Here is a 113,339-nt window from a genome sequence, read left to right as displayed (position 1 = left end):
CGTTGTCGCCGAGGATCATGTCCTCGTCCATCACGTTGCAGTGCCCGGTGAAGCCCCGGCCCGAGCCTTTGGATCGGGCGATGAACCGCAGCCACTGCCCCGTGTGCAGCTCGATGCCTTCCTCGCCCACCGTCTGCCGGTACGTCCTCACCCGTTTGTGCAGGTCAGGGGTCTGACGGATCAGACGCTCGATCCGCTTGAACGCGTTCTTCGCCGTCTTGAACTCATGCGCCGAGTGCAGGATCAGTTCCTCGCCGCCGATGAACAGCCCCCACAGCTCACGGGCCTCGATGATCCCGCCCTTGCCGTTCTGCCGCGGCACGTTCACCGCGACCTCGAAGGCGGCCCAACTCCCATCCGGCTTCTCACCCATCCCGACCCGCAGGATGTGCTGCTGCCACGGGTCCAGGACCAGCCCCGCCCGCGCGGCCAGGTCGATCGCCTCCTGGCCCGCGCTCGACACGGCCGGGGGCGCGGTCTGGATCGGCGGGATCTGCCAGCCGCAGACGGGACCGTCAGCCGCCGGCGGCCCGCTCGGCGGCAGCGGCCCGGCGCTTCGCTCGCTGCTCAGCAATGTCATCGACCGCGTCCCCCTTCGTCTCGACCGGGGCGAGTCTGCGCAGATCGGCCATCACGGCACGGAGTTCACGGGCGGCAGCCGCACGGGCCGTCGCAGCGTCGGTCTCATCGATGGCGCGGGCCAGGGACACGGCGAGTTCGGCCAGACCCGGCGAGACCGGCTCGACACCGAGCTGTCCGATCTCGGCGTTGACCGCGTCGGTGACCGCCCCCATCACGCCCCCTCAACCGATCAGAGCAAGCTGCTGCGAACCCCGCGGACCCTTCACGCTGTTACAGCGGAAGCACGCCAACTGGACATTCGCCCGGGTGTCATCCCCGCCCTCACAGACCGGGATGACGTGGTCGATCGTCGGCGCCTTCGGGTGCGGGACCACCTGTTTCATCGCCACCCGTCTACGGCACAACCGGCATACGAACCGGTCACGGGCCGCTATCGCCGCCAGCGTGTACTGCTCCGACACCCCGCCACGCTTAGCCGCCCGACGACGACGGTTCTTCGCCTGCCAGTACAAACGCTGCCGCTCACGCGCTTCTGGGGACAGCCCGCCCCGGGGCCCGGAGCCGGGCTTGTTGGGGCCCGCACACGACTGCGAGCACCACCGCTGCGTCCGGCGTAGCTGTCGGTACGAACTGCCGCATGCCTCGCAGACGGCGAGGGGGCGCCGAACTTTGCGCTCGGCGTAGGTGCGGGTATCTGGCTTCCTGGCCATGAGGTCTCCCGGAAATGCGGAAGGCCCGAGCCGGGAGACTCGGGCCTTCCTGCCCGTCGTGATCAAGCGACGGGTGTCCTAGTGGCTGTGATCTTGCTTCAGCGGATTAGCGGTGTTCACACAACGTGACATCACTCAGAGTGACGGTCGCTAAAAGGGCCGAACTGAGTTCGCGCGAAATGATCTTCCAAAACGGCCGCGCAAAAAACCGAGCGCGAAGGGCGTTTGGGTCGCCCGCTCCCCCCACCAAAAAGGCGTCGGCCCTGTTCACCACTCCAGGGTCTGACCTGCTGCTCCTGTGCGGTGGGTGACGGTGCGCGACCGGTACCAGCGGGTGGCGACCCTGCGCATGTCGGGGTCGCGCATGGCTTCGATGCGCTGCATGACGATGCTGCGGCCGGGGTCGACGGTGACGATCCGTGCGTCGAGCCGCTTGTACCTGGCCAGGGCCTTGGCGCTCGGCATGGTGTGGATGAGCCACAGCGGCGCGGTCTCGTGGTGCCGGACTGCCTCGTCGATGGCGGCGAACCGGGCGCGGTGGGCGACCTTGAGGAGTGCCTCGTGGTGGTGCCACTGCGGTGCGCCGGGCCCGGCGAGGGCGACGGCGATTCTGTCGAGGTCGATCACGATGTCGGTGGCCTTGGCGTGCGCGGTGATGTAGCTGCTCTTGCCGGAGGCTGGCGGACCCGTCACGACTGTGATCACGGCGGGCCCTCCTGTTCGGGGCGGGTATGCGCACGGCCCGCCGTCACGGGATGTGAGGACGGGCCGTCTGGTCGCCGGTGCCGGATGGGGTCTCAGTTGCCGAAGGGCGGCCGGCCGCTGCCCTTGATGTCCATGTCGGTTGCGGCGCTCTTCGCGGTGAAGGCTGCCTCACGGTCTCCGATGCAGAGCTTGCGGTCGCGGGCGTTGAAGATGTCCCAGGCCGCTCCGCTGTCCGGTACTTCCAGGGATCCGTACCACTCGTTGGACGTGCTGGTAAGGCGGGCTGTCGCCTCGTACTCGGTGCCGTCTGCGATGACCGTGGCCGGTCCGTTGTATGTCGTCATGAGGCCATGGTTGCTGACGGGACTGACAGCGGACTCTCCGTCACCACCTCAGCGACGGTCCTGCGGGGCGGTGGGGCGTGGTGCGGTCCCGCTTGCGGGAGTTGCACGCTCTGTGGCAGGCACGGAGGTTCGCGGGGTCGAGGAGGGCGCCGCCTCGTGCGAGGGGGGTGACGTGGTCGACGGTGAACGACATGGGGTGTCGGGGGTCGAGGCTGAGGTTGATGTGGTGGCCGCAGATCCAGCAGGGTTCGCCGCGTCTGCGGATCTCGGCGGTGAGACGCCGCCAGGGGCGCCCGTTGCGGGGGTTTCCGGCCACGGGCGCCACCTCCGGAGTCAGTGGGCGGGGATGGTGGCGCCTTCCTCGATGAGTTCGTTGGTGATGTCCTCTAGGGCCTGGTCCATCTCTTCGTCGGTGAGGTCGCCGCAGGCGACGGCTCCGGCGGTGCCGTCGACTTCTTCGGTGGTGTCGAGCATCTCGCTCTCGATCCAGGCCCGGCATTCGTCGGGGATGCCCGTGTCGGCGGGGATGGGTTCGGCAGGGGCGGGCGGTTCGGAGGTGGCGTCGAGCGCATCGTCCGCTGCATCTTCAACGGTCTTCTCGGCTTCGCTGCTGTCCAGCCATTCCTTGCTGGCTTCCCCTGCGAGGCTCTCCAGGGTCTTGTCGTCGAGGCCGTCGCACGCGGCGGGCCGGCTGCCTTCCTTGCCGGTCTCCGTGGCCTCTTTGAGCTGGTCGACCATGGCGGCCTTGCAGGCTTCTGGGCTGGCCTCGGTGTCACTGCTGCATGCGGCGGTGAGGAGGGCGAGTGCGAGGAGTGGGGCGTACAGGGTGGTGCGGGTCTTCATGGTCCCCCCGGGACTGTTGATGCCGGAGAGGGCATCATGCGGCCTGTGGGGGTGCCGTGTTGACGGCGTGTCCGTGTTGTGACGTCGCTGTCCCGGGCATGAAGAAGGCCCCGCTGGTGGGCAGGGCCTGGATGTCTGGGGTGCCGGTTGAGGGCACAGTTGTACACGGAGATCGTCACACAGGGTCTGACCTGCGGTCAAGCGGTGGCGCGTTGGCGGCGTTCGGCGAGCAGGGCGGCGACGTCCTGGGCGGTGAACCAGGGGTGGCGTTGGGTGCCCCCGGCGCGGGTCAGCTTGCCTCGGTAGACGAGGTTGCGGACGGCGCCGGGGGTGGTACCGAGGGCGCGGGCGACGTCACTGGTGCGGTAGTAGCCGGGCGGGGCGTGGTGTGGCTCCATGCCGCCAGTGTGCCGGGCCGGTTACCAGTTGCGTGGCTCCATCAGGACGTCGTCGGCACCGGGCGGCCGGTATCCGGGCGGGAACGGCGGCTCCGTCGAGTAGCCCTCGGGCGCCGCATCGTGCGGGCCGCAGCCGCAGATGCTGCTGTGGTGCGTGAAGCAGTCCGGCTCCTCAGCCGGGGCGTCGTACACCTCTTCGGCCATGGGTTCTCCTGTGAGGTGAGGGGGTCAGCTGGCCAGGGTCTTGGCCAGCTCCATGTACGCGCGGGCGATGTCGGTCCAGGCGGCGGCGGCCTGGGCGAATGCGGGCACGGAGTCCTGGCCGCCGTTGAGGAGAGCCGAGATCTGGGCGGATTCGCCCATCTCTGATGCCTTTTTGAGGGCGTCCTGGGCGTTGCTGAGCGCCTGAGCGCGGTCCATACGGGGTTCCTTTGCAGTGGTCTAGTTGATCGTGTCGAACTCGATGGTTTCCAGCCGGTCGGGGGCTTCGGCTTCGGCTTCGTCGTTCCCCTGCTGGTCGATCAGGGAGCAGGCGCACTCGCCGCGCTCCGGCCAGAGGATCATGGGGCAGCCGCTGAGGTGTCCGCCTGCGTGGTTGATGGGGTCGGTGGTCACGGATGGTGCCTCTCAGCGTTGGTTGGCGGTCTGGTGGGCGGGGCGGAGAGCTGCGACTCCTTGGGCCCATGCTGCGGCAGTGCCCGGCCGGACAAGCCGGTCCGGCCGGGCACTGGCGTCGGCTACCTTCGGCTGGCGCTGTGGGCGCCGGCCCGGCGAGCGTTGAGGACGGCGCTGTGGCGACGCCGGTTGGCTTCCGCCGGGATCTCGGCGACCGCCTCCAGCGTCTGGCGGATCAGGTCGGCGTTCGCGGCCGGGGCGCCGGTGGATGCCTCGTGCTCGGCGAGCAGCTCGGTGACCAGGGCGGTGAGCCGTGTGATGCGCGGGTCCCGCAGCGGCTCGGGCGGCACGTCGACGTACGTCTCACGGAACACAGTGGCGTCTATCTCCTCCGGTTCCGTGTGCGTCTTGTCGGTGCTCCACTGCGCGGTGTCCTGGTCCTGCTTCATGCGCTGCAACTGGAGGACGGGCCGGTGCTCGGTGCCCCATCCGATCCTGTAGTAGGCGCCTTGGGGAGACTTCCAGATGTAGGACATCACGCCTCCACGGTGCAGGTGCTCGGAGCACTGTCGTGGTCGGCGGACTCGATCCGGGAGCAGTCGCCGGGGCGTGGCGCGGTGCCGTGGACGTGGGCGGAGCCTGCGTTGCGCAGGTCGTCGTGGGCGTCGCGGCTGGCGCTGCGTGCGGCCTCCAGGGCGGCCTCGACCTCGGGGGTGAACCGGCCGCCGCCGTCGACGGGGCCGAGTTCTATGGCGGACAGGTCGATCGCGGACCAGGACGCCTTCCGGGCGGCGTTGATCAGGCGGGGGTCGTTGGTGATGAGTTCGAGGTGGTCACGCGCGAGGGTGACCTCGCTGCGGGCACGGAAACGCGCGGCCCGGGCCTCCGGCGTCTCGGTCTCGCCTTCACGGATGCCTGCGATCTGCAACCAGAACAGTTCCCGGTAGGTGAGCACTGCGGCGAGCAGCGCGCGGACGGCTTCGGCGACCTGCTGGCGGTGCTGCTCCTCGTGTGCGCGACGGGCTGCCCAGTGCTGGAGGAATCCGGCGAGGGCACCGCCGGCGAGGGTGCCGAGTACGGCAACGATCGTGGGCCACATGGGAGTTCATCCTTCCGTAGTGGTGTCGGCCGGCGGGCCGGATCGGGACGGCCGCCGGGTGCGGGTGGTGTGCCAGTGGTGCACGCGGTGCGCTTCCTGGTGGATGGCGTACCGGGCGGCGTCCTCGGGTTGCGCGCCGAGTGCGGTGGTGAGGACGGTGAGGTTGCGGCGGGTCTGCGGGTCGTCGGGGAGCAGCAGACCGGCCGCAGCGGGGGCCGCAGGTTCGGGGTCGGGTGCGGGTGTGGGCGGGGTGTGGTCGCGGAGGTCCCTGCGCACGGTGTCGGGGGAAACTTCCAGCTCAGCGCCGATTTCGGTGGGGTTCATGCCGTGGTCGGTGAGGTGGGCGACGATGATGCGGCGGGTCGCACGGGACATCGCAGCCATCACGCACCACCCCGTTCGGCGGTGATGGCGACCGCGATGGAGCGCAGACGCATGTGCAGCGCGGTGGCGGCGCGGATCATGGCCTGCGGGTCGTGGATGTTGGCGCCCTCGGTCTCATCGAGGAGCCGGCGGGCGAGCCGCAGTTCGCCGTCCAGGGACAGCGGCGGCAGGTCGCCCATGTCCATGTCCGGGTCGAACAGCGGGTGGTGGATGGCCGGTGCGGGCGTGTCGGTGAAGGCGGTGTACGCGGGCAGGGGCTGGGCAGTGGCTCGCTGGGCCTGGCCGAGGGCGTAGTCCTCGCGGCACTGGGCGTGCAGGGCGGCGAGGGCGGGGGAAGTTGCGGGCGCGTCGGGGCGCGGGGAATGATCGGCCATAGCCGTGCTCCTGTCGTGATCAGGGTGTTCGGTCAGGCCCTCGTCCGGTGTTGGTAGCACCGGCGGGGGCCGCTTCAGTTGTGGTGACAGAGCCGCCGTAGCGGGTGTCATGACACCCACCGTAGGGCCTGGTGTCATGACACCGCAAGGGCTAGCCTCTGGGTGTCATGACGAGAGTGGAGAGCTGATGCCGAACGTCGAGAAGACGCCCCGCCAGACCGTGCGGGTCGATGCCGACCTGTGGGCCAGGGCGGGCGCCGCTGTCGGCGATCGGAACAGGGGCGCGGCGATCCGTGAGTTCCTGCGCTGGCTCACGCACGAGACGGATGAGCTTCCCCCACGCCCGCCGAAGCCGGAGTAGCTGTCGCGGCCGGCTGGTAGTACGAGAGCAGTAGCCAGTCCTGCTCGGTCGCGTACTGGCATCCGCACCACGAGCAGGTCAGGGCTGTCTCTCCGGTCTTGTGCCGGATCGGCGCCCCGCACGCCGCACCCTCCGCGTCCACGGATACGCACCGCCCGATCAGCTTCCCCCGGTCCGGGAGCGCGCCGATGACGGACAGGGCCGCGCCCTCCATCTCCCGTACCTCCCGCGCCAGATCCCCGGCGGCCGGGTAGGCGGCGGCGATCCAGTCCAGGGTCATACCGAGCCACCGCGCGGCGGCCATCACGCGGTGCTCGATGGTTCCGGAGACGGCCGGCTCACCCCAGCCGCGCGCCCGCTGTACGTCGGCCCGCCACCCTTCGAGGACCAGGACGATCCCGGTGTGACGGAGGTCGAGGACCGCCTCGTTCACGGGCAGGGACGCTGCTGCCTCACCGCTGGACACGCGCTCGGGGCTGCCGTGGACCGCCGGGGCCAGGAAGCCTTCCAGGGCTGTGTAGAGCTTCGGCAGGCGGTCCAGGGTCAGGGCGAGGGCTGCCGTATGCCGGTCGCACAGGTACCGGTCCTCGGTCGGGTCGCCGCACAGGTCACAGGCGGTCAGCACGCCGTCTCCTTCGCGGGCGCGGCCGGGACGGCAGACGCGGTGAGCGCGCGGACGGCCGCCCGGTAGCGGCGGGCCTTCGCCACCGCCTCGTCGCTCCAGCCGTGCGCCTGCTGCATCTCCTCCATCGTGCCGTGCACGCACGTCTCGTCGTGCTCCGCCTGCTCGCAGTCCCAGCCGAGAATGACGGCGTACAGCCAGGCGTCGACGCGGTAGGTGCCCCAGTCGCGGGAGCTGGTGGCGATGAGGCGGCCGAGGCCCTCGAACAGCGAGGCGAGCGTCTCGGTGTCGGGCTGCTGCGCCCCGGCTCCGTCGGTCGCCAGCAGCGGCCACGGGCCGGGTCCTTCGAGGCGCTGCTCGGGGTGGACGTGGGTGAAGTGGGCGCGTGCGTCGGTGGCGTACCGGAGGGTGACCGGGTATGGGCAGAGGGGGCAGTGGACCGGGCCGTCGGTGAGATCGACGACGGTGGTCAGCTCCGGCTGCTGTGGCTCGGCGGCCAGACGGTGCAGCGAGTCCAGCGCGGCCTGGTCCTCGGCGGTGAACCCGTCCTCCGCCCAGATCGCTTCCTGGGCCTGGTCGAGCGCGTAGGCCAGCATCGTGCGCTCGGCGTCGGTCAGGACGGCGGCCCGAGTGGCGGCCGGCGTCAGCACCCTGAGCACCGCGTCGGCGCGGCTGTAGGCGTTCGCCACGACGGTCTCCGAACGCCGGACCGCCGCGTACTGCACGCTGTTGTTGCGCTCGGCCCACGCCATGAGCGCCTCGGCGATGCGGTCGCGGAGGGCGGTGTCAGTGCCCGCGTCTACGCTGGGCGGTACATCATCAGCGTCTGCTGGCTGCGACGCTGCGAGCCTCCCGCCCGGCCCGGCCGTGTGGGGGGCTCGCGTCGTGTCCGGGACGTCCATCGAGGGCTCCTTCACGGTGTGCTGGGCGGGAATCGGTCGGGCCAGAGCTGGGCGAGGTAGGCGGCGACTTCCGGTGTCGGGCCGGGCGGGCGGGTCCCGTCCGGCCACGCGCCGGGCCGGGACCGGGCCAGCCGGACCGGCCGCTGCGGGACGGGCCGCTGTCGGGGCGTCTTGACGGGCAGGCCGCTCGACATGAGGACCAGCGCGGCCAGATCGCCCTGCGCGCGGGCGGCGGCGATGTCCTCCGCCGTCAGCCCGCTCACGACAGGGCCATGTCGACGAACCGCGAATAGTGCAGCTGTGCGGCCACGGTGATCGTGGCTGTCGGTCCCGCCCTGTGCTTGCCGACGATCAGGTCGGCCTCACCGGCGCGGGGGGACTCCTTGTCGTAGGCGTCCTCGCGGTGCAGCAGGATCACCATGTCCGCGTCCTGCTCCAAAGATCCGGACTCGCGGAGATCGGCGACCTGGGGCTTCTTGTCGGTGCGCTGCTCGGGCCCGCGGTTGAGCTGGGCGAGGACCACGACCGGGACCTCCAGTTCCTTCGCCATGAGTTTGATCGAGCGGCTCATGTCCGAGACTTCCTGCTGCCGGTTCTCCTGCCGCCTCGACGTCCCGGAGGTGAGGAGCTGGAGGTAGTCGATGACGACCAGGTCCAGGCCGCCGCGCTGCTTCAGGCGGCGGCAGCGGGCCTTGATCTGCATGACCGTCTGGTTCGGGGTCGCGTCGATCGTCAGGGGGGCCTTGCCGATCCGCGCCGAGTTGTCGGCGAACCGCACCCAGTCGCTGTCGGTCATCGTGCCGCCGCGGATGTGGTGCAGCCCGATCCTGGCCTCGGCGGACAGGACACGGTGCTGCACCTCCCGGCGGGACATCTCCAGGCTGAAGAACACCGACGGGCGGCCGTGCCGGACGGAGCAGGAGCGGACCATGTCGACACCGAGGGTGGACTTTCCGAGTGCGGGCCGCCCGGCGACGATGACGACCTGCCCGGGGTGCAGGCCGTGGGTGAGGGCGTCGAGGTCGGCGAAGCCGGTGGGGACGCCCATCGCGCGGCCGTCGCGCTGGAGGGCCTCCAGTTCGGCGGCCATCTTCGCGAGGTCGTCGCCGATCAGCGCGGCGTCCGGGTCCTCGCGGATCTGGGCGGCGTCGTTCAGCTCGGCCTGGGCGGCGTCCATGCTCTCGGTCGCGTCGGCTCCGTCGTAGCCGAGCTGGACGATCCGCGTGCCCGCCTTGATCATGCGGCGGCGCCTCGCGCAGTCCCGGACGATCGTCGCGTAGTGCTCGGCGTGCGCGGCGGTGGGCACGGCCTGCACCAGGGCGTGGACGAAGGGGGCGCCGCCCGCCTTGGTGAGGGTGCCCTGTTCGCGCAGGTGGTTCGTGAGGGTGATCGGGTCGACGGGGTCGCCGGCCGCGTGCAGGGCGGTGATCGCGGCGTAGGCCAGTTCGTGCTCGGGCTGGTGGAAGTCGCCGGGGCCGTCGAGGACTTCGACGGCGTCGGCGATGGCCTCGGGCGACAGGAGCATGCCGCCGAGGACGGACCGCTCGGCGTCGAGGTCGTGGGGCGGGACGCGGGTGAAGTCGTCGCTCACGGCCGGGTCTCCTTGCGGCGGTCGTCGCCCTTGAGGGTGATCCGGTCGCACATCTCGGTGAGGCGGGACGCGACCCGGCTGCCGACGGCGTTCGCGAGCTGCTTGGGCGGCACGTTGCTGGTGTAGATGCCGGGCAGGCACTGCTCGTACCGGTGGTTGATCACGCGGTAGGTGGTTTCCTCGGTCCACTCGGACAGCTTGGCCGCGCCGAGGTCGTCGATGAACAGCAGGTCGGCGCGGGCGACTTCCCGCAGGGCCTGTTCGTCGTCGCGTCCCTGGGTGGGCCGCAGGTGGGCGAAGAGGTCCGGTTCGGTGTAGGCCCGCCACCGCATCCGCAGGCCGGTCCCTGCGACGGCGTGGAGCGCTCCGTAGGCGAAGTGGGTCTTGCCGGTGCCGGTGGGGCCGAGGACCAGCAGCGAGGGCGCCTGGTGGGGGTTCTGGGTCACGGACGCCGCCCAGGCGCTGCCCGCGGTGTCGGGGCGGGCTGAGGCGTAGCGGCGCGGGACGTGCTGGTTCCAGTAGGCCATGCTCCGCTCGCGGTGGGTGTCGAGCTGCCGCAGGAAGTAGTCCCTCAGGAACCCGGTCTCCGCGGCGGTCAGCGCGGCCAGGGGCAGGCGTCCGGCGAAGTGCTCGTCGAAGCGGTGGGGGGTGTCCTCGCCGAGGTGGAGGGTTTCGCTGGGGGTGGGCAGCGCGTAGGAGGCGGCCGGGATGTTCAGGCCGGTGAAGTCGATGGTCCGGCGGGGCCGGGGGGCGGGCTGGTCGTTCATCAGATGAGTCCCTCGTCGTACTCGTCGTGGTTCTCGGGGTTCTGGAAGGGGCCGGAGCGCTGCTGCCCGCGGATCTTGCCGAGGGCGATGTCGATGGTCGCGCCGGAGATCGACCGGCCCTCGCGGGCTACGTGGTCGAGGGCGCGGGCGCAGTCGTCGCGTTCGACGCCGTTGCCGATCGCGGTCCGGATGACACCGCGGACGGCGATGAAGGACTGGGCGCGGCCCTTGCCGTGGCGCTCCCAGAACGCGGCGGTCAGGTCGTCGGCGACCTGATGCGGGTTGGGCTTCTTCTCGCTGCTGCTGCGCTTCTTCTTGCTGCGCGCGGCAGCGCTTGCCGGTGTGGGTGATGTGGGAGTGGTGGTATGTGAAGAGGGGGTAGCCCCGGCTCCTTCTGAAGGAGCGGTGGCTCCTTGTGAAGGAGCGGTGGCTCCTTCTGAACGAGCCCCGGCTACCCCTTCCGTGCCGGGATCCTCAGTGGAAGGGGTAGCCACGGCTCCTTGTGAAGGAGCCACCGCTCCCCCTTGGAAGTCGGGCACCCTGAACGTCATCCGCTTGCCGGGGACCGCGTAGAGAGTGCGGCCGTCCTTGCCCGTGCCGATCGGGACACGGAACTCCCAACCGGCGTCAGCGAGCCGCTTGAGGGCGTTCCGTACGACGTTCACGTCCTTGGCGCCGGTCCACTCGACAAGGTCGTCCAGGGACGCGTGGCTCGTCCGTCCTTCGCCGCGAGCGTCGTCGGCGATCTCCAGGGCGACCGCCCGCTGTAGACCGGTGATCTTCGGCCCGAGGGCGGTACGGAGTTCGCGGCGCAGCTCATACCCCATCGCCGGACCACCCTCCCGACGTGGTGACCCGCACGCCGGAGAACGGCGCGACTGTCGGGCCCATGTGGATCAACTGAAGCTCTTTTCGTCGTGCACCGGCAGAGAAGGCGGGAGGGCTGCGGCCCGGCCGTGAACCGGGCCGCAGCGCCCCCGGTCAGCCGGGCGTTCGCAGCCGGTTGACCGTCCTCTCGTGGTCCGCGCTGATCCACTTCAGGTGGTTCCGCACCCGCTGTACGAAGTACGAGTGACGGGTCCCGGCAGGCACGTGGATCTCGATGCGCCGCGCGGACAGGAAGAACGCGCCCGCGATGGCGCGGGGGAGTTCCACATGCAGGCGCATCGCGTCCTCGCCCACCCGGACGACGACGGTGTGGCAGTCGCTGGCCCGGATGGTCTGCTCGTACAGCGCGCGGGACACGTCGTCCTGGGTGGCGTAGTGGCCGGTGAGGTCGACGGTGACGACCAGGCGGACGTCCGGCACGGACACCTCGACGGTGGCCGGGCAATCTGCGTCCGTCGCTTTGACGGACGCAGACTCGGGGTGGTGCTCGGTCACAGGAGGATCCCCCCGTCCGTGAACATGTCGACGGCGGTGTGCAGGGCGAGGCGGAAACCCTCGCTGTCGTTGGCGGCCCGGGCCGCTTCCGCTACGGCTTCGATCGCGTCGAGGGCGAGGTTGAACGCCTCGTCCACGGGCGTGCGGGCGGGCATGTCCGCCCACTTCCCGGCGACACCCGGCACTCTGACGAGCGCTTGAGGGGCGCCGGTGAGCTGTTCCGGATGGGTGCTCACGCGGCTGCCCTCCGGTGCTGGGGCTGGTGGAATGCGGTGCGGATGACGGCGCGCTGCTCGTCCGTGAGCGGCGGGGCGGCGTCAACGATGCGGTCGATACGCGCCCAATAGGCGGCGTTCCGCACGGGGTCCGGGTCACGGACGGGACGGTCGGGGCGGGCCCGGCGGCCGGTACCCACAGGGGCGGACACCGGCGCCTCGGTCGTGGCCGGGGCGCTCACGCCGGAACCTTCGCCCGCTCGTCGACCAGGGCGAGAGCACGGGCCAGGGAGTCCCACACACCGGTCGGGTTCCCCGACTCCAGGATCATCCCGGCCGTCGTGTCGAGGGCCACGCCGAGGAAATCACCGTGCTCCCGCTTGAACCCCTCGATCCTCCGCAGAGCACGGACGACATCGGGCCGGGCCTCGGCGTGCGCGCCGGCCAGCCGCTCGGTCGCGTCCGTGAGGCTCCAGCCGGCCGGGACCAGGTACGAGGCGGGCTCGCCGTCGTCTCGGGTGATGACCCGTGGTGCGGCGACGGTGCTGCCCAGCTCGATGTTCAGGCGCAGCCGGGACGCCTCGCGGAACAGGGCGGTGATGTCCGGGCCCATCGCGTCGAGGGCGACCTCGCGGACTGCGCAGCCGTGCCGGCGCAGGATGAGGCGGGCGAGCCAGACGGCGGTGCCGGGGTTGGCGAGATGCCGGTCGTAGACGACGACGGCCGTTCCGTCGGTCGGGCGGACGTCGCGGAGGTAGGCGGCATAGCCGTCGTTGATGGGGCCTCGCCGGACCGTGAGGGTGAGGTCGCGGGGGATGGTGGTCATGCTGCACCTCCCAGCTGGAAGGCGGTCAGGTGGCCGTGCAACTGTCGGAGCGTGCCCACCAGCTCTTCGAGACGGCCGATAGCCGCTTCGAGGGCGGGCCCGTCGAGGTTCGAGCAGTTCCCCCTGCTCTCCCACACGTGCACCGTCGGGAAGTCCGTCGCCTCGGGGTCGAAGCCGATCTGCGCGACCAGGCCCACGGGGTCGCTCAGACCATCGGTCAGAACCGCGTGATGCAGAGCACCGAGGTGCTCCACCCACATCTGGCCCTCGTCCTCGTGGGCGATGCACGCACCCGACTCGCACCACGGGTAGTGCACAGCGGCCAGGGCGTGCAGCCGGGGCACCATGTCGGTGGCGATCCGCGCGGCCTTCTCGGGCGTGTACTGCTCCGGGACCGCCTCCTTCAACGCGACGTCGACCACCTCAGGAAGGGCGGCGATCAGCCGGTCCAGGCTGAAGCCGGCGCCCTGGGGGGTGATGGTCTGCTGCGTCATCGGGGCACCTCCGAGAACGCCCGCTCCAGCACCGGGACCGGGTAGATGTTGATCTGGCCGAACGTGGCGTCCTGCCTGCGGTGCGGCTCGGTGCCCTGCTCGCGCATGAGCGCGGTGGCGCGCTTGCCGATCTGGGCCAGGTACGGGCGGCTGGTGGGGTGGTCGTGGAGCTTGGCGTAGGCGAGGGCGGTGAATTCCTCGTACTGCCCCTCGATCGCCGCCACCTTCGCGGCGGTCACGGCCTGCGCCTGCTCGATCGAGGCGAGACGGTGTTCCTGGGCGACGAGTTCCTGCGCCATCTGGAGCACGAGTTCCGCACCCGTCGCCGGGCGGGCGGACTCCTGTACGGCCAACTCGGCCTCGCGGGTCTTCCCAGCGAAGTACATCTGGGCGGCGGCGACCTCGGCCTTGTTCGGGTCGCCGTTCATCGCCAGCAGGTACGCGGCCGTGCGGCTCAGCTCGTAGTCCTCCTGCGACGGGCCCCGGCTGCCGGAAACTTTCCCCGATCGGGCAAAGTTCTCGGCAACGTCCAGGCCCTGGTTGTTGGCCGTAGTCATGGCGCGGGCGAGCGGGGTCTTCAGCTTGCTCCACTGGCTGTAGCCCATGAGGGGCTGCATCTCGCGGGCACCCCAGTACTCCGAGCCGTCCGGGCGGACCCGGCGGATCGCGTCGAACGGGGAGGTCACGGCGGGCGCGGTGGGGACGCGCTGTGCGGTCTGGATCGACGGCAAGGCCGCCGACGTGGGATTGTGGGACATGAGCTTCCGATCCCTTACTTAGCGGTAGGTGCGGATTTGCTCGACAGAGGCGACCCGGCTGGACCCCGGGTCGCTTCGTCGTTTCCGGCAGACGGTTCCGGCTGGACCCCGGAAGCGGTGCCGTTGGTCTCGGCTGCGACCTCGTGGATCTGGCAGCCGAGCGCGTCGGTGATCTTCTTGAGTGTCTCGGGACGCGGCTGCCGTTGGCCGTTCTCGATGCGGCTGAGCGCTGCCCCGCTGATCCCCGCCAACGCGGCGAACCGGTTCATGCCATGACCCAGCTCGATGCGCCGACGACGGATGAGTAGTCCGTCCGTCTCCATGGCGAAGACGTTAGTCAACGAGTGTCAACAAAGCAAGAGGAGAGTTAACGAGTGCGAGTGTTGGTGTTCCTTGATTGAGATTGGTGTCACTCGATGGTGAGGTGGCGTTGCCTGACGCGTCGCCTCGCCCTACTGTTGATGACAGATGTTGCCGATCGTTGACAGGAGTGCGAGATGTCTCTCCCCCAGCACTCAATGGCGTGGGAGCGCCTGGGTGCCCGCATCCGGGCTGATCGTGAGCGCCAAGGCTTGAGCAGGAAAGCGCTGGCCGAACGCGCTGGCGTGTCTGTCGGGAGTGTCCAGTCGGCGGAGAAGGGCATCGTCCCAAAGGGGCGCTGGCCTCAGTCACTCAGCGCCATCGAAAAGGCTTTGACGTGGGGGCCAGACAGTATGCGCCGCATTCTTCAAGGCGGTGACCCGTATTACCAAACCTCGAACGAGGATAATTTCCTCACGTCGGCGGGAGAAGTTGACTACGATCCGGGGATTCCTGCTTCCGAGCAGAACTTGGAAGCAACTCAAGCCCGCTCGGTCCAGGCTGGTAAGTACGTCCCGCTGGGGACGGCCAAAGTGGTCGAGACGTCTGCCGCTCTCAAGGCGTCAGCACGTCTGGCGGTGGGAGAATTCGAGATTACCCCCTGGCGCCTACCGCAGGATGTTTTCGCCCGGCAGATGAGGCGATACCGAAGGCTTCAGGGAATTTCCACCGATGAGCTTGCGAAGCGTGTCGCTGAAATGGATGGCAGCCTGGACAGGCTGGCGATCGAGAAGGTGGAGGCCAACACGCGAGCCGTGCGTCCTGCCGAAGCTGACGTGCTCGCGGAAGCGCTTGGGGTTTCAGTTGACTGGCTACTCGGGTCCGGGTACCGATCCGACTCGCCAGAAGAACTTACTGCGCCCCCAGATGAAGAAGAACTCACGATTGAGTCTGACGCAATTTTCCATCGTCTGCGCGAGGCCGCTGCCCGGGTGAACCTTGCGATTCAGAGGCAGGCAGACGCTGCGGAACGGTCTGCCAGAGCAGAAGATGAGGCCAGATATGCCCGGATGGCGGCGGAAACAGCAATTGCCGAGAGGGCCAAACTTGAGAGTCGGTTGAACTACCTACTCGGGCGGCTCGACACAATCCGCGTAGCCAGGGGTGAGGAGGTCCACCCGCCTTATCTTCCAGATGGCGATTGACTGGATTCACCGCTTCCAGTCGAACATCACGGCTTCGTAGTCGAAGTACCCGCCGTCCGGCATCCGCCCCGGCCGCGGCGTCCGCAACGTCACCCCCACCAACGACCGCAGCACATTCCGCTGCCGCTCCAGCTCCAGCGCCCGCCACGCCTTCCGCACATCCGGCGCCCCCACCAGATCCACCAGCGGGTCCCGCATGGCCGCCCGCGCCAGCTGCTGCGTGATCCCGTCCAGCTGGCCGCGCGCCGTGTCCGTACCGGTGACGAACTGCATCTCGTCGATCTCCCCGGCCCCGTACATACCCGCGAGATTCCGCATCCGGCCCCGCGCCTCCTCGGCCTCGACCTGGAGCGCGGCCACGTCGACCCCCTCGGGCGCGGGCTCCAGCATCTCGTGCGCGTCATCCCGTGACAGCCGCTCCACGAGCGTGTCCTCGACGTACTGGTCCAGGATCTCGGCCCGCCGGCCGCCGCCGTGCCCGGTCTGGCACCGGTACGACGGGAAGCGCCGGCCACCCGACTGGGTGACGTACACGAACTCAGAACACTCCCCGCGCCCGCACCGGTACAGCAGCGACCCGAGCCACTTCGGCTCGGGCCCTGGCGTGGTCACCCGCGCGGGATCCTTCAGGATCACCACGACCGCCCGGAACTTCGGCTCAGGGACGAGCTGATCCCACTTGCCCCTGCCCACCTCCTCGCCGCGGTAGACGGCGATACCCGCGTTCCTGGGGCGCAGCAGGATCTCCCGCGCCTCCTGCTTCGAGAACTCGTTGCCCAGGGACGTGACGAAGCCCTCGGCCTTCAGCCACGCCCACCACGCGCTCACGGACCCACCGGCCAGGATGTGATCGGTGCCGTACTCGACAGCCGCAGCTTCGTCCGGGCGGGCCTTGTTCATGTCCAGCTCGGGCACCTCGACCTCTTCGCCGGTCTTCCGGTCGATCTTCTTGCGCATCTTCCCGGTGGGCACTCCCCAGCCGAACGGCCGGATGCCGCCCGCCCACTCGCCCGCCACGGCCTTCTGCCGCCTCTTGCGGGCGATCCTGTCTCCCTTGTGCTCGGACTCGTACCGGGCGACGTTGCCGAGCATCCGCGCGACCATCCGCCCGGTCGGCGTCGCGAGGTCGAGTTCACCGGCCTGCACCGTGTGGGTGGTGACCCCGAACCGCTCGCACATGTCGATGTACTTCTCCAGCTCGGTGACCGAGCGGTGGAGGCGGTCGGTGTGCCAGACGATGACGACGGTCGCTTTGCCCTCGGCGAGGTCTGCGAGCATCCGCGTGTAGTCCTGGCGCTTCTTGCCGGAGAACGCCGAGACGTCGTTGTCGACGTACACCTCGATGACATCCCAGCCGTTGCGTTCCGCGAGGGCCTTGCAGTCCTCACGCTGCCGCTCGACGCCGAGACCGGCGCCGGTGCGGTCCTGGCTGATACGGCAGTAGATGACCGCGCGGGTCTTGCGGCCTGCGGAGACGTCGATTGCGGAGCGTAGTTGAGGGCTCATGCCCCCAAGTCTGCCCGACCAGTGGTGTCTTGGAGATGGATTCGGGAAGACCACCTTGCTCAGCGCCCTGCTCGGCCTCGTCGGACCCGGCGAGCGGATCGTGCTGGCCGAGGACTCGGCGGAACTGCGCCCCGACCACCCCCATGTCGTACGGCTGGAGGGCAGACCCGCCAACCAGGAGGGCGCCGGACTGGTCACGCTGGAGGACCTGGTCCGCCAGACCCTGCGGATGCGGCCCGACCGGCTCGTCGTCGGCGAGGTGCGCGGCCCCGAAGTGGTGCACCTGCTGGCCGCGCTCAACACCGGCCACGAAGGCTGCGGAACCGTCCACGCCAACGCCGCCGCCGATGTCCCCGCCCGGCTGGAGGCCCTCGGCACGGCGGCGGGGCTCGACCGCGCGGCCCTGCACAGCCAACTGGCGGCGGCGCTCTCCGTCGTACTGCACCTGGTCCGCGACCACGACGGACGGCGGCGCATCGCCGAGGTAGGGGTGCTGGAGCGGGATCCGGCGGACCCGACGGGCCTGGTCCGGACGGTGCCCGCGCTGCGATGGGGCCCGGGGGCGTTCGTGCGCGAGCGGGGGTGGGGGCGGCTGGAGGGGTTGTTGCGGGGGGAGCCGGAGGGGCGGGAGTGACGTTCCTTGACCTTGTGACGGCTGTTGGGCCTGCCTGCGGCTGGGCCTGCGATGTCTGTGATGCCTGCGAAATCCGTGGTGTTCGCGATGTTCGTGATTTTCGTGACGAGAAGTCACGTGAGTGAGGGGAGCGATGGAAGTGGGAGTGAGTGGGATGCATCAGGTTGAGGTCTGGGTAGGGGCCGCTCTGGGGTGTGTCGGGGTCGCGGTCTGGTTGACGATTGGTGGGCATTCGGGGGCGCGACGGGCGCAGTTGCTGCTCGCCGGTGGGGGTGGCGTGGGGCATGGGCCACCGTTGTGGCCACGGGTGAGGCAGTGGCTGGAGCGATGGCGCGGGCGAGTCGGGGTCGAGTGGTGGTCGCCGACCGTCGGGTTGGTGCTGGGGGTGCTCGGGAGTTCGGTACTGCCGGTCGTCGCGGGGGCGGCTGGGGTGCCCTTGGTACGGCGGGCGCGGCTCGCGCGGGAGGCGCGGCGGGATCGGGAGTGCCGGGGAGACGCGGTGATCGCCTTGTGCGGGGAGCTGGCCGGGGAGGTGCGGGCGGGGCGGCAGCCCGGTGAGGCGTTGCTGCGGACCGCGCGGGACTCCGACGGGCTCGGTGAGGCACAGGCGGCGGTACTGGCGGCGGCCCGGTTCGGCGGGGACGTACCGGGCGCCCTGGCCGGTGCGGCGCGCGAGCCCGGCGCCGAGGGGCTGCTGGGGCTGGCCGCCTGCTGGCAGGTGGCGGTGGACCAGGGAGCGGGGCTCGCGGCCGGGCTCGACCGGCTGGACGCCGCGCTGCGCGCCCAACGGGACCGGCGGGCCGACCTGCGCGCCCAGTTGGCCGGGGCCCGCGCCACGGCGCTGATGCTCGCCGGGCTACCGGTGGCGGGCCTGCTGCTCGGCACCGCTCTCGGCGCGGACCCGCTGCACGTCCTGCTGCACACGGGCCCCGGCCTCGCCTGTCTGGCCGCCGGAGTGCTGCTGGAGGGCGTGGGGCTGTGGTGGGCCCTGCGGATCGTACGGCGGGCGGAGGCGGCGTGAGCGGGGAGGTTGTCCACAGGCTGGGTGTGGCCGTAGGGGCGGCGCTGGCGCTCGCCTGGGTGGTGCGGCGTCTGGAGACCGCGCGACGGGAGCGGAGAGTACGGCGCCGGGTGGCCGAACTGCTGACGCTGGAAGCGGCGTTGCCGGGCCCACGGGTCGCGGTGCGGGCCGTCGGGGCGGTGGTGCGGCGCTGGGCGCCCTGGGGCGGGGTGGTGGGCGCCGGGTGGGTGTTGATCGGCGGCGTCGCGGGGCTGGCGGCCGGGGGCGCCGGGGCCGTCGGCCTGTGGTGGTGGCGTCGGCGGCAACTGGCCGAGCGGGCCGGCCGGGCTGCGGCGGAGACCGACAGGGCCGAGGCCGGGCGGCAACTGCCGCTCGCCGCCGATCTGCTGGCCGCCTGCATCGCGGCCGGCGCCGGGCCGGTGCTCGCGGCCCAGGCGGTGGGCGAGGCGCTCGGTGGGCCGGTGGGCGGTGCGCTGGCCCGGGGCGCGGCGGAGGTCCGGCTCGGTGGTGAACCGGCGGGGGCGTGGCGGGCGTTGGCCGCGCTGCCGGGCGCGGAGGGGCTCGCGCGGCTGCTGGAGCGGGCCGATGTGTCCGGGCTCCCCGCCGCCGCGCCGGTCGCGCGGCTCGCGGCGGACGCCCGCGCGGAGTGGACCCGGGAGGCGACGGCTCGGGTCAGAAGGGCGACCGTGCTGGTCAGCGCGCCGGTGGGGCTGTGTTTTCTGCCCGCGTTCATCGCGGTGGGGGTGCTGCCGGTGGTGATCGGGCTGGCGGGCGAGGTGCTGGGAGGGGGTGGTGGGTGACGCGGGGAGTGGGAGTGGGGCGGCTGAAAAGTGAGGCATGGCCGAGGGCCAACGGCCGATGACAGGCGAACGGACGGCTGACGGTCGATGCCCAAGGGGCCGGCAGCCGACAGCCGGCGGCCAGCGACCCATGGCGGAACGACCAATGGCGAAACGCCCAGTGATCAACGGCCTGCGGCTAGGGGCGCTCCTTGAGTGCCGAGCGGCGACCGGCGTGTGACTGACGTGTGACTGACAAGTCGGCAAGGACCTACGGGGGTTGAGATGTACGGACTGGTGCGGGCGCGGCTGCGCGTCCTGGTGTGTCGGGTGCGGAGGATGCGACGGGCGCGGGGTGACGCCGGAATGGTCACCTCGGAGTACGCGCTCGGCCTTGTGGCGGCGGCCGGGTTCGCCGTCGTGCTCTACCGGGTGCTGACCAGCGGGACAGTCGCCGCGGAGTTGCAGGCCATCGTGGAGAGGGCCCTCGATGCGAGTGGGTGAGCGGCTGCGCGCGGGTGGGGCATGGAGGTCCGACCGGGGCTCTGTGACGGTGGAGGCGTCCGTGGTGCTGCCGGTGCTGGTGGTGTTCTCGATGGCGCTGGTGTGGGCGCTCTTCGTCGTCGCCGCGCAGATCCAGTGTGTGGACGCGGCCAGGACGGGCGCCCGCGCGGCGGCCCGGCAGGATCCGGACGGGGCGGTCGTCGAGCTGACCCGCGCCGCCGCTCCGCGTGGCGCGGAGGTCACCCTCAGCCGGGAGGGGGACCGGGTGCGGGTGGTGGTCGTGGCGCGGCCCTGGGTACTGGGGCGGTTCGCCTTCGACGTACGGGAGGAGGCCGTGGCGTCGGTGGAGGGGGCCGTGGCGTCCACGGAAGGGACTGTGGCGTCCGTGGAGGGCGCGGCCGGGCCCAAGGGCGCCGCCTCGGGGACCGTGGAGGCCGGGCCGTGAGGGGCCGCCGGTTCCGGGCGTGGTGGGCGGCCAGGGAGGGCCGGGGAGGGGACCGTGGCTCCGCCACCGTCGTGAGCTTCGCCGTGATCGCGGTGCTGTGTGCCGTCTTCGGCACGGTGCTCCTCCTCGGCCAGGCCGTCATGGTCCGGCATCGCGCGGCGGGCGGTGCGGATCTCGCGGCACTGGCGGCGGCCGATCACTGGGCGGAAGGAGCCACGGCGGCCTGCGCGCGGGCGGAGGAGGTCGCGCGGGCGCACGGGGTCCGGCTGGTGCGGTGTGCCGTCGTGGGGGAGATCTCGGATGTGACGGCCGCCTCGGGGCGGGAGCCGTTCGAGGCGGAGGTGAGGGCGCGGGCGGGGCCGCCGGGTCCGGATCCGTGACCGTGGCCCTGAGCGGGGCCAGGGGGTGGCCTCGGAGCCCGCCTGGGCCGTCCTGGCCTCATCCGTCGGCGCCTCCGGTGCCGCGGGTGCCTTCCGCGGCGGTTCCGTGAGAAGGCTCCGTCGGTGCCTGCGGTGCCTGCGGTGCCTGCGGTGCCTGCGGTGCCTGCGGTGCCTGCGGTGGCGCCTCGCGCAGCAGCTCGGTGAGGAGCCGTACCGCACCCCTCTTGTGCAGCGGGTCGTTGCCGTTGCCGCACTTGGGGGACTGGATGCAGGACGGGCAGCCGGCGTCGCACTCGCAGGAGGCGATGGCCTCGCGGGTGGCCGTGAGCCAGGCGTGGGCCGTGTGGAAGGCGCGCTCGGCGAATCCGGCGCCGCCCGGGTGGCCGTCGTAGACGAAGACCGTCGGCAGGAGCGTGTCGGGGTGCAGGGGGACCGACACGCCGCCGATGTCCCAGCGGTCGCAGGTGGCGAAGAGCGGCAGCATGCCGATGGAGGCGTGTTCGGCGGCGTGCAGGGCGCCGCCCAGGATCTCCGGGTTGATGCGGGCGGCGTCGAGCTGGTCCTCGGTGACGGTCCACCACACCGCGCGCGTGCGCAGGGTGCGCGGCGGGAGGTCGAGCTTGGTCTCGCCGAGCACCTCGCCGGTGATCAGACGGCGGCGCAGGAAGGAGACGACCTGGTTGGTGACCTCGACCGAGCCGAAGCAGAGCCGGCCCGCGCCCCAGGGGATCTCGGTGTCGGTGTCCAGGACGGAGATGGAGGTGGTGTCGCGGGCGACCGTGGAGTACGGGGGGCTCGCCCGTTCGACCAGGGCGACGCTGTCGTCCAGGTCGAGGGAGCGCACCAGGTAGGTGCGGCCCTGATGGAGATGGACCGCGCCCTCGTGGACGGTGGTGTGGGCGGCGCCCGCGTCGACCGTGCCGAGCAGCCGCCCCGTACCGGACTCGACGATCTGCACGGGGGTGCCGCCCCCGCCGCGGATGTCGGTGAGGTCGGCGGCCCGCTCCCGGCGTGTCCAGTGCCAGGCGGTGGCCCGGCGGCGCAGCAGCTTCGCGGCCTCCAGCTGCGGCAGCAGCTCCGCGCAGCCGGGGCCGAAGAGAGCGAGGTCGTCGTCGGTCAGGGGCAGCTCCGCCGCCGCCGCGCACAGGTGCGGGGCGAGGACGTAGGGGTTGTCGGGATCGAGGACGGTGGACTCGACGGGCTGGTCGAACAGGGCTTCGGGGTGGTGGACCAGGAAGGTGTCGAGCGGGTCGTCGCGGGCGATCAGCACGGCGAGGGCGCCCTGCCCGGCGCGGCCCGCGCGGCCGGCCTGCTGCCACAGGGAGGCGCGGGTGCCGGGGTAGCCGGCGATGAGAACGGCGTCCAGGCCGGAGACGTCGATGCCCAGTTCGAGGGCGGTGGTGGCGGCGAGGCCGAGGAGTTCGCCGGAGTGCAGAGCCTGTTCCAGGGCGCGGCGCTCCTCGGGGAGATAGCCGCCCCGGTAGGCCGCGACCCGCCGGGACAGGGAGCGGTCGATCTCCGCGAGGCGTTCCTGGGCGATGACCGAGATCAGCTCGGCGCCACGCCGGGAGCGGACGAAGGCGACCGAGCGCACGCCCTGGAGCGTGAGGTCGGTGAGCAGGTCGGCGGTCTCGGCGGTGGCCGTACGGCGGACCGGGGCGCCCCGCTCGCCCTCCAGGTCGGTCAGCGGCGGCTCCCACAGGGCGAAGACCAGTTCGCCGCGCGGGGAGGCGTCGTCGGCGACCTCGACCACGGGCAGTCCGGTCAGGCGCCGGGCGGCGACGGCGGGCTCGGCGGCCGTGGCGGAGGCCAGCAGGAAGACCGGGGAGGAACCGTAGCGGGCGCACAGGCGGCGCAGCCGGCGCAGCACCTGGGCGACGTGCGAGCCGAAGACACCGCGGTAGGTGTGGCACTCGTCGATGACGACGTACTTGAGCGACTTCAGGAAGGAGGACCAGCGGGGGTGGGAGGGCAGGATGCCGCGGTGCAGCATGTCCGGGTTGGTCAGGACGTACGTGCCGTACTGGCGGATCCATTCGCGTTCCTCGAACGGCGTGTCGCCGTCGTAGACGGCGGGTCGAACAGCAGTGCCCAGGGGGCGTGAGAGATCTTTCACGGAACGGCACTGGTCGGCTGCCAGGGCCTTGGTGGGGGCGAGGTAGAGGGCGGTGGCGCCGCGGCCGTTCGGGGCCTCGGAACCGTCCAGGAGGGTGGAGAGCACGGGGACGAGATAGGCCAGGGACTTGCCGGAGGCGGTGCCGGTGGCGACGACCACCGAGTCGCCGTCCAGGGCGTGCTCGGCGGCCCGTGCCTGGTGGGCCCAGGGGTGCTCGATGCCCGCTGCCCGCACGGCGGCGATCACCTCGGGACGGATCCGGTCCGGCCAGACGGCATGGCGGCCCGCGCGCGGGGGCAAGTGCTCCGTATGAGTGATGCGCGAAGCCCGGTTCGGGCCCGAGGCGAGCCGGTCCAGCACCGCGCCCGGGGCGGGGCGTGGCGCGGAGTCCGTCGGGAGTCGATCGAAACGGTGATTCTTGGCCATCGGCACCGAGTGTGTCATTGGAGTGACGGACAATGGAGCCAAGGCGTCGTGCACGCCTGCCGGTAAGTGATTGAATGCCATCGCGGCTGGCGAACCGACCCGGGGGCTCCGCCGAGGTGCCCAAGGGCGACCGCTCGATAGCAAGGTGCTGGAGGATCCGTGGACCTGTCCCTGTCGACCGAAACCATCGGCGATCGCACGATCGTCAGGGTCGGTGGCGAAATCGACGTATATACCGCGCCCAAGCTGCGTGAGCAGTTGGTCGAGCTGGTGAACGACGGGAATTTCCACCTCGTCGTCGACATGGAGGGCGTGGACTTCCTCGACTCCACCGGTCTCGGCGTGCTGGTCGGCGGCCTGAAGCGGGTGCGTGCCCATGAGGGCTCCCTGCGTCTGGTGTGCAACCAGGAGCGCATTCTGAAGATCTTCCGCATCACCGGCCTCACCAAGGTGTTCCCCATCCACACCACGGTCGACGAAGCGGTCGCGGCCACCGACTGACCATCCGGTCCGGGCCGCTCGCGCGGCCCGGACACGGACGAGTACTTCACTGGGGACCGGGCGTTCGGCGGCCCGGCCCCGATCGCACGCCCGTAGCTCCGAGGGGGATGCATGGCCACCGTCGAACTCCGCTTCAGCGCGCTGCCCGAGCACGTTCGCACCGCCCGGCTGGTGGCGGCTGCGGTGGCGCGCAGGGCCGGGGTGGACGAGGCGGTTCTGGACGAGGTGCGGCTCGCCGTGGGCGAGGCCTGCACCCGGGCCGTGGGACTGCACCAGAGCGGCGGGATCACCGCGCCGGTGAGGGTGGCGCTGATCGAGGAGGAGAAACAGTTCTCCATCGAGGTCGGCGACGAGGCCCCGCGGTCGGTGCCCGGCGCGTCGGCACCCGGCGAGGCGGACACGGACTCCGAGGACGACGAGATGGGCCTCGCGGTGATCAGCGGGCTCGTGGACGACGTCGAGGTCACCGCCGACGAACACGGCGGGCTGATCCGGATGACCTGGCCCACGACCCCGGCGGAGACGGCACCGCAGGGGGCGTCGGCGCTGCCGTAGGGCTGGCGGACGGCTCCATGGGGGCATAGGGCCGATGCGCGCCCCATAGGGCCGGATGTACGGCTTCGTGGCGCCGAGGCGTAGCCGCAGCGCCGCCTGCGGCCCAATGGCACCGACCTACGGCTCGTAGCCGACGTATGGCTCGCGCGGCTCACGGCACACCCGAGGCCCGGCTTGTACGGCCCACCCACCCGAAGTGCGGCTCGTATGGCCCACGGCACCCGAGGCACGGCTCGTACGTCAGTGTCAGGCTCGTACGCACGCGTTCGGCTGAATTATGGCCCACACATCCAAGGACCCCGCCGCGGCGGGGTCCTTGATTCTTTTCCGGGCCCGATCGTGCTGTCGAAATCGTGAAGGAATTCACGATCAAGCCATTAATTCTTTCGGCGCATTACCACTATCGGGATCATGGTTTTCGCGCGATCATTCGCTGAAGAGTATGTGAAGGCTAATTCCGCTTACCGCGCACTGTTTTGATCAGGATCAGATCCCTACACTCCGTCCACATCTTGAGCTCAGCCCAAGCGTCAAGGAGGACGAATGGCGGGGCTTTCTACCCCTCATCAGCTGGACCATCCCCCAACCTTCATGGCCGCGGTGCTCACCGACGACAACCGGGTCATCGTGATGGTCATCGCGGCCGTCGCGCTGGCCGCGCTCGTCGTCGCCGGTGTGCTGCTGCGTCAGGTGCTCGCCGCGGGCGAGGGCACCGACAGCATGAAGAAGATCGCGGCGGCCGTGCAGGAAGGCGCGAACGCCTATCTGGCCCGGCAGTTGCGCACCCTCAGCGTATTCGCCGTCGTGGTGTTCTTCCTGCTCCTGCTGCTGCCCGCCGACGACTGGAATCAGCGGGCCGGGCGATCGGTGTTCTTCTTGATCGGCGCCGCGTTCTCCGCCGCCACCGGGTATATCGGCATGTGGCTCGCCGTGCGCAGCAATGTGCGGGTCGCCGCGGCGGCCCGGGAGGCGACCCCGGCGGAGGGCGAGGCGGAAAAGGATCTCACCGAGGTCTCGCACAAGGCGATGAAGATCGCTTTTCGCACCGGCGGTGTCGTCGGCATGTTCACGGTGGGGCTCGGACTGTTCGGCGCCTCCTGTGTGGTGCTGGTCTACGCGGCCGACGCGCCGAAGGTACTGGAGGGTTTCGGCCTCGGTGCCGCCCTGATCGCCATGTTCATGAGGGTCGGTGGCGGCATCTTCACCAAGGCCGCCGACGTCGGCGCCGACCTGGTCGGCAAGGTCGAGAAGGGCATCCCGGAGGACGATCCGCGCAATGCCGCGACCATCGCGGACAACGTGGGTGACAACGTCGGCGACTGCGCGGGCATGGCGGCCGACCTCTTCGAGTCGTACGCCGTGACCCTGGTGGCCGCGCTGATCCTCGGCATGGTCGCCTTCGGGGACGCGGGCCTCGCCTTCCCGCTGCTGGTGCCCGCGATCGGCGTCGTCACGGCGATGATCGGGATCTTCGCGGTCGCTCCCCGCCGCAGCGACCGCAGTGGCATGACGGCGATCAACCGGGGCTTCTTCGTCTCCGCGGTGATCTCGCTGGTCCTGGTCGCCGTCGCCGTGTTCGTCTATCTGCCGTCGTCGTACGCCGACCTCGACGGCGTCACCGACGCGGCCGTCGCGGCCAAGAGCGGCGATCCGCGGATCCTCGCGCTGGTGGCGGTCGCGATCGGCATTCTGCTCGCCGCCGTCATCCAGCAGTTGACCGGCTACTTCACCGAGACCAACCGGCGCCCGGTCAAGGACATCGGCAAGAGCTCGCTGACCGGCCCGGCGACCGTCGTCCTGGCCGGTATCTCGGTGGGCCTGGAATCGGCCGTCTACACCGCGTTGCTGATCGGGCTCGGCGTGTACGGGGCCTTCCTGCTCGGCGGTACGTCGATCATGCTGGCGCTGTTCGCCGTCGCCCTGGCGGGCACCGGGCTGCTCACCACGGTCGGTGTGATCGTCGCCATGGACACCTTCGGGCCGGTCTCCGACAACGCCCAGGGCATCGCCGAGATGTCCGGCGACGTCGAGGGCGCGGGCGCGCAGGTGCTCACCAACCTCGACGCCGTCGGCAACACCACCAAAGCGATCACCAAGGGCATCGCCATCGCCACCGCCGTCCTGGCGGCGGCGGCGCTCTTCGGGTCGTACCGGGACGCGATCACGACAGGGGCGCGGGACGTCGGGGAGAAACTCACCGGCGACGGCGCCCCGATGACCTTGATGATGGACATCTCGCAGCCCAACAACCTCGTCGGGCTGATCGCCGGCGCCGCGGTCGTCTTCCTCTTCTCGGGGCTGGCGATCAACGCGGTGTCGCGGTCCGCGGGCGCGGTGGTTTACGAGGTCCGGCGGCAGTTCCGCGAGCATCCCGGGATCATGAACTACACCGAGCAGCCCGAGTACGGAAAAGTCGTGGACATCTGTACGAGGGACGCGCTGCGGGAGCTGGCCACGCCGGGTCTGCTCGCGGTCATGGCGCCGATCTTCATCGGGTTCACGCTCGGCGTGGGTCCGCTCGGCGCGTTTCTGGCGGGCGCGATCGGGGCGGGCACGCTCATGGCGGTGTTCCTCGCCAACTCCGGCGGAGCCTGGGACAACGCCAAGAAGCTGGTCGAGGACGGCCACTACGGCGGCAAGGGCAGCGAGGCCCATGCCGCGACCGTGATCGGCGACACGGTCGGCGACCCCTTCAAGGACACCGCGGGCCCCGCGATCAACCCGCTGCTCAAGGTGATGAACCTGGTGGCGCTGCTGATCGCTCCGGCGGTGATCAACTTCTCGTACGGGCCCGACGAGAACCTCACGGTCCGGATCCTGATCGCCGTGCTCGCGTTCCTGGTGATCGCGGTGGCGGTGTACGTCTCCAAGCGGCGCGGGATCGCCATGGGGGACGACGACGGGGACCCGGACAGCGCGGGGACCTCGGAACCGGCGAATCCGGCGGTGGTGCCTTAGCGGTGCCCTTGGGGCGGGCGGAGGGCGTGCGTTGTCGCGTCCTGCGCCCGCCTCATGCCGTTCACGCCCCTCTCGTGAGCCTTCTCTCGCCCGTGCGAACAGTGGCAAAAGTGTGCTTATCCGACGTACGCCACGGTGGTGTCGCGCGTGTCCCGTGTATGTTCCGGGGCCGAGAGCCATGGAAGGGACCAAACCGGTGAACAAGAAGCTCGGGGCCGCGCTGTCCGGCGGTGCGGTACTGGTACTGGCGCTGACCGGGTGCAGCGGTGACGACGACAGCAACGAGAAGCTGGACGCCTGGGCCAAGCAGGTGTGCGACGCGGTGCAGCCGCAGGCGAAGAAGATCGAGGCCGCCAATGCCGCGATCCAGGAGGAGACCTCCGACAACAGCACGCCGGACGAGGTCCAGAAGACCGACGCGCAGGCGTTCAAGGACATGTCCGACGCCTATAAGGCGATCGGCACCGCCGTCAGCAAGGCCGGGGCCCCGGACATCGAGAACGGCGAGAAGAAGCAGCAGGACGCCGTCGAGGAGCTGAACGGCATCGCCACGTCCTATGCGTCCCTCAAGACGCAGGTCGACGAACTCGACACCAAGGACCAGGCCAAGTTCGCCGACGGCCTCAAGGACATCGCCACCGAGCTGGACAAGCTCGGCCAGAGCGGCAACGACGCCCTCAAGACGCTGGAGGAGGGCGAGGTCGGGCAGGCCATGGCGAGGCAGCAGAGCTGCAAGAGTGCGTCTGCGGAGTCCACGGCTGCGGCTGAGTGAGGGTTTGAAGGCCGCGGTGGGCTGGGGCGGGCCTGTGGACGTATGGGCCTGCGGGGCGGTGGGCCTGTGAGGCGTGGGCTTTTGGGGCGTGGGCCGGTGGGCTCAGGGGATTGAGGGCTGGTACGGGCGGGTGTGGCGAGCGGAGTGGCTTCCGGCGCGGCGTGAGTGGGGGCGTACGCCTGGCGGGCGTTGAGGCTGGTGCTCTCGGGCGGGGTACGGCCGTCCGCGCGGGGCTGCGCGGCGCCGCGCGGGGCCGTGTGAGCGCCGCGGTGGGGCTGCGGCGGGCGTTGCGGACACAATGGAAGCGTGATTGACGCGAGCCTGCCGCCCCTGCCTTCCGCCGATCGTCCCGATGTCGCCGCCCGGCTGCGGGAGGCCCTCCTAGGGGCCGCCTTCACCGCCGACGGGCTGCTCGAACTGCTCGGCGCCCCCGCGTACGCGGCGCTGGCGCGCAGCGAGACCGTGCCCGCGCTCCGGGCGACACGCGGCGACACGCCGCTGGAAACCCTCGTACGGCTGCTCCTGTTGCAGCAACCGGTGCCGCACGCGCGCGTGCGGGACGTTCTGCCGGTGGCCGACTGTCTGGAGAGCGGCTGGCTGACGGCCGTCGGGGCGGACGAGGTCGCCGCGACCGTCGACGTACGGCCCTATGGCGGGCCGGACGGTGAGGACTGGTTCATCGTGTCCGACCTGGGCTGCGCGGTCGGCGGCGCGGGTGGGATCGGGCGCCGCGCGCAGGGCGTCGTGCTGGGCGTCGGCGGCGCGTCGACGACGCTGGCCGGGATCACCGTCCGTACGCCCGTCGCGGCGGCGCTCGACCTCGGCACCGGCTCCGGCATCCAGGCACTGCACGCCGCGCAGCACGCCACGCGCGTGACGGCGACCGATGTGAACCCGCGCGCGCTGCACATCGCCGCCCTCACCCTCGCCCTGTCCGGCGCGCCCGCCGCGGAACTGCGCGAGGGCTCGCTGTTCGAGCCGCTCAGGAACGGGGAGACGTACGACCTCATCGTGTCCAACCCGCCGTTCGTGATCTCGCCCGGCGCGCGGCTGACGTACCGGGACGGCGGGATGGGCGGGGACGATCTGTGCCGCTCGCTCGTTCAGGGAGCGGGGGAACGGCTGAACATGGGCGGGTTCGCGCAGTTCCTCGCCAACTGGCAGCACGTGGAAGGGGAGGACTGGCAGGAGCGGCTGCGCTCGTGGGTGCCGCGCGGGTGCGACGCCTGGATCGTGCAGCGCGACGCACAGGACATCACGCAGTACGCCGAACTGTGGCTGCGCGACGCCGGGGACCACCGGGGTGACGTGGCCGAGTACGAGGCGCGGTACGACGCCTGGCTGGACGAGTTCGAGGCGCGCAAGGTGAAGTCGATCGGCTTCGGCTGGATCACCCTGCGCCGGACGGACGCGGCCGTGCCGTCGGTGACCGTCGAGGAGTGGCCGCACCCGGTGGAGCAGCCGCTCGGCGACACCGTCGTCGCGCACTTCGACCGGCTCGACTACCTCCGCTCGCGCGACGATGCCGCGCTGCTGGAGGAGCGGTTCCGGCTGGGCGTCGAGGTGGTCCAGGAGCAGGTCGGACTGCCCGGCGCCGAGGACCCGGAACATGTCGTGCTGCGGCAGAACCGGGGCATGCGCCGGGCCACCCGCGTGGACACCGTCGGCGCGGGCTTCGCGGGCGTGTGCGACGGCTCCCTGACCGCCGGACGGATCCTCGACGCCATCGCGCAACTGGTCGGCGAGGACCCGGTGTTGCTGCGGGACCGCACGCCCACGCAGATCCGGCTGCTGGTGGAGCAGGGGTTCCTGGAGCCGGCCGGGTAAGGGGCCGAGCCGGTAGGGGGAAGTGGTAGAGGGAAGTGAGGGGGGGAGGCGCGGAGAGGCGCGGGGGAGGTGCCGGCTGGTGCGAGGGGCGCGGGTCGGGGCCGTACGGCTGTCGCCATCGCTGCCCCGTGCCGCCAGGGTGCTCAGAAATCTGACTCCTTAATCTGATCTGACTCCCTGTCGGTGGATGCGCCGGAGCCTCGACCCGTGGCGCCCCGGATGCCCGAAATCCTGCCCCGTGCCGCCCGTGCCCGCCCGCGCTGCCTGTCTCTCCCTTGCCGCCCGTCTCTCCCGTGCCGCCCGAGCGCCCGGCACGCGCCACGCGTACGCCCCTTCCGTCCCACTGGTCCCACCCGCCCCGCCCGTGTCGCCCCTGCGTTCACCTCGGGTTCGCCTGGGTGCCGTGCGCGCGTGCCAGTCTTCCGGGGCTGAGTACGCGCGGACGGGACGACAGAGGGGCGCGGCGGAAGATGGAGAGCGGGCCGGCGGTCTTCGCGGGAGTGGTCTTCGCACTGTTCGGGGGTGGTCTGCTGCTGTGGACCACGGTGCGGGTACGACGCCGGGAACCCGTCGCCCTGGGAGTGAGCCCGGGTGCCTCCGCCGTCCTCACCACGCTCGCCTCCGTCGCCGCGCTGGTGATCGCCGTGTGGTGCTTCAGCCGCCTTTGAGGTGCGGGGCGCGGCGGCGGTGTGACGTACAGCTCGTACCGCCTTGAATCGAAAACTCGTACCGCCTTGTGTCGAAAAGACGTACGGGGCGGAGTCCCGGCCCGGTGCATGTGCGATCCGCGCCCCGTCCCGGTCGAGGCCGCGCGGAATCTCGGCCTTAGTGCGCGGCTGAAAGTCGCCCGTGGAAACGTGCTCCCGCGCGGTGGAGCGCGCCGGGAACGTGCTCCCGCGCGGTGGGAGCGTCCCGCCCGGCCGGGGCGCGCGTCACCGCCTCGCCGGACCCGCCACGCGCCTGGCGCCGACCGCGTTGCCGGTGGCTTCGCCGCAGGTCCCGGCGGGGACTGCGCCCGGACCTCCGCCGGGATTCGCTCAGGTGTCCGCCGGGCGCCGCTCCGGCGCGTGACCCGGCGCGGCGCGCCACGCCGAGGTGCTCGGCTTTTCATGATCGTCGGTAATTGACAGGTCCCGCTCCGGATCGGCCCGTCCGGCCTGGTGGGCACTCCGGGCGGCAGGAAAGGCGGTAGTCGGGTTACCGTTCGAGTGGCCGTTGCGGGCTTTTCCCGTTTGACACGGGGGCGGGATGTACCGTCACACTCCGCAGCGTCACCACCACCCGACCCGGGAAGAAGCCCCTGGGGAGGCCTCAGCGTCGACCGGAGAGAAGAGCGAAGTTGTCCCCGACCAGCGAGACCGCGCAGGGCGGTCGCCGACTCGTCATCGTCGAGTCGCCCGCCAAGGCGAAGACGATCAAGGGCTATCTCGGCCCCGGATACGTCGTCGAGGCGAGCGTCGGGCACATCCGCGACCTCCCCAACGGCGCCGCGGAGGTGCCCGAGAAGTACACCGGTGAGGTCCGCCGCCTCGGCGTCGACGTCGAACACGACTTCGAGCCGATCTATGTCGTGAACGCCGACAAACGAGCCCAGGTCAAGAAGCTCAAGGACCTGCTGAAGGACTCCGACGAGCTGTATCTCGCCACCGATGAGGACCGCGAGGGCGAGGCCATCGCATGGCACCTCCAGGAGGTCCTCAAGCCCAAGGTCCCGGTCAAGCGGATGGTCTTCCACGAGATCACCAAGGCCGCGATCCAGGCCGCCGTGGCCAACCCCCGCCAGCTCAACCAGAAGCTGGTCGACGCCCAGGAGACCCGCCGCATCCTCGACCGCCTCTATGGCTACGAGGTCTCCCCGGTGCTGTGGAAGAAGGTCATGCCGCGGCTGTCGGCGGGCCGGGTCCAGTCGGTGGCCACCCGACTCGTGGTGGAGCGGGAACGCGAGCGGATCGCCTTCCGTTCTGCTGAGTACTGGGACCTGACGGGGACCTTCGCGACCGGCCGCGCGGGGGATTCGTCGGACCCGTCGTCGCTGGTCGCCCGCCTCCAGGCCGTCGACGGCAGGCGAGTCGCGCAGGGCCGTGACTTCGACTCCCTGGGACAACTCAAGAGCGCGAACATCCTCCACCTGGACGAGGCGAACGCCCGCGCGCTCGCCGCCGCCCTGGAGAACACCCGGTTCTCGGTCCGGTCCGTCGAGTCCAAGCCGTACCGCCGCTCGCCGTACGCCCCGTTCCGTACGACGACGCTCCAGCAGGAGGCCAGCCGCAAGCTCGGCTTCGGCGCGAAGGCGACCATGCAGGTCGCCCAGAAGCTGTACGAGAACGGCTACATCACGTACATGCGTACGGACTCCACGACGCTGAGCGACACCGCCGTGGCCGCCGCCCGCGCGCAGGTCACCCAGCTGTACGGCGCCGACTATCTGCCGGACCGGCCCCGGACGTACGCCGGAAAGGTCAAGAACGCGCAGGAGGCGCACGAGGCGATCCGCCCCTCGGGTGATCGTTTCCGCACGCCTGCCGAGACCGGGCTGACCGGTGACCAGTTCAGGCTCTACGAGCTGATCTGGAAGCGGACCGTCGCCTCCCAGATGAAGGACGCGATCGGCAACAGCGTCACCGTGAAGATCGCCGGTACGGCGGCCGACGGACGGGACGCCGAGTTCAGCGCGTCGGGCAAGACGATCACCTTCCACGGCTTCCTGAAGGCGTACGTCGAGGGTGCCGACGACCCCAACGCCGAGCTGGACGACCGCGAGCGTCGGCTGCCGCAGGTCACCGAGGGTGACCCGCTGGCCGCCGAGGAGATCACGGTCGACGGCCACGCCACCAAGCCGCCCGCGCGGTACACCGAGGCCAGCCTGGTCAAGGAGCTGGAGGAGCGCGAGATCGGCCGCCCGTCGACGTACGCGTCGATCATCGGCACGATCCTGGACCGCGGCTATGTCTTCAAGAAGGGCACGGCACTCGTCCCGTCCTTCCTGTCGTTCGCGGTGGTCAACCTCCTGGAGAAGCACTTCGGGCGGCTCGTGGACTACGACTTCACCGCCAAGATGGAGGACGATCTCGACCGCATCGCGCGCGGTGAGGCGCAGTCGGTGCCGTGGCTGAAGCGGTTCTACTTCGGCGAGGGCACGGGCAACGGCGGCGCCGCCGAGGCCGGCAACGGCGACGGCGACCACCTGGGCGGCCTCAAGGAGCTGGTGACCGACCTGGGCGCGATCGACGCGCGCGAGGTGTCGTCGTTCCCGGTGGGCGACGGCATCGTGCTGCGCGTCGGGCGCTACGGCCCGTACATCGAGCGGGGCGAGAAGGACACCGAGCAGCACCAGCGCGCCGACATCCCGGAGGATCTGGCGCCGGACGAGCTGACCGTGGAGCTGGCCGAGGAACTGCTGGCCAAGCCGAGCGGCGACTTCGAGCTGGGCACGGACCCGGCGACGGGCCACGAGATCGTCGCCAAGGACGGGCGCTACGGGCCGTACGTCACCGAGGTGCTGCCCGAGGGCACGCCGAAGACCGGCAAGAACGCGGTCAAGCCGCGCACGGCGTCGCTGTTCAAGTCGATGGCGCTGGACACGGTGACGCTGGAGGACGCCCTCAAGCTGATGTCGCTGCCGCGCGTCGTCGGCGCGGACGCCGAGGGCCAGGAGATCACCGCGCAGAACGGGCGCTACGGGCCGTATCTGAAGAAGGGCACGGACTCGCGGTCGCTGACCAGCGAGGACCAGCTCTTCACGATCACCCTCGAAGAGGCGCTGGCGATCTACGCCCAGCCCAAGCAGCGGGGCCGCGCGGCGGCCAAGCCGCCGCTCAAGGAGCTGGGCGCGGACCCGGTCAGCGGAGCGCCGGTGGTGGTCAAGGACGGCCGCTTCGGGCCGTACGTCACCGACGGCGAGACCAATGCGACGCTCCGCTCCGGCGACAGCGTCGAGACGATCACGCCCGAGCGCGGCTTCGAGCTGCTCGCCGAGAAGCGGGCGAAGGCGCCCGCCAAGAAGACGGCGAAGAAGGCCGTCGCGAAGAAGGCCCCGGCGAAGAAGGCGACGACGGCCAAGAAGACGGCCGCCGCCAAGACGACGGCCGCCAAGAAGACCACGGCGAAGAAGACCCCCGCCAAGAAGGCGACCACGGCGAAGACCACGGCCGCGAAGCGGGCGACGGCTGCCGAGAAGGCGGACTGAGCAGGCCGGGCGGCGGACCTGGGGCTTGGAGCCTGGCAGCCTGGCAGTGGACTGACGGGCCGGGTCCCGGAGGCTGACAGTCCGGGCAGGGGAGCCCGGCCGGGCTGTCGGTTCTGGAAGGTGCCTGGGGCGGCGTCGGCGTCGGTGAGCCCCGCGGGTGTACCGGGTCGGCTCGGTGGGCGGGGCGGCGTGTCGTACCGGGGGCGGGGACGGTCTGTCGTAGCGGGGCGGGCAGGGTGTCGTCTCGCGTGATGTACACGGTCGAGACCAAGGCGACCGCGGACACCATGGCATCGCAGCGGCGCGGGCTGCTGGAGCGTGGGCTGGCGAGGCTGGGGCTGGACCCGCAGCACAAGGTCGGCTCGCATATTGGCACGCACATGACGACCGGAAGGCGCAGGTCTCGCCCAGGCCCGGGCTGCAGGTCGAGTACGTGGTCGCGTGGGGGCTGCTGGTCGTGGTCCGTTCCTTGCCGGGGGCCGGGGGCCGGGGGCCGGGGGCCGGACGAGGGCCTTCGTCGTCGCGTCGTCGGGGGATGCGGCGGGGCGGAGCGTTCCGGGGCTGACCGGGGCCGTGCCGATGCCGGGAGGCGTCGGGAGTGCCGTGGTGCCTGGGATTGGCGGAGTCGGCGGGGTTGCCGTGAGGAGTCTCGGGGGTTTCCGGAGGGGCTTTGCCGGTTGAAGATCGCCGGCGGAGGGCGTGCGGGTGTTCGGGTGAGCGCCGTGGAGTGTCGGTGGGTGCCGATAGGCTGAACGCATGACGCGAGCCGAGCAGCCGACGGCCCACCAACCAGCCTCCGACGACGCCCTTGTGGCGGACTCCCGCGAGCGCGCGGTGCGCGCGCTGCTGCGCCGACCCCAGCTGAAGCGGCTGTGGAGCGCGCAGCTGGTCGGCGGGATCGGTGACACGCTGGCGCTGCTGGTGCTGGTCGTACTGGCGCTCCAGGCGGCGATCACCGAGGGTTCGTTCGGCGGCGGATACCGGGGCGTGGCTCTCGCGGTGGCGACCGTCTTCGCCGCGCGGATCCTCGCGATACTGCTCTTCGGGGCGGTGCTGCTCGGGCCGCTGTCCTCGCTCACCTCCCAGGACGGTCCGCTGGACCGCCGCTGGACCATGGTCGGCGCGGACGGCCTGCGCGCGGCGCTGCTGATCGTGGCACCGCTGTGGATCGACTGGACGCCGGACAACGCGCTGGCCGTCCTGCTGGTCACGGCCTTCGTCACCGGCGTCGCCGAGCGCTTCTGGACGGTGAGCAGGGAGAGCGCCGCGCCCGCGCTGCTGCCCGCGCCACCGCCGGAGGGCGCGACGGTACGGCCGCTGCCGGACCACATGGACGCGCTGCGCCGCCTGTCGCTGCGGACGAGCTTCGTGGCGGTCCCGCTGGCCGGTGCCGCACTGGTCGCCGCCTCGCTGCTGAACAACCTGCTGGGTGCCGGCATCGACTGGTTCGCCCAGCACCAGGCGGCGCTGGCCTCCTATGTGGCCGCCGGACTGTTCGCCGCGTCACTGTCGGTGCTGACCTTCCTTGAGGTGCCCGGCACGCGCACGCCGCGCGCGCGGTCACCGCTGGAGGGACTGCGCCGCCCGAAGACCGGCACGAGCGCCGACAAGGGCCGTACGGGCGCGATCTCGCTGCTGGTGGCCGCCTGCGCGTCGGTCGCGGGCGCGGTCGCCGCCGCGGTCGCCGTGTCCGTGCTGCACGCCAAGGACCTGGGCGGCGGGCCGGTGACGTACGGCCTGCTGGTGCTGGCGCTGACCGGCGGCGTCGTGATCGGTGTCCGTACGGCGCCGAAACTGCTGCCTGCCCTGTCGCGGCGGCGCCTGCTGGCGCTGGCGATCGCCTTCACCGGCATCGCGCTGCTGGCCGCCGGGCTGGTCCCGGACGTCGCCACCGTGGTGCTGATCGTCGCCCTCGCGGGCGTGGGCGCGGGCGTGGCGGCCAACACCGGACACGCGCTGCTGGACCAGGAGACCGAGGAATTCCGCCGCGCGCGCACGACCGAGCATCTGCATGCGGTCGTACGTGTGTCCGTGGCGCTCGGCGCGGTGCTCGCGCCCGTGGTGGCCGCGCTGATCGGGCCGCACCGGCTGGAGAGCGGCAAGTTCGTCTTCGCGCACGGGGGCGCGGCCTTCACGCTGATCCTGGTCGGCGCGCTGCTGCTGCCGGTGGCGGCGCTGGTGCTGGCCAAGCTGGACGACCGCGCGGGCGTGCCGCTGCGGCACGATCTGCGGGACGCGGTGCTGCGGGGCGACGACCCCGCGCAGGCGCCCGCGGCGTCCGGTTTCTTCATCGCGCTGGAGGGCGGCGACGGGGCCGGGAAGTCGACCCAGGCGGAGGCCCTCGCGGAGTGGATCCGGGCCAAGGGACACGAGGTCGTGCTCACCCGCGAGCCCGGGGCGACGCCGGTCGGCAAGCGGTTGCGGTCGATCCTGCTGGACGTGTCGAGCGCCGGGCTGTCCCACCGCGCGGAGGCCCTGCTGTACGCCGCCGACCGCGCGGAGCATGTCGACACGGTCGTCCGGCCCGCGCTGGAGCGTGGCGCGGTGGTGATCACGGACCGCTACATCGACTCGTCGGTGGCCTATCAGGGCGCCGGGCGCGACCTGTCCCCGACCGAGATCGCGCGGATCTCACGCTGGGCGACCGACGGGCTCGTACCGCATCTGACCGTGCTGCTGGATGTCTCGCCGGAGACCGCGCGGGAGCGGTTCACGGAGGCGCCGGACCGGCTGGAGTCGGAGCCGGCGGAGTTCCACGCGCGCGTGCGGTCCGGTTTCCTGACGCTGGCCGCCGCCGATGCGGGCAGGTACCTGGTGGTGGACGCCGGGCAGGAGCCGGAGGGGGTCACCACGGTGATCCGGGCCCGGCTCGACCAGATGCTGCCGCTGTCCGAGGCCGAGGTGCGGGCCCAGGAGGAGGCGCGTCGCAAGGCCGAGGAAGAGGCCCGTCGCAAGGCGGAGGAAGAGGCCGCCCGCAAGGCCGAGGAGGAGCGGCTGGAGCGCGAGCGCCAGGAGCTGCTGGAGCGGCTGCGCGCCGAGGAGGCCGAGCGCAAGCAGCGCGAGCTGGAGGAGGCGCAGCGGCGCGAGGCCGAACGGCAGGCGGAGGAGGCCCGGCAGCGTGCCGAGGAGGCCCGCCGCCGTGCTGAGGAGGAGCGGGTCCGGCTGCTCGCCGAGGAGAAGGCCCGCGCCGAGGAGGAGGCCCGCCGCAAGGCCGAGGAGGACCGCCGCCGCAAGCAGGCCGAGGAAGAGGCCCGCCTGCGCGCGGAGGCCGAGGCCCTGCGCCTGGAGAAGCAGCAGAAGGCCGAGGCGGCGCTGCTGCGGGCCGAGCAGGCTCGCCGGGCGGCGGAGGAGGCCGCGGCGGCGGCAGCGGCGGGCCCGCGTCGGCCGAGCGCGCCGCCCGCGCGGGGGCCTGAGACGCGGGGACCGAGCGCCTCCGCGCGGGGACCGGAAACGCGGGGGCCGGAGGCGGCGACTGTGCCTACGCCGGTGGTTTCCGTGCGGGGGGAGGAGACCGGGGGTGCCTCGTTCAGGGGTGGCTCCGGGGATGGTTCAGGGGGTGGATCTGCCGGGACCGGTGCTGCCTGGGCTGGTCCTGCCTGGGCTGGTTCAGGGGGCGGTTCCGCGGGTGCCGGGAAGGGTGTCGGTGGGGCTGGGTGGTCTGGTGGGGAGGGTGCTTCTAGTGGGCCCAGCGGGTCCAGTGGGTCCAGCCGGTCCAGTGGGTCCGATGGGGTTTCTGAGAGTGAGGTGACCGCCGAGCTGCCGCTGCCGCCCGTGCCGACCGGAGCCGCGGATGAGACGGCCGTGCTGCCGCCGGTTCCGTCGGGCGCGGCGGACGAGACGGCTGTGCTGCCGCCGGTCGTTCCTGGTGCCGCCGACGAGACGGCTGTGCTGCCGCCCGTGCGAGGGGACGAGCTCGCGGACCGGGTGCCGCCGGGATACTTCCGGGACGAGGCGCGAGGGGACGAGGCGCGTCGGCGGGACGGGCGGCCGGAGGATGCCCGGGAACGTACGCGGGAGATGCCGCAGATCGGGGCCGAGGAGGCGCCTCGGCGCCGGCCGCGGTCGGACTGGGCGGAGGAGACTCCGCTGGACGATCTGCCGACGCTCGCGGACGAATTGCTCGGGCCGCGTGACGACGATGACGACGAGGAGTCGGGGCGTGGTGGCGGGGCCGGTGGGCGGGGGCGCCGGGGCTGAGGTGCCGGGCTCCCGGGGCGGGACGGGTTGTCCGTGACGCTCGGTGTCCGTGGGGGCCGCTGTCTGCCAGGGCTCGTTGTCCGTCGGGGGTCGTTGTGGCGTCGGGGGCCGAGGTCGGCGTCGAGGTCCGTTGTCCGTCGGGGCCCGTTGTCAGTGCCGGGCCGCACAATGGATCCGTGCGGTGAGGCATGAGAGGCAGGACCGGCGCAGCGTGTGGCGGCGCGGCCGGTGGGACGGAAAGACGGGGTGAGCCATGACCGTGTGGGACGACCTGGTGGGCCAGGAGCGGGTGAGCGCGCAGCTCGCCGCCGCCGCCCGGGACGCCGACGCGCAGGTCACCGCGGTGGCCGCGGCCACGCCCCTGCCGGAGGGGTCGAAGATGACCCACGCCTGGCTGTTCACGGGCCCGCCGGGGGCGGGGCGTACGCAGATGGCGCGGGCTTTCGCGGCGGCGTTGCAGTGCGTGAGCCCGGACCGGGCGCTCGGGGGGGCGCCGGGCTGTGGGTTCTGTGACGGCTGCCACACGGCCCTGGTCGGCACGCACGCGGATGTCTCCACGGTCGCGGCCGTAGGCGCGCAGATCCTGGCCGACGACATGCGCGACACGGTCCGCAAGTCGTTCACGTCGCCGGCGACGGGGCGCTGGCAGATCATCCTCGTGGAGGACGCCGAGCGGCTGAACGAGAAGTCGGCGAACGCGGTCCTCAAGGCGGTGGAGGAGCCGGCGCCGCGTACGGTCTGGCTGCTGTGCGCGCCGTCGCTGGAGGACGTGCTGCCGACGATCCGCTCCCGCTGCCGCCACCTGAATCTCAGTACGCCGTCGGTGGACGCCGTGGCCGACATGCTGGTCCGCCGGGAGGGCGTCGAACCGGGTGTGGCAGCGGCGGCGGCCCGCGCCACGCAGGGGCATGTCGACCGGGCCCGGCGGCTGGCCACCGACCCGGCCGCGCGCGAGCGCCGGGCCACCGTCCTCAAGCTCCCGCTCCGGATCGACGATGTCGGCGGCTGCCTCAAGGCCGCGCAGGAACTGGTCGACGCGGCGGCCGAGGACGCCAAGCAGCTCGCCGAGGACAGGGACGGCAAGGAGACCGAGGAGCTGAAGACGGCGCTGGGCGCGGCCCAGGGCGGACGGCTGCCGCGCGGTACGGCGGGCGTGGTGAAGGAGCTGGAGGACAAGCAGAAGCGCCGCAGAACCCGGACCCAGCGGGACAGCCTGGATGTGGCCCTGACGGACCTGACCAGCTTCTACCGCGATGTGCTGGCCCTCCAGCTGGGCTCGCGCGTCGCCATCGCCAACGTGGATGTGGAGGACGCCCTGGACCGGCTGTCCCGCGCCGGTACGCCCGAGGCGACGCTGCGCCGTATCGAGGCGATCGGCGCGTGCCGGGACGCGCTGGACCGCAATGTGGCGCCGCTGCTGGCGGTGGAGGCGATGACGTTGGCACTGAGAGCGGGCTGAGAGCGGGCTGGGGCGGAGCCTGGACGGGCCGAGTCGCGGGGTGGTGGGCGGTGGCGGACGGCCACCTTGCCGGGAGGGACGAGGTACCCCAGCCCTCCCGCACTCTCGGGTCCTTCCCCCGGATCCGGCGCCCGGGATCGCTGCCCCCGATCCTCCCCCCGGGACGGTTGTTCCGTCGGCCAGGGGTTGACGCCGTAGCCCATCCGTGGCGCATCGCGTGCGTACGGCACTCAGCTCGTCGCGCACAGTTACCCTCGCGGGATGCACACCAGGCACACTCACCGCACCCACCGCACCGACCGCGCCCACCGCACGTCCCGCGTCGCCGCGACCCTTCTCGCCTCCGCCGCGCTGCTCGTCTCGGCGTGTTCGTCGGGAAGCGCGACGGGGTCGGCGAGCGCGGCGGCGGACGCGGAGCCGGCCGCGTTGCCGCAGGCCACGCCGACGGCCCTGATGTCGTACTACGGGCAGAAGCCGGCCTGGCGCTCGTGCGGTGTCCCCGGTTTCCAGTGCGCGACGGTGCGCGCGCCGCTGGACTACGCGCATCCGGGGGCGGGTGACGTCCGCCTCGCCGTCGCCCGCAAGAAGGCGACGGGACCGGGGACGCGGCTGGGTTCGCTGCTGGTGAATCCGGGCGGGCCGGGTGGTTCGGCGGTCGACTTCTTGCAGTCGTACGCCGGGATCGGCTACCCGGCGGAGGTCCGCGCCCGCTACGACATGGTGGCCGTCGACCCGCGCGGGGTCGCCCGCAGCGAGCCGGTGAAATGCCTCGACGGCCCGGGGATGGACCGCTACACGCGGACGGATGTGACGCCGGACAACGAGAAGGAGACGGATGCGCTGGTCGCGTCGTACCAGAAGTACGCGGAGGGCTGCGGTGCCCAGTCGCCGCGACTGCTGCGCCATGTCTCCACGGTGGAGGCGGCGCGGGACATGGACCTGCTGCGGGCGATCCTGGGCGACAAGAAGCTGAACTACGTGGGGGCGTCGTACGGGACGTTCCTCGGGGCGACGTACGCCGGGCTCTTCCCGGGGCGGACGGGGCGGCTGGTGCTGGACGGGGCGATGGACCCGTCGCTGTCCGCGCGGCGGCTGAACCTGGACCAGACGGCGGGTTTCGAGACGGCGTTCCGGGCGTTCGCGAAGGACTGCGCGAGCCGGTCGGGCTGCCCGCTCGGCAAGAAGGGCACGGCCACCGGCCAGGTCGGCCGCAACCTCAAGTCGTTCTTCGGCAAGGTCGACGCCCGCCCGATCCCGACCGGCGACGAGGACGGCCGCCGCCTGACCGAGTCGCTGGCCACGACCGGTGTGATCGCCGCGATGTACGACGAGGGCGCGTGGCCACAACTGCGCGAGGCACTGACGTCCGCGATGCGGCACAACGACGGCACCGGTCTGCTGATGCTCTCGGACAGCTATTACGAGCGGGAGCCGGACGGCCAGTACACCAACCTGATGTTCGCCAACTCGGCGGTGAACTGCCTGGACCTGCCGTCCGCCTTCGACACCCCCGAGCAGGTCCGCGCGGCCCTCCCCGACTTCGAGAAGGCGTCCCCCGTCTTCGGCGAGGGGTTCGCCTGGTCCGCGCTGAACTGCGCGTACTGGCCGGTGGCCGCGACCGGCGAGCCGCACCGCATCGCCGCGAAGGGCGCCGCCCCGATCGTCGTGGTCGGCACCACCCGCGACCCCGCCACCCCGTACCGCTGGGCCCAGTCCCTCTCCCGCCAGCTCTCCTCCGGCCGCCTCCTCACCTACGACGGCGACGGCCACACGGCGTACGGGCGCGGCAGCGCGTGCATCGACCGCGCGATCAACAGCTACCTGCTCCGCGGGGCGCCGCCGAGGGACGGGAAGCGCTGCTCGTAGCAGCCCCTGGTACGCCCTGCCGGCCCCGTATCCCGGCTCCCTCAGCCCCGTATCCCGGCTCCCGGGATCCGGGATTCTGGCTCCCGGGGCTGGTCCGGAGCACCCCCGGAAACTGTGTAGACTTACCGTCGCTGCCGAGCGCACCATGGTGCGGGCAGCGCGCCGCCTTAGCTCAGATGGCCAGAGCAACGCACTCGTAATGCGTAGGTCTCGGGTTCGAATCCCGAAGGCGGCTCTGAAGAACCTCAGGACTCACTCGCCGTGACCTGGGGTTTTTCGCATTTCCGGGGCGGTTTCCCGGTGAGTGGAGCCTTCCGTTCCGGGCCGCCCGGTTCAAGGGGAGCGCCTTTGCGCAGCCGACGTGCGGAGGCGCGGAAGTCCGCCGGGTCGCGGCCGGGCAGCTCGGACGGGGCTCTGGCAGGGTCAGATCGTTTTGTGGAACCACTCCAACACCCCCTCGTAGGCCGGGACCGTGGCGGGAGGACGGCTTCGGCGGACGGGCAGGCGTTCTCCGCTGATGGGCAGTCAGGGACGGCTGGGGGCGGACCGAGGGTCTTCGGCTCGGTCAGGACCGCGTGGTTGCCGTCGCAGCCGGTAGTCGTGCGCGCCGATGGCCGCGCCGATATGTGCCGTCGAGGTCCCTTGGACTCACCCCGTGGGCACATAGGGTGATGGTTCGTGCCTCTGTGTGAGGTGTGGTGGTGCAGTTGGGGCAGTAGGTGCGTAGGTGCGTCACCCGTATGCGGTTGCCGGGCCGATGACCCGGGCCGGTCGTGAGGAGCGCGGATGAGCAGCCAGTGGGCCGTGGTGGTGTCCGGTGGTGTGGTGGTCGCCTATGGGGCGTTCTCGCGGCGGCTGTCGACGACTGTGATCTCCGGGCCGTTGGTGTTCATGCTGTGCGGTCTGGCGATCGGCCCTCTCGGCCTGGACCTGATCGACCGGGCCAAGGACCCCGAGGTCACCCGAACGCTGCTGGAGGGGGCGCTGGTCCTTCTTCTCTTCACGGACGCGGCGGGGATTCGGGCCTGGGACCTGCGCCGGGAAAAGTTCCTGCCGCTGCGGCTGCTCGTGGTGGGCCTGCCTGCCACGATGGCTCTGGGGTGGCTGGTGGCCTGGCTGCTGTTGCCCGGTCTGAGCGTCTGGGAGCTGGCCCTGGTCGGCATCATCCTGGCGCCGACCGATGCCGCGCTCGGGCAGCAAGCCGTCTCCAACGAACGGGTCCCCGCACTGATCCGCGGCGGCCTGTCGGTCGAATCCGGTCTCAACGACGGCCTGGCGCTGCCGTTCTTCGTGCTGGCGCTGGCAGCGGCTGGTGAGGGGCACGGTCATCCGGGCGTCGTCGATACGTTTCTGCGTGCGCTGCTGCTCAGTGGTGCGATCGGACTCGCGGCCGGCTGGGCGGGGGCGAGCGTGCTGCGCTGGTCGGCCGCCCGGGGTTGGAGCGGCACGGATTGGTGGCAGTTCCTGGCGCTCGCCGTTCCGGTCGTCGCGTATGCGCTGTGCGTCGTGGTGGAGGGCAGCGGCTTCATCGGTGCCTGGGCCGCCGGCCTGGCCTTCGGCATCCGGCTGCGCCGGATGTCCGCCGACCGGGGCGTTCGCGCGGAGAGCCCGGATCCGGGGCGGAGTACGAGGTTCACCGAGCGGCTGGGCCTGCTGCTGGCCTCGCTGAGCTTCCTCGTGTTCGGCGCGGTCATCCTGGGACCGGCTCTCCAGCACCTGACGTGGCGGATGGTGGTCTACGCGGTGATCAGCCTGACCGTCATCCGGATGCTGCCGGTCGCGCTCGCGCTGATCGGCACCGGCTTGCGTCCGGCCTCCGTCGCCTATCTCGGCTGGTTCGGCCCGCGCGGGCTCGCCTCCCTGGTGTTCGGCCTGCTCGCCTTCGAGGAACAACTGGCCGGGATGGCGCTGCTGAGCGAGGTCGTCGCCGTGACCGTGGGCCTGAGCGTCCTGCTGCACGGCGCGTCGGCCCCGTTCCTGGGAGACCGCTACGGCGACTGGTTCGCGAGCGCGCTTCGCGCGGAGCCGGATCTACGGGAGAACGCGCTCACGGTCGGCGACCCGTCAGGTACGCGAGCTGCCGGGACAACCAGGGGCACGCGACCCAGCTGATGTGAGCAGCTCTTGTTTCATGGTGAGCGCACTGCTGGGCCGTACTGGGCATCGGTCTGATCGTGATCGATCGTCGTCCTTCTTTTTCTTCTGCTGCCGCCCGCAGGCGTTGGGCCAGGTGCCGGCCGTCTCCCTTCCAGGGAGCGATCCGCCTCGTACGCAGTGAGGTACCCGGGCCGGCACCCAAGTGGAAGCGGGATGGGACGGGCGGTGGGCGCTACCCGCGGCTGATGGTGATGATCAGACGGGTGGCGTCCTCGGAGACCGTGGGGGTGAAGACGGCGTTGGTGTGGTCGTCGTTGATGCCGTCGTGGTCGACTCCGGTGATGAGGTCGCCGGAGGTGAAGTCGGCGAGCTGGTACACCTCGTCCTTGACGCCGCTGGCGCCGACGTACTGGATGGAGTTGTTCTCGTTGAACTTGCTCCCGGTCCGGGGCATGTTCAGGTCGTCGGCGGAGGAGCCGTCGTTGAGGTCGAGCTGCTGGATGACCTTGCCGCCGGTGAGGATGTGGGTGTTGTCCTTGTCCTCGTAGCGGACGTCGTAGACGCGGCTCTCATCGGTGTGGAACTCGTCGTCGTAGTCGTCCGCGTCCTCCAGGCGGACCCGTACGCGCATCAGGGCGTACTCGTTGCGGAGTTCGAACGTGGTCACCTTGCTGGGGTCGAAATCCATGGCTGTGCCCCTTCGAGTGGAGAAACAGGTGATCAGGTATCCGGTCCGGGGGCAGGCCCTGACTCCCGGAATGGGCTGGGCATCGGGCTCCTCCAGGCAGGTAGGTAGGTCCGCCGGGGACGACAGGCCGACGCCTCAAACCCTGGCAAACAGGGGCCGGCATCCGCTAGGCGGAGTATTCGGCCACCATCTGCTTACCAACCCGGCCGCCTCGGCGCCGGGTAGGTGACGCCGAGCATGTGACGCCGGGTATGTACCGCCTTCGCGGTTGCCCGGGACGGTGCAGCGCAGGCGGGCATGTGCTGGACGGCCAGAGGCTCCTGATCAGGGGGAACGGGATCAGCAAGCATGCGGCAGCGAGGCCCGGCGCGATCTATCGCGTGCTCGTGGTGTGGAGGTCTCGGGTTCGAATTCCTGAGGCGGCTCCGTGGAAGCCCCAGGACTCACTCACCGTGACCTGGGGCTTTGCTATTTCCGGGGCCGGGCGACGCGTGTGTCGCCTGGGGCCCAGACTCCGCGGCGGGCGGCGGGTCAGCGGCCTGTCGTGAGGAAGCGGAGGTAGCGGCGCAGGCCGAAAGTGCGGCGGTGCTCCACGCCGGTCGTGGTGAGCTGGGTGACCAGCAGGCCGTGCGTCGTGGTGACGTCGGCGAGTTGGGCCTGGCGCTGAAGCAGCACCGCGCACTGGCGCTGGGTGGCCGCCTGGTGCTGCTGCTTCTCCGTGTTGGCCCGCTGTAGACGGGTGGTGATGCGCTGCTGGAGCTGCTCACGCTTGTGCCGGGCCGCGTCCTCGGCCTGTGTGATCTCCGCTTCGTATCTCTTCTTCTGCGCGGCGAACTGTCGTCGGATCGTGGCTCGTTCCTGGGCGCCCACGCCGGTGGGAGCCGACTTCCGGGCCCGCTGCTCCAGCGAGGTTCGCCAGCTTTCGAGCGTCGCCGCCCGGACCTCGCCGACGCCGGGGATCTTGACCTGATGCCCGTTGGAGCGGATGAGGTACGCGTCACGGTTGCCGTATCTGCTGCCCTGTACGTACCGGACCCCGGTGAAGTCGGCGGCTGTGCGGATACCGGCGGCGATCAGGCTTGTGACCGTCCCGCTGCCCATGTTGGAGAGCTTCTTGACGTCCTGGATGGACGTCCGGCGGAGCCTGTCCTGGACGTGCGTCCTGACCGCCGCCGCCAGCGCGGCATCCAGCTGCTGCTGTTCCTTGGTGGCCAGACCGCTCAGCTTGGTCCTGAGATTGCCGGTTTCCTTGTTGAGCGTGACGTCGATCCGCGACCGCTCGTCGCGCAGCTCGGTCTGGAGGCTCTTGATCTGCCGGCTGATCTGCGTGTCCCGGCTCGCGCCGGCCGTGTTCAGGGATTCGATCTCATGGTGGATCTTCTGCGCCGCCGCCACGGAGTCCGCCAGTGCGTCCACCTGCTGCTGGAGCACCAGTATCCGGGCCTTCGAAGCCCGGGCCTCGGGGCGGGAGCGCCGGGTGGCGTGGAGGGCGCCGCCGGACAGGAGCAGAGCGCCCAGCTGGGCGGCGGCCAGGTAGCCGGTCGGCAGCATGCTGACGGCCGTGAGCGCGGCCGGTGCGGCCGATCCGGTCAGCGCGAACACACCGGCGAGGATGTCCGCGGGGCGCCGGCGCGCAAAGCCAGTACCGACGGCCGTGCCCGTACCCGCGCCCCCTGCCGCAGGCGTGTTCCGGGGCTGCGGAATGTGCCCGGCCAGCCAGGAGGGGGCTTTGCCCTGCTGGGTCGCCGCGGGGGCCGGACGCGGGGTCGGAGCCGGGGTCACCCCTGCCGTGGTCAGCGGGGGAACCGCCTGGACGGCCGCCGTGAGGTGCCCGTGCGTCTGCGCGGCCAGCGCCCGGAGGTCCGGGTCCGCATGGGTCAGCAGCAAGCTCCAGGCAAGTGAGGATCGCGGTTCCTTGAAGTCGTCCTCTTTCAGGATCAGGAACTCACCCTGGTCTTCGTGCAGTTGATCCCAGAGGGTGGGATCGGTGGCGGTCGCGACGAGGCTGAGGTAGATGACCCAGGCCGAGAACCGGTCCATGACAGGGCCGAAGTCCGCGCTCGTACGGGTCGGGGACTGGTAGTTGCGGTGGCCGTTCTCCGTGGCGCCCTGCCCCTTCAGCGCGGGCACGTACATCCCGTCGTAGTCGACGAGGCGGAGCGTGTTGTCGGCGGCGACCAGGAGATTGCCGTGCTGGAGATCGCCGTGGGCGACGCCGAGTCTCTCCAGGTCGGCGACCAGCGCGGCGAACCGCTCAGCGGTCTTGAGAACGGCCGCCGTGTCCCGGGTGTTTCGCTCGATCCACGTGATCAGGCTGGTGCCCTCCACCCAGGCCATCTTCAGGGCCGGGTACCACTCACCGGCGACGAGGACGCCCCTCGGCAGGTACTCGATGCCGACCGGCCAGGGCTGGGACAGCGTGGCGGTCCCGAGGCCGGCGAGCTGTCTGCTGATGGCCTGATAGCGGGTCTCCAGCGTGCTGCTGTCGCGGGTGAAGCACTTCAGCGCGTACCGCTGTCCCCCCGGGGCGGTGATGGAGAAGACGCTGGCGAAATTTCCCGAGATCGCCTTCGGGCCGAGTACGGGGCTCTGCTGGACCGTCCCGTGCTTGAGGTCCGGGTCCTCGAAGCACAGTGTGGGGTTCTGGAGGGCTTCCACGTAGTTCGCGCCGGTCGGGAACTTCCGGCCGGCAGCAGGTCCGCCGGTGCGGGAGACCGCCATTATCCCTCCGTCTTCACCCGCATGCGAATGAGGGCTACGTCGTCGTTGCGCATCCGGGACTTGTCGCGCTCGCTCTGGACCCACTCGGCAAAGGTCTCTTCGCCCAGATCGGCAAGCTTTCCGAGCTGCTTGCCGGATCCGCCCGAATCGATTTCAGGGTGTGAGAGCAGCCATGCGGCCAGCGCATCGGTCGCCAGCAGCAGCTCGTCGTCCGCGCGCAGTTCACCGGCGCTGGTCGACGCGCGGTCGGTGATCAGCGCGGCATCGCGGTTGCGGCTGCCGAGCAGCTGTGGAGTGATGCCGAAGCCGTCGCCGTCAGCGATGGGGAACGAGGTGAGCAGCCGGCCCTCGCGGAGGTGGAAGAGGCAACTGTCGCCGAGGGCGAAGGCGTTCCAGGTCCAGCGCCATGGGCCCTCGGGGTCTTCCGGAGCTGCTGATTCCGCCCGAATGCGGACCGCCACCAGCGTGGCGAACGCCCCTTTGTCCAGCCCCGGTTGCTCGTACCAGGTGATGGGCCGGCCGCGGGCCGCCCGCTCCGCTTGATACTCCGCGATGTAGCCGTCCCACCGGCCGACGGTGCGGGCCAGGAGATCCTCGACGAAGGACTCGTACCGGCCGCCCTCCCTGTCGTGCCGACGGTCGTCGGCAGCCGCCATCGAGGCGACGGCGCCTCGTACGAGCTGCCTGGCCCACGCCCCGGAGAGCAGACTCTCGGACGCCCCGTCGGACACGGCGGCGAAGGCGGAATGCCTCTCGGGTGACGACGCGACGTGTGCGGCGTCCTCACATTCCTCCGGAGAGCTGCCTGCCTTGGGCACCAGGAAGCACTGGAAGTCGATGGGCGTCGGGTGTGCGCCCATGCCGCTCAGCGCAGTTCCGTGGCGCGCGTACCGATGTCGAGGAACTCGACGATGGAGATGATGTCGGCGTTGTAGACGAAACCGCGGGTGGCTTCGCTGACCCGGTGCCCCTGCGAAGCGGCGTAGGAGCGCATGTGGCTGGGCAGCACGCTCGACATGTGGAAGAGCAGCCGGGAGTAGGTGTCCGGGAGTTCGCCCTCGCTGTCCGGGAACGTGACGGGGGTTCCGCCGGCCCCGGACACGTGCAGGTTGAAGAGGAGCACCGACCCGTCGGCGGTGGCGTGCGAGGCGAGCCCGATGGCCGCGCTCGTGGGATCACCGTCGGTGGACTCGCCGTCGGTCAGGTTGAGAACGATGGGCGGGAAACCGCCCGGCTGCTCATCGACCCAGCGGGCCACCAGGGAGTCGGCGTAGCCAAGGGCGCGGGTCATGGGGGTGCCGCCGTTGGTGACCGGGTCCATCCAGACAGGGAACTGAACGGTTGTCTCGACGAGACCGCCGGCGCCGTCCGGAACCTTCTTCGTGCGGCTTTCCAGGCGGGCGGGGTTGTTCGCGATCTCGCTCAGCGGTACGAGGTCCCGGCCGGCGAGCGCGCCGGTGAAGGCAGAACCCACCTGGTTGTGGCCGTAGCCGATCACCGCGACGTGGAAGTAGTCGCGGACGCCCTCTTCCTTTGCGCACTTGACCGACAGCTCGGTCAGCAACCGGTTGATGGCGTCAGAAACGACCTGGGCGCGCCGCTGCACCGCCTCACCGCTGCCGATGGGATCGCTCATCGAGGCCGACTGGTCCACGAGGAAGATGAAGCAACCGGGGTTGATCCGGCTGATCTCGGCGGTGTACGGCATCTCGGCGACCAGCTCCTCTGCACGACAGGGGCTGAGCGTCACGGCATGGAACGCGCGCGGAAACCTGACCCCCCAGGGAGGCCGATGGTAGCGGACGCGGTGCAGCTCGGTGAGCGGGATCGGAGGGCTCGCAGGCTCGGAAAGGCTCGACGTATTCGTCGGTCGAGCCTCCGGTGGCTCCGACGTCCGTATCCGTGTCGTGCCATCCCCCGCGCACACGTCGTATCGCGGCAGGACACCGGCTATAGGACCCGGACAGTTGGTGACCCTGGACCTCGTGGTCCAGGACCAGGGTGCCGCTCACGCGGTGTCCGCCGAGCCGGCCGTGTCGCCGCGCAGGAGCGCTCGCTTGGCGTCGACCGCGGCCCGGTCGACCGGGCCGTGCTCGGCTTCGGCGTAGGCGGATATGCCGCGCTTGCCGGTGCGTGCTTTGAGGGCGGCGATGGTGCCCTCGTGGAGGGAGACGGAGACCGGGCGGACCGGGCCTTCGCCGAGAGCGGGAGTAGGAGCGGGAGTGGGAGTGGGGTCGGGGGTGGTGACCATGGCTGTCTTGGTAAGACTTTTGTGTTTCGAAGGGTGGTGGATTCCCGGCGGGCGCGGGTTCCCCGCGGCAGCCGGTATGGCACCGGCGGCCGAGTGCGGTCGGCTTCCTCGGGTGTCGGCCAAGGCCTGCACGCCGACCCATGCAGGCCCGGGCCGGTTTCAGCCGCCCTGTTGCCGCGTATCGTCCCGGTCCGGCCCCCGCCGGCCTGGATTCCCGCCTCCCGGCGCCTCGCCCACCGCCACGTAGACCCAGCCGCCATAGCGCGTCAGGGTTCGGTGGCGTTCGGCTCCCTTTTGGAGGGGTTCCCATGGGTGGCGTTCGACCATGCTGGTGTCGCCGCCGAACGGGGCGATCATCGGGCCCAGGGCGGGGATGAGGCGGTTCGGCCACCAGTGGGGGAGGCGGTAGTCCAGGATCACCCAGCGACCGCCGGGGGCCAGCGCCTCGTAGCCGCGTTCGATGATCTTGGCGTACTCGGAGATCAGGGTGAGGGAGAAGCAGGCGATGATGCCCCGGACGTTCTCCGGGTATTCGTAGGTCGTCAGGTCGGCCTGGACCAGGGTGACGTTGGTCAGGCCCGTTTGCTCGATTCGGTCCCGGGCCTGGTCCAGCATGGCGTCGGTGAGGTCCACGCCGATCACCTTGCCGGTGGGGCCGACCGCCTCGGCCAGCAGGGGGAGGTTGTGGCCGGTGCCGCAGCCGGCGTCCACGACCGTGTCGCCGGGGCGCAGGGCGAGCTGCTCCAGGGCCAGGTGTTTGTAGGCCATCGTGCGTTGGCCTATGAGGTAGAGGCGGTTCGATGTCATGTCGTAGCGCTTGGCGCGTTTGCGGTAGATGTTCACCATGCGCTGGGACTCGACCGTCGTCATGCGCGATCCTCCAAAGGGTCTGCCGGTCGGGGGAGAGTGGCCGCCGGGCCGGTGTTTCTCGGGCCGCGCAGTACCGAGGCGAGGACTCTCGGCTTGAGGATGACGTGTGGCGGGGCCAGGAGGTGGGTCATGTCCAGCAGGGCGGTGGCCACCGTCCGGTCGGTCGTCGCCACCTTCAGCAGGCGGTCGGTGTATTTCTTGCCCAGGCGCGCGGCCAGCGGCAGGGGGCCGTCGGCGGCTCCCGGGTACGCCAGGTCCGCGTTGCCCGACAGCATCCACGCGGCGTCCACGTGCCGTGCGACGTGAGCGCGCATGGTCACCGCGAGGCCGTCCGGGAGGGCGCCGGTGCCACGCGCCCTGGCCTGGGTCAGTGCCTTCTGGAGGGACAGCGCGGTCAGTGCCGCCACCGAGATTCCCTGGCCGTACGCCGGGTTGAAGGCGCCGGCCGCGTCGCCCAGGACGAGGAAGCGGTCGGGCCAGCGGGCCAGCCGTTCGTAGTGGCGCCTGCGGTTCTCCGTACGGCCCGATCCGTACACCTCGCCCAGTGGTTCGGCGTCGCGGATCGCGTCGTACAGGGCGGTGCTGCGCAGGCGCTTGGCGAAGTCGACGAAGCCCTGGTGGTCCAGGGGCGGGCGCTCGCCGCCCAGGCCCGCCACCGACACCATCCAGCGGTTGCCCTCGATCGGGTTGAGGATGCCCGAACGCGGCTCCTCGGGCGTCGACTGGAGCAGGACGCACTTCCAGTCGGCGGTGTGTCCCGGGGGAGGGGCGAAGACGCAGGTGGCGTAGGCGCAGCCCGCGTCCACCACCGTTTCGGCGGGTGGGTCGTAGCCGAGGCTCTCCAGCCAGGCCGGGGTGCGGGAGCCGCGGCCGGTGGCGTCGACGACGAAGTCCGCCTCCCACGCGTACGGTTGCCCCCATCCCGTGCGGACCGAGGCGTCGCGGTCGCGCAGGAGTACGCCGCGCACCGCGTCGCCCCGGCCCGCGACGAGGCCCACGGCCTCCGTCTCCTCGCGGATCTCGACCCCCGGCAGCTTCAGCAGCCGCCTGCGCACGGCCCAGTCGAGCAGATCGCGTGAGCCGGACAGCACCACATGGCGGCTCGGGAAGCGGTCCACCCAGCCGCCCGCCATCAGCAGGAGCATGTCCTCGGGCATCCGGACCTCGACCATGCCCAGGTCCCGCAGCTCGCCGAGCAGGCCGGGGAAGAGCTGCTCCAGGGACCGCTGTCCGGCGCCCAGGAGGTTGTGGGTGTGCCGTGCCTGGGGCACCCCGCGGCGCCAGCGCGGCTCCTCGGGGTACCGGTCCCGCTCCACCAGGGTGACCCGGTCCACGTGCGGGGCCAGCGCCGCCGCCGCGCAGAGCCCCGCGAGGCTGCCGCCCAGCACCACCGCGTGGCCGCCCCCGGGGCGGGCGCTCGCGCTCCGGCCGGTCATGGCCTCGCCCCCTGTCCCGCCGCCCCGGCCCTCATGCGCGGGAGGCCGTGGCGGGCACCCGGCGGCCGAGCCACTGGTGCGCTGCCGCGTACCAGCTCGGGGCGGTGCGGTGGACATTGAGGGAGTGCGCGGCCTCGGGCACGGTGAACGCCTCCAGATCGGGCGCGCCGGTGTAGAACTTCCGCTCGTGCGCCACGACGGCCGCCGCGTCCGCGGTGGACAACTGGCCGCCCCCGAAGAGGCGGTCCTGCGCGCCGACCACCAGCAGGACGGGCACGTCCACGCCGGCCGCCGGTTCCGGCTGGTAGATGGCGTCCAGGGTGAAGCCCTCGCCCGCGGTCACGGTCGACTTGGTGCGTTCGTGGTAGGCGGAAAGCTCCGGGTCCACGCCGTCCGGGTGTTCGTAGAGGGCCGCGCGGCGGCCGGGGCGGGTGGTGAGGTAGTTCTCCGGCAGGTCCGTCCCGGCGAGCAGCTCGTCCTCCGCGGCCGGGTGCAGTGCCGGTACCGCCTCCGCGTAGAGCGGGCCGAACGCGTGCAGCAGGCCGGTGATGACCAGGGCGTCCAGATCGTGGTGGCGGGACGCCTCGATGACGGCTATGCCGGAGCCGAGCGAGTGTCCCACGGCGACCACCCGCCGGAAGGACGGGACGCCGGGGGCGCCCCGGCGCAGGGCCCCGATCACCTGGTGCACGGCGTCGACATTGCTGTCGACGGTGACCTGGTCGGCCGGGGGGTGCGTGCTCCCGCCGGTGCCGGGGCGGTCGAGGGCGAGTACGGCGTAGCCCTCGGCGACGGCGTGCCGGGTGTAGTCATGGGCTCCCGGGGCGGTCCAGTACCGGCGGTCGTAGGTGAGCCCCGGCAGCAGGAGCTGGACGGTGTCGGGCGGATCGCCCGCGGGGAGGAACAGCTCCGCGGCCAGTTGCCAGGTCGTGCCGGGGGACTGCGCGGGGGTCACGTCGAAGCTGACCAGGCTCATGTGGCTGTGCCTTTCTGATCTGATCTACCGAGTTGGCTGCTGACGTGTGGTCAGGTGACGGTGATCTGTGGTTCTCCGGGTGCCGTGCCCTCGGCTTCCAGCTGCTCGGCGATCTTCAGCGCTTCCTCGATGAGGGTCTCCACGATTTTCGATTCGGGGACGGTCTTGATGACCTCGCCCTTGACGAAGATCTGGCCCTTGCCGTTGCCGGAGGCGACACCCAGGTCGGCTTCGCGGGCCTCGCCGGGGCCGTTGACCACGCAGCCCATGACGGCGACGCGGAGGGGCACCTCCATGCCCTCCAGACCGGCCATGACCTGGTCCGCCAGCTTGTAGACGTCGACCTGGGCGCGTCCGCAGGACGGGCAGGAGACGATCTCCAGGCGTCGTTGGCGCAGATTCAGCGACTCCAGGATCTGGGTGCCGACCTTGACCTCCTCGACCGGAGGGGCGGACAGCGACACCCGGATGGTGTCCCCGATGCCCTCCGCCAGCAGCGCGCCGAAGGCGACGGCCGACTTGACGGTCCCCTGGAAGGCCGGGCCCGCCTCGGTCACGCCGAGATGCAGCGGGTAGTCGCACTGCGCCGCCAGCAGCCGGTAGGCGCTGACCATGACGACCGGGTCGTTGTGCTTCACCGAGATCTTGATGTCACCGAACCCGTGCTCCTCGAACAGCGAGCACTCCCACAGCGCCGACTCCACCAGCGCCTCCGGCGTCGCCTTCCCGTACTTGGCGAGCAGCCGGGCGTCCAGCGAGCCCGCGTTCACCCCGATGCGGATCGGGGTCCCGGCGCTGGAGGCCGCCTTGGCGATCTCCTTCACCTTGTCGTCGAACCTGCGGATGTTGCCCGGGTTCACCCGGACCGCCGCGCACCCCGCGTCGATCGCCGCGAAGACGTACTTCGGCTGGAAGTGGATGTCCGCGATCACCGGGATCTTCGACTTGCGGGCGATCTGCGGCAGCGCGTCCGCGTCGTCCTGCGAGGGGCAGGCGACCCGTACGATCTGGCAGCCCGCCGCCGTCAGTTCCGCGATCTGCTGCAACGTGGCGTCCACATCGGCGGTGAGGGTGGTCGTCATCGACTGCACCGACACCGGGGCGTCCCCGCCCACCGCGACCGAACCCACCTGGATCTGTCGTGACCTGCGGCGTTCCGCCAGCCGGACGGGAACCGACGGTATTCCGAGAGCTACGGACGAGGTCATCACACCACTCCCTTCAGCGGGGGGCGTCCGACGGCCCCGTCCATCGTTTCCAGCGCTTCGCTCGTCGCCAGCGCCGCCAGTGCTTCCTGGACCTGCTCCACGATCCCGTCCGCCGTCAGACCGCACTCCCGCAGCAGATCGGCGCGTCCGGCGTGCTCCAGGAACCCGGAGGGCACCCCGAGGGTCCGCAGCTCCCGCGGCGACGTCCGGGCGTCCCGCAGCGCCGACGCGAGGGTCTGGCCGACGCCGCCGGTCCGCAGACCGTCCTCGGCGCTCACCACGACATCGAACCGGCCGGCCAGCCGCACCAGCGCCTCGGACGTCGGCTTCACCCAGCACGGGTCGACCACCGTGCAGCCGATGCCCAGTTCGGCCAGCCGGCGGGCCGCCGCCACGCAGGGGCCCGCCATCGCGCCCACCGCGACCAGCAGGACGTCCTCGCCGGTACGGGCGAGCACGTCGAGCGATCCGGTGCCGTCCGGCCCCGTGATCCGGTCCACCGCGGGCAGCTCGCCGGACAGGGCTCCCTTGGGGAAGCGCAGCAGGGTCGGCCCGTCCTCGACGGCCAGGGCCTGGTCGAGCTGGAGTCGCAGACTCGCCCGGTCACGGGGCGCGGCGATCCGCAGTCCCGGTACGGCCTGGAGCGTGGCCAGGTCCCAGATGCCGTTGTGGGACGCCCCGTCGTCGCCGGTGATCCCGGCCCGGTCGAGCACGAACGTCACCGGCAGCCGGTGCAGCGCCACATCCATGAGGACCTGGTCGAAGGCCCGGTTCAGGAAGGTCGCGTAGACGCACACCACCGGGTGCAGACCGCCCATGGCCATGCCCGCCGCGGACGTCACCGCGTGCTGCTCGGCGATGCCCACGTCCACGACCTGTCCGGGCCTGGCCCGTTGCAGGGGCCGCAGACCCGTGGGCTCCAGCATCGCGGCGGTCAGCGCGACCACGTCGGGCCGCCGCCGCGCCTGGGCGAGCAGTTCCTCGCCGAAGGCCGCCGTCCAGCTCTGCTTGGCGCCCGCGCTCGCCGCGCCGGGTGCCGGAGCGGCCCGTACGGCGTGGAAGCGGTCCTTCGTGTCCTCCTCGGCGGGCGCGTAGCCACGGCCCTTCTCGGTGATGCAGTGCACCACCACCGAGCCGCCGAAGGCACGGGCCCGGCGCAGCGCCGCCTCGACGGCCACGCGGTCGTGCCCGTCGACCGGCCCGAGGTACTTGAGGCCGAGATCCTCGTAGAGGGCCTGCGGGGTGAGGAAGTCCTTGAGGCCCTTCTTCGCCCCGTGCACGGCCCGGTACACGAAGTTGCCGACGGCGGGCAGGCCCCGCAGGGTGTCCTTGGCGCGGTGCAGGAACTCCTCGTACCGGCGCGACGTGCGCAGCGCGGCGAGATGGTTGGCGAGCCCGCCCACGGTGGGGGCGTAGGAACGGGCGTTGTCGTTGATGACGATGACCAGCGGGCGGTCCGGGTCGGCCGCGATGTTGTTGACCGCTTCCCAGGACATGCCGCCGGTGAGCGCGCCGTCGCCGATGACCGCGACCACATGGCCGGGTTCGCGGCGCACCCGCCGGGCCCGCGCGAGGCCGTCGGCGTAGGACAGGGCGGTGGACGCGTGCGAGTTCTCCACCAGGTCGTGCTCGGACTCGGCACGGCTGGGGTAGCCGGACATGCCGCCCCGGGTGCGCAGCGTCGCGAAGTCCGCGACCCGGCCGGTGAGCAGCTTGTGCACGTACGCCTGGTGGCCGGTGTCCCATACGACGCTGTCGCGGGGGGAGTCGAAGACGCGGTGCAGGGCGATGGTGAGTTCGACCACGCCGAGGTTCGGGCCGAGGTGGCCGCCGTTGCGGGACACCCGCTCGATGAGCAGGGCCCTTGTCTCGGCGGCGAGCTGGTCGAGTTCGCGCGGGCTCAGTCCGCGCAGGTCGGCCGGGCAGGTGACGCGTTCGAGGAGATCCATGGTCAGCTCAGCTCCCGGTTCGCGCGGGCAGTTCTGTGGACCGATCCACGGACGGTTCCGTGGAGGCGTGTGCCGGTGGTTGCGTGGAGGCGTGTGCCGGTGGTTGCGTGGAGGCGTGTGCCGGTGGTTCCCCGGTCGCGTACGCCGGTGGTCTCCCGGCCGGATCCGTGGGCGGGGCCGCCCGCCGTTGCCGGAAGACGACGGACACCTCCGGGCGCAGGCCCAGTTCCGGGCCCGTCACCAGGCTGTCGACAGCGATCAGTACGTTGTAGTGGTTGGGGAAGTGGCAGGCGTCGAAGCCGAGCACGGTCCCCACCCGGCGGCCGTCCGCCCACACCTCGTCCCCCCGGTCGATCACCCCGGCCCCGTCGATCTCGGCGAAGCCGAGAAAGCCCACCCGGTCGATACGCGCCCCCGGCGGGCTCCCGGCCTGGTCCGTGGAGACCAGTTCGTGCACCTCGCCGCGGCGCACACACCGGCTGGTGAACTCCTCCAGCCGCATGCCCCGGTCGTCGCGGCGATGGGTGAGCACCTTGACGAGGGTGGCGGGCACGATCCGCTTGGCGCCGTCCTCACGGGGGTTCATCCGGTGGCCCCTTCCGTCCGGTAGACGGCCTCGACCAGTTCGAGGGCGGCGAGCCCGTCGCGCGCGCTGTCCTGCCCGGCGCGCAGGCGGGCGTCGAAGTCGGCCAGCACGCCGACGTACTCGTGCCACAGCGAACCCTTGAACTCGGGATGGCCGTCGAGCATGTCGGCGAAGAGCCGGGTCCCGTCGGCCAGTTCGACGGTGACGTCCTTGACCTCGCCGTCGTAGGACCAGTCGAGTTCGACGCGGGCGCCCGCGCCGGCCGCCGAGCGCAGCGTGATGTCGGCCCGGCGGTCCGTACCGGCGGCGTCGCGTACGACGTCGGCGGCCGTCAGTTCGGTGTCGCCGAGGAACAGTCGCACCAGGTCGAAGGCGTTGGGGCCGTTGTCGGCCACACAGCCGCCGCCGCAGCGGTCGGCGTCCAGGTACCAGCGGTCGGATCCGGCGTGGTCCTCGATGCGTTCCAGGTAGCGGACGGTCAGTGAGCGCACGGGGGCGTCGGCCGCGGCCACCTCCTCCAGCAGTCGCAGCACCGCGGAGTTGTAGCGGCGGTGGAAAGAGGTGAAGAGGGTGACCCCGCGTTCCCGGGCCAGCTCGGTGAGCGCGAGGGCGTCCGTCCCCCGGGTCGCGAGGGGCTTCTCCACGCAGACCGACACCCCCGCGGCGAGGGCGTCGCCGCACACCGCGGCGTGCGCGTCGTTGGGGACGTTGACCACGACCGCGTCCACCCCGGCGTCGGCCAGCAGGGCCGCGTGGTTGTCGTAGCACTTGGCCGTGGCGCGGAACGGGTCCATGGCGTCGGGCCGCAGGTCGCACACGGCGGTGAGGTCCAGCCCGGGCAGCCGGTCGAACGCGGCGACGTAGAACTTCGAGATGACGCCCAGGCCGATGATGCCGATGCGGGTCCGTTCGTTCACCCGGGGGCCGTCCAGCGGGGGGTTGCTCATCGGGCACCCCCGGAGGCAGCGGCGGCGGCAGCGGCGGCGGTCCCGGTCGGTCGCGCTTCGCGAGCCTCGGGATTGCGGACCTCGGAGTCCCGGACCTCGGGATACCGGACCTCGGGAAAGGCCAGGCCCCGCTCGGCGGCCAGGGCGGTCAGTTCGCCGTAGCCCTCGGCGGAGAGCGGCACGCCGTGTTCCCGGTGGCGCGCGGCGGTCAGCGCTTCGGGCCGGCCGGGGTAGCTCACCGGGGACGCGGGGTCGCGGGGCGGGCAGTCGAGCAGCGCCTGGAACATCCCGCCGGAGTCGGCCCGGAAGTCCTCCTCCGGGCGGAGCGCGCCGGGGGCCAGGACGAGCGCGGTGATGCCGATGTCGTCGTCCCGGCCGGTGGGCGAGCCGTCGCCGCCGAGGGCCTCCGGGGCGGGGCCGAGTCCCGCGCCGGGCACCAGTGCGGCCAGCACCTCGACCATCAGGCCGAGCCCGTAGCCCTTGAAGGCGCCGGTGGCGGGGTCGCCGCCGAGCCAGCGCAGGAAGCCTTCGGAGCGGTCCAGGGCCTGCGGATCGGTCACGGGGCGCCCCTCGGCGTCCTCCAGCCAGCCCTCCGGTATCGGCTCTCCGGCACGGGCGGCGGCGCGCACCCTGCCGGTGGGCACCACGGTCGTGCTCATGTCGAGGGCGTAGGGAGGGTGCTCGCCCGCGGGCGCGGCGACGCTGAACGGGTTGGTGCCGAGCATCGCCGCCCGGCCGCCCGGCGGCCGGGCGATGCGCTGGTGCCCGCAGTTGGAGGCGAGCAGGGCGACCATGCCGCGCCGCGCGATCCGGGCCGTGTGGTAGCCCGCGCAGCCGAAGTGGGTGGCGTTGCGCATCGTCACCAGGGCGATGCCGGTCGACTCCGCGCGGTCGGCGGCCAGCTCCAGCGCCTCGGTCGCGGCCCACAGGCCCAGCGAGCGGCGGCCGTCCAGGAGCACGGCGGCACCCGTGTCGGTGATCTTCTCCGGCTCCGCCACGGGATCGATACGGCCCTCGTCGATGGCCGGGAGGTACAGCCGGGTGAGATTGGCCAGGCCGTGCGAGGTCAGTCCGGTGAGATCTCCGTGGACGAGCGCCTCGGCGGCGCCGGCGGCCCGCCCGGCGGGCACCCCGCGGTCGGCGAAGACCTCGGCGGTGAAGGCGACGAGGGCGTCATGGGAGACGAGCACCCCGCGCGTGGCTGGGGCGTCGGTCTTCTGGGTCACAGTGGGCTTCCTCCCGGTGCGGCGTGATGCCGGGCGGCGAACCGGACGAGCAGATCGCTCACCGCCCCGGCGAAGGCTTCGAGGTCGGACAACGCGGCGTACTCACCCGCTGCGTGGGCGTGGTTGTGGTCCAGGTCGCCGGGGCCGAGGACGGCGGTGTAGGCGCCGGGCAGACCGGACATCCACAGCGCGTCGCAGGTGAACGCGGGCTCGTCGGCCGGCCACCGGGCGAGGCCCGCCCGCCGCTCCAGCAGCTCGGTGGCCCAGGGGTCGTCCACGGGGGCGAGCGCGGGGAGGTCCCGCTTGTGCCATTCGACGCGGGTGATGGCGGCGGCGTCGGCGGCGGTGCGGGCCAGATTGGGGTGGGTGCGGAAGAGGTCGCCGAATTCCCGTAGCCCGGCGGAGACTTCGTCCTCCAGGGCGGTGGCCAGCGACCGGCCCGTCGCCAGGTTTGGGTAGGAGCAGTTGAGCAGCAGCCGGCCGGTCCCGTACACCCGGTTGTGGAGGTGCCCGGTGTGCAGGCCCGCCACGCAGATCTGTCCGCCGTCGGCCCGCTCCGGCAGCCGGGCCGCGAGCCGCTGCGCGAGATGGCCGAGCAGCACGGTGGCGTTGTGCCCGGCGCCGGGGCGGTCGTCGATGGCGTCGTCCCCGTCGACCCGGACGCAGGCGGTCATGGCCGCGGTGGAGCGGGTCAGCAGCCGCATCCCCGTGGGCTCGCAGAACAGGTTGAGCCTGCCGTACCAGCCCTGCCGGATCAGCGGGCGGGTGCCGAACACGCCCATGGCGCCGCCTTCCTCGCCGGACACCGCCTGGATGAGCACCCGGGTGCCGTCGGCCAGGCCGGGGACGGCTTCGAGGGCCGTCCGCAGGCCCGCCAGGAGCGCGACCGCGGGGCCCTTGGCGTCGATCGCGCCGCGGCCGGTGAAGACCTCCCCGTCGAAGCCCACCGGTTCGAGGCCCGCGACCGTGTCCAGATGGACGTTGAACATCACCGTGTCCGCCTGCGGCAGCGCGGGGCCGAGCGCCAGCACCAGGCTGGGCTGTACGGCCAGGAAGCGGGGGTCGGCAGCCGCCTCGCGTACGGCGAGCGGCACATGGTCGCCCACCAGGTCGGCGGGGTCGGCGGGGGCGTGGTGCACCACCTCGAAGCCGATGTGCCGGGCGGCTTCGGCGTAGGCGCGCTGGGCGTCCCACAGGCGGGGCTCGACCGCGCTCGCGCCCGCCCCCTCGCTCGCGGCTTCGAGGGGGCCGACGGTGGGCAGCTCCAGCAGCCGCAGCAGCAGTTCGCGCTCCGCGCCGCTCAGCCTCGCCCGGGTCACCGGGTGGCCTCCGGCGCCGGGTTCCCCGCGACCGGCAGGCCCGCCGCCAGTCGCTCCAGGGCGCGGCCGTAGCGTACGAACTGCGCCACCCCGTCGTCACCGGCGTCGTTGCGGCCCTCGTGGGGACGTACCGACAGATGGGGTTCGATGGACCACGTACCGGTGTAGCCATGGTCGAGGAGCAGCCGCAGGCAGTCGGCGACGCGGCAGGCGCCCTCACCGGGGAGGGTGTAGACGGGGTCGTCCGCGTCGCCCCTGGCGTCCTTGATCTGGACGTGCTCCACCCATGGCACCAGCTCGGTGAGCAGGTCGTACGCCTCGTAGCCGTACGCCACGCCGTTGCCCGTGTCGAACAGCAGCCGGAGCGCGGGGCTGTCGACCTCTTCCAGCAGCCGCAGGGCGCGTTCCGCGCGGGCGCCCGCCCAGCCCGCGCAGTTCTCGTGCAGCAGCACGAGCCCGGCGTCCCGCGCCACCCGGGCGAGGTCCGTGATCCGGCGTACGGCGCGGCGCCCCCACTCGGGCTCGCCGAGGCGGCCGTCCGGGTCGTCGGGGTAGGACATGACACGGAGGTAGCGGGTGCCCAGCGCGGCACAGCGCGGGGCCAGGCGCTTCAGCTCGGCCAGGTCCAGGTCGAAGTCCCCGGTGATCGGGCGGGCCCAGTTGGCGATGCGGGAGTCCACGCACACCACGTCGAGGCCCGCGTCGTCGAGGGCCCCTCGGACGCGGTCGAACGCGGTGTCGTCGAGGTCGGCGAGGGCGGTGCCGTCGATGTCGCGCAGCTCGATGGTGGACCAGCCCAGCAGCCGGTGGGCCCGGATCTGTTCGGCGAGGGCGGGGGCGGCTTCGTCGCCGATACCGGCGAAGCGGATTCCGGGGGGTGGTGGGTGTGCTGCGCCGGTCGCGGCTGCGCTGGTCGTGGCTGCGGGGGTCACGGTTGTGCCGGTCGTGGCCGTCCTGGTCACGGCTGCCTCGGCCGCGGCTGCGCCGGTAGACGCCGTCCCGGTCGCCAGTGGGTACTCGATGTCAGCCGGCACGGGCCACCCGCTGTCCGGTGTGACCGGCGGCCGGGACGGCCCGGCGGGCCAGGTCCTTGGCGTCGGCGAGCAACTCGACCACCCGCGACGCGAGATGCAACTGCGGCGCCAGGTCCGTGCCGTCGCGCAGGGCGCGGTAGGTGTCCAGGAGATAGGCGGACAGGGCGTCGTCGGGAAAGACGTCCCAGGTCTCCGGGCGCCCGCGGCGGCTGATCCGGAGCTGGGCGTAGTGGTCGTCCTCGGCGCCCGGGTAGTGCGCCACCACCTGGCCGTCCGTGAAGTCCAGCTGGATGCGGCGTTCCCGGACCGGCGCGGTGAGGTCGGAGACGATCCGGCTGGTCACCGTCTCGTGGCGGAGGGTGAGTTCGGCCCGGCCCATGCCCGCGACGACGGTGTCACCGATCCGCATGTCGTCCAGCTCCGCGCCGGTGAGACGGGCGGGCCCGGCCAGCCGGAGACAGACACCGAGAGAGTGCGGAGGCTCTATGTCGAACGCGGTGGGGTGCCCGTTGTCGGCCAGGGTGCGGCCCATCCGGGGCTTGTACTGCCGCACTTCGATCGAGCGCAGTGCCCCCAGCGCCCCACTGTCCACGAGGCGGGCGAGCCGCCCGGTCAGGGCGCTGGCCAGCCAGGGTGCCACGACCGCCAGGCGCAGCCCCTCGGTACGGGACAGGCCGACGATCTCGCGGACACTCGCGCGGTCGGACGCCAGGGGCTTCTCCACGACGATCCGGTCGAACCCGGCGGCGGCCAGCTCACGCAGCAGACCGAGGCGGGCGACCGGCGGAGTGCACAGGTGTACGACGGTCCGCTCGGGGTCGAGCAGGGCGCGGGCCTGGTCGAGCGAGGAGACGTGCCGCAGCCCCTCGGCCGCCACGGGTGGCGCCGGGGCCACGGGGTCGAGGGTCAGGACGGGCGCGGGATCGAAGAGATCCGTGTGCCGCCCGGTGGCGCGCAGCCGGCGCAGTACCGCCCAGTGCAGCCCGAGGCCTGCCCGGCCGAGCCCGATGATCAGCGTCCGCGCGGGTTGCCCGGCGGGCGCCGCCGGCTGTGCGGGCCCTGTCTGTTCCGTTCGCGGTGCCGTGTCCCCGGGCCGGCCTGCCGGTGCCGGTGTCGGTGGTCCTGCTGGTGGCGGTGCCGGCTGCCCTGCCCCTGCTGGTTGTCCCGCCCCTGCTGGCTGCTCTGCGCGCTCCATGCCGGCCTGGCTCCTCTCAGCGGTCGCGGTAGGCCACGGAGGCCGTCAGATCCATCAGTTCGTCGCGCCAGCGGGAGACCAGGGGCGCCTCGGCCACGGCCTGTCTGGCCTGCTCGACGAGGTGCGCGATGCGCCGCTCCACGTCATCGGCCACGCCGCTCTCGATGAGCAGGGCGCGCATCCTGGCCGCTGCCTCGGGTCCCGCGGGCGCGGCGGCCAGTTCACGGATGCGTTCATCGCGTCGTACGGCGAGGCTCAGCAGGTAACTCATCTTGAACTGGGCGAAGTCGAGCCCGGTGGGCTTGCCGGTGTTCTCGGAGTCGCCGAACGCGTCGATCAGGTCGTCCCGCAGCTGGAACGCCTCGCCCAGCGGCAGCCCGTACGCCTCGAACGCGTCGGCGAGGTCGGGCCGGCCCGCGATCGTGGCACCGAGCTGGAGGGGGCGGTGGATGGTGTACCGGCCGGACTTGCAGACCGCGATCCACCGGGAGAGATCCGGGTCGGCCACCCCCTCGGCGGCGACGGCGATGTCCAGGTACTGGCCGACGGTGACCTCGACGCGCGTCTCGTCCCACACCGCGCGGGCCGGTTCCGAGAGCCGGCGGGTGAGCCGGTCCGCGTAGACATGGGAGAGGTCGGCGGCCAGGTTGGCCACCCCCTCGCCGTAGCGCCGCGGCTCTCCGCGCAGCCCCCGTGCCCGATGGTCGTCCGCGTGCCGTTCATGGGCGGTGACGGCGCCGCGGCGCAGCGGGGAGTCGTCGAGTACGTCGTCCCGCAACAGGGCGAAACTGTGCAGGAGTTCCAGGGCCGCGGCGGCGTCGACGGCGTCGGCCGATCCGGGGTCGCCGCCCGCGGCGAGATGGCCCAGGAGACAGAAGCGGGGGCGCAGCAGCTTGCCCTTGGCGACGGTGATCGCGGTGACGGCGTCGACGAACGCGGCGCACCGCGGGTCGACGGCGGTCCAGCGCGCGCTCTCCCCGGCGAGCACGGAGTCGATGCGCCGCAGGACGGAGTCCAGTAACCGGGGCAGGACGTCGGCGTCGGCCGGGTCGTCACCCTCGGCGCCCGCGTCAGCCGTGCCGTGCCTCTTACCGGCCGAGTCAGCCGTGCCCTGCCCCTCGGCCGGCCCGTCACCCGGCCCATGTCCCTCACCGGCGGCGTCGGGCAGGCGGGCGCCCAAGTCAGCCGTGCCCCGCCCCCCGGCCGCCACCTCACCCGTGCCGAGCCCCTCACCCGCCACGGCACTCGCCTCACGGCCGCCATCCGCCACGGCACTCGCCTCACGCCCGCCACTCGCCACGGCACTCACCTCACGCCCCCCACCCGCCACGGCACTCACCCCGTCCCCTTCAACAGCGCGGGCAGCTGGAAGACAACGTTCTCCGTGGCCGTCCGCTCCACCTCGACCCGGCCGTACCCGAGGTCGGCGAGCCGGCGCAGCAGGCCGTCGACCAGCACCTCGGGGGCGCTGGCACCCGCGCTGACGCCGACCGATTCCACCCCGACGAGCCAGCTCTCCTGGAAGTGCTCCGGGCCGGGGACCAGGTGCGCGGCGGCTCCCGCGGTCCGGGCGACCTCGACCATCCGCACGGAGTTGCTGGAGTTCTCGGAGCCCACGACGAGCACCAGGTCGGTGCGGGCCGCGATCGCCTTGACCGCGTTCTGGCGGTTCTGGCTGGCGTAGCAGATGTCGTCGCTGCCGGGGCCGAGCAGATCGTCGAACCGCTCGCGCATGGCCTCGATGATCTCCTCCGTCTCATCCAGGGCGAGGGTGGTCTGGGTCAGAAAGGCCACCGGGGCGTCGCGCGGCAGGTCCAGCGCGTGCACGTCCTCCACCGTGCTCACCACCAGGGTGCGCTCGGGTGCCTCGCCGAACGTGCCCTCCACCTCCTCGTGCTCGGCATGGCCGACGAGCAGGATCGTCCGGCCGTCCTCGGCGAAGCGGCGGGACTCCTGGTGGACCTTGGCCACGAGCGGGCAGGTGGCGTCGATCACGGTCAGCCCGCGCTCCTCGGCGCCCTGGCGCACCTCCGGCGAGACGCCGTGGGCGGACAGCACACAGACCTCGCCGGGCGGCACCATGTCCGCGGAGTCCACGAAGCGCACCCCGCGGGCCTCCAGGTCGCTCACCACATGCTCGTTGTGCACGATCTGCTTGCGCACATAGATGGGAGCGCCGAAGCGTTCGAGTGCGACTTCCACGATGTCGATGGCACGCCGCACGCCCGCGCAGAAGCTGCGTGGTTCGGCGAGCACGACCGACTTCTCATGAATTTCAGCCGGGTGGACAGAATTTACCGAGTTCTCTGAATTAACTGAATCAGCTGCCGACTTCAAAGAAAGCACATCCCCTGTCGCCCGCTGAACGGGCAGGCTCGCGCGCGGTCCGGATTGCGTTCACTAGGCACATGCGGTGCGGCGGTGCGAGCTCAAATCTGGGGTGCGACCGGTTCGGGTGTCAAGCGTCCCTCGGCCGCGCACGCGCCGGCGCCAACCGTTTGAGCTGGCCCGGAACGTCCCTGGGCTGGCGCTTCCACGTTCTGCGCCCCCGGGGCTAGCTGATGCTTGTCAGTGCCGGACCGGTACTGACAAGGGTTTGCCATTGTCGGTGATGATTGGGTCCTGATTAGCTCCGCCCATCCATATCCCCGTCCCGCCACACGGAGGATTGACGCGTGAGCTCTCCTACTCGGAGCACCGGGCGAAGCGAATTAGGAACGGTAACAGGGCGGTCGGTTCCATTCTTCACCCAGGCGGGCACGTTCACCGAGTGCTGGCCGGATATCAGCCGTCATCTGAACGAGTTGTTCGATCGCGGAAAGTTCTCCCACGGACGACAGGTCGCCGAGCTGGAGAAGGCGCTGGCCGCCTACACCGGGGCCCGGCACGTGGTGGCGGTGAACAGCGGGACGGACGCCCTGGTCCTGCTGCTCCGGGCCTGCGGGGTCGGCCCCGGGGACGAGGTCGTGGTGCCGGCGTTCAGCTTCGTCGCCTCGGCCTCGTCGGTGGCCCTCGCCCGCGCCCGGCCGGTGTTCGCCGACATCGAACCGGACGGCTACTCCCTGGACCCGCGTTCCGTGGAGACCGTCCTGACCGAGCGCACCCGGGCGGTGATGCCGGTGCATCTGTTCTGGCAGCTCGCGGACATGACCGCACTGGGCGCCCTGGCCGAGCGGCACGGCCTGAAGGTCGTCGAGGACAGCGCGGAAGCCATCGGGATGCGCCGGGACGGGGTGCACGCCGGGCTGCTGGGCCATGGGGGAGTGCTGTCGTTCTTCCCCACCAAGACGCTGGGCGCGCTCGGTGACGCCGGGGCCGTCCTGACCGACGACCCGCAGCTCGCCGAACGGGTGTCGACCCTGCGCCACCACGGCCGGATGGGCCGCACCGTCGACCACATCGCCGGTATCTCCAATCTGTCCGGGTCCTCGGGCACGAACAGCAAGATGGACGACATCCAGGCATCCGTCCTGCTCGGCAAGCTGCCCCGGCTCGACGCGGCGATCGCCCGACGCGCCGAGCTGGCCGCCGCGTACACCGAGCGGCTGCGCGACGTACCGGGGATCCTGCGGCTGCCCACCGTCATCGACCGGGAGGGCCGCGGCGAGCCGGTCTTCTACGTCTATGTGATCGAGGCGGAGCGCCGGGACGAGCTGGTCGCCCACCTCACCCGCGAGGGCATCGGCACCGAGGTCTACTATCCGACCCCGCTGCATCTACAGCCCTGCTTCGCCGAACTCGGCCACCGCCGCGGGGACTTCCCCCACGCCGAGGCCGCCTGCGAACGCACGGTCGCGCTGCCCTTCCACCCCGACCTCGCACTCGACGACGTGGACCGGGTGTGCGAGGTCATCACCCGCTTCTACCGAGGGGGCCCGGCATGAGGACCATGAGGACACTGCCCTTCTTCCCGCCCGACCTCTTCGAGGACGACCGCGAGACCCTGCTCCAGGCCGTGCACGACCTGGGCGTCGGCGCCGGCCAGCGGTTCATCCTCGGCGACCGCACCGCCGAACTGGAGGACGCGCTGTGCAAGGCGACGGGCGCCGCGCACGCCATCGCCTGCGGCAGCGGCACCGGGGCGCTGGAACTGTCCGTACGCGCCCTGGACATCGGACCGGGCGACGAGGTGATCGTCCCGGCGTTCTGCTGTCAGCCGGTGGCCAGTTCCGTGGCCAACGCGGGTGCCACCCCCGTCTTCGCCGACGTCGACCCCTGGACCATGGTCCTGGACCCCGACGCCACCGAGGCGCTGATCACCGAACGCACCAAGGCGATCATGCCGGCCCATGTCTTCTCGATCATGGCCGACATGGAGCGTTTCCGGACGATCGCCCGTGAGCACGGACTCGCCCTGATCGAGGACGCCGCGGTCGCCCAGGGCGCGGTCCTGGACGGGCGCCCGGCCGGACGCTGGGGCGATCTGGGGGTGTTCTCCTTCTTCCAGGTCAAGGCATTCGGCACCACGGGCGAGGGCGGCGTGATCCTCACCGACGACCCCGGACTGGCCCGCGCCTGCCGCATGCTGCGCAACCACGGGCAGGACGGCGTGCACCGCTTCCTGCATCACCGGATCGGCCTGAACAGCCGGTTCGACGAGGTGCTGGCCGCGTTCCAGCTGCACCGGCTGCCCGGCTTCCCGGACCGCCTGGAGCGCCGGGCCGTGATCGCCGACTACTACACCGAGCGCTTCGAGCCACTGCGCGGGCGCGGTGTGCTCGCCCCGCCCGCCGGGCGCAACGGCCGCTGCTACTACGTCTATTCACTGCTCGTGGAGCGGCGCGAGGATCTGCGCGCCTACCTCACGGAGCGCCAGATCGGCACGCACATCTACTACCCGGTGCCGCTGCCCGAGCAGCCCGCCTTCACCCCCTGGGCTCCCGCCCAGGGCAGCTGGCCCCACGCCCGGCAGGCCTCCGCGCGCAATCTGGCCATTCCGATCTGGCCCCACCTCGCCGACACCGAGGTGGAGTTCATCGCGGACACCGTCTGTGAGTTCTTCGCATGAGCGCGCCGGAATCCTTGGAGGCCCCTATGACCGACCAGCTCCAGCAGCAGGAGTACGTCTTCGACCCGGCCTGGGAGAAGGAGACCGAACGGCTGCGGACCAACGAGGCGATCTGGGACCCGGGCACCCTGGAGCGGCTGGAGAAGCTGGGTGTGGCGCCCGGCTGGAGCTGCCTGGAGATCGGCGCCGGCTCGGGTTCCGTGGTGCGCCGGCTCGCCGAACTGGTGGGCCCCGCCGGACGGGTGCTCGCCACCGACCTGGAGACCGACCGGCTGGCCCCGCTCACCCGGCTTCCCCAGGTGGACGTGGTCCGGCACGACCTGCGTACCGAGGAACTGCCCGAGGCGGCGTTCGACCTCGTGCACTCCCGGATGGTGCTCCAGCATCTGCCCGACCGGGCCGCCGCCATGGACCGTATGGTGCGGGCGCTGCGGCCCGGCGGGCTGTTGTTCCTGGAGGACACCGACTCCTCCACGCTCTTTCGCACCTCCCTCTCCGAGGACTTCCTCCAGGACGTGCGGGCCGCCGGCTACGGGCTGATGCGCCGGTCCGGCCACGATCCGCGCGGCGGTCACGTCAACCTCCAACTGGCCCTGGACGCCGGTCTGGACGCCACCGCGGAGGGCCGGGCCGTGATGGTGCGCGGCGGCTCCGACCAGGCCAGGCACTACATGCTGTGGCTGGAGTTCATGCGGCGCCGGATCGTCGACGCCGGGCTCCTGGACCACGCCCGCATCGATCAGGCCCTGGCCGAGATGGCCGACCCCGCGCACCACTGGCTGAGCCAGGTGCTGATCAGCACGGTCGGCAAGAAGCGCGACGGGAAGCGCGGCGGCACGGACGGCGGGACGGACGGCGGCGTGGACGGCGGCACGGACGGCGGGACGGACGGCCGGAGAGAGGCGGGGCGATGACCACCACCCAGGCACCGGTGCGCCTGGAGGTCCGCGAACGGGCCAGGGCGTACGCCAAACTGGCGAAGCTCTCCTTCTTCGACTACTACCTGTGTGTCCTGGTGGTCCTGGCGCTGCTCCCCACCGCGGCCTGGGGGCGGGCCGACACCTGGTGGGTCCTGGTCCTGTTCGACCTGGGCTGGGTCGGGATCGTGGCGGCCACCGTCTCCCTGGACGACGTCACCGGCCTGCGCGACGGCAGTGACGCCCGCAACTACGATCCCGCGCAGACCCTGCGCGCCCGGGACCGCAAGCCGCTCCTCGACGGCCGGCTGACGCTCCGCCAGGCCCTGCGCTTCGGCTGGGGGTGCGCGGCGGCGGGCACGGCACTGTGGGCCCTCGCCATCGTGCTCGCACCGCACCGGCCCTGGTGGGCCGTGGTGGCGGCCGGCGTGTCGGTGGTCATCAGCGTGCAGTACTCGTACGGCCTCAAGCTCAGCTACCGGGGTGGCCAGGAGATGGTCATCTGGCTCAGCACCGCCCTGTGCGTGCTCATCCCCTTCGCCCTGCTGAACGGGCGGATGACCGGGGTGGCCTGGCTGGAGTGCTTCCTGTTCGGGCTGTGGAGCCTGATGGTCTCGGTCTACTCCAACATCAACGACGTGGACGGCGACCGTGACGCGGGGCGGCGCAATCTGGCCACGAGCGTCTCCCCCCGCGTCTACCGGGGCTTCATCGCCGGGCTCTCCCTCACCGAGACCGGCGCGATCGTCCTCGCCCTCGCGGTGGGCGCGGTGCCGCTGTGGTTCGGCGCCTTCCTGCTGCCCGTGGTGTGCCTGCGCGCCCGCCAGGCGTACCAGGGGCTCATCGCGGGCCAGGTGCTGTCGGCCCGCAAGCAGGGCGTCACCATCCACCGCTGGGGCGTCGTGCTCCTGATCGTGGCCAACCTTCTTCTCGTGCACAACGGCTGAAAGGGCACCACGATGTCCCAAACGACGAACGGCGGCTCCACACCGCGCCGCGGACGCCGGGTGGTGGTGATCGGCCAGGGGTATGTGGGACTTCCCCTCGCCGTACGAGCCGCGGAGGCGGGGCACACGGTCGTGGGCTACGACATCGACACCGCACGGATCGCCCGGCTGCGCTCGGGCGACTCCTACGTCGAGGACGTGGACCACGACAGACTGGGCAAGGCCCTGGAATCGGGGGCCTACCACCCCACGACCGACGCCGCCGCGCTCGCGGAGTTCGACGTGGCCGTGGTCACCGTACCCACCCCGCTGCTCGACGACGTCCCGGACCTGACCTTCATCGAGGACGCGGCCCGCGAACTCGCCCGCTATCTGCGGCCGGGCGCGCTGGTCGTACTGGAATCCACCACCTATCCCGGCACCACCGAGGACGTGTTCGGCGCGCTGCTGCACAAGGAGAGCGGGCTGGCCCCCGGCACCGACTTCCACCTCGGCTACAGCCCCGAGCGCATCGACCCCGGGAACCGGACCTGGACCCTGGAGACCACCCCCAAGATCATCTCGGGTGTGGACGCCGCGTCCCTGCGCCGGGTCGCCGAGTTCTACGACACCGTGGTGGAGCGGACCGTGCCGGTGCGCGATCCGCGGACCGCCGAGCTGACCAAGCTCCTGGAGAACACCTACCGGCACGTCAACATCGCCCTGGTCAACGAGATGGCGGTGATCGCGCACGAACTCGGGGTGGACGCCTGGGAGGCGATCGACGCCGCCTCCTCCAAGCCCTTCGGCTTCATGCCGTTCACACCGGGGCCCGGCGTCGGCGGCCACTGCCTGCCGGTCGACCCCCGGTATCTCTCCTGGCGGGTCGAGCGCGAACTCGGCCGCCGCTTCCGCTTCATCGACCTCGCCAACGATGTCAACAGCCAGATGCCGCAGTACGTCGTGCAGCGCCTCGTCCAGGCCCTCAACCGGCTCCGGCGCCCGGCGAACGGCTCCCGCATCCTCCTGCTGGGCCTGGCCTACAAGCGCAACACCGGCGACGCCCGCGAGTCACCGGCGCTGCGGGTGGCGGAACTGCTGCTGCGCACCGGGGCCCAGGTGTCCGCCGTCGACCCGCACGTACGGGACACCGGGCCGTGGGAATCACGGCTGCGCCGCGTGGAGCTGACCGAGGAGGAACTGTCCGCCGCCGACGCGGTCGTCCTGCTCACCGACCACGACGACTTCGACTACGACATCGTGCAGCGCACCGCCCGTCATGTCCTGGACTGCCGACGGCGCCTGACACCCGCCGAGAATGTCGAGATCCTCTGAGGGCAGAACTCCTGTGACGACAGACGTCCGGTCCGCCGACAACGTCGAGATCCTGTGAGGGCGAAACTCCCGTGACGACAGACGTCTCCCCCGGCGGCGTACGGCAGGTGCTGCGCGATCTGTCCCTGTCGTCCGTCGTCGCGGGGGCCGTCGCCGTCCTGGTGTCCTTCGCGGGACCCCTGACCGTCGTGGTGCAGGCCGCGCACGCCGCCGACCTGAGCGAGGCCCAGCTGTCGTCGTGGATCTGGGCGGTCGCCCTGGGCAGCGGCGTGACCGGGTTCGCCCTCAGCCTGCGCTATCGGGTACCCGTGGTGGCGGCCTGGTCGACACCGGGCGCGGCCCTGCTGGTCGGCCAACTGGGCGACATCCGCTACGAGGTGGCGATCGGGGCGTATCTGGCCGCCGCCGCGCTCACCGTCCTCGTGGGGGTGACGGACTGGTTCGACGCGCTCATGCGGCGGATGCCCGCCGCCGTCGTCTCCGGCGTGCTGGCCGGTGTGCTGGTGCGCTTCGGCCTGGACGCGTTCGGGGCGCTGGAGGACGGCCCCGCCGTGGCCGGGGCGGTGATCGCCGGATACGTGCTGTGCCGGCGACTGGCACCCCGGTACGCCATCGCGGCGCCGCTCGCCCTCGGCATCGCGGTGGCCGCCAGCACGGGCTCGATCTCCCTGGACGGCTCCGAAGTGGCGCTGGTGATGCCGGTGTTCACCGTGCCCGAGTGGCCCGGCGGCGCCCTGGTGAGTCTGGCGCTGCCGCTCTTCCTGGTCACCATGTCCGCCCAGAACGCCCCGGGCGTCGCGGTGCTCAAGGAGGCCGGCTACGCGGTGCCCACCGGGCCGGTCATCCGGGACACCGGTCTGGCGTCCGCGTTCTTCGCCCCCTTCGGCGCGCACGCGCTCAACCTCGGCGCCATCACGGCCGCCATCTGCACCGGCCCGGACGCCCACCAGGACCGCGACCGCCGCTATGTGGCCGGACTGAGCTGCGGGGTCCTCTATGTCGCGGTCGGCCTGTTCGGAACCGCGATCGCCGGGCTGTTCACGGCGCTGCCCCCGGCGCTCGTCGCGGCCGTCGCGGGCGTCGCCCTGCTGGGCGCGCTCAGCGGCAGCCTCTCCAGAGCGTTCACCGAGCCACGGAACCGCGATGCCGCCCTGATCGCATTTCTCACCACAGCCTCCGGTATCACGCTGCTGGGACTCGGGGCCGCCTTCTGGGGCCTGGTGTTCGGCGTCACATGCCGCGCCCTATGGCGCGGCTTGAGAACCTGACGTATACCTCGAAGCGACTTTATTTTACGGGGGAATTACCGTGCTCAATACAGAAATGTATCGGGACCTCGTCGTCGACGTTTCGCCCCGTACATCCTGCATTCGCACCACATTGGTGGGCCGAGATGTCGAAGTCCTCACGCTCACCGTCCAGCTCGGCCTGCCGACGAGCAGACTGATCACCCTGACCGGCCCCGGCGGGGTGGGCAAGAGCCGGCTGGCCGCCGCGGCGATGACGGACAGCGCCATGTCCCGGATCGCGTACCTCGATCTGCACGAGGCCGTCGACGGCGACGGGCTCACCGAGGCCCTGGCCGCCCGGCTGCCGGACGGACCGAGCCTGCTGGTCCTCGACGGCTTCGAGCACGTGGCCGACGCCACCGCGGTGGCGGTCGACACCCTGCTGGCACACTTTCCCCAACTGCGCGTCCTGGCCACCGGACGAAGACCCCTGCGGGTGTACGGGGAACGGCTCTGGCCCGTGCCGCTGCTGCCGACCCCGCCCGCACCGTACGGGCAGGACGTCTCCGAACTCCAGGACTACGCCGCCGTCGAGCTGTTCGTCGACCGGGCACGGGCGGTCGACCCGCTGTTCGCGCTGACCGTGCACAACGCACAGGCCGTGGCCGAGATATGCAGCCGCATGGACGGCCTGCCGCTCGCGATCGAACTGGCCACCGAGAAGCTGCGCCTGTTCAGCGTGGACAGCCTGCTGACCCGGCTCCGCGAGGGCGGGCCCGCCCTGGGCGGCGACCACACCGCCCGCTCGGCGCGGCACCGCTCCGTCACCGCGATCACCGAACGCAGCTTCGCCCTGCTCGACCCGGAACAGCGCTCCCTGCTCACCCGCCTCGCCGTCTTCACCGGCAGCGTCGACCTGACCACGATGGCGGAGTTCTGGGACCTCTCCGCGCGCCGCACGGAACACACGGTCGAGGCACTGGTCGGCCACCAGCTGCTGCGGGTCACCTCGACCGCCGGGGAGCCGCGCTGCACGATGTTCCACACCGTCCGCGAGTACTGTCTGGAGCGGCTGGAGGAGTCCGGCGAGCTGACAGGCGCCCGCCAGCGGCACGCGGAGCACTTCCTGGCCCTCGCCCGGCAGGCCGAGGGCCAGCTGTCGGGCCCGCTCCAGCCCCAGTGGCTGCACAGACTCGCCCCGCTCCACGAGGACCTGCTGGCCGCGCTGGCCCAGCTCGAAGCCGACGGCCGCCGTACGGACGCCGCCCACGCCGCCCTCGCGCTGCACCGCTTCTGGCTGGTACGAGGCCATCTCGCGCTGGGCGAGCAGTGGCTGGCCAAGGCGTCGGCCGCCTTCCACGCCGATGCGAGCCACCGCGAACTGGCGGCGCGGACCGAGGCCGCCCGGGCCGAACTGGCCATGACCGCCGGTCAGGCCCGGCTGGCGGCGGACTGCTTCCGGCGCGCGGCCACCGCCTACCGTGAGCAGGGCGACAGCGTCCATGAACAGGCCGCGCTGGGCCAGCTCGCCGTCCTCCAGCAGACTCCCGGCACCAAGGTGGTCAGACTGGCCGCGGAGCGCGTCCTGGACGTGGCCCAGCACCCCGGGGCGACCGGCGAGGTCGCGAGCGCCGCCCTGACCCTCGCCATGTGCTGCCGGCTGAACGACGCCGGGTCCGCCGTCGATCTGCTGGACGCGGCCAGCGCCCTGTTCACGCGCGAACGCGATGTACGGGGCGAGGGGCTCGCCCTGGCCGTGCGGGCGAGCCTGGCCGACGCGCGAGGGGACCAGGCGCTGTCGGAGCACCTGCTGTGGGAGAGCCTGCACCGGTTCAGGTCCATCGGGGAGCACACGATGATGCCCGCCGTCCTGGACTCCCACGCACGGCAGTTGTGGCACCGGCTGCCCCACCAGGGGCACCTGGTGTCCCGGCTGCTGGCCGCCGCGTCCGCCATCCGGGAGGCGACCGGGGCCCATCCCCTGTTCGAGGCGGGCACGTCGGCCGCCGCACTGCGGGAGCTGCGCCGGCTGCTGTCGGGCCCGGAGTACGAGGCGTCCCGGCGCGAGGGCCGGGTGCTGTCGGCCGACGCCGCCGCGGGTGAGGCGCTGGCGGTCAGCCCGCCCGCGTCCGAGTCCACGCCCGCGGAGTCCCGTTCGGCACGGCTCACGGCCCGCCAGTACGAGGTCGCCCTGCTGGTCAGCAAGGGCCTGACCAATCGCCAGATAGCCCATCGATTACAGCTCTCGGAGTGGACCGTGGTGAACCATGTGCGCCAGGTCATGCGGCGGCTGGACGTGCCCTCCCGTATCCATGTCGCGCAGTGGGTGCTGCACCGGCAGCGGCGCAACAGCTCGGGGTCCATGGAGGGGTGAGCGGGCTGAACGGGGTGACCGGGATTCCCGGGCGGGCTCCTCAGCGGGCGACCGGGATCCGGCTCAGCTTGTCGGGGTTGCGCACGGCGCGCACCGCGGTGATCAACGGCCGTCCCCCGACCAGTTCGAGTTCGGCGCTCACCACGGCGAACACCGCTGTCGGCGTGGCCAGTACGGCGGCGGCACCACCGCCGTACTGGTCGTGCAGCCGGAAGGTGAGCCCGGCCGGATAGCGGCCCGCGATGGCGGCGAAGTACTCGGCGATGGTGGCGGCCCCGTGCAGCGGAACCCGCGGGGTCTCCGCGTGCCCGTTGCCGTCCGCCCACATGGTCACGTCGGGGGCCAGCACGTTCATCAATGCTTCCAGGTCTCCGTCGAGACACGCGGCGAGGAAGCGCTCGGTGGCCTCGCGGGCCTGCCGGCGGTCCGGCTCGAACCGCCTGTGCCGCAGCTTCACATGCCGCCTCGCCCGGCTGCCGAGCTGCCGCACCGCGCCCTCGGAGCGGTCCACGGCCTCGGCCACCTCGGGAAAGCTGAAGCCGAACACCTCGTGCAGCACGAACACCGCGCGCTCCAGCGGCGACAGCGTCTCCATCATCACCAGCACCGCCATGCTCAGCGACTCGCCCAGCAGCGAGGATTCCATCGCCACATCGGAGGAGACCAGCAGCGGCTCGGGCAGCCAGGGCCCGACGTACTCCTCCCGGCGGGCCCGGTCGCGGCGCATCTGGTCGATCGCGGTGCGGGTGACGGCCCGTACCAGATACCCGCGCGGGTCGACGACCTCGTCCCGGTCGACCCGCCGCCAGCGGAGCCAGGTCTCCTGCACCACGTCCTCGGCGTCCACGACACTGCCGAGCATGCGGTACGAGATGCCGAACATCAATTCACGGTATTGCTCGAACGGATCGGAGATTCCGGACACTCCGGAGATGGCGGTGACCTCGGCCATGCCCCCTCATTCCCGCACGATTCCCGCCACTTTCCCGCAAGATCAGAAATCGTCCCGCTCGGTCGCCGACTGCCGGACGGAGTCTACAATCATGGCCTTCAACCGCTCGTATTTTATCTTGCCGTTTTCGTTGCGCGGCAGCTCCCGCGGGATTTCCAGCAGTCTGGTCGGCAGATACCACTGGGTCATGTCGCGCTCGGTGAGGATGGCGACGAGTTCCGCCAGCGTCGGGCACCGGTCCCCGGCGGCCACCACCACGACACACGAGCGCTCGTAGCCCCGCTCGTCCTCGTAGCCGACCAGCACGGCCTCCCGCACACCCGGATGGCGCAGGATCTCCCGTTCCACCTCGGCCACCGGGACCATGAACGTCGCGCCGATCCGCCGGCTCGCCCGGCCGACGAAGCGGATACCGCCCCGCCCGTCGTCACGGACCAGGTCTCCGGTGTCCAGCCACCCGTCGTCGTGCCGCCAGGTCTCGTACAGCGGCTCGCCCGAGCCCGGCTGCGCGAACCCGACGCACAGGGAGGCGCCCCGGACCAGGAGCCGGCACACGCCCGTGCCGCCGGGGGCCGGGCGCAGCCGCATCTCCAGACCGGGCAGGGGCGACCCGTCGCTCTTGGCGGCCCAGTCGCACGGGTCGTCCTCGCGGGTCCTGAAGCCCATGCCCACCTCGGTCATCCCCCAGCACGAACGCACCGGGACGTTCAGATCGTCGTGGATCCCCCGGGCGAGAGCGGGCGACACCGGGGCGGCGCCGGTCATCACGAAACGCAGCGAGGGCAGCGAACGGGGGCGGCGCCGATGTTCCGTGAGGAGCTGCTGGGCGTAGAACGGGGCCATGAAGGTCTGTGTCACCGACGCGGCCGACAGCAGTTCGAGATAGCCCTCCGGCGTCCAGACGTCCTGGTAGGCGCCGGTGCCCCCGGCCAGGATCGGGCCCCAGACGCAGTACAGCATGCCCGCCGGACCGGTGATGGGGTGCGGCGTGCTGAACACCTCGCGCGCGGCCCAGCCCCGCTCGACCGGGCTCGCGCCGGCGCCGGTGCCCGCGTACAGGGTGTTCTCCGTGTGCAGGACCGCCTTGCGCTCGCCGGTCGTGCCCGAGGTGAACAGCAGCAGCGAGACACGGTCGAGATCGGCGCCGGACGGCAGCCGCGGGGGCGCGGCCTCCCGTTCCTCGTGCGGGGTGCGCAGAAAGTAGTCGCCGAAGTCGATGGCCCAGGGCGGGACCCGGTCCCCGTGGATGACGCTGTGCCGCAGCCAGGGGAGCCGGGCCGAGATCTGCTCCAGCGCGGCCCCGCAGTCGTAGCCGTCCCAGGTGTCGACCACGATGCACACCTGGGCCCGGGCGGCCTCCAGCATGCGTTCCAGCTCCAGGGCGCGGAGCGTGGGCAGCAGCGGCACGGCGATCGCGCCGGTCCAGCAGCAGGCGAGCGTCAGGGCCGCCGCCTCCCACCAGTTGGGCAGCTGGAACGCGACCCGGCTGCCCCGGCGCACACCCAGCGATCTCAGGGCGGCGCTGAATCTGCGCACGTAGCGGACCAGTTCGCCGTAGCGCACGGTCGTGGTGCGGCCCTCGTGCGCGCTGTGCGCGACGATCGCCGGGTCGTCGGGGCGTTCGGCCGCCACCCGCAGCAGGTCGTGCAGGATGGAGGTGTCCCGCCACCACCCCTGCTCGCGGAACCGCCCGGCGATGTCGTCGGGTATCCGGAGATCGAAGGCGGTCTCCGCGAACGAGGGCCACCCGGCGGCGGGCTCCGTCATGAACGGAGTTCGGCTCGCGGTGCCGAGATGATCTCGGGGGCCGGGTCGGCGACATCGCGCACATAGTCGATGCCCCACGACTCCCGCTGGAGGAAGTGCAGCCGCAGGGTGCTGACGGCGACGACCTGCTCGACGATCTTCCCCTGCTCCAGCCGTACGGTGTGCTGCTCGATGCTCGTGCCGCGCTCACCGGTGGCCTCATGGCCGAAATAGGGCCCCGTGTTGTGCCAGTGCAGCGCGAACCGGAAGGCCGCACGGGTGCCGTCGGCGCTGTAGAACTCGTCGTGCAGGACCGACCGGATACCGGGGTGGGCGACATGGATCGCCTGGCAGAACTTCAGCAGGAAGCCCACGCCCTTCACCCCCCAGGCCGAGGGCGTGTACAGGGTGACGTCCGGGGAGTACAGCTCCTCGATGGCCGCCCAGTCCTGCTCGCCGAGCGCGGTGATGTACCGCTGGATGACAGTCTTTTCCGACATTCCTGGCTCCTTCTGGGGGAACGGGTGGTGCGGGTGGGGCAAGTGGGACAGGTGGTGCGGGTGGGACAGGCAGGGCAGGTGGTACGGGCGTCCGAGTGACACGGCGGGGCTGGGACGGGGACGGGACGGGAGATCAGGACTCCACGGTCTGCGGTGCGTCGGCCCCGACCTGCGGCTCCGGGTTCTGCGCCGCTTCCGGCCGCTTCTCGTGGGCCGGCAGCAGCAGCGCCAGGAGCGCCGCGACGACAGCCGTCGCCACCGTCCAGAACAGGCTGTACCGCACGGCGTCGGTGAGTCCCTCGGCGTACACCGACTCCGCGAGCCGGCCGGCCTGCCGGCGTACTTCCTCCGGTACGCCCTCGGCGGCGAGGCGGCTCTGGAGCAGCGCTCCGACCGCCGCCGCCCCGAGCACGGCACCGATCTGGCGGAACGTGGTGAACATGCCTGAGGAGACACCGATCAGCCGGGGCGGGATCTCCTGCATGGCGAGGGTGCTGGTGGGCGCGAACACCAGGCCCATACCGATACCGAAGACGATCTGGCCGGGCACGATCGCCCACGCGCTGGAGTTCGCGTCGGCCATGATCGCCATCAGCGCGATTCCCGCTCCGAAGATCATCAGCCCGGGGACCAGGATGATCCGGCCGCCCACCTTGCCGACCGCGTTGCCCGCCACCGGCGCCACGAACAGGGAGACCAGCGGCCCCGGCGCCAGCGCGAGACCGGCCTGCGCCGCGGACAGCCCGAGCGCGGACTGGAGATACAGGGTGAGCGGGAGCAGCACACCGATGGAGCAGAACAGCAGCAGCGCCGCCAGCGTGGCGGAGACGGTGAACTTGCGGATCCGGAACAGCTCGAAGGGAACCAGCGGGCGGCGGTCCTGACGGCCCCTCTGGTGCAGGGCGAAGAGCCCCAGCAGCAGGATGCCGAGGACCAGTACGAGGGGAATGCTGAGGAACGATTCGATGGTGCCCCAGTCGTAGCGCTCGCCCTCGATCAGCGCGTACACGATCAGCGAGAGCCCCGCGGTGGACAGCAGGGCACCCGGCAGGTCGAGCGTGGCCGACTGCCCGGACCGGACATCGGGCACCAGGAGGACCGCGCCCAGCAGGGCCAGCGCCCCGATCGGCACGTTGATGTAGAAGATCCACCGCCAGTCGAGCTGCGAGACCAGCAGGCCACCGACGGTGGGACCGGCCACGGTCGCCAGGCCCGCGACCGCGGACCACACACCGAAGGCCGCACCCCGGCGCTCGGCCGGGAACACCGCGCTGATCAGGGCCAGTGTCTGCGGCATCATCACCGCGGCACCCAGGCCCTGGACGGCCCGGGCGGCGATCATCTGCTCCGGGGTGTCCACCATGCCGCACACCGCGGAGGCCACGGTGAAGACCGCGAGCCCGGCGGTGAAGGTCCGCTGTGGCCCGAACCGGTCACCGAGCCGTCCCGACAGCAGGAGCAGGGCCGCGAACACCAGCATGTAGGCGTTCGCGAACCACAGGATGTCGTCGAGCGACGCACCCAGTCCGGCCGCCATCTCGGGGATGGCGATGGTGACGATCGTCGTGTCCAGCAGCGTCATGAAGAAGCTCGCGCAGAGCACCGCCAGGACCAGCCAAGGGTTTGTCTGCCTTGCTCTCCGTACGTCCTTGCCCATTCCCGTCGCCCCTCGTCCGAAGTCGCCGAGCCGTATGTCACGGGCTCTCACCCACGACCGACGCAGCCGGGCGCGGAACTGTGACATGGGGGCGGAGACGGGCGACGGCCCGCCGTGCGGCGAGGGGGCGCGCGGGCGGGTGCCCCGGTTCCGGTGAGCCGGATGTTCCCCGTTCACGGAACTCTCTACGGTTGTCCCTCTACGGTGGTCCCCGGACAGGTCCGCGGGGTCATGGCCGGGTGAAGGGGTACGTGTGGAAACCGAGTTGGCGGCGCTCGCCGCGTCGGGGGCGACGGCACTGGTCGGGCTGCTGGTGTCGGACGCGTACGAGCGGGCCAAGGGCAGACTGGGCCGGTTCCTCGGGCGGGGTGCCCCGGACACGGCGGCCGAGGACGAGGTGCGGGCGGCGCGCGAGGAGCTGAGCGCGGGTGGCGCCGGCACCCCGGCGCTGGTCGAGACGCGGCTGCGGCACCGGCTGGAAGGCGTCTTCCAGGACGACCCCGGCGCGGCGCGGGAACTGGCGCGGCTGCTGTCCGAGGTGGCGCCGGAGACCTCCCGCACCTTTGTCAGCCTGGTCGGCGGCGGCGTGTACCACGGCCCGGTCTTCCAGGGTTCGGCCATCCACGGCGGCATCACCTTCCAGGTCGCGGCGCCCCCGCCGTCCGCGCCGGGGCTGCCGTCCCCGCGCCCCGACCAAGTACCCACGGTCACCGTCCCGTTCAGCAACCGCACGGCCGAGCTGGCGCTCCTGGACGACACCCTCGCCCCGCGCGCCGAGGGCTCCGCGGCCGTCGCCGTCGACGTACTGGACGGCCTCCCCGGAGTCGGCAAGACGACCATGGCGTGGCACTGGGCACAACGGGCCCGCGACCGCTTCCCGGACGGGCAGCTGTACGTCGATTTCGCCGCCCTGCGCGACCGGTGCACCCCGGTCACCGGACCGGGCGCGGACGTCTCCGAAGCCCTCGCCATGTGCCTGCGGTCCCTGCCGGGCGGCGGGGCCGGCATCCCCGACTCGCTCGCCGAACGCACCAACCTCTACCGGTCGCGCACGGCCGAGCTGCGCATCCTGCTCGTCCTGGACGACGTGAACCAGGCCGCCCAGGTGCGGGCACTGATCCCCAAGGGGCCCGGCAGCGTCGTCCTGGCCACCAGCCAGGGCAGGCTCGGCGAGCTGAGCCTCGGCGGGGCCAGGCTGATCTCCGTCGGACCGCTGGACGCGCACGGCGGGCTGGCGCTGCTGAGCGACCGGTGCCGGCCGGGGGCGGTCGAGGACGAGCCGGAGGCGGCGCGGCGGCTCGTGGAACTGTGCGGCGGCCTGCCGGTCGCGCTCCAGATCGTGGCCGCCCGGCTGGCCGCCGACGACGGCACGACCATGGCGGAACTGGCCGCCGAACTGGATGACGAGACCGGCCGGATGGCCGGACTGACCCTGGACGAGGAGGGACCCTCGGTGTCCGCGGTCCTGGATTCCGCCTACCGTCTCCTGCCGCCCGACGCCGCCCGGCTCTACCGGCTGCTCGGCTGGCTGCCGTTCGGCGTCTTCGACCTCGGCGTGGCCGCGGTCGCCTCGCACACCGACCCGCCGGGTGCCCGGCGGACGGTTCGGGCACTGGCCCGGGCCAGCCTCGTGGAGAGCATCGGCGGCGGTCGGTACCGCATGCACGATCTCGTACGTCTGCACGCCCGCGAACGGGCGCTCGCCCAGGAGCCGGAGGGCGAGCAGACGGCGCTGATCCGGCGGGTCGGCACGCACTACCTCGCCCTGACCGCACTCGCCGACCGCGCGCTGCGCAAGGAGCGGCTGCGCGTCGCCGACCTCACCGACCTGCTGAGCGAGGCCGACGACCCGTTCGCCACGCCCGGCGGACCCCCGCCGCTCGCCTGGCTGGACACCGAGCACCTGGCCGTCCTGGCGGTCCTGCGGGCCGCCGCCCACCATGGTCTGCACACCCTGACCTGGCAGTTGTCCGAGTCCTTCGCGGTCCTGTTCCTGTACCACCGCTACCTCGGCACCTGGCGGGAAGCGCTGGAACTGGGCGCGCGGGCCGCCGCGTCGGCGGCCTCCGCGGCCGGTACGGCGGGCGAGTTCGCCGAGGCGTCCGCCGGTGAGGCCCGGCTGCGCAGCCTGCTGTCACGCCCGCTGCTCGACCTCGGCGAGGACGAACGCGCCCGGACCGAACTGGACCGGGCCGCCGCGCTCGCCGAGGTCACCGACCGGCTGGATCTGCGCGCCTCCGTCCAGGAGTTCCTCGGCCGGTACTGGGACCGGCACGACGCGTCCCGCGCGGTCGAGGCGTACCGGCGCTCCCTCGACCTCAACGAGCGCGCCGGGGAAACCCGTGGCGCGGCCCTCGCCACCTTCTTCCTCGGACGCGCGCTGGACGCCCGGGGCGATCACGAGGAGGCCCTGGTCCTGCTGCGCCGCGCCCACCGGGACCTGATGAACCGTGCGGAACCCGACCGGCGGATGGCCGCACGGGTCCAGGCGGCCATCGGTGTCACGCACGGCCACCTCGGCGCCTTTGAGGACGCGATCCGTGAACTGCGCGAGGCCATCACGGTCCTCGGCGCGGAAGCGCCCGGAATGCAGTACGAGGCACAGGCCCAGGAGGATCTCGCGGGCATCGCGCAACGGGCGGGCGGCCCTGCGGAACTGGTGCGGGGCAGCCTGGAACGGGCCGCCGAGATCTACGAGTCGTTCGGCGACCGGCGAGCGGAGGAGGTACGCCGACGGCTGGCGGAGCTGGGTGGGTGAGGGGACGCGGTCAGCCGGCCGGCGGGGAGGGACGAAGACGCAGGACGACGTCCTCCTCCCGTACGTCCCCGATCCGCAGCGTCACCCAACTGCCGTCGCTGCCGCCCGTACCGCCGCCCGTACCGTCGTACATATGGCCGTGCGTGCCGCCGCCCATCGTCAGGCCCGCGCGCAGACAGGCGTAGACCGCCGCGGCGAGCAGGCTCGGGTCCGGCGCCGGGCCGGTGGCGCTCGCCTCCACCACGCGGCCGTCCCTGAGCCCCACCAGACAGCCGCCCCCGAGGACCGCCGAAGCCGCGAGCAGGCTGCCGGGGAGCCGCCGGAGCGTGTCCTCGATCCACCGCAGCGCCCCGACCGACGTGCCCGCGACCGAACCCCGCACGACGACCGAGGCGCTCTCGGTCAGCCGGAGGTCGCGTTCGTCGTCGGTGCAGGCGAGATGCGCGAAGCGGGTCGCGGACTCCGGGGCGGCCGGGCCGTACGCGGTGACGGCCGCCGGGACACGGCGCACGGTGACGGCCACATCCGGGCCCGCGCCGCCGGAGTCCGTACCGCCGATGTCCGTGGTGACCTGCCAGGCGGTGACCGGCGCGGCGGGCGGTGCCGGTACCGGCAGCAGGTGGGGAGCGGGGGAGGGCGAGGCCGGCTCCGGGAGCTTCAGCAGGTGATACAGGGCCGTGCGGAGCCGTGCCGACGCCTGCCCGGGGTCCGCGAAGGCCCGCGCGGCGACCGCCGCGTACCGCTCGGGTGTGTGCGCGTCCATGACGTCCTCCACCTGTTGGCGAAGGTCGCCGTGCGGGTCGAGCCGGGGCGCGGCGGCGGCCAGCTCCCGCACCGCAGTCCCGGGCACGGCGTCCTCGCCGAACGCGCCCAGCAGCAGCGGGGTCCCGGCCGCCGCGCCGTACAGCGTCACCGAGCCGTGATCGCCGATGACGAGGTCCGCGGCGACGAGCGCGGCGCGCCAGGCGTGGACGGTCGGCATCAGCAGCAGTCCCGCCTCCAGGGCGGCTGCCTGGAGCGTGCGGATCTGCCACTCCCCGTGGGCCGACCACACATTGGGGTGGACGATCGCGCCGACGCGGTACTCGTCACCGGGAAGCCGGGCGAGCAGACGCGGGAGCAGGTCCGGATGCCTCCCCAGCAGGGATGTGGGCCCCCACGTCGAACTGACCACGACCAGACGCTGGTGATCCGCCACGCCGAGGGCCTCCCGGTACCGCCCGCGCCGCGTCCGGCTTCCGACCAGTTCGTCGAAGCAGGGGTCGCCGACCAGCAGGGTGCGCCCGGCGGCCTTCGGATGGGTGGCCAGCAATTGCTCTTCCTGCGCCGGATGGGAGATCGCCAGCCAGGCGCGTCCGGTTTCCAGCAGTGCGTCCGGTACGACCCCGGAGAGCCGGGTGCCCGGCCCGCGTGAGTCGGGGACCAGCTTCTGGAAGCCGATGCCGTGCGGCAGCACCAGTACCGGGCAGTCGCCCTCCGGCACGTCGATGTTCTCGCTGGCGGTGAGGATGAGGTCGGGGGAGAGGTCCGCGAGCTGTTCCCAAGGGGCGACCCGGCAGCCGGAGCCGTGCAGGAGATCGAGGACACCGGCGCTGAACGCGGAGGTGGGGTCGTGGGCGAAGACGACGTGCACGCGGGCGTCGTCGCGCAGGAGGGACGGCAACGATTCCAGGGCCCGGACCGTCGAGGTGACCGTACGCGCGGCCACCACGAGGGTCCGCTCGCCGTGCAGGGTGTTCCAACGGCGGGCGTCCCGCCCCGCGGGCACGGGCAGCGGGCGGCTACCGAACACGGCCAGCGGCTCCAACGAACCGGAATACCCCACCGATCAGCGGTTCGCGGCAACGGTGCTTGTATCGCATCTCAAGCCGACCGGCAATCCTTTGTGTGGCTCTCGACTGGCTTCGGGCAGGCAGGCCGACACCTGCGGCCTCGTACACGATATCGAAACCGAGCCGGACCCGTCCGGCCCGTCCGGCCCGTCCCGCCTCCGCCGCCCCTCACTTCGCCGCCCCTCACTTCGCCTCCGCATAGCACTCCACCACCGCCGTACTGAACGGAAACCGCACCGGCGTCCCCCCGAACGTCAGCCGCGCCGCCAGCTCCGAGGACTCGTGGATCGCCTGGACGACTCTCCCGGTCTCCTCCGCCGGGCAGTGCACGATCACCTCGTCGTGCTGGAAGAACACCAGCTCGGCGGCGAGCCCGGAGCAGGCGCGGCGCAGGGCGGCCAGGAGCAGCAGGGTCCAGTCGGCGCCACTGCCCTGGACGACGAAGTTACGGGTGAAACGGCCGCGGGCGCGGGAGTTGCGGGACGCGTACCCCGGTACCCAGTCCTGGCCCCCGCCCCCGCCGTTCCCCCTGCCGCCGCCGCCGCCGCCGTTGCGCTCGCCGCCGTCCTCCTCGTCGTCCTGGGGGATTCCGGCCTCGTCCCCGATGTCGTCCGGTGACGTCCCGGCCACCGGTGGGCAGGTCCGGCCCAGCCAGGTCCGCACCAGCCGCCCCTCCTCCCCGGCGCGGGCCGCGTCGTCGACGTAGGCCACGGCTCTCGGGAAGCGGCGCCGGAGCGCGGCGAGGTTCTTGAGGCCGTCACCGGAGGTCTGGCCGTAGATCGCGCCGAGGACGGCGATCTTGGCCTCGTCGCGGTCGCCGGAGAAGGCGCGCTCGGAGACGGACTGGTAGAGGTCGGTCGGACGGGCCGCCACCTCCATCAGACCGGGGTCCCGGGAGATCGCCGCCAGCACCCTGGGCTCCATCTGGTCGGCGTCCGCGACCACCAGCCGCCAGCCGGGGTCGGCGACCACGGCCCGCCGGATGACCTTCGGGATCTGGAGCCCGCCCCCGCCGTTGGTGGCCCAGCGTCCGGTCACCGTGCCCCCTGCCAGGAACTCCGGCCGGAACCGCCCCTCCCGCACCCAGTCCTGCAACCAGGACCAGCCGTGGGCGACCCAGAGGCGGTACAGCTTCTTGTACTCCACCAGTGGTTTCACCGCCGGGTGGTCGATGCTCTCGATCTCCCAGCGGCGCGTCGACGTGATCTTGATGCCCGCGCGCGCGAACGCCTTGATCACCTCCGCGGGCAGATCCGGCCGCACCCGCCGCCCGAACGCCGCCGACACCTCGTCCGCCAGCTCCGCGAGGCGACGCGGCTCGCCCCCGCCCGCGTACCGCTCGCCCAGCAGTTCGTGCAGCACCTCGCGGTGGACGTCCGGGCGCCAGGGCAGCCCCGACCGGTTCATCTCCGCCGCCACCAGCATCCCGGCCGACTCGGCGGCGGTCAGCAGCCGCATCCGGTCCGGGTGCTCCGCCCGCTCGTGCCGGCGCTGCTGCTCGGCGTACACCGCGAGGAGATCGGCGAGCGGGACCCGCGCCGTCTGCGGCTCGAACAGCGGGGACTGGGAGCCCGGTTCGGCCGGGCGCACGGGCGGATCCGGCGGCACCGGACCGCGGTGCAGCCGGGCCAGGGCGGCGGCGGCCGAGCGGGGCTCCCCGTACCGCCCCTCATGGCCGAGCAGCAGCGTCTCGGCGGCCTCGATGTCGTAGCACCGCTCCACTCGCACCCCCGCGGCGAGCAGCCTCGGATACAGCTCGGCGGTGGACCGCCACACCCACCGCACGACCTCGGGCCGCGCCCGCACGGCCTCCACCGCGTCCGCCTCCCGGCGCACCGGCCCGCCGGGCAGCCCGTCCGGGCCGAGGGGGGCGACCTCCACACCGCCCCCCTCGACCGGAGCGAGTGCCCAGCGATCGACCATGCTGCGAGTGTGCCAGCCGGGTCTGACAATGCCCGGAACGACCGTGATGCCCGGACGCCGGCCGATCGGCCGACCAACCGTCCGGTCGCGCTCAGCCCTCCTGCTGGGCCCTGCGCTTTCCGCGCGGTCTACGGCTTCGTGTGGTCCGCCAGTGCCTTCGCCACGTACCCCTCGACCCCGGCCTTGGTGATGCCGAGGCCGGACAGCACGCCGTCGCCGTTCTCGTACTCCAGGAGGGCGAGGAGGATGTGCTCGGTGCCGATGTAGTCGTGGCCGAGGCGCAGCGCCTCGCGGAAGGTGAGTTCGAGGACCTTCTTGGACGTCGCGGTGTACGGGATCAGGTCCGGGACCTCATCGGCGGCCGGCGGCAGCGCGGCGGTCGCGGCCTGGCGCACGACGTCGAGCAGCACGCCCTGCTCGACGATCGCCTTGGCGGCGAGCCCGTCCGGTTCGGAGAGCAGGCCGAGGACCAGGTGCTCGGGGCGCCCCTCGGCGTTGCGGGCGGCCTGGGCCTCGTTGTGGGCGGCCATGACGGTGTTCCGCGCGCGTGGCGTGTAGCGGCCGAAGCCCTGGCCCGGGTCGAGATCCGCGGACTCCTTGGGCACGAACCGCTTCTGCGCGGCCTGCCGCGTGACGCCCATGCTCGTGCCGATGTCCGTCCAGGAGGCACCCGAACGCCGGGCCTGGTCCACGAAGTGCCCGATCAGATGATCGGCGACGTCGCCCAGGTGCTCCCCGGCGAGCACGGCGTCCTGGAGCTGATCGAGGGGCTCCGAGTGGACCTTCTTGATGGACGCGATGAGGTCGTCGAGACGTACGGATGAGGCGATGGGGTTCGTTGTCATGTGTCAACCGTAGGTTGCATCTCCCGGCACTGTCAACCGATGGTTGACAGGTGTGCGCCGGTCACCGGCCGGTGCCGCCGGCACCCATGACACGATCGAACATGTGAGTACGTCCCCGCCCACCCCTGTCGATCGCGCCCTGGCCGCCCTCTACGCCTCCGACGACGGCACGGCCCTCGACACCGCCGCCTCCCTCCTCGCGTCCGACCCCGCCTCGGACGCGGAACTCGACCGGCGCGGCCGGGAGTTCGTCGCGGCTGCCTGGCGGCGCGGCTGGCAGCCCGCCGACATCCTGCGGGTCGTACGCCGTGAACTGGACGACGTACACATCCGCCTCGCCGCCGCCCTCATCCGCGCGCAGGCCCCCGACGACCGCCCGCGCGGACCTCGCTGGACGGCCCAGCTGGAGGCGCTGCCCGCCGAGCCCCCGCCCCGCGCGGACCGCTTCTCGCACGCCACGGCCGTACTGGAGCTGTACCGCCTGCTGCTGCGTCTGCCCTCCCTGGAGCCGCTCGACGAGCCCGCGCCCGGGGCGGGCGACCCGCGCACGCCGGAGTCCCGCATGCTCACCCGCACCCTCACGCGCATCCGCGCCCTGCTCGCCAAGGCCGAGGCCACCGGCTTTCCCGAGGAGGCCGAGGCGCTCAGCGCGAAGGCGCAGGAGTTGATGGCCCGGCACAGCGTCGACGCGGCGCTACTGGCCTCGCGGGCGCCCGCGCCGGACGCGCCCGGCGCCATCCGGATCGGGGTCGAGCCGCCGTACGAGCAGGCCAAGGCCGTACTGCTGGACGCGGTCGCCACCGCCAACCACTGCCGCGCGGTGTGGAACGAGCCCTTCGGCTTCTCCACGGTCGTCGGATTCGAGGCCGACCTCACGGCCGTCGAACTGCTCCACACCTCGCTCCTCGTCCAGGCCAACACCGCGATGACCAGGGCGGAAGCCGAGCAGCGCAAGGGCGGGCGCAAGCGCACCAAGACCTTCCGGCAGTCCTTCCTCGCCGCCTACGCCCACCGCATCGGCGCCCGCCTCGCCGCGGCGGCCGAGACCCCGGTGAGCGACGATCTGCTGCCGGTTCTCGCCTCCCGCGCGGTGGCCGTCGTCGACGCGGCGGACCGGATGTTCCCGGAGGCCACCACGACCCGGCTGCGCGGCATCACCGACGCGGCCGGCTGGACCCAGGGCGCCGAAGCCGCCGACCGCGCGGAGGTCGCCACCCGACCCCGACTTCCACCCCGCTGAAGCCGGCCGAGAACCCGAAAACCGGAGAGCCCGGACAACCGGAGAACGCGAGACCTCAGTCTCCCGCCTGCTGGAACGCGCTCACCGACGCCTCGGGCGCCCCGCCCGCCGCCGCGACCGGCCCGTAGGACCACGGAAGCCCCGCCCCTTGGTCGCCGCCCGGCAGGCTGACCCGCAGTTGGTCGGCGTCGACGCCCTCCCCGCGCACGTAGGTGAGGGTGAAGGTCGCCGTCACATTCTCGGCGAGTGTCAGTTGCTGCGCGGTGGCGGCCTCGTCGGCCGGTACGTCCACGGAGGTGTCCCCGCCCTCCAGGCGCACGCCGGGGAAGCCGTCCAGTACACATTCCTCGCCGCGATTGGTGAGATTGACCGGCACGTTTCCGGTGTCCCCGGCGACCGGGGCCTCCGCGGCCGGACCGGCCTCGACCGTCAGATCCCCGATCGCGCACGCGCCGGGCGCCGCCACTGTCCCGGCCCCGGCATCGCCGTCGCTGTCGTCCCCACCCCCACAGGCCCCCAGCAGCAGAGTGCCCGCGAGGGCGAGGACGGTGAACGGAAGCGGACGCGGACGCATGTACGGGATCCCCACGGGTGGCCTGACGATGATCTGCCAGGAGCTTACGCCGGCCGAACGAGCGGACCGGGGCACTGAGAACGACCGCCCGCCAAGGGCTCGCGGCGGAGCGCAGGCGACCGGAACCGCTGCTCGCACCGCCCCCGAAAAAACCCGACGAGCCGGGGAACTCGAAGAACACCCCCGCCCGTTGATCCATCAGCCGCCCGGCGAAGTCACCGCCCCGGACCCGCCGTCGGCAGCCCCGAAGGCAGCTTCCCGCCCTCCGCCTTGGTGTACGTCTCGGTGCCGAGCGTGCCCTCCCAGGTCACGTCGAGCGTCGTGGCGGACACGGAGTCCACCGTGCCCGACGCCCGCTCGTCGCCGCCCCCGGTGCACTTGAGGCTGATCACCCGCTCGCCGTCCGCCTCACCGGCGGTCCCGCTGCACACGCTCCCGCCGGTCGCGAACACGGCCGCCCGCGCCCCCGTGACGATCAGGGCCACCACCTTGCCGTCACCGGAGCCGGTGACCCAACTCCCCTCCAGATCACCGGCGACGGCCGGTGAATCACCGGACGCACCCCCGGCGTTCGCGCTCGCGCCCGTCGAAGGGGAGGGCGCGGGCGAGGACGTCGGACTCGCGGAGTCGTCCTCCCCGCCACCACCCCCGCACGCGGTCAGCGCGAGCGCTCCCACCAGCCCCACAGCCAGGACCACGCACCGCATCCGCAGGCCGCGCCCTGCATCACCCGCGTACGTCGCCGAAGTCACTGCAAGCCCCCAGGAGCCGATCGGACGCTAAGACCAGCAGCAAGCTACCAGCCCGTAACGCCACCGAAGGAGGCCCGAAAGAGGCGCATCAGGCCACATCCCCACCCCGCCGGCAACCCCTCACCTGGGGGGATGTTAATGGGAATCGTTTTCAGTAAGATGGGGGCATGACACACAACGAACTCCGCCCGGTGGTCAGGCTCCGGTCCACGGCCGGCACCGGCTACACCTACGTCACCCGCAAGAACCGCCGCAGCGACCCGGACCGTATGACCCTGCGCAAGTACGACCCCGTCGCCGGCCGCCACGTCGACTTCCGAGAGGAGCGCTGAGCCGGAGCATGCGCCAGGGAATCCACCCGCCCTACGGCCCTGTCGCCTCTTGTGGCCGGGCCGCAGGCCACGCCTTTCTCGCCCGCTCCACCATGACCGGCGAGAAGACCGCCCTCTGGGAGGCCGGCACCGCCCGCGTCCTGGACACCGCGGGCCGCGTCGAGCGCTTCGAACGCCGCTACGGAAGGCGGGGCTAGGCCGGTGCCCGACCTCTCCGTCGTGATCGTCGGCGGGCTGCACGCCGATGCCCGCAGGGCAACGGTGGCCCGGCTGCTCGCCGACGTCCCCGGCAGCGTCGTACTCCACCACGACCTCACCACGGCCCCGGCCGGCATTGTCGTTCGGACCGTCTCGGACGCCACCGGAGTCCTCGCCACGGGTGAGACACCGCTGGTCGACGACTGCGCGTGCTGCGCGCTGCGCGAGGACCTGGTGCCCGAGCTGGAGCGGCTCGGGCGCGGCGGCCTCACCCCGCTCGCGATCGTCGAGCTGTGGGACTCCGTCGAGCCCAGGGCGATGGCCCAGGTGATCGTGTCCGGCGGGCTGCGGCTCACCGGCGTGATCACCGCCGTCGATCCGGCCCTGCTGCTGCCGTACCTCGCCAACGGCGACGACCTCGCCGAGTGCGGTCTCGCCGCCGCCACCACCGACCGGCGCACGGTCGCCGACACCTTCGCCCGTCAGCTGGAGTACGCACCCGTCCTCGCCGTCGCCGACTCCCCGGAGGCCGACGACCAGGACCACGAACTGCTGGCCCAGCTGCACCCGACAGCCCGTAGGGTCCCGATCGGCCACGCCGACCTGACGGGCACTTCGGCAACGGGAGTTCCGGCCCCGGAGACCCCGATCCCCTCCGCGCCCACCCCCTCCGCGCCCACCCCCTCCACCCCCCTGTCCACCGCCGCCCGAGCCGGTTTCGACATCGAGGCCGCCGCCGCGGCCCAGCACCCGGCGTGTGCGCTGCTGCCCGCCGAGGCGGACGCGCACGGCGTACGCACTTTCGTCTGGCACCAGAGACGCCCCTTCCACCCCGAGCGGCTGTACGCGGCGCTGGAGGCACTGACCTGCGCCGCCCTGCGCAGCCGGGGCCGGTTCTGGCTCGCCGACAAGCCGGACACACTGCTGCACTGGGACGCGGCGGGCGGCGCGCTCTGTGTCGAGACGGCCGGCCCATGGCTGGCCTCACTGCCGGACGCGGCCTGGGAACTGGTACCGCCGATACGCCGGGTCGCCGCCGCACTCGACTGGCACCCCGAGCACGGTGACCGCTGCCAGCGCCTGGCGTTCACATCCCCCGGCCTGGAGCGGGACGGGCTGGAGCGGCTGCTGGAATCCTGCCTCCTGACCGACGCCGAGTACGCCGCCGGGCGGGACGCCTGGAAGCGCCTGCCGCCCGTCTTCGACACCTTCCTGGGGGTCTGACCGCTCCTGGTCCGCCCCCTCCTGGCCTGGGAACCCGATAGGTAGGACATCCCCTACGCTTGACTCGTAGGGGATCTCCTACCTATCGTCGACCGCATGGACAACACCACGAGCACCACATACATCACCCACGCCTCGTTCATCACGCTCCCGGTCACCGACCAGGACCGTGCCCTGCGCTTCTACCGGGACGTCCTCGGGTTCGAGGTCACCGCCGATCTCCAGATGCCTCCCGGCCGCTGGGTCCAGGTCGCCCCGCGCGGCGCGCAGACCGTGTTCACGCTCTCGGGCCCCGGCATGGGCGGTTTCGAGCCCGGCTCGACCCGGGGGATCATGTTGGTCACGACCGATGTCGACGCCGACTGCGCGCGTCTCGCCGAGGCGGGTGTCACCGTGCAGGGGCCAAAGGAGCAGCCGTGGGGCCGGATGGCCGCCTTCCACGATCCCGACGGCAACGCGCTGATGCTCCTGACGGAGACGGAGAAGGAAGGTTTCTGATCACGCCATGACCGCAACCGGGTCCGGGACGGGCGCCTCCGCCGCATCCCCGATGTCCACCGCCGCCGCACCCGCCCCCGCCGCCGCGCCCACCCCCACCGACCACGTCTTCGCCGCCCTCGCCAACGCCACCCGGCGCGAGGTGCTGCGGCTGCTGCGTGAGGGTGGGCCGCAGTCCGTCCAGGCGCTGGCCGATCACTTCGCCATGCGCCGGCCGAGCCTCTCGGAGCACCTGAAGGTACTCAGGGAGGCCGGCCTGGTCTCCGAGCAGCGCTCCGGCAGACGGCGTATCTACCGCCTGGAGGCGGCCCCGCTGGCCGACGTACAGGACTGGCTCCATCCGTACGAGCGGTTCTGGCGCGAACGGCTGACCGGCCTCGGCGCGCTGCTCGACCGGATGCCCGACGATGAGCCGACATGAGCACCGACTTCCCGGACGAGTCCGCCGATGACCTCACCACCATCCGCGTCGACCACTTCTTCCCGCATCCGCCGGGCAAGGTCTGGCGTGCGCTGACCGAACCCGCGCTGCTCGCGCAGTGGCAGATGCCAGGTGCCGAGGACTTCCGCCTGGCGGTCGGCCATCGCTACCGGATGACTTCCGTGCCCCGGCCGGGCACCCGATTCTCGGGCGAGGTCGATGTCAGTGTGCTCGCCTACGACATTGAACGGATGCTTCGAGTCCGCTGGGCCGACGCCGGAACGAGCAACACCGTTGACTGGACCCTCACATGGACATTGGAACAGGAAGGGCGGGGAACGCGTCTGTTCCTAGTGCACGAGGGATTCGACCCCGATGACCCGGCACAGCTGATGGCACGGAAGATCATGGACGGCGGGTGGAGATCGCATGTCATGCGGACTCTGGGGCAGACGCTGGACCGGATGGAACGACTTCCGTGAAACGTCGGTGAAAACGAATGGATCGGCCCGGGTGAATCGGTAATGCTGGTAATGCTGTGGCGGCTGAGGTAAAGCGGCCGTCAAAGCTGTAATCATGAGAACACCCCGCGTGCACGTGCATCTGCCAGTGCATTCGTTCATGCATCCGCAGGTGAACAGGGTTATGATCCGGCACAGTTGACCGATGCATCAATGGCCACACCAGCCAGTGCACCACCGGGGAGCGACCTGTGGACCACGACGTGTACGACGGTGACGTGTACGAAGGTGACCGGCACGGCGGAGTTCCCGCCCCCGGCGTGTACAACGGCATGACCGCCGCGAAGTTGAGCGGAGTGGCATGGCAGAAGAGCCGTCACAGCAATTCCCAAGGTTCTTGTGTGGAGTTCGCCCGACTGCCCGGCGGCAGGGTGGCGGTACGCAACTCGAACTTCCCGGAGGGCCCCGCCCTCGTCTATACGCGCGCGGAGATCGAGGCCATGCTGCTCGGCATCAAGGACGGCGAGTTCGACCATCTGATAGCGGGCTGAGGCGCGGCCCGACGACGGCGCCCGAAGGCGGCGTACCGGAGCGGGTCGCGCGATGTGGTCCGTACCAGCCGGTAACGCGCGTAGAACCGCGGCGCCCTGGAGTGCCGCGGTACGTCAACCGCTCTCGCCCAGGCGGAACATCGCCCAGACCACCTTGCCGGGCAGTGATCCGGCCAGGGGGTGCCAGCCCCAGCTGTCGCTGAAGGAGTCCACCAGGAACAGCCCACGGCCGGATTCCGCCGCGAAGTCCTCGGTGTCCCGGGTGACGGGCGTGTCCGCGCTGGGGTCGCGCACCCCGCACACCAGCCGGCCGGTCCAGCGCATCAACTGGAGCCGCACGGGCTGCTGCTCGTGCCCGGCCGGACAGTGTTCGGCCGGGCAGGGGTCGGGGTGCGGCAGCGCGTGGCGCAGCGCGTTGGTGACGAGTTCCGAGACCACCAGGCATATGTCGTCGAACCGGTCGTCGGCGTCCCAGCGGCCCAGCGTCGAGCGGGTGAACCCGCGTGCCTCGCGCACCGCTTCGTAGCGGGCGGGCAGCGCACAGGAGGCGGCGTCGGACGCGGCCGAGGGATCCAGCGGCGGAAGGCCCTGCCGTAACGGCTTGAGCATGGTCGATCCATTCGTCCCCATGCGAGGCACTCCCGGGAATTCGCGGTCGTTGCGATGCAGCGGTGGCGCGAGACCATGGTTTCGGATGCGTACATCAGATGCAAGGGCAGATGCACGTGCACGCGACCGAATTGGACCCTCCCGTACCGCTTGTTGGTCATTTTTTCCGTCAGCTTTGCGCCAGCTGTGGGCGTTGAGTGCCCATGAAGCGAAGCGGAATGTTTGGCTTCTTTCCGTCTCTGTAACCGGACGAGTACTGCTCGAAGTGCTTTAGTGGCAGACTGCGGGCCCTGAAGACGGTTGGGAGGCGGCGAACGTGAGCGCGGGAGAGCCCGGATCGGTGGTGCGACGCATGCTGCTCGGCTCGCAACTCAGGCGACTGCGCGAGGCGCGCGGCATCACGCGCGAAGCGGCGGGGTACCACATCCGCGCCTCGGAGTCGAAGATCAGCCGGATGGAACTGGGCCGGGTGAGTTTCAAGACCAGGGACGTGGAGGACCTGCTGACGTTGTACGGCATCACGGACGAGACGGAGCGGGCCTCCCTGGTCTCCCTGGCCCGCGAGGCCAATGTGGCCGGCTGGTGGCACAGCTACTCCGACGTCCTGCCGAGCTGGTTCCCCACCTATGTGGGCCTGGAGGGCGCGGCCTCCCTCATCCGCGCCTATGAGGTGCAGTTCGTGCACGGTCTGCTCCAGACCGAGGCGTACGCCCGCGCGGTGGTCCGGCGCGGCATGAAGGGCGCGAGCGAGGCGGACGTCGAGCGGCGGGTCGCCCTGCGGCTGGAGCGCCAGAAGCATCTCGTCGCCGAGGACGCCCCGGACTTCCACATCGTCCTGGACGAGGCCGCGCTGCGCCGCCCCTACGGTGACCGCGAGGTGATGCGCGGACAGCTCCAGCATCTGATCGAGATCTCCGAGCGGCCCCACGTACGGCTCCAGATCATGCCGTTCGGCTTCGGCGGCCACTCCGGTGAGTCCGGTGCCTTCACCCTGCTCAGCTTCCCCGAGTCCGATCTGTCGGACGTGGTCTATCTGGAGCAGCTCACCAGCGCCCTCTATCTCGACAAGCCCGAAGATGTCACTCAGTACGAGACCGCTCTCAAGGAGTTGCAGACCGACAGTCCGGGCCCCGCCGAGAGCCGGGATCTTCTTCGGGGACTACTCCAACTCTCCTGAAACACAAGTACGATGACGTGCGATCAGAGCATCAGGTTTTCCGGATGGGTCTCGGACGGCTCTCGGTGGCTGTCAGCGCGGCGCGACGGACGGCCGACCGCTTCGACCACGCCGGCCGCCACGCCGGCGGCTTCCACTGCGCGAGCGGCAGGGATTGAGGGATCGCATGTCGTCGTACTTCACCGATCTGGCCCAGCAGTACATCGACGGTGAGTGGCGGCCGGGGACCGGCGCCTGGGACATCATCGATGTCAATCCGTACGACGGCGACAAGCTCGCCTCGATCACCATAGCCGCGGCCGACGAGATAGATCAGGCCTACCGCGCGGCCGAACGCGTCCAGCGCGCGTGGGCCGCCACCAACGCCTTCGCCCGGCGGGCCGTGATGGAGAGAGCGCTGCGGCTGGTCGAGGAGCGCGAGGCGGAGATAGCCGAGGTGATCATCGCCGAGCTGGGCGGCACCCGTCTGAAGGCCGGCTTCGAACTGCACCTCGCCAAGGAGTTCCTGCGCGAGTCGATCGGCCTGACGACCACCGAGGAGGGCCGGCTGATCCCCTCGCCCGTCGAGGGCAAGGAGAACCGCCTCTACCGCGTCCCGGTCGGTGTCGTCGGTGTCGTCAGCCCCTTCAACTTCCCCTTCCTGCTCTCCCTGAAGTCCGTCGCCCCGGCGCTCGCCCTCGGCAACGGCGTGGTGATCAAGCCCCATCAGGACACCCCGGTCTGTGGCGGCACCCTGGTGGCGAAGATCTTCGAGGACGCGGGCCTGCCGCCCGGCCTGCTGAACGTCGTGATCACCGACATCGCCGAGGTCGGCGACGCCTTCATCGAACACCCCGTGCCCAAGGTGATCTCCTTCACCGGCTCCGACAAGGTCGGCCGGCATGTCGCCACGGTCTGCGCGGGCCTGTTCAAGCGCGTGATCCTCGAACTCGGCGGCAACAGCGCGCTGGTGGTCCTCGAAGACGCCGACATCGACTACGCGGTCGACGCGGCCGTCTTCAGCCGGTACGTCCATCAGGGTCAGGTCTGCATGGCCGCCAACCGGATCCTGGTGGACCGGGCCGTCGCCGCCGAGTTCACCGAGAAGTTCGTCACCAAGGTCAGGTCCCTCAAGACCGGCGACCCGCGCGACCCGGAGACCGTCATCGGCCCGGTGATCAACGCCTCCCAGGCGGAGCTGATCTCCGCGACGGTGGACCAGGCGCTGGCCGACGGCGCGACGGCACTGCTGCGCGGGACGGCCCGCGACAACCTGATCGAGCCATCGGTCCTCACGGACGTACCGGCTGATTCCCCCCTTCTGCGGCAGGAGATTTTCGGCCCGGTCGCCTTCCTCGTCCCCTTCGACGGCGAGGAGGAGGCGATCCGGCTGGTGAACGACACCCCCTACGGCCTCAGCGGCGCCGTCCACACCGCCGACCCGGAGCGGGGGGTGCGCTTCGCGCGGCGCATCGACACCGGCATGTTCCACGTCAACGACGGGACGGTCCACGACGAGCCACTGGTCCCGTTCGGTGGCGAGAAGAACTCGGGCGTGGGGCGGCTGAACGGAGAGACGACGGTGGACGCCTTCACCTCGTTGAAGTGGATCTCGGTGCAGCGGGGGCGGAGCGGCTTCCCGTTCTAGCAAACGGTTCCGGGGGTTCGGGAGTTCCCCTTCCGGGGTGTCGGAGCGTTGCGGACAGCATCTGACCTCAACGCTCCGTAGCGTCGTCCTTGTCAGCGGGACGGAGCAGGGCGGAGCGGAGCCCTGGACGGACGATCCGGGAAGGCGGGACGGTCATGGTCACTCATGTGCGGGCCGAGGCGGCGGGAGACGAGCGCGGGGCGCTGCTGTCCTTCATCGAGGAGCAGCGCGGCGGCATCCGCCGCTCGGTGCTGGGACTCACCGAGGAACAGGCGGGCGCCCGTCCGAGTGCGAGCGAGCTGTCGCTGTCCGGGCTGCTCAAGCATGTCGCCGAGGTCGAGCAGAGCTGGGTCGCCCGCGCCAAGGGCGAGCCGCCGGCGGTGGCGCGGGACGCGTCGAACTGGCAGGAGAGTTTCCGTCTCGTCGCGGGCGAGACCGTCGAGTCCCAGCTCGCGTACGGGGAGAAGGTCGCCGTCGGGACGGAGGCGTACGTCCGCGCGGTCCCCAGCCTCGACGACACCTTCGCGCTGCCGGACGAACCCTGGTTCCCGCCGGAGGGGCGGGTCTCCGTGCGCTGGCTGTGCCTGCACCTGATCCGCGAGATCGGCCGCCACGCGGGCCACGCGGACATCATCCGCGAGTCGCTGGGCGGCAGGACGGCGTTCGAGCTGGTGGCGCTGGAGCGCGGGGAGCCCTGGGGCTGACGGGCCCGACCGGTCACCGACGGGGGTTGCCCGGCATCGCCCGCACCCCCGCCGCCTACCCTGAACCCATGTCAGCGATCCGTCTCCTCGTGCTGGGGGCCGTCCGTCAGCATGGGCGGGCCCATGGGTACCAGGTCCGCAACGACCTGGAGTTCTGGGGCGCGCACGAGTGGTCCAATGCCAAGCCCGGCTCGATCTACCACGCCCTGAAGCAGATGGCCAAGCAGGGCCTGCTGCGCGCGCACGAGATCGCGCCGTCCACGGCCGGCGGCCCGCCGCGCACCGAGTACGAGATCACCGAGAAGGGCACCGAGGAGTACTTCTCCCTGCTCCGCACCTACCTCACCGCGTACGACCAGCCCCCCGACATGCTCACCGCCGCCGTCGGCTTCATGGTCGACCTGCCCCGCGCGGAGGTGCTCGACCTCCTGGAGGAGCGGGTGCGTGCCGTCGAGGCGTGGCGCAAGTCGGTCACCGAGTACTACACACCCGAGGACGGCCCCGCCCAGCTCGGCCACATCGGCGAGATCATGAACCTCTGGGTGCACACGGCCGACACCGGAGCGGAGTGGACCCGGGGCCTGATCGAACGGATCCGCGCGGGCGCGTACACCTTCTCCGGGGAGGGTGACCCGTTCGTCGCGGTACTGGCGGACGGCGCGCAGAACCCGTACGCCACGCCGGAGCGGCATCCGGGGGACGACCGCTGAAGCCGCCCGCTGAAGCCGCCTTCCTGAGGACGCTGTTTTCATTCACCTCCATTAATCAAGTTTGACCAATGAGGGGTTCGGGTACTAGCCTCCCCCGGCGATTGTTAGTCAAATTTGACTAGGGAGTGGGTGGCGCATGTCCGATACGGCGATCGCCGTCGAAGGCGCGCACAAGGCGTACGGCGGCAAACGCGCGCTGGACGGCCTCGACCTCACCGTGGGCCGCGGCACGGTCCACGGCGTGCTCGGCCCCAACGGCGCGGGCAAGACGACCCTGGTCCGGATCCTGGCCACCCTGCTGCGCCCGGACGCCGGGCGGATCACGGTGGCCGGGTACGACGTGGTGACCGAGGCCCAGCGGGTGCGCCACCGCATCGGCCTGCTCGGCCAGCACGCGGCGCTCGACGAGGAGCTGGGCGGCCACCAGAACCTGGAGATGTTCGGCCGCCTCCACCATCTGGGCGCCCGGCACGCGCGCGTGCGCGCCACGGAGCTCCTGGAACGCTTCGGCCTCCAGGACACCGGCCGCAAGGCGGTCAAGCGGTACAGCGGCGGCATGCGGCGCCGTCTCGACCTGGCCGCGTCCCTGATCGTGGAACCGGAGGTGCTCTTCCTGGACGAGCCGACGACCGGCCTCGACCCGCGCGGACGCACGGAGGTGTGGGCCGCCGTCCGCTCCCTGACCGGCGCCGGTACGACGGTCCTGCTGACCACGCAGTACCTGGAGGAGGCCGATCAGCTCGCCGACCGTATCTCGGTCGTCGACCGGGGCCGGGTCATCGCGGACGGCACGGCGGACGACCTGAAGAACCTGATCGGCGGCGACCGCATCGACGTCGTCCTGCGTGACGAGGCGCAGCTGGGCGCGGCGGTCGCCCTGCTGCCGATGGACGAGGACGAGATGACGGTCGACCCCGACCGCCGTCTGATCAGCGCGCCGGTCACCGACCGCATGACGGCGCTCGCCGAGGTCGTACGCGCCCTGGAGACGGCCGGCCTCCAGGCCGAGGACATCGCCCTGCGCCGGCCGACCCTGGACGAGGTGTTCCTGCACCTGACGGGCGAGGCTCCGACGCGTCCCCAGCCCCAGCCTCGGCGGCAGCTGACCTCGAACTCGCAGTCGGAGCCGAAGGAGAACGTGGCATGAGTACGTACGCCCTGACCGATTCCTGGACCATGACCCGGCGTGAACTCGCCCACTGGGCGCGGCAGCCGGTCCAGGTCGTCGTCAATCTGGTCTTCCCGGTGATGCTGCTGGTGATGTTCGGCTATCTGGTCGGCGGCGGGCGCGGGATCACCGGCGACTACGTCGACTTCCTGGTGCCGGGCATGCTCGCGCTCACCATGGCGTTCGGTCTGGAGTCCACGATGGTCGCGGTCACCCAGGATCTCAACAAGGGGGTGATCGACCGTTTCCGCTCCATGCCGATGGCCAACGGGGCGGTGCTGGTGGGCCGTTCGGCGGCCGACATGCTCCAGTCCGCGCTGACGCTGCTGGTGCTGGTCGGTGTGGGCTGGGCACTGGGCTGGCGGGCGACGGGCGGACCCGCCGGTTTCTTCGCGGCGCTCGGACTGCTCCTGCTGTTCCGGTTCGCGATGCTGTGGATCGGCATCCATCTGGCCCTGGTGGCGGGCAAACCGGAACTGGTGACAGCCGTTCAGATCCTGGTCTGGCCGGTGGGCTTCCTCTCCAACGCCTTCGCCGCCCCGGACTCCATGCCGGACTGGCTCGGCACGGTGGTCCAGTGGAACCCCATGTCCCATACGGCGACGGCGGTCCGGGATCTATTCGGCAACCCCGGCGGGGAGCCCGGCCACGTCTGGGCGGCCGTGGTGTGGCCGCTGGTGCTGCTGGCGGTGTTCTTCCCACTGGCGGTACGGAGGTTCGGGCGCCTGAGCAAGTAGGCGAGTGCTTCAGCGAAGAGGAAAGGGGGGCGAAAGGGCGAGGCGGCGAGGGGCGAGGGGGGAGGGGGCCGACGGTCCGTCGAGAATCGCTGGGAAATTCTTGGCCCGGAGTGGGAACCCGGGAGGGGTCGGCGGTGTACCAGAAGCAGCGGAAGCGGATCCGCTCGTCGGCCCTCGGAGAGCGGGGGAGCGGGGAGGGGCCGCGGGCCCGGCCGTGCGGGGGGCGGTCGGGCCCGGGGTCGGCGGGGGCCGGACACCGCGGAGCGTCACCGCACAGCGGAGCCGTCCTCCTTCAGTTGCATCTGGGGGCGGCCGGTGACCAGGAGCCAGGCGGGGAGGGAGGCGATGCACAGGAGGGACAGGATGGCGGGGGAGGCGACGAGGACGGCGGCGGTGAAGAGGCTGACCCAGCCCTGCCGGGTGATCGCCAGCAGCATGCCGAGCACACCGGCGGAGACGCCGACCGAGGGGTCCACGCCCGGGATCAGGGCATGGGCGGCCAGCCCGAACGCGGCACCTACGAAGACGGCCGGGAAGATCCGCCCGCCGCGGAACCCGCTGGACGCGGCGACCAGCAGGGCGGCCAGCTTCACCACGGCCATCGCGGCGAACTGGCCGGCCGACCAGCCGTCCGGGTCCTGGGCGAGTTCCGCCACCTCGTCCAGCCCCTTGAAGAGCGTCAGTTGGCCACCCAGGGCCCCGAGCAGCCCCAGGACGAGCCCGCCGGCGGGAAGGATCAGCAGGGGGTGGCGCAGCCGTGCGAAGGCGCCATGGACGTACGGGAAGGCGTACACCGCGCACATGCCGAGGAGGGCGGCGAGGGAGGCGATGACGACGCAGGCGAGCAGATCGGACCAGCCGGGGCGGCTGAACGGGGGCAGATGCAGATCGAAGCTGGGGTGGGCCACCAGAGTGGCCGTCAGGGCACCCGCGGCGGCGGCGACCAGGGGCGCGAAGACGTTGTCCCAGAGCTTCCCCCTGACCTGCCGTCCGGCCAGTGCCTCGGAGATGACCAGCGCGGCGGCGACGGGGGTGCCGAACAGGGCGCCGATGGTCGCGGCCTCGGCCAGCATCGGCCATGCCGCGCCGGGCAGGGCGGGCACCAGGCGGCGGCCCAGCCAGAAGGCGAGGCCGACGTTGACGGCGATGATGGGGTTCTCGGGGCCGAGGCTGGGGCCGCCGGCCAGGGTCAGGACGGTGGCGATCAGCAGACCGGGCAGGACGACGGGCGGCATCACGGGCGCGTCGAGGCCGGTCATGGCCGGGTCGGGGCCGGCGTGTCCGGGCACCTTCCACACCACCAGCCCGGCGAGGATGCCGGTCCCGGTGAGCATGACGAGCATCCAGAGCACGGAGTAGCTGCCCACGCCGAGGGCGTCGGGGAGGTTGTTCCACAGCACATGCTGAAGCGCCTCGGCGAGCCCGCTGACCCCGAGGAGGAGCAGGCTCGCGCCCACGCCCACGACAAGGGCGGGAAGGACCAGCGGCAGCAGCGCGCGGGCCGGGGTCGCCGGTGTGCTCGGCGCCGGCGCCGAGGTGTCGTGAGCCACCGGCACACGATAAACGGGCGAACGGCGTATACCGGGCGCAACATTCGAGGGGAGGGGAGGGGAGGGGAGGGAGGGGGGAGTGGGAGGGGGCCGGAGGAAAAGATCAGGGGAGGCGGGGGCAGGAGGTGCGCTGGGCACCAGGGGCGGCGGCCCGACACCAGCCCGTGGCCGGGCCGACACCACCGGATGGCCGCCCAACGCCAGCGGGGCCCGACACCGGCCTTGGCCGCTCGGCACCGGCCCACAGCGGGGCCCGACACCGGCCCTGGCCGCCCGTAACCGGCCCACAGCCGGGCCCGGCCCCACCCCTCGCGGACCGGCCCCACCCCACAGCCGACCCGGCCCCACCCCACAGCGTGCCCCGGCCCCACCCCCGCCGAAGCCCCGCTCCCCCTCCCCGCCGGAGCCCCCTCCCCCTCCCCCTCCCCGGCGGATCACCCCTCCTCCCCGGAGAATCGGACTTGCACCTCACGTGGCGTGAGGGGGGAGCGTGGTGGGCGTACCGAGGAAGGAGCGCGGAAGTGAGCTACTCCGTGGGACAGGTCGCCGGATTCGCCGGGGTCACCGTGCGCACGCTGCACCACTACGACGACATCGGCCTGCTCGCCCCGAGCGAGCGCAGCCACGCGGGGCACCGGCGTTACGGTGACGCCGACCTCGACCGGTTGCAGCAGATCCTGTTCTACCGGGAGCTGGGCTTCCCGCTCGACGAGGTCGCCGCCCTGCTCGACGACCCGGAGGCGGACCCGCGCGCGCATCTGCGCCGCCAGCACGAGTTGCTGACCGCCCGGATCGAGAAGCTGAAGGAGATGGCGGCGGCCGTGGAGCACGCCATGGAGGCACGCAAGATGGGAATCAATCTCACGCCCGAGGAGAAGTTCGAGGTGTTCGGGGACCACGACCCGGACCAGTACGAGGAGGAGGTGCGGCAGCGCTGGGGTGACACCGACGCCTACCGCGAGTCGCAGCGCCGTTCCGCCTCCTACACCAAGGAGGACTGGAAGCGGCTCGGCGAGGAGTTCGACGCGATCCACCGGCGGATGGCCGACCTGATGACGGCGGGCACGCCCGCCGACTCCCCGGCGGCCATGGATGTCGCCGAGGAGCACCGGCAGTACATCTCACGCTCGCACTACGCGTGCCCGTACGAGATGCACACCGGCCTGGGCGAGATGTATGTGGCCGACGCCCGCTTCACGGCGAACTACGACAAGATCCGCACGGGCCTCGCGGCCTATCTGCGGGACGCGATCAACGCCAACGCGGCCCGGCACGCCGCCACCTGATCCGCCGGGACGCACGACGGGCACGTACGACAGGCACGCACGACGGGCACGTACACGGCACACCGGCGGCGTCCGCCGCACAGCCGTGGCCTCTGCCGCCGCACAACGGCGCATCTGCCGCCGCACGGCCGTGGCGTCCGACGCCCCACCACCGCACCCACCCACGCACCGCGGTCGTGTTCCTCGTCACGTCAGGAGGCGGTCACTCCGGGACGAGGACGACCGCGGTGCCGTAGGCGCACACCTCCGTGCCGACGTCGGCGGCTTCGCTGACGTCGAAGCGGAACATCAGCACCCCGTTGGCGCCGCGTGCGCGGGCCTGTTCCACGAGTCGCTCCATGGCCTGGTTACGGGTCTGCACGAGCGTCTTGGTCAGCCCGCGCAGCTCGCCGCCGACCAGCGACTTCAGTCCGGCGCCGAGCTGGCTGCCGAGATGCCGGGAGCGCACGGTCAGGCCGAAGACCTCACCGATCACCTTGTCCACGCGGTAGCCGGGTACGTCGTTCGTCGTCACGACCAGTACCTCGGGCTCGGGCTCCTGCCCGCCGCCGTACTCCTCCATGCCCATGGCCCACAGCTTGGTCCCCATAGGCGCACAGTGCATCCTGGAGACACGGGTGGAACCTGGGGCGGACACACAGCGTTGATAGCTTTGTCCGCCCGTACGGACGCCGTAGTTCTCATCACCCCTCAGGAGCCAGGAACCGTGACGACGCTTGCCCTCGGACCGAGCTGGCTCGATCCGAACACCCTGCTCGACAACTTCGGCATCTGGGGCCTGCTCCTGATCGTCTTCGCCGAATCGGGCCTGCTCATCGGGTTCTTCCTGCCGGGTGACTCCCTGCTCTTCACCGCGGGTCTGCTGATCACCTCGGGTCAGCTGGACTTCCCGCTGTGGGGCGCGATCGCGCTCATCGTCGTCGCCGCCATCGTCGGCGACCAGGTGGGTTATATGTTCGGTAAGAAGGTCGGCCCGGCGCTGTTCACCCGACCGGACTCCCGCTTGTTCAAGCAGGAGAATGTGACGAAGGCGCACGAGTTCTTCGAGAAGCACGGCCCGAAGTCCCTGGTCCTGGCCCGCTTCGTGCCGATCGTGCGGACGTTCACGCCGATCATCGCGGGCGTCAGCGGGATGCGGTACCGCACGTTCCTGATCTTCAACGTGGTCGGCGGTGTCCTCTGGGGCGCCGGGGTCACCTTCCTCGGCTCCTGGCTCGGCAACATCGCCTTCGTCAAGGCGAACATCGAGGCGATCCTGATCCTGATCGTCCTGATCTCGGTCCTGCCGATCATCTTCGAGGTGCTGCGCGCCCGGAAGCAGAAGAAGAACAACCCGCAGCCCACCGCCCCGCACCACCAGCAGCAGGCGGCCCCGCAGCAGCCGTACCCCTACGCCCAGCAGCAGCCCCCGGCGATGGACGACGCCACGACCCAGCTCCGCCGCATCCCCCCGACGGACCCCCAGCCCCAGCCCCAGGCCCACCCCCAGGCCCCGCAGGGCAACCAGGGCTACCCCCAGCAGCAGCCCCCGCAGCAGCAGTACCCCCAGGGCTACGACCAGCAGCAGCACGACCAGTACTACGGCCAGCCGCAGCAGCCGTACGCCCCCCAGCACCCTCAGCACCCACAGCAGCAGCCGCAGCAGCAGCCGTACCCCCAGAACTACCCGCAGCAGTCCGGCCAGTACCCCTACAACCAGGGCTGACCCGACGCCGCCAAGGGGCGCGGGGAACTGCGCGAGCGACCACGACGAACCCGCGGTCGCCGCCCGGCAGATCCCCCCGCCCCGGTGGGGCGTCCCCCCGCCCCGGTGGAGCGCGCCCCCGCAAAACCCTCGCCCGGTGGGCGCGGGCGCCCCCTCAAAACCCTCGCGTCCGCTTCGCCGCCCGCCGCCCCCCGGCGGAGCCGCCCGGTACGCGCAGTGCCAGCCGGGAGATCTCCGCCCCCAGATTCACCCCGATGGCGATGGCCATCGCGAGCGCCGCCGCCTTCGTCAGCGAGCTGAGCCCGGCGTTGACCTCGTTCTGAGCGATCGACAGCACACCGAAGTACGTGGCGGAACCCGGCAGCAGGGGCCCGATCGCGGCGGTGGTGTACGGCAGCGCCGACGCGTACCGGTACCGGGACAGCAACTGCCCGAACAGCCCCACCAGCCCCGCCGCGACGGCGGTGGAGGCGACCGGTGACAGACCACCGGCGTAGTGCATGGCGCCGTACACGGACCAGGCGACGCCGCCGTTCAGGGTCACGGCGAGCACGGTGGATCGTTCCTGCTGGAGCAGGACCGCGAAGGTCAGGGACAGCAGCATCGATGCGCCGATCTGCAATCCCGGCCGTTCGGCGAACAGCAGGGCCGCGTCCGGGTTCAGCGAGGCGCCCAGCTGGACACCGAAGTACAGCACCACCAGCACACCGACGACGATCCCGACGAACAGGTACATGACCTCCAGCAGCCGGGCCGCGGCGGTGATGTAGAAACCGGTCAGCCCGTCCTGCACGCCCGCGACCAGCGCCCGCCCCGGCAGCAGCGCGAACAGCCCACCGGTGATCACGGCGGATGCCCGGACGTCGATGTGCGCCACGGTCAGCGCGACCCCCATCGCGGCGGGCGGCATCGCGGCGACCACGAACTGATAGAACTCCGGCAGCCCGCGCCCGGCGCACCACCACGCCAGCCGGTCGCCCAGCATCGCGCCGACCGCCGCCGCGAAGAAGACCAGGACGTCACCGCCGACCAGCAGCGACGCCGCCCCGGCGAGCAGCCCACTGGCCAGCGTCAGCACCCAGGTCGGGTACGGGTGCCGGTTGCGGCGGATCTCGGCGAGCCGCCGGTACGCCTCCTCCAGGGAGAGATGGCTCGCGGGGTCGCTGAGGTCGTCCACCAGCCGGAACACGGCCGCCAGCCGGGTGTAGTCGGTCGCGCGGCGCCGCACGGTCCGCGACGCCGTCACCGGGTCGTCCACGAGGGACGGCTGGTGAGAGATGGACAGCAGGGTGAAGGTGACCGTCGGCTCGCAGCGGTCCAGGCCGTAGGAGCGGCAGACGGCGAACATCGCCGCCTCCACGTCCTCCGCGCCCTCGCCGCCCGCCAGCAGCAGTTCGCCGATGCGCAGGGTCAGATCGAGCACGCGCGGTACGGCGGGACCGGTCTCGTCCGGTTTGTGCACGGCCTCCGGCGCGGGCCGCTCGGCCACCGGCATGCGCAGTATCGTGCGCATCCGGTCCTGCCAGGGCGCGTCCTTGGTCAGACTGATCGCCGGCAGCCGGCCCGGCGGGGTGAACACGGGCGGCGCCTGTCCGGCGCTGTAGACGCTCGGCGCCGTGAACGCCGACCCCTCCTGCTCGCCCGCAGAGGCCCGGGCGGTGGGCGGCACGTCCAGGCCGTTCGGCACGGCGAACTCGGAGGTGGTCTCCGGCTCACCGCCCGCCCTGGACACGTCCAGACCCGCCGGAATCGCGAACTCGCTCGTCACCTCCGGATCGAGCACGCCCCGCGCCTCGTCCGAATGCGGCTGGTGGTCCTCCGCGCCCGTCACCTAAAGCAGCGCTCCCTGTACGACTGCGGTCCCGATGGCCACAGTATGCGCACAGACACGCGAAAGGGCCGTACGTGCGCTCGATGCGGCACGTACGACCCGGTCGCGGAAGGCGGGGTTCAGTGGCCGCCCGTCTCCTTGAAGCGCTTGTAGGACCGCTCGATCTCGACCTCGGCCTCGGTCCGGCCCACCCAGTTGGCGCCCTCGACGGACTTGCCGGGCTCCAGGTCCTTGTAGACCTCGAAGAAGTGCTGGATCTCCAGGCGGTCGAACTCCGACACGTGGTGGATGTCGCGCAGGTGCTCCACCCGCGGGTCGGACGCGGGGACGCACAGCAGCTTGTCGTCGCCGCCGGCCTCGTCCGTCATCCGGAACATGCCGATCGCACGGCACTTGATGAGGCAGCCGGGGAAGGTCGGCTCCTCCAGGATGACCAGCGCGTCCAGCGGATCGCCGTCCTCGCCGAGGGTGTTCTCGACAAAGCCGTAGTCGGCCGGGTAGCTGGTCGAGGTGAAGAGTCGGCGGTCCAAGCGGATACGACCGGTCTCGTGGTCCACCTCGTACTTGTTGCGCGAACCCTTCGGGATCTCGATCGTGACGTCGAACTCCACCGGTGGCTCCTCCATGATCAGCACGCGTTTCTGGTGATTAAGTGTCCCTCACGCAGGTGTGTGATCGCGAAAGGGGCTGGTGGTCGTGCCCGAACAGAGTCGCTGGCGGGCGAGACCGCAGGTGAAGCGGCTTGCGGATGCCGTACGGCCTCGGCTCACACGGGCGGCGTTGGCCGCGAAGCCGCGGGTCGCGCGCTGGGCGCGGGCCGTGAAACCGCAGGCCAAGCTGGTGACCACGGTGAAGACCTGGCAGTACACGGCGGGTGCGGCGGCCGTCGGGCTCGTGCTGGCCGCCGGTGTGGTGACCGCCGCCGGGCCCTGGGACGCCACCGGACAGCGTACGGCGGAGCGGGAACGGGCCGCCGCCGGGCCGGCTGCGGGTGGCACAGATCACGGTCGTAATTCCGATACGTCCGCCGGAACGCCGCGTCCCGCGCCCAGCGCCGGGTCCGTCCTGACCGGTCTCGGCCCCGCCGCGGGCACGGCCGGAGGGGTGAAGTCCGCCCCGAACGGCGGCAAGACCCTCGACGAGATTCTCGACCCGCTCCTCGCGGACGCCGGGCTGGGGGATCGCCGCGGCGCCTCGGTCGTCGAGGTCGCCACCGGCAAGCCGCTGTACGGGCTCGGTTCCGGCGCGGCGCTCACCCCGGCGTCCACCACGAAGATCGCCACCGCCGTGGCCGCGCTGTCCGCCCTCGGCGCCGACCACCGCCTCGCCACCCGGGCCGCCTTCGAGCCCGACACCGGCGAACTCGTCCTCGTCGGCGGCGGCGACCCCACGCTGACCGCCCGCGAGGACGCCGAGGGCTGGGCCAGCCTGCGCACCCTCGCCGAGCAGACCGCCGCGGAACTGAAGAAGCGCAAGGTCACCGAGGTCACCCTGTCGTACGACACCACTCTGTACGCCGGGAACGGGCTCCACCCGATCGGCGTCAACGACAACCTCGCCAAGGTCACCCCCCTGATGGCGGACGAGGCCCGCACCGACGACTCGACCAGCGGCCCGGCCCCCCGCCACACCGACCCGGCGGCGGAGGCGACCCGGTCCTTCGCCGCGTTCCTCAAGCAGCAGGGCATCACGACGACCGCGCCCGGCCCCTCCAAGGCCACGTCCCGGGCGGACACCCTGGCCACGGTCTCCTCCCCGCCCCTGTCGACACTGGTCGAACGCATGCTCACCAACAGCGACAACGACATCGCCGAGGCCCTCGCCCGGCACACCGCCCTCGCCTCGGGCGAACGCGCCGACTTCAAGGGCGCCGGTACGGCCATGAAGGCCCAGCTCCGGAAACTGGGACTGCCGGTGACCGGCGCCGTCCTCAAGGACGGCAGCGGCCTCGACCGCGCCGACCGGCTCACCGCCGACCTGCTCACCGCCCTGCTCGTCAAGGCCGCCGACCCCGCCCACCCCGACCTCCGCGCCACCCTCACGGGCCTGCCGGTGGCCGGCTTCACCGGCACGCTCAGCACCCGCTACACGGACAGCGGCGCCGATGGTGCCATCGACGGGGCCGCGGGCGTCGTACGCGCCAAGACCGGCACCCTGACCGGCGTCAACACCCTGGCCGGCACCGCCGTCGACGCCCGTGGCCGCCTCCTGGCCTTCGCTTTCCTGGCCACCGACACCACCGACCCGACCGCCGCCCAGACGGCCCTCGACAGAACGGCGACCGCCCTGGCGACCTGCGCCTGCCGCTGAGTCCGCCCGCTCGGATCACGCCACACTCACGGGCGGGCCCCAGCCCCGACCCAGATCCGACCAGATCCAACGAACGACCCCAGACCCAATACCAACGACCCCGGATCCAAGACCAACGACCCCAGGTCCATCCGCCGTATCCCCACGGCGTCGCGCCACCCGGCCCGCACCGACCGCCGCCGCCCCTTCTCCCACGGAGGTCCGTCAGAAGGGCCCGGCCGCGCTGCTCACGGACGCCGGTACCGTCGGCGCCGGGAGCCGCTGCCGTGCAGGGCGGTGGCCGGGGACGCGACGACCGCTGCGGATCTTCCGCCGTACCGCCCGCCCCCGTTGCGCTCCGCACCGCCGCCTGGGACTCGGCGCGCCGCCCCCTGAGGCATGTCGCCGCTGCCGGTCATCTGCCGCGCGGCACCCGCCGTACCGCCCGCCACCACCTGCCACGCTCCGCCCGACCGCCCGACCGCCCGACCGCCCGACCGCCCGACCGCCCGACCGCCCGACCGCCCGCCCACCCACCGTCCCGTGTGCCGCACCCGCCATGCTTCGTGCCGCACCCGCCACGCTTCGCGGGACCACTTGCCACGCTTCGCCCGCCCACCCACCGTCCCGTGTGCCGCACCCGCCATGCTTCGTGCCGCACCCGCCACGCTTCGCGGGACCACTTGCCACGCTTCGCCCGCCCACCCACCGTCCCGCGTGCCGCACCCGCCACGCTTCGCGTCGCACCCGCCGTGCTGGCGCGTTGTTTTCTCTTGCGCGGTGGGCCGCAGCCCCTACGCCGCGTCCGGCCGCCCGCCGAGCGGGTGTCGCCCGGTCGCCGGGCGACTGTCGCGCCGCAGGGCGCCGCCGCGGTGGGTGTCCCGCAGGAGCGAACGGTCGGAGACCCCTCCCCGGCGTGGGACGCCGACGGCGGGAGACGGGTCCCGGGGCGGCTGGGGGAAGGCGGTCGCCGGGGCGCGGGACGACGTGGGCTCCGGGCCCGGCTGCCCTCACGCCTGCCCCCAGCGGCAGCGCTCACGTACCGTTGAGCGCATGACGAGCATCGGTGGTGCTGCTTCTTCTGGGATGGTCGACTGGAATCTCGCGGTGGCGACCGCGACCCGGCTGGTGCGGCCGGGTCCGGAGGTGAGCCGTGACGAGGCCCGGGCTGTCGTCGCGGAGCTTCGCCGCCATGCCAGAGCGTCCGAGGAACACGTCCGGGGCTTCACCCGGATGGGGACCGAGGAGACCCATGACACCCCGGTCCTGGTGGTCGACCGCCCCGGCTGGGTGCGGGCGAACGTCGCCGGGTTCCGCGAGATCCTCAAACCCCTCCTCGACAAGATGCAGGAACGTCGCGGCAGCACCCCCGGCGGTGCCGTGCTCGGCGCGGTCGGCGGCAAGGTCACCGGCGTCGAGCTGGGCATGCTGCTGTCCTTCCTGTCGTCCCGGGTCCTCGGCCAGTACGAGACCTTCGCCCCCGCCACCCGCGAACTCCCGGCGGGTACGAACGGCGGCGGGCGCCTCCTGCTCGTCGCCCCGAACATCGTCCACGTCGAGCGCGAACTCGACGTACAGCCGCACGACTTCCGGCTGTGGGTGTGCCTGCACGAGGAGACCCACCGCACCCAGTTCTCGGCCGTGCCCTGGCTGCGTGATCACCTTCAGGGCGAAATCCAGTCGTTCCTCGGCGAGACCGAGGTCGATCCGATGACCGTGCTGGAGCGGATCCGGGAGGCCGCGCAGTCGCTGGCCGGCGGCCGTCCGGAGGGCGAGGAGGACGACGGCGGGCGCTCGCTCGTGGAGATCGTGCAGACCCCGGGCCAGCGGGAGATCCTCGGACGGCTGACGGCGGTGATGTCGCTGCTGGAGGGCCACGCCGACTTCGTCATGGACGGGGTGGGACCGCAGGTCGTACCGACCGTCGGGGAGATCCGCGAGAAGTTCCAGCAGCGGCGCGCCAAGGGCGCCTCCCGCCTGGACCTGGCGCTGCGCAAGCTGCTCGGCCTGGACGCCAAGCTGCGGCAGTACCGGGACGGCGAGCGGTTCGTCCGCGCGGTCGTCGAGGAGACCGGCATGGACGGCTTCAACCGGGTGTGGACCTCCCCCAACACCCTGCCCACCAAGGCGGAGATCGCCAAACCGGCGGACTGGATCGCGCGGGTGCACCGCAAGGCGGAGTCGTGAAACGAGGGTGCGCGAGGTGAATCCCTCGTGACGTGGTGCACCGGATCCGGCCGACGGCAGTCGAACGCCCCTCCAATCACCCGTCCGAGGGACCGTGAGGCCCTGGCAGGCGTGCAATGCTCGGGGAACCGCTCGGTTCTGTCACCATCTACACACTCTGAGTGACCGAACTCGGGCTCACCCCCCGAAAACTTCATGAAGGGAACCGGACATGGGTCCCCATCCTGCGGTCGCGGCGATACGCCTGGCGGTCCGCCGCGTCCTCCACGACATCCTCACCGAACACAGCCGCGTCCCCGACCTCACCGGCACACTCGCCGCCCGGTCCTCCGGCGCCGCCTACGCCGCTCCCCCCGGCGCCGCCCACGCCGCTCCCCCCGGCGCCGCCTACGCCGCTCCCCCCGGCGCGGCCCGCGCCGCCGCGCACGAGCGCCCGCCGACCCCGCTCGTGCTCGTCGCCTGTTCCGGCGGCGCCGACTCCATGGCGCTCGCCTCCGCCCTCGCCTTCGAAGCCCCCCGCCTCGGCATCCGGGCCGGCGGCATCACCGTCGACCACGGACTCCAGCCCGGCTCCGCCGCGCGCGCCGAGGACGTCGTCCAGCGGCTGCGCGGACTCGGCCTGGACCCGGTCGAGGCCACCGCCGTCACCATCGGCAGCGAATCCAGCACCCCGGCGCACGGCGCCGCCTACGCGGGCGGCGGCGGACGGCGGGTGGGCCCGGAGGCCGCCGCCCGCGACGCCCGCTACGCCGCTCTCGACGACGCCGCCGCCCGCCGGGGCGCCGCCGCGGTCCTGCTCGGGCACACCCGCGACGACCAGGCCGAGACCGTCCTGCTGGGGCTCGCCCGTGGCTCCGGCATCCGCTCGCTGTCCGGTATGGCCGCGGTCTCGGGGGCCGACGGCCGCTACCGGCGCCCCTTCCTCCAGCTCGACCGGCAGACCGTCCGCAAGGCGTGCATGGTCCAGTCCCTGCCGGTCTGGGACGACCCGCACAACGCGGACCCCGCCTACACCCGCTCCCGCCTGCGCCACGAGGGCCTGCCCGCCCTGGAGAAGGCGCTCGGCAAGGGCGTGGTGGAGGCGCTCGCCCGCACGGCCCAGCTGTCCCGGGACGACGCGGACGCCCTGGACACCTGGGCCCGCCAGGCCGAGAGCGCCGTACGGGACTCCGCGGGGCTCCTGGAGTGCGCCAAGCTCTACGCCCTGCCGCCCGCCGTCCGCCGCCGGGTGCTGCGGCGCGCGGCCATCGAGGCGGGTGCCCCGGCGGGCTCGCTGTTCGCGCGTCACATCGAGGAAATGGACCGCCTGATCACCGGCTGGCGCGGTCAGGGGGCCATCAACCTCCCCGGCAAGGTCGCCGCCCAGCGGCAGGGTGGCAGACTGGTCATTCGGCAAGGCTGAACCGACACCGCTCCGGACCCCCTCCGGAGAGGGGGCACGGTCAGCCGCTTGGACGACCGAAAGTGATGCGGGTGGACGCGAAAGACATGGGTGCCGACCTCCAACAGGTACTCATCACCAAGGAAGAGATCGACGCCAAGCTGACCGAGCTGGCCGCCAAGATCGACGCCGAGTACGCGGGCAAGGACCTGCTCCTCGTCGGTGTCCTCAAGGGCGCGGTGATGGTCATGGCAGACCTCGCCCGTGCGCTGTCCACCCCCGTCACCATGGACTGGATGGCGGTGTCGTCCTACGGCGCGGGCACCCAGTCCTCCGGTGTCGTGCGGATCCTCAAGGACCTCGACACCGACATCAAGGGCCGGCACGTCCTGATCGTCGAGGACATCATCGACTCCGGCCTGACCCTGTCCTGGCTGCTGTCCAACCTCGGCTCGCGCGAGCCCGAGTCGCTCAAGGTGTGCACGCTGCTGCGCAAGCCCGACGCGGCGAAGGTCGCCATCGACGTCGAATGGGTGGGCTTCGACATTCCGAACGAATTCGTCGTCGGTTACGGCCTCGACTTCGCCGAGAAGTACCGCAACCTCCCGTTCGTCGGTACGCTCGCGCCCCACGTCTACGGCGGCTGACACCCCCCGGGCCGTACGGGCGGCGGGCGCCGCTGATCCGTACGGACCAAGGGGTACGAGGAACGTACGAGACCGTACGGACCAAGGGGTACGAGGAAATCGGGAACCCCAGCGGGTTCCGCGCCGTTGGAGCATGCGTAGACGGGATTACCGGCAGTCCCGTGCGCCTTCGGGCCACAATGCTGGGGTACCGTCAGAAGAACTGTCTTATCAAACTCACTATGGCAGGAGGGACGGGGCGGCACCGCTCCGTGTGGATGGACGTGAAGCGATACTTCCGTGGGCCGGTCATGTGGATCGTGCTGGCCGTCCTTGCCGTGGTCGTGTTGATGCAGGTCGTCGGCTCGTCCGGCGGCTACAAGACGGTGGACACCGGCCAGGTCGTCCAGGCGATCAACGAGAACCGGGTCAGTGCGGTCAGCCTGACCACCGGCGACGAGCAGACCATCAAGGCCACCCTCAAGGACGGCCAGAAGATCGAGGGCAGCTCCAAGATCCAGGCCAGCTACATCGGCGATCAGGGCACCACCCTCGCCAATACGCTCCAGACCAAGTACCAGGACAACCAGATCCCCGACGGCTATACGGTCTCGCCGTCCAAGCAGAACCCGTTCGTCGGCATCCTGCTGTCCTTGCTCCCCTTCGTTCTCATCGTGGTCGTCTTCCTGTTCCTGATGAATCAGATGCAGGGCGGCGGCTCCCGGGTGATGAACTTCGGGAAGTCGAAGGCGAAGCTGATCACCAAGGACACGCCGAAGACGACCTTCGCGGACGTCGCCGGTTCGGACGAGGCGGTCGAGGAGCTCCACGAGATCAAGGAGTTCCTCCAGGAGCCGGCCAAGTTCCAGGCCGTGGGCGCCAAGATCCCCAAGGGCGTGCTGCTGTACGGCCCGCCCGGTACCGGCAAGACGCTGCTCGCGCGGGCCGTCGCCGGTGAGGCGGGCGTTCCGTTCTACTCGATCTCCGGTTCCGACTTCGTCGAGATGTTCGTCGGCGTCGGCGCCTCCCGGGTCCGTGACCTCTTCGAGCAGGCCAAGGCGAACGCCCCGGCGATCGTCTTCGTCGACGAGATCGACGCGGTCGGCCGCCATCGCGGCGCCGGCCTCGGCGGTGGTCACGACGAGCGCGAGCAGACCCTCAACCAGCTGCTGGTCGAGATGGACGGCTTCGACGTCAAGGGCGGTGTGATCCTGATCGCCGCCACCAACCGGCCCGACATCCTCGACCCGGCGCTGCTGCGCCCCGGCCGTGTGGGCCCCCCCCGCCCCGGCCCCCCCCACTGTGCCGGTGGGGTGGGGGGGGCCGGGGGCGGCGCGGCGCCCCGGCCCGGCCGCCCCCGCCGCCCGGCGAGGAGATCCGCAGACC

Annotated in this window: 107 protein-coding genes, 1 tRNA gene and 2 pseudogenes (1 of these 110 running past the window's edge); 48 read left to right on the top strand and 62 right to left on the bottom strand. The window is 71.7% G+C overall.

What is annotated here, in order from left to right; translation table 11 throughout:
* The 28 genes and pseudogenes from ACFXAZ_RS12180 to ACFXAZ_RS12045 form a co-directional block, all read right to left on the bottom strand.
* Positions 1-580, bottom strand: the 5' end (the start) of a protein-coding gene (locus ACFXAZ_RS12180; protein WP_384588334.1) for a terminase. Its footprint begins 974 nt before the window's first position; 580 of the gene's 1,554 nt are visible here — the first part of the coding sequence; its start codon is at positions 578-580; the stop codon falls past the left edge of the window.
* On the bottom strand, positions 516-794 hold the full coding sequence (locus ACFXAZ_RS12175; RefSeq protein ID WP_384588331.1) for a hypothetical protein: 279 nt from the start codon (positions 792-794) through the stop codon (positions 516-518). Before ACFXAZ_RS12175 ends, ACFXAZ_RS12180 begins: the two co-directional genes overlap by 65 nt.
* Before the next feature lie 9 nt (positions 795-803).
* On the bottom strand, positions 804-1,292 hold the full coding sequence (locus ACFXAZ_RS12170) for an HNH endonuclease (RefSeq protein WP_384588328.1): 489 nt from the start codon (positions 1,290-1,292) through the stop codon (positions 804-806).
* Positions 1,293-1,559: 267 nt separating this feature from the next.
* The gene (locus ACFXAZ_RS12165) at positions 1,560-1,997 is read right to left on the bottom strand and encodes a hypothetical protein (protein ID WP_384588323.1); all 438 of its coding nucleotides are present in this window, start codon (positions 1,995-1,997) and stop codon (positions 1,560-1,562) included.
* A gap of 92 nt (positions 1,998-2,089) precedes the next feature.
* On the bottom strand, positions 2,090-2,341 hold the full coding sequence (locus ACFXAZ_RS12160) for a hypothetical protein (protein ID WP_384588320.1): 252 nt from the start codon (positions 2,339-2,341) through the stop codon (positions 2,090-2,092).
* Between the two features lie 40 nt (positions 2,342-2,381).
* Positions 2,382-2,657 carry an HNH endonuclease gene (locus ACFXAZ_RS12155; RefSeq protein ID WP_384588317.1) on the bottom strand — a complete coding sequence of 92 codons (276 nt, stop codon included), beginning with the start codon at positions 2,655-2,657 and terminating at the stop codon, positions 2,382-2,384.
* A gap of 17 nt (positions 2,658-2,674) precedes the next feature.
* A complete protein-coding gene (locus tag ACFXAZ_RS12150; protein WP_384588314.1) occupies positions 2,675-3,184 on the bottom strand; it encodes a hypothetical protein in 510 nt (169 codons plus the stop codon).
* Positions 3,185-3,381: 197 nt separating this feature from the next.
* Positions 3,382-3,582: a hypothetical protein gene (locus tag ACFXAZ_RS12145; protein ID WP_384588311.1), complete on the bottom strand. Its 201-nt coding sequence runs from the start codon at positions 3,580-3,582 to the stop codon at positions 3,382-3,384.
* 21 nt (positions 3,583-3,603) lie between these two features.
* On the bottom strand, positions 3,604-3,786 hold the full coding sequence (locus ACFXAZ_RS12140; RefSeq protein WP_384588308.1) for a hypothetical protein: 183 nt from the start codon (positions 3,784-3,786) through the stop codon (positions 3,604-3,606).
* 24 nt (positions 3,787-3,810) lie between these two features.
* On the bottom strand, positions 3,811-4,002 hold the full coding sequence (locus tag ACFXAZ_RS12135) for a hypothetical protein (RefSeq protein ID WP_384588305.1): 192 nt from the start codon (positions 4,000-4,002) through the stop codon (positions 3,811-3,813).
* Between the two features lie 21 nt (positions 4,003-4,023).
* Positions 4,024-4,197, bottom strand: coding sequence for a hypothetical protein (locus ACFXAZ_RS12130; protein WP_384588302.1), 174 nt, complete (start codon positions 4,195-4,197; stop codon positions 4,024-4,026).
* Positions 4,198-4,319: 122 nt separating this feature from the next.
* The gene (locus ACFXAZ_RS12125; protein WP_384588299.1) at positions 4,320-4,733 is read right to left on the bottom strand and encodes a hypothetical protein; all 414 of its coding nucleotides are present in this window, start codon (positions 4,731-4,733) and stop codon (positions 4,320-4,322) included.
* A complete protein-coding gene (locus ACFXAZ_RS12120) occupies positions 4,733-5,296 on the bottom strand; it encodes a hypothetical protein (RefSeq protein ID WP_384588296.1) in 564 nt (187 codons plus the stop codon). Before ACFXAZ_RS12120 ends, ACFXAZ_RS12125 begins: the two co-directional genes overlap by 1 nt.
* A gap of 6 nt (positions 5,297-5,302) precedes the next feature.
* Positions 5,303-5,671, bottom strand: a complete 369-nt coding sequence (locus ACFXAZ_RS12115) for a hypothetical protein (RefSeq protein WP_384588293.1) — start codon at positions 5,669-5,671, stop codon at positions 5,303-5,305.
* A gap of 8 nt (positions 5,672-5,679) precedes the next feature.
* Complete coding sequence (locus ACFXAZ_RS12110) at positions 5,680-6,054, bottom strand: hypothetical protein (protein WP_384588290.1); 375 nt, start codon at positions 6,052-6,054, stop codon at positions 5,680-5,682.
* A 311-nt stretch (positions 6,055-6,365) separates the two neighbouring features.
* Complete coding sequence (locus ACFXAZ_RS12105; protein WP_384588287.1) at positions 6,366-7,040, bottom strand: hypothetical protein; 675 nt, start codon at positions 7,038-7,040, stop codon at positions 6,366-6,368.
* A complete protein-coding gene (locus ACFXAZ_RS12100) occupies positions 7,034-7,939 on the bottom strand; it encodes a hypothetical protein (protein WP_384588284.1) in 906 nt (301 codons plus the stop codon). Before ACFXAZ_RS12100 ends, ACFXAZ_RS12105 begins: the two co-directional genes overlap by 7 nt.
* Before the next feature lie 11 nt (positions 7,940-7,950).
* Positions 7,951-8,202, bottom strand: coding sequence for a hypothetical protein (locus ACFXAZ_RS12095; protein ID WP_384588281.1), 252 nt, complete (start codon positions 8,200-8,202; stop codon positions 7,951-7,953).
* Complete coding sequence (dnaB, locus tag ACFXAZ_RS12090; RefSeq protein WP_384588278.1) at positions 8,199-9,671, bottom strand: replicative DNA helicase; 1,473 nt, start codon at positions 9,669-9,671, stop codon at positions 8,199-8,201. Before dnaB ends, ACFXAZ_RS12095 begins: the two co-directional genes overlap by 4 nt.
* Positions 9,596-10,057, bottom strand: a pseudogene (locus tag ACFXAZ_RS12085) (ATP-binding protein); the annotation flags it as partial. The pseudogene ACFXAZ_RS12085 and the gene dnaB, both read right to left, overlap by 76 nt.
* A gap of 239 nt (positions 10,058-10,296) precedes the next feature.
* Positions 10,297-11,124, bottom strand: coding sequence for a hypothetical protein (locus tag ACFXAZ_RS12080; protein ID WP_384588275.1), 828 nt, complete (start codon positions 11,122-11,124; stop codon positions 10,297-10,299).
* Between the two features lie 154 nt (positions 11,125-11,278).
* Positions 11,279-11,680, bottom strand: coding sequence for a hypothetical protein (locus tag ACFXAZ_RS12075; RefSeq protein WP_384588272.1), 402 nt, complete (start codon positions 11,678-11,680; stop codon positions 11,279-11,281).
* On the bottom strand, positions 11,677-11,916 hold the full coding sequence (locus ACFXAZ_RS12070) for a hypothetical protein (RefSeq protein WP_384588269.1): 240 nt from the start codon (positions 11,914-11,916) through the stop codon (positions 11,677-11,679). Before ACFXAZ_RS12070 ends, ACFXAZ_RS12075 begins: the two co-directional genes overlap by 4 nt.
* Positions 11,913-12,137, bottom strand: coding sequence for a hypothetical protein (locus ACFXAZ_RS12065; protein ID WP_384588266.1), 225 nt, complete (start codon positions 12,135-12,137; stop codon positions 11,913-11,915). Before ACFXAZ_RS12065 ends, ACFXAZ_RS12070 begins: the two co-directional genes overlap by 4 nt.
* Positions 12,134-12,721, bottom strand: a complete 588-nt coding sequence (locus tag ACFXAZ_RS12060; RefSeq protein WP_384588263.1) for a hypothetical protein — start codon at positions 12,719-12,721, stop codon at positions 12,134-12,136. Before ACFXAZ_RS12060 ends, ACFXAZ_RS12065 begins: the two co-directional genes overlap by 4 nt.
* A complete protein-coding gene (locus tag ACFXAZ_RS12055) occupies positions 12,718-13,215 on the bottom strand; it encodes a hypothetical protein (RefSeq protein WP_384588260.1) in 498 nt (165 codons plus the stop codon). Before ACFXAZ_RS12055 ends, ACFXAZ_RS12060 begins: the two co-directional genes overlap by 4 nt.
* The gene (locus ACFXAZ_RS12050; protein ID WP_384588257.1) at positions 13,212-13,973 is read right to left on the bottom strand and encodes a hypothetical protein; all 762 of its coding nucleotides are present in this window, start codon (positions 13,971-13,973) and stop codon (positions 13,212-13,214) included. The genes ACFXAZ_RS12055 and ACFXAZ_RS12050 overlap by 4 nt, the downstream gene beginning before the upstream one ends.
* Positions 13,974-13,987: 14 nt before the next feature.
* Complete coding sequence (locus ACFXAZ_RS12045) at positions 13,988-14,296, bottom strand: helix-turn-helix domain-containing protein (protein WP_384588254.1); 309 nt, start codon at positions 14,294-14,296, stop codon at positions 13,988-13,990.
* A gap of 174 nt (positions 14,297-14,470) precedes the next feature.
* On the opposite strand from ACFXAZ_RS12045, the gene ACFXAZ_RS12040 reads away from it, so the two are divergent.
* Complete coding sequence (locus ACFXAZ_RS12040; protein ID WP_384588251.1) at positions 14,471-15,478, top strand: helix-turn-helix domain-containing protein; 1,008 nt, start codon at positions 14,471-14,473, stop codon at positions 15,476-15,478.
* 6 nt (positions 15,479-15,484) lie between these two features.
* On the opposite strand, the gene ACFXAZ_RS12035 is transcribed toward ACFXAZ_RS12040, so the two are convergent.
* Entirely contained in the window at positions 15,485-16,984 is a 1,500-nt protein-coding gene (locus ACFXAZ_RS12035; RefSeq protein WP_384588248.1) for a recombinase family protein, read from the bottom strand.
* Positions 16,985-17,015: 31 nt separating this feature from the next.
* Here ACFXAZ_RS12035 and ACFXAZ_RS12030 point away from each other — a divergent pair.
* From ACFXAZ_RS12030 to ACFXAZ_RS12005, 6 genes and pseudogenes are all read left to right on the top strand, one after another.
* Positions 17,016-17,618: pseudogene (locus tag ACFXAZ_RS12030) on the top strand (ATPase, T2SS/T4P/T4SS family); the annotation flags it as partial.
* A gap of 154 nt (positions 17,619-17,772) precedes the next feature.
* The gene (locus ACFXAZ_RS12025) at positions 17,773-18,639 is read left to right on the top strand and encodes a type II secretion system F family protein (protein ID WP_384588245.1); all 867 of its coding nucleotides are present in this window, start codon (positions 17,773-17,775) and stop codon (positions 18,637-18,639) included.
* Complete coding sequence (locus tag ACFXAZ_RS12020) at positions 18,636-19,439, top strand: type II secretion system F family protein (protein ID WP_384588242.1); 804 nt, start codon at positions 18,636-18,638, stop codon at positions 19,437-19,439. The genes ACFXAZ_RS12025 and ACFXAZ_RS12020 overlap by 4 nt, the downstream gene beginning before the upstream one ends.
* A gap of 264 nt (positions 19,440-19,703) precedes the next feature.
* Positions 19,704-19,922, top strand: a complete 219-nt coding sequence (locus tag ACFXAZ_RS12015) for a DUF4244 domain-containing protein (protein ID WP_384588239.1) — start codon at positions 19,704-19,706, stop codon at positions 19,920-19,922.
* On the top strand, positions 19,909-20,367 hold the full coding sequence (locus ACFXAZ_RS12010) for a TadE family type IV pilus minor pilin (protein WP_384588236.1): 459 nt from the start codon (positions 19,909-19,911) through the stop codon (positions 20,365-20,367). The genes ACFXAZ_RS12015 and ACFXAZ_RS12010 overlap by 14 nt, the downstream gene beginning before the upstream one ends.
* Positions 20,364-20,747, top strand: a complete 384-nt coding sequence (locus ACFXAZ_RS12005) for an Rv3654c family TadE-like protein (RefSeq protein ID WP_384588234.1) — start codon at positions 20,364-20,366, stop codon at positions 20,745-20,747. The genes ACFXAZ_RS12010 and ACFXAZ_RS12005 overlap by 4 nt, the downstream gene beginning before the upstream one ends.
* A 58-nt stretch (positions 20,748-20,805) precedes the next feature.
* On the opposite strand, the gene ACFXAZ_RS12000 is transcribed toward ACFXAZ_RS12005, so the two are convergent.
* A complete protein-coding gene (locus tag ACFXAZ_RS12000; protein WP_384588228.1) occupies positions 20,806-23,370 on the bottom strand; it encodes a DEAD/DEAH box helicase in 2,565 nt (854 codons plus the stop codon).
* A 78-nt stretch (positions 23,371-23,448) separates the two neighbouring features.
* Between ACFXAZ_RS12000 and ACFXAZ_RS11995 the strand changes: the two genes are divergently transcribed.
* The 12 genes from ACFXAZ_RS11995 (at position 23,449) to ACFXAZ_RS11940 (ending at position 43,722) form a co-directional block, all read left to right on the top strand.
* Entirely contained in the window at positions 23,449-23,790 is a 342-nt protein-coding gene (locus tag ACFXAZ_RS11995; protein ID WP_355736290.1) for an anti-sigma factor antagonist, read from the top strand.
* A 111-nt stretch (positions 23,791-23,901) separates the two neighbouring features.
* Complete coding sequence (locus tag ACFXAZ_RS11990; RefSeq protein WP_384588225.1) at positions 23,902-24,345, top strand: ATP-binding protein; 444 nt, start codon at positions 23,902-23,904, stop codon at positions 24,343-24,345.
* Positions 24,346-24,888: 543 nt separating this feature from the next.
* Entirely contained in the window at positions 24,889-27,303 is a 2,415-nt protein-coding gene (locus tag ACFXAZ_RS11985) for a sodium-translocating pyrophosphatase (RefSeq protein WP_384588222.1), read from the top strand.
* A 178-nt stretch (positions 27,304-27,481) separates the two neighbouring features.
* Positions 27,482-28,075, top strand: coding sequence for a small secreted protein (locus ACFXAZ_RS11980; protein WP_384588219.1), 594 nt, complete (start codon positions 27,482-27,484; stop codon positions 28,073-28,075).
* A 306-nt stretch (positions 28,076-28,381) separates the two neighbouring features.
* Complete coding sequence (locus ACFXAZ_RS11975) at positions 28,382-29,902, top strand: methyltransferase (RefSeq protein WP_384588216.1); 1,521 nt, start codon at positions 28,382-28,384, stop codon at positions 29,900-29,902.
* A gap of 470 nt (positions 29,903-30,372) precedes the next feature.
* A complete protein-coding gene (locus ACFXAZ_RS11970) occupies positions 30,373-30,570 on the top strand; it encodes a hypothetical protein (protein WP_384588213.1) in 198 nt (65 codons plus the stop codon).
* A 671-nt stretch (positions 30,571-31,241) separates the two neighbouring features.
* Positions 31,242-34,088, top strand: coding sequence for a type I DNA topoisomerase (gene topA, locus ACFXAZ_RS11965; RefSeq protein WP_384588209.1), 2,847 nt, complete (start codon positions 31,242-31,244; stop codon positions 34,086-34,088).
* A gap of 756 nt (positions 34,089-34,844) precedes the next feature.
* Entirely contained in the window at positions 34,845-38,285 is a 3,441-nt protein-coding gene (tmk, locus tag ACFXAZ_RS11960) for a dTMP kinase (protein ID WP_384588206.1), read from the top strand.
* A 253-nt stretch (positions 38,286-38,538) separates the two neighbouring features.
* Positions 38,539-39,744, top strand: coding sequence for a DNA polymerase III subunit delta' (locus tag ACFXAZ_RS11955; protein WP_384588203.1), 1,206 nt, complete (start codon positions 38,539-38,541; stop codon positions 39,742-39,744).
* 261 nt (positions 39,745-40,005) lie between these two features.
* Positions 40,006-41,610, top strand: coding sequence for an alpha/beta hydrolase (locus tag ACFXAZ_RS11950; protein WP_384588200.1), 1,605 nt, complete (start codon positions 40,006-40,008; stop codon positions 41,608-41,610).
* Between the two features lie 161 nt (positions 41,611-41,771).
* Positions 41,772-41,845: transfer RNA gene (locus tag ACFXAZ_RS11945), tRNA-Thr, on the top strand.
* 551 nt (positions 41,846-42,396) lie between these two features.
* The gene (locus ACFXAZ_RS11940) at positions 42,397-43,722 is read left to right on the top strand and encodes a cation:proton antiporter (RefSeq protein ID WP_384588197.1); all 1,326 of its coding nucleotides are present in this window, start codon (positions 42,397-42,399) and stop codon (positions 43,720-43,722) included.
* Positions 43,723-43,939: 217 nt separating this feature from the next.
* On the opposite strand, the gene ACFXAZ_RS11935 is transcribed toward ACFXAZ_RS11940, so the two are convergent.
* From ACFXAZ_RS11935 to ispH, 18 genes are all read right to left on the bottom strand, one after another.
* Positions 43,940-44,395 (bottom strand): hypothetical protein, encoded by a 456-nt coding sequence (locus tag ACFXAZ_RS11935; protein WP_384588194.1) that lies wholly within the window; start codon positions 44,393-44,395, stop codon positions 43,940-43,942.
* A gap of 531 nt (positions 44,396-44,926) precedes the next feature.
* On the bottom strand, positions 44,927-47,116 hold the full coding sequence (locus ACFXAZ_RS11930) for a hypothetical protein (RefSeq protein WP_384588191.1): 2,190 nt from the start codon (positions 47,114-47,116) through the stop codon (positions 44,927-44,929).
* The gene (locus ACFXAZ_RS11925; protein WP_384588188.1) at positions 47,116-47,976 is read right to left on the bottom strand and encodes a hypothetical protein; all 861 of its coding nucleotides are present in this window, start codon (positions 47,974-47,976) and stop codon (positions 47,116-47,118) included. Before ACFXAZ_RS11925 ends, ACFXAZ_RS11930 begins: the two co-directional genes overlap by 1 nt.
* A 5-nt stretch (positions 47,977-47,981) precedes the next feature.
* Positions 47,982-48,866, bottom strand: a complete 885-nt coding sequence (locus ACFXAZ_RS11920; RefSeq protein ID WP_384588185.1) for a vWA domain-containing protein — start codon at positions 48,864-48,866, stop codon at positions 47,982-47,984.
* A 258-nt stretch (positions 48,867-49,124) separates the two neighbouring features.
* Complete coding sequence (locus tag ACFXAZ_RS11915) at positions 49,125-49,367, bottom strand: hypothetical protein (RefSeq protein ID WP_384588182.1); 243 nt, start codon at positions 49,365-49,367, stop codon at positions 49,125-49,127.
* A gap of 159 nt (positions 49,368-49,526) precedes the next feature.
* The gene (locus tag ACFXAZ_RS11910) at positions 49,527-50,237 is read right to left on the bottom strand and encodes a class I SAM-dependent methyltransferase (RefSeq protein ID WP_384588179.1); all 711 of its coding nucleotides are present in this window, start codon (positions 50,235-50,237) and stop codon (positions 49,527-49,529) included.
* Complete coding sequence (locus ACFXAZ_RS11905; RefSeq protein ID WP_384588176.1) at positions 50,234-51,673, bottom strand: NAD(P)/FAD-dependent oxidoreductase; 1,440 nt, start codon at positions 51,671-51,673, stop codon at positions 50,234-50,236. Before ACFXAZ_RS11905 ends, ACFXAZ_RS11910 begins: the two co-directional genes overlap by 4 nt.
* Positions 51,674-51,704: 31 nt before the next feature.
* Entirely contained in the window at positions 51,705-52,649 is a 945-nt protein-coding gene (locus ACFXAZ_RS11900) for an alpha/beta hydrolase (protein WP_384588173.1), read from the bottom strand.
* Between the two features lie 50 nt (positions 52,650-52,699).
* A complete protein-coding gene (gene ispG / locus ACFXAZ_RS11895; RefSeq protein WP_384588170.1) occupies positions 52,700-53,857 on the bottom strand; it encodes a flavodoxin-dependent (E)-4-hydroxy-3-methylbut-2-enyl-diphosphate synthase in 1,158 nt (385 codons plus the stop codon).
* Positions 53,857-55,806 (bottom strand): 1-deoxy-D-xylulose-5-phosphate synthase, encoded by a 1,950-nt coding sequence (gene dxs, locus ACFXAZ_RS11890; protein ID WP_384588167.1) that lies wholly within the window; start codon positions 55,804-55,806, stop codon positions 53,857-53,859. The genes ispG and dxs overlap by 1 nt, the downstream gene beginning before the upstream one ends.
* 7 nt (positions 55,807-55,813) lie before the next feature.
* On the bottom strand, positions 55,814-56,392 hold the full coding sequence (locus ACFXAZ_RS11885; protein ID WP_384588164.1) for a DUF6917 domain-containing protein: 579 nt from the start codon (positions 56,390-56,392) through the stop codon (positions 55,814-55,816).
* A complete protein-coding gene (locus ACFXAZ_RS11880; RefSeq protein WP_384588161.1) occupies positions 56,389-57,339 on the bottom strand; it encodes a Gfo/Idh/MocA family protein in 951 nt (316 codons plus the stop codon). Before ACFXAZ_RS11880 ends, ACFXAZ_RS11885 begins: the two co-directional genes overlap by 4 nt.
* Positions 57,336-58,565 (bottom strand): Ldh family oxidoreductase, encoded by a 1,230-nt coding sequence (locus ACFXAZ_RS11875; RefSeq protein WP_384588159.1) that lies wholly within the window; start codon positions 58,563-58,565, stop codon positions 57,336-57,338. Before ACFXAZ_RS11875 ends, ACFXAZ_RS11880 begins: the two co-directional genes overlap by 4 nt.
* The gene (locus tag ACFXAZ_RS11870; protein WP_384588156.1) at positions 58,562-59,884 is read right to left on the bottom strand and encodes a M20/M25/M40 family metallo-hydrolase; all 1,323 of its coding nucleotides are present in this window, start codon (positions 59,882-59,884) and stop codon (positions 58,562-58,564) included. The genes ACFXAZ_RS11875 and ACFXAZ_RS11870 overlap by 4 nt, the downstream gene beginning before the upstream one ends.
* On the bottom strand, positions 59,881-60,816 hold the full coding sequence (locus ACFXAZ_RS11865; RefSeq protein ID WP_384588153.1) for a sugar phosphate isomerase/epimerase family protein: 936 nt from the start codon (positions 60,814-60,816) through the stop codon (positions 59,881-59,883). Before ACFXAZ_RS11865 ends, ACFXAZ_RS11870 begins: the two co-directional genes overlap by 4 nt.
* Positions 60,817-60,907: 91 nt before the next feature.
* Positions 60,908-61,813, bottom strand: a complete 906-nt coding sequence (locus tag ACFXAZ_RS11860; protein WP_384588150.1) for a hypothetical protein — start codon at positions 61,811-61,813, stop codon at positions 60,908-60,910.
* A gap of 316 nt (positions 61,814-62,129) precedes the next feature.
* Entirely contained in the window at positions 62,130-63,413 is a 1,284-nt protein-coding gene (locus ACFXAZ_RS11855) for a polyprenyl synthetase family protein (protein ID WP_384588147.1), read from the bottom strand.
* A 35-nt stretch (positions 63,414-63,448) separates the two neighbouring features.
* Complete coding sequence (ispH, locus tag ACFXAZ_RS11850) at positions 63,449-64,369, bottom strand: 4-hydroxy-3-methylbut-2-enyl diphosphate reductase (protein WP_384588144.1); 921 nt, start codon at positions 64,367-64,369, stop codon at positions 63,449-63,451.
* 419 nt (positions 64,370-64,788) lie between these two features.
* Here ispH and ACFXAZ_RS11845 point away from each other — a divergent pair, with 419 nt between their 5' ends.
* From ACFXAZ_RS11845 to ACFXAZ_RS11815, 7 genes are all read left to right on the top strand, one after another.
* Positions 64,789-65,997 (top strand): DegT/DnrJ/EryC1/StrS family aminotransferase, encoded by a 1,209-nt coding sequence (locus ACFXAZ_RS11845; protein ID WP_384588141.1) that lies wholly within the window; start codon positions 64,789-64,791, stop codon positions 65,995-65,997.
* A complete protein-coding gene (locus tag ACFXAZ_RS11840) occupies positions 65,994-67,121 on the top strand; it encodes a DegT/DnrJ/EryC1/StrS family aminotransferase (protein ID WP_384588138.1) in 1,128 nt (375 codons plus the stop codon). The genes ACFXAZ_RS11845 and ACFXAZ_RS11840 overlap by 4 nt, the downstream gene beginning before the upstream one ends.
* Positions 67,122-67,147: 26 nt before the next feature.
* Positions 67,148-68,035 carry a class I SAM-dependent methyltransferase gene (locus ACFXAZ_RS11835; RefSeq protein ID WP_384588135.1) on the top strand — a complete coding sequence of 296 codons (888 nt, stop codon included), beginning with the start codon at positions 67,148-67,150 and terminating at the stop codon, positions 68,033-68,035.
* Positions 68,032-68,985: a UbiA family prenyltransferase gene (locus ACFXAZ_RS11830; protein ID WP_384588132.1), complete on the top strand. Its 954-nt coding sequence runs from the start codon at positions 68,032-68,034 to the stop codon at positions 68,983-68,985. Before ACFXAZ_RS11835 ends, ACFXAZ_RS11830 begins: the two co-directional genes overlap by 4 nt.
* A 12-nt stretch (positions 68,986-68,997) precedes the next feature.
* A complete protein-coding gene (locus tag ACFXAZ_RS11825; RefSeq protein ID WP_384588129.1) occupies positions 68,998-70,299 on the top strand; it encodes a nucleotide sugar dehydrogenase in 1,302 nt (433 codons plus the stop codon).
* 71 nt (positions 70,300-70,370) lie between these two features.
* Positions 70,371-71,567, top strand: coding sequence for a benzoate/H(+) symporter BenE family transporter (locus ACFXAZ_RS11820; RefSeq protein ID WP_384588126.1), 1,197 nt, complete (start codon positions 70,371-70,373; stop codon positions 71,565-71,567).
* Between the two features lie 115 nt (positions 71,568-71,682).
* Positions 71,683-73,902 carry an ATP-binding protein gene (locus tag ACFXAZ_RS11815; protein WP_384588123.1) on the top strand — a complete coding sequence of 740 codons (2,220 nt, stop codon included), beginning with the start codon at positions 71,683-71,685 and terminating at the stop codon, positions 73,900-73,902.
* A gap of 40 nt (positions 73,903-73,942) precedes the next feature.
* Here ACFXAZ_RS11815 and sigJ read toward each other — a convergent pair whose 3' ends face one another.
* The 4 genes from sigJ to ACFXAZ_RS11795 form a co-directional block, all read right to left on the bottom strand.
* Positions 73,943-74,854, bottom strand: a complete 912-nt coding sequence (sigJ, locus tag ACFXAZ_RS11810) for an RNA polymerase sigma factor SigJ (RefSeq protein WP_384588120.1) — start codon at positions 74,852-74,854, stop codon at positions 73,943-73,945.
* Positions 74,855-74,896: 42 nt separating this feature from the next.
* Positions 74,897-76,621, bottom strand: a complete 1,725-nt coding sequence (locus ACFXAZ_RS11805) for an AMP-binding protein (RefSeq protein WP_384588117.1) — start codon at positions 76,619-76,621, stop codon at positions 74,897-74,899.
* Positions 76,618-77,100 (bottom strand): nuclear transport factor 2 family protein, encoded by a 483-nt coding sequence (locus ACFXAZ_RS11800; RefSeq protein ID WP_384588114.1) that lies wholly within the window; start codon positions 77,098-77,100, stop codon positions 76,618-76,620. Before ACFXAZ_RS11800 ends, ACFXAZ_RS11805 begins: the two co-directional genes overlap by 4 nt.
* Before the next feature lie 133 nt (positions 77,101-77,233).
* Positions 77,234-78,757 carry an MFS transporter gene (locus ACFXAZ_RS11795; RefSeq protein WP_384588111.1) on the bottom strand — a complete coding sequence of 508 codons (1,524 nt, stop codon included), beginning with the start codon at positions 78,755-78,757 and terminating at the stop codon, positions 77,234-77,236.
* Between the two features lie 253 nt (positions 78,758-79,010).
* Here ACFXAZ_RS11795 and ACFXAZ_RS11790 point away from each other — a divergent pair, with 253 nt between their 5' ends.
* Positions 79,011-81,515, top strand: coding sequence for an ATP-binding protein (locus tag ACFXAZ_RS11790; RefSeq protein WP_384588108.1), 2,505 nt, complete (start codon positions 79,011-79,013; stop codon positions 81,513-81,515).
* 10 nt (positions 81,516-81,525) lie between these two features.
* On the opposite strand, the gene ACFXAZ_RS11785 is transcribed toward ACFXAZ_RS11790, so the two are convergent.
* From ACFXAZ_RS11785 to ACFXAZ_RS11775, 3 genes are all read right to left on the bottom strand, one after another.
* Complete coding sequence (locus ACFXAZ_RS11785) at positions 81,526-83,313, bottom strand: hypothetical protein (RefSeq protein ID WP_384588388.1); 1,788 nt, start codon at positions 83,311-83,313, stop codon at positions 81,526-81,528.
* Between the two features lie 217 nt (positions 83,314-83,530).
* Positions 83,531-85,270: a bifunctional 3'-5' exonuclease/DNA polymerase gene (locus tag ACFXAZ_RS11780; RefSeq protein ID WP_384588105.1), complete on the bottom strand. Its 1,740-nt coding sequence runs from the start codon at positions 85,268-85,270 to the stop codon at positions 83,531-83,533.
* Between the two features lie 128 nt (positions 85,271-85,398).
* Positions 85,399-86,115 carry a Clp protease N-terminal domain-containing protein gene (locus ACFXAZ_RS11775; protein ID WP_384588102.1) on the bottom strand — a complete coding sequence of 239 codons (717 nt, stop codon included), beginning with the start codon at positions 86,113-86,115 and terminating at the stop codon, positions 85,399-85,401.
* A gap of 103 nt (positions 86,116-86,218) precedes the next feature.
* Between ACFXAZ_RS11775 and ACFXAZ_RS11770 the strand changes: the two genes are divergently transcribed.
* Positions 86,219-87,355, top strand: coding sequence for a DUF2786 domain-containing protein (locus ACFXAZ_RS11770; RefSeq protein WP_384588099.1), 1,137 nt, complete (start codon positions 86,219-86,221; stop codon positions 87,353-87,355).
* 55 nt (positions 87,356-87,410) lie between these two features.
* Here ACFXAZ_RS11770 and ACFXAZ_RS11765 read toward each other — a convergent pair whose 3' ends face one another.
* Both ACFXAZ_RS11765 and ACFXAZ_RS11760 read right to left on the bottom strand, forming a co-directional pair.
* Positions 87,411-87,929: a DUF4232 domain-containing protein gene (locus ACFXAZ_RS11765; protein WP_384588096.1), complete on the bottom strand. Its 519-nt coding sequence runs from the start codon at positions 87,927-87,929 to the stop codon at positions 87,411-87,413.
* Between the two features lie 215 nt (positions 87,930-88,144).
* Complete coding sequence (locus ACFXAZ_RS11760; protein ID WP_384588385.1) at positions 88,145-88,636, bottom strand: hypothetical protein; 492 nt, start codon at positions 88,634-88,636, stop codon at positions 88,145-88,147.
* Positions 88,637-88,848: 212 nt separating this feature from the next.
* Here ACFXAZ_RS11760 and rpmG point away from each other — a divergent pair, with 212 nt between their 5' ends.
* The 7 genes from rpmG (at position 88,849) to ACFXAZ_RS11725 (ending at position 92,366) form a co-directional block, all read left to right on the top strand.
* The gene (gene rpmG / locus ACFXAZ_RS11755; protein ID WP_384588093.1) at positions 88,849-89,013 is read left to right on the top strand and encodes a 50S ribosomal protein L33; all 165 of its coding nucleotides are present in this window, start codon (positions 88,849-88,851) and stop codon (positions 89,011-89,013) included.
* 8 nt (positions 89,014-89,021) lie between these two features.
* A complete protein-coding gene (locus ACFXAZ_RS11750) occupies positions 89,022-89,210 on the top strand; it encodes a 50S ribosomal protein L31 (protein ID WP_384588090.1) in 189 nt (62 codons plus the stop codon).
* A 4-nt stretch (positions 89,211-89,214) separates the two neighbouring features.
* Positions 89,215-90,435: a CobW family GTP-binding protein gene (locus ACFXAZ_RS11745; protein ID WP_384588087.1), complete on the top strand. Its 1,221-nt coding sequence runs from the start codon at positions 89,215-89,217 to the stop codon at positions 90,433-90,435.
* 96 nt (positions 90,436-90,531) lie between these two features.
* Positions 90,532-90,933: a VOC family protein gene (locus ACFXAZ_RS11740; protein ID WP_384588084.1), complete on the top strand. Its 402-nt coding sequence runs from the start codon at positions 90,532-90,534 to the stop codon at positions 90,931-90,933.
* A gap of 52 nt (positions 90,934-90,985) precedes the next feature.
* Positions 90,986-91,354: an ArsR/SmtB family transcription factor gene (locus tag ACFXAZ_RS11735; protein ID WP_384588382.1), complete on the top strand. Its 369-nt coding sequence runs from the start codon at positions 90,986-90,988 to the stop codon at positions 91,352-91,354.
* Entirely contained in the window at positions 91,351-91,836 is a 486-nt protein-coding gene (locus ACFXAZ_RS11730) for an SRPBCC domain-containing protein (protein ID WP_384588081.1), read from the top strand. The genes ACFXAZ_RS11735 and ACFXAZ_RS11730 overlap by 4 nt, the downstream gene beginning before the upstream one ends.
* A 230-nt stretch (positions 91,837-92,066) precedes the next feature.
* Positions 92,067-92,366, top strand: a complete 300-nt coding sequence (locus tag ACFXAZ_RS11725) for a DUF397 domain-containing protein (protein WP_382681010.1) — start codon at positions 92,067-92,069, stop codon at positions 92,364-92,366.
* A gap of 114 nt (positions 92,367-92,480) precedes the next feature.
* Here ACFXAZ_RS11725 and ACFXAZ_RS11720 read toward each other — a convergent pair whose 3' ends face one another.
* Positions 92,481-92,996, bottom strand: coding sequence for an ATP-binding protein (locus ACFXAZ_RS11720; protein ID WP_384588078.1), 516 nt, complete (start codon positions 92,994-92,996; stop codon positions 92,481-92,483).
* Between the two features lie 331 nt (positions 92,997-93,327).
* On the opposite strand from ACFXAZ_RS11720, the gene ACFXAZ_RS11715 reads away from it, so the two are divergent.
* The 6 genes from ACFXAZ_RS11715 to ACFXAZ_RS11690 all read left to right on the top strand — a co-directional run bounded on the left by ACFXAZ_RS11715 (position 93,328) and on the right by ACFXAZ_RS11690 (position 99,098).
* The gene (locus ACFXAZ_RS11715) at positions 93,328-94,152 is read left to right on the top strand and encodes a helix-turn-helix domain-containing protein (RefSeq protein ID WP_382681114.1); all 825 of its coding nucleotides are present in this window, start codon (positions 93,328-93,330) and stop codon (positions 94,150-94,152) included.
* Positions 94,153-94,318: 166 nt separating this feature from the next.
* Positions 94,319-95,779, top strand: a complete 1,461-nt coding sequence (locus ACFXAZ_RS11710) for an aldehyde dehydrogenase family protein (protein WP_384588075.1) — start codon at positions 94,319-94,321, stop codon at positions 95,777-95,779.
* Between the two features lie 155 nt (positions 95,780-95,934).
* Complete coding sequence (locus ACFXAZ_RS11705) at positions 95,935-96,483, top strand: DinB family protein (protein ID WP_384588072.1); 549 nt, start codon at positions 95,935-95,937, stop codon at positions 96,481-96,483.
* A 68-nt stretch (positions 96,484-96,551) separates the two neighbouring features.
* The gene (locus tag ACFXAZ_RS11700) at positions 96,552-97,193 is read left to right on the top strand and encodes a PadR family transcriptional regulator (RefSeq protein WP_384588069.1); all 642 of its coding nucleotides are present in this window, start codon (positions 96,552-96,554) and stop codon (positions 97,191-97,193) included.
* Positions 97,194-97,329: 136 nt separating this feature from the next.
* On the top strand, positions 97,330-98,340 hold the full coding sequence (locus ACFXAZ_RS11695; protein WP_384588066.1) for an ATP-binding cassette domain-containing protein: 1,011 nt from the start codon (positions 97,330-97,332) through the stop codon (positions 98,338-98,340).
* Positions 98,337-99,098 carry an ABC transporter permease gene (locus ACFXAZ_RS11690; RefSeq protein WP_384588063.1) on the top strand — a complete coding sequence of 254 codons (762 nt, stop codon included), beginning with the start codon at positions 98,337-98,339 and terminating at the stop codon, positions 99,096-99,098. Before ACFXAZ_RS11695 ends, ACFXAZ_RS11690 begins: the two co-directional genes overlap by 4 nt.
* 266 nt (positions 99,099-99,364) lie before the next feature.
* Here ACFXAZ_RS11690 and ACFXAZ_RS11685 read toward each other — a convergent pair whose 3' ends face one another.
* Positions 99,365-100,648: an ion channel protein gene (locus ACFXAZ_RS11685; protein WP_384588060.1), complete on the bottom strand. Its 1,284-nt coding sequence runs from the start codon at positions 100,646-100,648 to the stop codon at positions 99,365-99,367.
* Between the two features lie 521 nt (positions 100,649-101,169).
* Here ACFXAZ_RS11685 and ACFXAZ_RS11680 point away from each other — a divergent pair.
* Entirely contained in the window at positions 101,170-101,934 is a 765-nt protein-coding gene (locus tag ACFXAZ_RS11680) for a MerR family transcriptional regulator (protein ID WP_384588057.1), read from the top strand.
* Positions 101,935-102,136: 202 nt separating this feature from the next.
* Here the strand turns inward: ACFXAZ_RS11680 and ACFXAZ_RS11675 are convergent, their stop codons facing one another.
* Positions 102,137-102,502, bottom strand: coding sequence for a YbjQ family protein (locus ACFXAZ_RS11675; RefSeq protein WP_384588379.1), 366 nt, complete (start codon positions 102,500-102,502; stop codon positions 102,137-102,139).
* A gap of 138 nt (positions 102,503-102,640) precedes the next feature.
* Between ACFXAZ_RS11675 and ACFXAZ_RS11670 the strand changes: the two genes are divergently transcribed.
* Entirely contained in the window at positions 102,641-103,639 is a 999-nt protein-coding gene (locus ACFXAZ_RS11670) for a DedA family protein (protein ID WP_384588054.1), read from the top strand.
* A 154-nt stretch (positions 103,640-103,793) separates the two neighbouring features.
* Here ACFXAZ_RS11670 and ACFXAZ_RS11665 read toward each other — a convergent pair whose 3' ends face one another.
* On the bottom strand, positions 103,794-105,470 hold the full coding sequence (locus ACFXAZ_RS11665; RefSeq protein WP_384588051.1) for a threonine/serine exporter ThrE family protein: 1,677 nt from the start codon (positions 105,468-105,470) through the stop codon (positions 103,794-103,796).
* Positions 105,471-105,589: 119 nt separating this feature from the next.
* Positions 105,590-106,081 carry an inorganic diphosphatase gene (locus tag ACFXAZ_RS11660; protein ID WP_382681032.1) on the bottom strand — a complete coding sequence of 164 codons (492 nt, stop codon included), beginning with the start codon at positions 106,079-106,081 and terminating at the stop codon, positions 105,590-105,592.
* Positions 106,082-106,160: 79 nt separating this feature from the next.
* Here ACFXAZ_RS11660 and dacB point away from each other — a divergent pair, with 79 nt between their 5' ends.
* From dacB to ACFXAZ_RS11635, 5 genes are all read left to right on the top strand, one after another.
* Positions 106,161-107,780 carry a D-alanyl-D-alanine carboxypeptidase/D-alanyl-D-alanine-endopeptidase gene (gene dacB / locus ACFXAZ_RS11655; RefSeq protein WP_384588047.1) on the top strand — a complete coding sequence of 540 codons (1,620 nt, stop codon included), beginning with the start codon at positions 106,161-106,163 and terminating at the stop codon, positions 107,778-107,780.
* 1,032 nt (positions 107,781-108,812) lie between these two features.
* On the top strand, positions 108,813-109,946 hold the full coding sequence (locus ACFXAZ_RS11650; protein WP_384588044.1) for a zinc-dependent metalloprotease: 1,134 nt from the start codon (positions 108,813-108,815) through the stop codon (positions 109,944-109,946).
* A 211-nt stretch (positions 109,947-110,157) separates the two neighbouring features.
* Positions 110,158-111,348: a tRNA lysidine(34) synthetase TilS gene (gene tilS, locus ACFXAZ_RS11645; RefSeq protein WP_384588041.1), complete on the top strand. Its 1,191-nt coding sequence runs from the start codon at positions 110,158-110,160 to the stop codon at positions 111,346-111,348.
* A 65-nt stretch (positions 111,349-111,413) separates the two neighbouring features.
* Complete coding sequence (gene hpt / locus ACFXAZ_RS11640; protein ID WP_362766289.1) at positions 111,414-111,974, top strand: hypoxanthine phosphoribosyltransferase; 561 nt, start codon at positions 111,414-111,416, stop codon at positions 111,972-111,974.
* A gap of 257 nt (positions 111,975-112,231) precedes the next feature.
* Positions 112,232-113,339 (top strand): ATP-dependent metallopeptidase FtsH/Yme1/Tma family protein (locus tag ACFXAZ_RS11635; RefSeq protein ID WP_384588376.1); only part of this gene is annotated, 1,108 nt, incomplete at its 3' end.

The organism is Streptomyces sp. NPDC059477 (genome assembly GCF_042749375.1).
In the GTDB taxonomy this organism is placed as follows: Bacteria; Actinomycetota; Actinomycetes; order Streptomycetales; family Streptomycetaceae; genus Streptomyces.
The sequence above is the reverse complement of the archived record's forward strand: the minus strand, read 5'-3'. Positions and strand labels throughout refer to the sequence as shown.

Excerpts from the sequence above, each read along its gene's own strand:
- ACFXAZ_RS11980 (WP_384588219.1), top strand. The coding sequence starts at position 27,482 with ATGGAAGGGACCAAACCGGTGAACAAGAAGCTCGGGGCCGCGCTGTCC.
- ACFXAZ_RS11795 (WP_384588111.1), bottom strand. The coding sequence starts at position 78,757 with ATGGGCAAGGACGTACGGAGAGCAAGGCAGACAAACCCTTGGCTGGTC.
- ACFXAZ_RS12175 (WP_384588331.1), bottom strand. The coding sequence starts at position 794 with ATGGGGGCGGTCACCGACGCGGTCAACGCCGAGATCGGACAGCTCGGT.
- ACFXAZ_RS12055 (WP_384588260.1), bottom strand. The coding sequence starts at position 13,215 with ATGACGCAGCAGACCATCACCCCCCAGGGCGCCGGCTTCAGCCTGGAC.
- ACFXAZ_RS11780 (WP_384588105.1), bottom strand. The coding sequence starts at position 85,270 with ATGGTCGATCGCTGGGCACTCGCTCCGGTCGAGGGGGGCGGTGTGGAG.
- ACFXAZ_RS11750 (WP_384588090.1), top strand. The coding sequence starts at position 89,022 with ATGCGCCAGGGAATCCACCCGCCCTACGGCCCTGTCGCCTCTTGTGGC.
- ACFXAZ_RS11740 (WP_384588084.1), top strand. The coding sequence starts at position 90,532 with ATGGACAACACCACGAGCACCACATACATCACCCACGCCTCGTTCATC.
- ACFXAZ_RS11760 (WP_384588385.1), bottom strand. The coding sequence starts at position 88,636 with ATGCGGTGCGTGGTCCTGGCTGTGGGGCTGGTGGGAGCGCTCGCGCTG.
- ispG (WP_384588170.1), bottom strand. The coding sequence starts at position 53,857 with ATGACCTCGTCCGTAGCTCTCGGAATACCGTCGGTTCCCGTCCGGCTG.
- ACFXAZ_RS12110 (WP_384588290.1), bottom strand. The coding sequence starts at position 6,054 with ATGGCCGATCATTCCCCGCGCCCCGACGCGCCCGCAACTTCCCCCGCC.
- tmk (WP_384588206.1), top strand. The coding sequence starts at position 34,845 with ATGACGCGAGCCGAGCAGCCGACGGCCCACCAACCAGCCTCCGACGAC.
- ACFXAZ_RS11690 (WP_384588063.1), top strand. The coding sequence starts at position 98,337 with ATGAGTACGTACGCCCTGACCGATTCCTGGACCATGACCCGGCGTGAA.
- ACFXAZ_RS12160 (WP_384588320.1), bottom strand. The coding sequence starts at position 2,341 with ATGACGACATACAACGGACCGGCCACGGTCATCGCAGACGGCACCGAG.
- ACFXAZ_RS12115 (WP_384588293.1), bottom strand. The coding sequence starts at position 5,671 with ATGTCCCGTGCGACCCGCCGCATCATCGTCGCCCACCTCACCGACCAC.
- ACFXAZ_RS11710 (WP_384588075.1), top strand. The coding sequence starts at position 94,319 with ATGTCGTCGTACTTCACCGATCTGGCCCAGCAGTACATCGACGGTGAG.
- ACFXAZ_RS12120 (WP_384588296.1), bottom strand. The coding sequence starts at position 5,296 with ATGTGGCCCACGATCGTTGCCGTACTCGGCACCCTCGCCGGCGGTGCC.
- ACFXAZ_RS11650 (WP_384588044.1), top strand. The coding sequence starts at position 108,813 with ATGACGAGCATCGGTGGTGCTGCTTCTTCTGGGATGGTCGACTGGAAT.
- ACFXAZ_RS12015 (WP_384588239.1), top strand. The coding sequence starts at position 19,704 with ATGTACGGACTGGTGCGGGCGCGGCTGCGCGTCCTGGTGTGTCGGGTG.
- ACFXAZ_RS11930 (WP_384588191.1), bottom strand. The coding sequence starts at position 47,116 with ATGGCGGTCTCCCGCACCGGCGGACCTGCTGCCGGCCGGAAGTTCCCG.
- ACFXAZ_RS11830 (WP_384588132.1), top strand. The coding sequence starts at position 68,032 with ATGACCACCACCCAGGCACCGGTGCGCCTGGAGGTCCGCGAACGGGCC.
- ACFXAZ_RS11905 (WP_384588176.1), bottom strand. The coding sequence starts at position 51,673 with ATGACCGGCCGGAGCGCGAGCGCCCGCCCCGGGGGCGGCCACGCGGTG.
- ACFXAZ_RS11700 (WP_384588069.1), top strand. The coding sequence starts at position 96,552 with ATGTCAGCGATCCGTCTCCTCGTGCTGGGGGCCGTCCGTCAGCATGGG.
- ACFXAZ_RS12040 (WP_384588251.1), top strand. The coding sequence starts at position 14,471 with ATGTCTCTCCCCCAGCACTCAATGGCGTGGGAGCGCCTGGGTGCCCGC.
- ACFXAZ_RS11900 (WP_384588173.1), bottom strand. The coding sequence starts at position 52,649 with ATGAGCCTGGTCAGCTTCGACGTGACCCCCGCGCAGTCCCCCGGCACG.
- ACFXAZ_RS11840 (WP_384588138.1), top strand. The coding sequence starts at position 65,994 with ATGAGGACCATGAGGACACTGCCCTTCTTCCCGCCCGACCTCTTCGAG.
- ACFXAZ_RS11800 (WP_384588114.1), bottom strand. The coding sequence starts at position 77,100 with ATGTCGGAAAAGACTGTCATCCAGCGGTACATCACCGCGCTCGGCGAG.
- ACFXAZ_RS11985 (WP_384588222.1), top strand. The coding sequence starts at position 24,889 with ATGGCGGGGCTTTCTACCCCTCATCAGCTGGACCATCCCCCAACCTTC.
- ACFXAZ_RS11705 (WP_384588072.1), top strand. The coding sequence starts at position 95,935 with ATGGTCACTCATGTGCGGGCCGAGGCGGCGGGAGACGAGCGCGGGGCG.
- ACFXAZ_RS11885 (WP_384588164.1), bottom strand. The coding sequence starts at position 56,392 with ATGAACCCCCGTGAGGACGGCGCCAAGCGGATCGTGCCCGCCACCCTC.
- hpt (WP_362766289.1), top strand. The coding sequence starts at position 111,414 with ATGCGGGTGGACGCGAAAGACATGGGTGCCGACCTCCAACAGGTACTC.
- ACFXAZ_RS11675 (WP_384588379.1), bottom strand. The coding sequence starts at position 102,502 with ATGGGCATGGAGGAGTACGGCGGCGGGCAGGAGCCCGAGCCCGAGGTA.
- ACFXAZ_RS11765 (WP_384588096.1), bottom strand. The coding sequence starts at position 87,929 with ATGCGTCCGCGTCCGCTTCCGTTCACCGTCCTCGCCCTCGCGGGCACT.
- ACFXAZ_RS12045 (WP_384588254.1), bottom strand. The coding sequence starts at position 14,296 with ATGGAGACGGACGGACTACTCATCCGTCGTCGGCGCATCGAGCTGGGT.
- ACFXAZ_RS11695 (WP_384588066.1), top strand. The coding sequence starts at position 97,330 with ATGTCCGATACGGCGATCGCCGTCGAAGGCGCGCACAAGGCGTACGGC.
- ACFXAZ_RS12060 (WP_384588263.1), bottom strand. The coding sequence starts at position 12,721 with ATGACCACCATCCCCCGCGACCTCACCCTCACGGTCCGGCGAGGCCCC.
- ACFXAZ_RS11735 (WP_384588382.1), top strand. The coding sequence starts at position 90,986 with ATGTCCACCGCCGCCGCACCCGCCCCCGCCGCCGCGCCCACCCCCACC.
- ACFXAZ_RS11715 (WP_382681114.1), top strand. The coding sequence starts at position 93,328 with ATGCTGCTCGGCTCGCAACTCAGGCGACTGCGCGAGGCGCGCGGCATC.
- ACFXAZ_RS11880 (WP_384588161.1), bottom strand. The coding sequence starts at position 57,339 with ATGAGCAACCCCCCGCTGGACGGCCCCCGGGTGAACGAACGGACCCGC.
- ACFXAZ_RS12025 (WP_384588245.1), top strand. The coding sequence starts at position 17,773 with ATGCATCAGGTTGAGGTCTGGGTAGGGGCCGCTCTGGGGTGTGTCGGG.
- ACFXAZ_RS11805 (WP_384588117.1), bottom strand. The coding sequence starts at position 76,621 with ATGACGGAGCCCGCCGCCGGGTGGCCCTCGTTCGCGGAGACCGCCTTC.
- ACFXAZ_RS12135 (WP_384588305.1), bottom strand. The coding sequence starts at position 4,002 with ATGGACCGCGCTCAGGCGCTCAGCAACGCCCAGGACGCCCTCAAAAAG.
- ACFXAZ_RS12100 (WP_384588284.1), bottom strand. The coding sequence starts at position 7,939 with ATGGACGTCCCGGACACGACGCGAGCCCCCCACACGGCCGGGCCGGGC.
- ACFXAZ_RS11950 (WP_384588200.1), top strand. The coding sequence starts at position 40,006 with ATGCACACCAGGCACACTCACCGCACCCACCGCACCGACCGCGCCCAC.
- ACFXAZ_RS12145 (WP_384588311.1), bottom strand. The coding sequence starts at position 3,582 with ATGGAGCCACACCACGCCCCGCCCGGCTACTACCGCACCAGTGACGTC.
- ACFXAZ_RS11775 (WP_384588102.1), bottom strand. The coding sequence starts at position 86,115 with ATGACAACGAACCCCATCGCCTCATCCGTACGTCTCGACGACCTCATC.
- ACFXAZ_RS12080 (WP_384588275.1), bottom strand. The coding sequence starts at position 11,124 with ATGGGGTATGAGCTGCGCCGCGAACTCCGTACCGCCCTCGGGCCGAAG.
- ACFXAZ_RS11720 (WP_384588078.1), bottom strand. The coding sequence starts at position 92,996 with ATGGGGACGAATGGATCGACCATGCTCAAGCCGTTACGGCAGGGCCTT.
- ACFXAZ_RS11940 (WP_384588197.1), top strand. The coding sequence starts at position 42,397 with ATGAGCAGCCAGTGGGCCGTGGTGGTGTCCGGTGGTGTGGTGGTCGCC.
- sigJ (WP_384588120.1), bottom strand. The coding sequence starts at position 74,854 with ATGGCCGAGGTCACCGCCATCTCCGGAGTGTCCGGAATCTCCGATCCG.
- ACFXAZ_RS12140 (WP_384588308.1), bottom strand. The coding sequence starts at position 3,786 with ATGGCCGAAGAGGTGTACGACGCCCCGGCTGAGGAGCCGGACTGCTTC.
- ACFXAZ_RS11835 (WP_384588135.1), top strand. The coding sequence starts at position 67,148 with ATGACCGACCAGCTCCAGCAGCAGGAGTACGTCTTCGACCCGGCCTGG.
- ACFXAZ_RS11730 (WP_384588081.1), top strand. The coding sequence starts at position 91,351 with ATGAGCACCGACTTCCCGGACGAGTCCGCCGATGACCTCACCACCATC.
- ACFXAZ_RS11970 (WP_384588213.1), top strand. The coding sequence starts at position 30,373 with ATGGAGAGCGGGCCGGCGGTCTTCGCGGGAGTGGTCTTCGCACTGTTC.
- tilS (WP_384588041.1), top strand. The coding sequence starts at position 110,158 with ATGGGTCCCCATCCTGCGGTCGCGGCGATACGCCTGGCGGTCCGCCGC.
- ACFXAZ_RS12010 (WP_384588236.1), top strand. The coding sequence starts at position 19,909 with ATGCGAGTGGGTGAGCGGCTGCGCGCGGGTGGGGCATGGAGGTCCGAC.
- ACFXAZ_RS12170 (WP_384588328.1), bottom strand. The coding sequence starts at position 1,292 with ATGGCCAGGAAGCCAGATACCCGCACCTACGCCGAGCGCAAAGTTCGG.
- ACFXAZ_RS12000 (WP_384588228.1), bottom strand. The coding sequence starts at position 23,370 with ATGGCATTCAATCACTTACCGGCAGGCGTGCACGACGCCTTGGCTCCA.
- ACFXAZ_RS12050 (WP_384588257.1), bottom strand. The coding sequence starts at position 13,973 with ATGTCCCACAATCCCACGTCGGCGGCCTTGCCGTCGATCCAGACCGCA.
- ACFXAZ_RS11935 (WP_384588194.1), bottom strand. The coding sequence starts at position 44,395 with ATGGATTTCGACCCCAGCAAGGTGACCACGTTCGAACTCCGCAACGAG.
- ACFXAZ_RS12150 (WP_384588314.1), bottom strand. The coding sequence starts at position 3,184 with ATGAAGACCCGCACCACCCTGTACGCCCCACTCCTCGCACTCGCCCTC.
- ACFXAZ_RS11955 (WP_384588203.1), top strand. The coding sequence starts at position 38,539 with ATGACCGTGTGGGACGACCTGGTGGGCCAGGAGCGGGTGAGCGCGCAG.
- ACFXAZ_RS11925 (WP_384588188.1), bottom strand. The coding sequence starts at position 47,976 with ATGGGCGCACACCCGACGCCCATCGACTTCCAGTGCTTCCTGGTGCCC.
- rpmG (WP_384588093.1), top strand. The coding sequence starts at position 88,849 with ATGACACACAACGAACTCCGCCCGGTGGTCAGGCTCCGGTCCACGGCC.
- ACFXAZ_RS12035 (WP_384588248.1), bottom strand. The coding sequence starts at position 16,984 with ATGAGCCCTCAACTACGCTCCGCAATCGACGTCTCCGCAGGCCGCAAG.
- ACFXAZ_RS11990 (WP_384588225.1), top strand. The coding sequence starts at position 23,902 with ATGGCCACCGTCGAACTCCGCTTCAGCGCGCTGCCCGAGCACGTTCGC.
- ACFXAZ_RS11825 (WP_384588129.1), top strand. The coding sequence starts at position 68,998 with ATGTCCCAAACGACGAACGGCGGCTCCACACCGCGCCGCGGACGCCGG.
- ACFXAZ_RS11910 (WP_384588179.1), bottom strand. The coding sequence starts at position 50,237 with ATGACGACGGTCGAGTCCCAGCGCATGGTGAACATCTACCGCAAACGC.
- dxs (WP_384588167.1), bottom strand. The coding sequence starts at position 55,806 with ATGGATCTCCTCGAACGCGTCACCTGCCCGGCCGACCTGCGCGGACTG.
- ACFXAZ_RS12125 (WP_384588299.1), bottom strand. The coding sequence starts at position 4,733 with ATGTCCTACATCTGGAAGTCTCCCCAAGGCGCCTACTACAGGATCGGA.
- ACFXAZ_RS11915 (WP_384588182.1), bottom strand. The coding sequence starts at position 49,367 with ATGGTCACCACCCCCGACCCCACTCCCACTCCCGCTCCTACTCCCGCT.